This window comes from Terribacillus saccharophilus, from assembly GCF_002272075.1.
Lineage (GTDB): Bacteria > Bacillota > Bacilli > Bacillales > Amphibacillaceae > Terribacillus > Terribacillus saccharophilus_A.
Genome location: NZ_NPBJ01000003.1, coordinates 115344 through 230686 on the forward strand (window position 1 = coordinate 115344; position 115343 = coordinate 230686).

General features: G+C 40.8%; 111 protein-coding genes, 4 pseudogenes and 1 riboswitch (2 of these 116 cut by a window edge). Of the genes and pseudogenes, 97 read left to right on the forward strand and 18 right to left on the reverse strand.

What is annotated here, in order from left to right:
* The 6 genes from carB to CHH48_RS01290 form a co-directional block, all read left to right on the forward strand.
* On the forward strand, positions 1-765 hold the final stretch of the coding sequence (gene carB, locus CHH48_RS01265) for a carbamoyl-phosphate synthase large subunit (protein ID WP_095217546.1). It extends 2433 nt beyond the left edge of the window; the window shows 765 of its 3198 coding nt (coding positions 2434-3198); the start codon falls outside the window, past its left edge; its stop codon occupies positions 763-765.
* Entirely contained in the window at positions 762-1532 is a 771-nt protein-coding gene (locus tag CHH48_RS01270) for a dihydroorotate dehydrogenase electron transfer subunit (protein ID WP_095217547.1), read from the forward strand. The genes carB and CHH48_RS01270 overlap by 4 nt, the downstream gene beginning before the upstream one ends.
* Positions 1529-2464 carry a dihydroorotate dehydrogenase gene (locus CHH48_RS01275; protein ID WP_095217548.1) on the forward strand — a complete coding sequence of 312 codons (936 nt, stop codon included), beginning with the start codon at positions 1529-1531 and terminating at the stop codon, positions 2462-2464. Before CHH48_RS01270 ends, CHH48_RS01275 begins: the two co-directional genes overlap by 4 nt.
* The gene (pyrF, locus tag CHH48_RS01280) at positions 2436-3152 is read left to right on the forward strand and encodes an orotidine-5'-phosphate decarboxylase (protein WP_095217549.1); all 717 of its coding nucleotides are present in this window, start codon (positions 2436-2438) and stop codon (positions 3150-3152) included. Before CHH48_RS01275 ends, pyrF begins: the two co-directional genes overlap by 29 nt.
* Entirely contained in the window at positions 3136-3747 is a 612-nt protein-coding gene (pyrE, locus tag CHH48_RS01285) for an orotate phosphoribosyltransferase (protein WP_095217550.1), read from the forward strand. The genes pyrF and pyrE overlap by 17 nt, the downstream gene beginning before the upstream one ends.
* 347 nt (positions 3748-4094) lie before the next feature.
* Positions 4095-6230: a DUF4832 domain-containing protein gene (locus CHH48_RS01290; RefSeq protein WP_176466343.1), complete on the forward strand. Its 2136-nt coding sequence runs from the start codon at positions 4095-4097 to the stop codon at positions 6228-6230.
* Positions 6231-6368: 138 nt separating this feature from the next.
* Here the strand turns inward: CHH48_RS01290 and CHH48_RS01295 are convergent, their stop codons facing one another.
* Entirely contained in the window at positions 6369-7856 is a 1488-nt protein-coding gene (locus CHH48_RS01295) for a flotillin family protein (protein WP_095217552.1), read from the reverse strand.
* A gap of 1064 nt (positions 7857-8920) precedes the next feature.
* Here CHH48_RS01295 and CHH48_RS01300 point away from each other — a divergent pair.
* The 10 genes and pseudogenes from CHH48_RS01300 (at position 8921) to CHH48_RS01345 (ending at position 20919) form a co-directional block, all read left to right on the forward strand.
* Positions 8921-9796 (forward strand): DMT family transporter, encoded by an 876-nt coding sequence (locus tag CHH48_RS01300; RefSeq protein WP_095217553.1) that lies wholly within the window; start codon positions 8921-8923, stop codon positions 9794-9796.
* Between the two features lie 535 nt (positions 9797-10331).
* A riboswitch (cyclic di-AMP (ydaO/yuaA leader) is annotated at positions 10332-10475 on the forward strand.
* A 230-nt stretch (positions 10476-10705) separates the two neighbouring features.
* Positions 10706-10786, forward strand: coding sequence for a K(+)-transporting ATPase subunit F (kdpF, locus tag CHH48_RS19905; protein WP_369679270.1), 81 nt, complete (start codon positions 10706-10708; stop codon positions 10784-10786).
* 24 nt (positions 10787-10810) lie between these two features.
* A pseudogene (gene kdpA / locus CHH48_RS01310) lies at positions 10811-12387 on the forward strand (potassium-transporting ATPase subunit KdpA).
* A 14-nt stretch (positions 12388-12401) separates the two neighbouring features.
* Positions 12402-14456 (forward strand): potassium-transporting ATPase subunit KdpB, encoded by a 2055-nt coding sequence (gene kdpB, locus CHH48_RS01315; RefSeq protein ID WP_095217555.1) that lies wholly within the window; start codon positions 12402-12404, stop codon positions 14454-14456.
* 13 nt (positions 14457-14469) lie between these two features.
* Positions 14470-15042 (forward strand): potassium-transporting ATPase subunit KdpC, encoded by a 573-nt coding sequence (gene kdpC, locus CHH48_RS01320; protein ID WP_095217556.1) that lies wholly within the window; start codon positions 14470-14472, stop codon positions 15040-15042.
* Complete coding sequence (gene kdpDN, locus CHH48_RS01325) at positions 15042-16163, forward strand: KdpD-like non-kinase potassium sensor (RefSeq protein ID WP_095217557.1); 1122 nt, start codon at positions 15042-15044, stop codon at positions 16161-16163. The genes kdpC and kdpDN overlap by 1 nt, the downstream gene beginning before the upstream one ends.
* Positions 16164-17049: 886 nt before the next feature.
* A complete protein-coding gene (locus CHH48_RS01330) occupies positions 17050-17625 on the forward strand; it encodes a TetR/AcrR family transcriptional regulator (protein ID WP_095217558.1) in 576 nt (191 codons plus the stop codon).
* A gap of 160 nt (positions 17626-17785) precedes the next feature.
* Positions 17786-18535: an SDR family NAD(P)-dependent oxidoreductase gene (locus tag CHH48_RS01335; RefSeq protein WP_095217559.1), complete on the forward strand. Its 750-nt coding sequence runs from the start codon at positions 17786-17788 to the stop codon at positions 18533-18535.
* Between the two features lie 236 nt (positions 18536-18771).
* Positions 18772-19833, forward strand: a complete 1062-nt coding sequence (locus tag CHH48_RS01340) for an alkene reductase (RefSeq protein ID WP_095217560.1) — start codon at positions 18772-18774, stop codon at positions 19831-19833.
* Between the two features lie 84 nt (positions 19834-19917).
* Positions 19918-20919 carry an NADP-dependent oxidoreductase gene (locus CHH48_RS01345; RefSeq protein WP_095217561.1) on the forward strand — a complete coding sequence of 334 codons (1002 nt, stop codon included), beginning with the start codon at positions 19918-19920 and terminating at the stop codon, positions 20917-20919.
* 565 nt (positions 20920-21484) lie between these two features.
* On the opposite strand, the gene CHH48_RS01350 is transcribed toward CHH48_RS01345, so the two are convergent.
* Both CHH48_RS01350 and CHH48_RS01355 read right to left on the reverse strand, forming a co-directional pair.
* Positions 21485-21781, reverse strand: a complete 297-nt coding sequence (locus tag CHH48_RS01350; protein ID WP_095217562.1) for a hypothetical protein — start codon at positions 21779-21781, stop codon at positions 21485-21487.
* Between the two features lie 529 nt (positions 21782-22310).
* On the reverse strand, positions 22311-23174 hold the full coding sequence (locus CHH48_RS01355) for a TetR/AcrR family transcriptional regulator (protein ID WP_095217563.1): 864 nt from the start codon (positions 23172-23174) through the stop codon (positions 22311-22313).
* 200 nt (positions 23175-23374) lie between these two features.
* Here CHH48_RS01355 and CHH48_RS01360 point away from each other — a divergent pair, with 200 nt between their 5' ends.
* Positions 23375-23839 (forward strand): GNAT family N-acetyltransferase, encoded by a 465-nt coding sequence (locus CHH48_RS01360; protein WP_095217564.1) that lies wholly within the window; start codon positions 23375-23377, stop codon positions 23837-23839.
* Positions 23840-23880: 41 nt separating this feature from the next.
* On the opposite strand, the gene CHH48_RS01365 is transcribed toward CHH48_RS01360, so the two are convergent.
* The 8 genes from CHH48_RS01365 to CHH48_RS01400 all read right to left on the reverse strand — a co-directional run bounded on the left by CHH48_RS01365 (position 23881) and on the right by CHH48_RS01400 (position 29847).
* Positions 23881-24762, reverse strand: a complete 882-nt coding sequence (locus CHH48_RS01365) for an alpha/beta fold hydrolase (protein ID WP_095217565.1) — start codon at positions 24760-24762, stop codon at positions 23881-23883.
* A gap of 27 nt (positions 24763-24789) precedes the next feature.
* Positions 24790-25575 (reverse strand): tyrosine-protein phosphatase, encoded by a 786-nt coding sequence (locus tag CHH48_RS01370; protein ID WP_095217566.1) that lies wholly within the window; start codon positions 25573-25575, stop codon positions 24790-24792.
* 69 nt (positions 25576-25644) lie between these two features.
* Positions 25645-27075, reverse strand: coding sequence for an MDR family MFS transporter (locus CHH48_RS01375; protein WP_095217567.1), 1431 nt, complete (start codon positions 27073-27075; stop codon positions 25645-25647).
* A gap of 648 nt (positions 27076-27723) precedes the next feature.
* A complete protein-coding gene (locus CHH48_RS01380) occupies positions 27724-28002 on the reverse strand; it encodes an MmcQ/YjbR family DNA-binding protein (protein ID WP_095217568.1) in 279 nt (92 codons plus the stop codon).
* 327 nt (positions 28003-28329) lie between these two features.
* Positions 28330-28689: a rhodanese-like domain-containing protein gene (locus tag CHH48_RS01385; RefSeq protein ID WP_095217569.1), complete on the reverse strand. Its 360-nt coding sequence runs from the start codon at positions 28687-28689 to the stop codon at positions 28330-28332.
* Positions 28690-28709: 20 nt separating this feature from the next.
* Complete coding sequence (locus tag CHH48_RS01390; RefSeq protein ID WP_095217570.1) at positions 28710-29189, reverse strand: DsrE/DsrF/DrsH-like family protein; 480 nt, start codon at positions 29187-29189, stop codon at positions 28710-28712.
* Between the two features lie 44 nt (positions 29190-29233).
* A complete protein-coding gene (locus CHH48_RS01395; protein ID WP_095217571.1) occupies positions 29234-29461 on the reverse strand; it encodes a sulfurtransferase TusA family protein in 228 nt (75 codons plus the stop codon).
* A 125-nt stretch (positions 29462-29586) separates the two neighbouring features.
* Positions 29587-29847 carry a metal-sensitive transcriptional regulator gene (locus tag CHH48_RS01400; protein WP_077309246.1) on the reverse strand — a complete coding sequence of 87 codons (261 nt, stop codon included), beginning with the start codon at positions 29845-29847 and terminating at the stop codon, positions 29587-29589.
* 697 nt (positions 29848-30544) lie between these two features.
* On the opposite strand from CHH48_RS01400, the gene CHH48_RS01410 reads away from it, so the two are divergent.
* The 7 genes from CHH48_RS01410 to CHH48_RS19910 all read left to right on the forward strand — a co-directional run bounded on the left by CHH48_RS01410 (position 30545) and on the right by CHH48_RS19910 (position 34407).
* The gene (locus CHH48_RS01410) at positions 30545-30859 is read left to right on the forward strand and encodes a rhodanese-like domain-containing protein (RefSeq protein ID WP_095217573.1); all 315 of its coding nucleotides are present in this window, start codon (positions 30545-30547) and stop codon (positions 30857-30859) included.
* A gap of 20 nt (positions 30860-30879) precedes the next feature.
* Positions 30880-31452 carry a sulfurtransferase TusA family protein gene (locus CHH48_RS01415; RefSeq protein ID WP_095217574.1) on the forward strand — a complete coding sequence of 191 codons (573 nt, stop codon included), beginning with the start codon at positions 30880-30882 and terminating at the stop codon, positions 31450-31452.
* Between the two features lie 24 nt (positions 31453-31476).
* Positions 31477-31869, forward strand: a complete 393-nt coding sequence (locus tag CHH48_RS01420) for a DsrE/DsrF/DrsH-like family protein (RefSeq protein ID WP_095218064.1) — start codon at positions 31477-31479, stop codon at positions 31867-31869.
* Positions 31870-31883: 14 nt separating this feature from the next.
* Positions 31884-33008 carry an MBL fold metallo-hydrolase gene (locus CHH48_RS01425; protein WP_095217575.1) on the forward strand — a complete coding sequence of 375 codons (1125 nt, stop codon included), beginning with the start codon at positions 31884-31886 and terminating at the stop codon, positions 33006-33008.
* 26 nt (positions 33009-33034) lie between these two features.
* Positions 33035-33295 carry a sulfurtransferase TusA family protein gene (locus CHH48_RS01430; RefSeq protein WP_095217576.1) on the forward strand — a complete coding sequence of 87 codons (261 nt, stop codon included), beginning with the start codon at positions 33035-33037 and terminating at the stop codon, positions 33293-33295.
* Positions 33296-33313: 18 nt separating this feature from the next.
* Positions 33314-34093, forward strand: a complete 780-nt coding sequence (locus CHH48_RS01435) for a sulfite exporter TauE/SafE family protein (protein ID WP_095217577.1) — start codon at positions 33314-33316, stop codon at positions 34091-34093.
* Between the two features lie 212 nt (positions 34094-34305).
* The gene (locus tag CHH48_RS19910; RefSeq protein WP_342747509.1) at positions 34306-34407 is read left to right on the forward strand and encodes a DUF302 domain-containing protein; all 102 of its coding nucleotides are present in this window, start codon (positions 34306-34308) and stop codon (positions 34405-34407) included.
* Positions 34408-34741: 334 nt separating this feature from the next.
* Here CHH48_RS19910 and CHH48_RS01445 read toward each other — a convergent pair whose 3' ends face one another.
* Positions 34742-35317, reverse strand: a complete 576-nt coding sequence (locus tag CHH48_RS01445) for a YdhK family protein (protein ID WP_095217578.1) — start codon at positions 35315-35317, stop codon at positions 34742-34744.
* 803 nt (positions 35318-36120) lie between these two features.
* Here CHH48_RS01445 and CHH48_RS01460 point away from each other — a divergent pair.
* Positions 36121-36789 carry a DNA alkylation repair protein gene (locus CHH48_RS01460; RefSeq protein WP_095217580.1) on the forward strand — a complete coding sequence of 223 codons (669 nt, stop codon included), beginning with the start codon at positions 36121-36123 and terminating at the stop codon, positions 36787-36789.
* A 206-nt stretch (positions 36790-36995) separates the two neighbouring features.
* Here the strand turns inward: CHH48_RS01460 and CHH48_RS01465 are convergent, their stop codons facing one another.
* Entirely contained in the window at positions 36996-38018 is a 1023-nt protein-coding gene (locus tag CHH48_RS01465) for an alpha/beta fold hydrolase (protein ID WP_095217581.1), read from the reverse strand.
* 142 nt (positions 38019-38160) lie between these two features.
* On the opposite strand from CHH48_RS01465, the gene CHH48_RS01470 reads away from it, so the two are divergent.
* The 27 genes and pseudogenes from CHH48_RS01470 to CHH48_RS01605 all read left to right on the forward strand — a co-directional run bounded on the left by CHH48_RS01470 (position 38161) and on the right by CHH48_RS01605 (position 68000).
* Positions 38161-39063, forward strand: a complete 903-nt coding sequence (locus tag CHH48_RS01470) for a LysR family transcriptional regulator (protein ID WP_095217582.1) — start codon at positions 38161-38163, stop codon at positions 39061-39063.
* A 318-nt stretch (positions 39064-39381) separates the two neighbouring features.
* Positions 39382-39909 (forward strand): annotated as a pseudogene (locus CHH48_RS01475) (recombinase family protein).
* Between the two features lie 677 nt (positions 39910-40586).
* Entirely contained in the window at positions 40587-40856 is a 270-nt protein-coding gene (locus tag CHH48_RS01485) for an HPr family phosphocarrier protein (RefSeq protein ID WP_095217584.1), read from the forward strand.
* A 219-nt stretch (positions 40857-41075) separates the two neighbouring features.
* Positions 41076-41693, forward strand: coding sequence for a histidine phosphatase family protein (locus CHH48_RS01490; RefSeq protein ID WP_095217585.1), 618 nt, complete (start codon positions 41076-41078; stop codon positions 41691-41693).
* Between the two features lie 262 nt (positions 41694-41955).
* On the forward strand, positions 41956-42990 hold the full coding sequence (locus CHH48_RS01495) for an AraC family transcriptional regulator (protein WP_095217586.1): 1035 nt from the start codon (positions 41956-41958) through the stop codon (positions 42988-42990).
* 183 nt (positions 42991-43173) lie between these two features.
* Positions 43174-43533 (forward strand): nuclear transport factor 2 family protein, encoded by a 360-nt coding sequence (locus CHH48_RS01500; protein WP_095217587.1) that lies wholly within the window; start codon positions 43174-43176, stop codon positions 43531-43533.
* 177 nt (positions 43534-43710) lie between these two features.
* A complete protein-coding gene (locus tag CHH48_RS01505; RefSeq protein WP_095217588.1) occupies positions 43711-44559 on the forward strand; it encodes an aldo/keto reductase in 849 nt (282 codons plus the stop codon).
* 184 nt (positions 44560-44743) lie between these two features.
* Positions 44744-45382 carry an NAD(P)H-binding protein gene (locus CHH48_RS01510; protein WP_095217589.1) on the forward strand — a complete coding sequence of 213 codons (639 nt, stop codon included), beginning with the start codon at positions 44744-44746 and terminating at the stop codon, positions 45380-45382.
* Between the two features lie 431 nt (positions 45383-45813).
* Positions 45814-46959, forward strand: a complete 1146-nt coding sequence (locus CHH48_RS01515) for an MFS transporter (protein ID WP_095217590.1) — start codon at positions 45814-45816, stop codon at positions 46957-46959.
* A gap of 65 nt (positions 46960-47024) precedes the next feature.
* Positions 47025-47936 carry an FAD:protein FMN transferase gene (locus tag CHH48_RS01520; RefSeq protein ID WP_095217591.1) on the forward strand — a complete coding sequence of 304 codons (912 nt, stop codon included), beginning with the start codon at positions 47025-47027 and terminating at the stop codon, positions 47934-47936.
* Positions 47937-47956: 20 nt separating this feature from the next.
* Positions 47957-48421, forward strand: coding sequence for an FMN-binding protein (locus CHH48_RS19670; protein ID WP_217903010.1), 465 nt, complete (start codon positions 47957-47959; stop codon positions 48419-48421).
* 528 nt (positions 48422-48949) lie between these two features.
* Positions 48950-50377, forward strand: a complete 1428-nt coding sequence (locus tag CHH48_RS01530) for a HAMP domain-containing sensor histidine kinase (protein WP_095217592.1) — start codon at positions 48950-48952, stop codon at positions 50375-50377.
* On the forward strand, positions 50374-51069 hold the full coding sequence (locus tag CHH48_RS01535; RefSeq protein ID WP_095217593.1) for a response regulator transcription factor: 696 nt from the start codon (positions 50374-50376) through the stop codon (positions 51067-51069). The genes CHH48_RS01530 and CHH48_RS01535 overlap by 4 nt, the downstream gene beginning before the upstream one ends.
* Before the next feature lie 1396 nt (positions 51070-52465).
* Positions 52466-53140, forward strand: a complete 675-nt coding sequence (locus CHH48_RS01540; protein WP_095217594.1) for a cytochrome P460 family protein — start codon at positions 52466-52468, stop codon at positions 53138-53140.
* Positions 53141-53746: 606 nt separating this feature from the next.
* Positions 53747-54862, forward strand: coding sequence for an alpha/beta hydrolase (locus tag CHH48_RS01545; protein WP_095217595.1), 1116 nt, complete (start codon positions 53747-53749; stop codon positions 54860-54862).
* 952 nt (positions 54863-55814) lie between these two features.
* On the forward strand, positions 55815-56288 hold the full coding sequence (locus tag CHH48_RS01550; protein WP_217978587.1) for a hypothetical protein: 474 nt from the start codon (positions 55815-55817) through the stop codon (positions 56286-56288).
* Between the two features lie 76 nt (positions 56289-56364).
* Positions 56365-56832: a flavodoxin family protein gene (locus tag CHH48_RS01555; RefSeq protein ID WP_176466345.1), complete on the forward strand. Its 468-nt coding sequence runs from the start codon at positions 56365-56367 to the stop codon at positions 56830-56832.
* Between the two features lie 489 nt (positions 56833-57321).
* A complete protein-coding gene (locus CHH48_RS01560; protein ID WP_217903012.1) occupies positions 57322-57978 on the forward strand; it encodes an NAD(P)H-binding protein in 657 nt (218 codons plus the stop codon).
* A 278-nt stretch (positions 57979-58256) separates the two neighbouring features.
* Positions 58257-59105, forward strand: coding sequence for an aldo/keto reductase (locus CHH48_RS01565; RefSeq protein WP_095217598.1), 849 nt, complete (start codon positions 58257-58259; stop codon positions 59103-59105).
* Positions 59106-59125: 20 nt separating this feature from the next.
* On the forward strand, positions 59126-60475 hold the full coding sequence (locus tag CHH48_RS01570) for an MFS transporter (protein WP_095217599.1): 1350 nt from the start codon (positions 59126-59128) through the stop codon (positions 60473-60475).
* A 733-nt stretch (positions 60476-61208) separates the two neighbouring features.
* Entirely contained in the window at positions 61209-62834 is a 1626-nt protein-coding gene (locus CHH48_RS01575; protein ID WP_095217600.1) for a cytochrome c biogenesis protein ResB, read from the forward strand.
* Positions 62835-62853: 19 nt separating this feature from the next.
* Positions 62854-64029: a c-type cytochrome biogenesis protein CcsB gene (gene ccsB / locus CHH48_RS01580; protein ID WP_095217601.1), complete on the forward strand. Its 1176-nt coding sequence runs from the start codon at positions 62854-62856 to the stop codon at positions 64027-64029.
* Positions 64030-64090: 61 nt separating this feature from the next.
* Positions 64091-64618 (forward strand): thiol-disulfide oxidoreductase ResA, encoded by a 528-nt coding sequence (gene resA / locus CHH48_RS01585; protein ID WP_095217602.1) that lies wholly within the window; start codon positions 64091-64093, stop codon positions 64616-64618.
* 19 nt (positions 64619-64637) lie between these two features.
* On the forward strand, positions 64638-65327 hold the full coding sequence (locus tag CHH48_RS01590; RefSeq protein WP_095217603.1) for a cytochrome c biogenesis CcdA family protein: 690 nt from the start codon (positions 64638-64640) through the stop codon (positions 65325-65327).
* A gap of 93 nt (positions 65328-65420) precedes the next feature.
* On the forward strand, positions 65421-66152 hold the full coding sequence (locus tag CHH48_RS01595; protein WP_095217604.1) for a cytochrome P460 family protein: 732 nt from the start codon (positions 65421-65423) through the stop codon (positions 66150-66152).
* A 6-nt stretch (positions 66153-66158) separates the two neighbouring features.
* Positions 66159-66872 carry a DUF4405 domain-containing protein gene (locus CHH48_RS01600; RefSeq protein ID WP_245840277.1) on the forward strand — a complete coding sequence of 238 codons (714 nt, stop codon included), beginning with the start codon at positions 66159-66161 and terminating at the stop codon, positions 66870-66872.
* Positions 66873-67034: 162 nt separating this feature from the next.
* Positions 67035-68000 carry an aldo/keto reductase gene (locus CHH48_RS01605; protein WP_095218068.1) on the forward strand — a complete coding sequence of 322 codons (966 nt, stop codon included), beginning with the start codon at positions 67035-67037 and terminating at the stop codon, positions 67998-68000.
* Positions 68001-68073: 73 nt separating this feature from the next.
* Here CHH48_RS01605 and CHH48_RS01610 read toward each other — a convergent pair whose 3' ends face one another.
* Complete coding sequence (locus CHH48_RS01610; protein ID WP_095217605.1) at positions 68074-68979, reverse strand: AraC family transcriptional regulator; 906 nt, start codon at positions 68977-68979, stop codon at positions 68074-68076.
* A 348-nt stretch (positions 68980-69327) separates the two neighbouring features.
* Here CHH48_RS01610 and CHH48_RS01615 point away from each other — a divergent pair.
* Positions 69328-70177, forward strand: a pseudogene (locus CHH48_RS01615) (aldo/keto reductase).
* Between the two features lie 452 nt (positions 70178-70629).
* A complete protein-coding gene (locus CHH48_RS01620; protein WP_095217606.1) occupies positions 70630-70881 on the forward strand; it encodes a hypothetical protein in 252 nt (83 codons plus the stop codon).
* A 472-nt stretch (positions 70882-71353) separates the two neighbouring features.
* On the opposite strand, the pseudogene CHH48_RS01625 reads toward CHH48_RS01620, so the two are convergent.
* A pseudogene (locus CHH48_RS01625) lies at positions 71354-71670 on the reverse strand (DbpA RNA binding domain-containing protein); the annotation flags it as partial.
* A gap of 256 nt (positions 71671-71926) precedes the next feature.
* Between CHH48_RS01625 and CHH48_RS01630 the strand changes: the two are divergent.
* On the forward strand, positions 71927-72424 hold the full coding sequence (locus CHH48_RS01630; RefSeq protein WP_095217608.1) for a GNAT family N-acetyltransferase: 498 nt from the start codon (positions 71927-71929) through the stop codon (positions 72422-72424).
* Positions 72425-72451: 27 nt separating this feature from the next.
* Here CHH48_RS01630 and CHH48_RS01635 read toward each other — a convergent pair whose 3' ends face one another.
* Entirely contained in the window at positions 72452-74158 is a 1707-nt protein-coding gene (locus CHH48_RS01635; RefSeq protein WP_095217609.1) for an Rqc2 family fibronectin-binding protein, read from the reverse strand.
* An 88-nt stretch (positions 74159-74246) separates the two neighbouring features.
* Between CHH48_RS01635 and CHH48_RS01640 the strand changes: the two genes are divergently transcribed.
* The 15 genes from CHH48_RS01640 to spoVM all read left to right on the forward strand — a co-directional run bounded on the left by CHH48_RS01640 (position 74247) and on the right by spoVM (position 90297).
* Positions 74247-76889 carry a cation-translocating P-type ATPase gene (locus CHH48_RS01640; RefSeq protein ID WP_095217610.1) on the forward strand — a complete coding sequence of 881 codons (2643 nt, stop codon included), beginning with the start codon at positions 74247-74249 and terminating at the stop codon, positions 76887-76889.
* A gap of 120 nt (positions 76890-77009) precedes the next feature.
* Positions 77010-77888 carry a YicC/YloC family endoribonuclease gene (locus tag CHH48_RS01645; protein WP_095217611.1) on the forward strand — a complete coding sequence of 293 codons (879 nt, stop codon included), beginning with the start codon at positions 77010-77012 and terminating at the stop codon, positions 77886-77888.
* Between the two features lie 177 nt (positions 77889-78065).
* Positions 78066-78326, forward strand: coding sequence for an extracellular matrix/biofilm regulator RemA (remA, locus tag CHH48_RS01650; protein WP_038560050.1), 261 nt, complete (start codon positions 78066-78068; stop codon positions 78324-78326).
* Positions 78327-78340: 14 nt separating this feature from the next.
* Positions 78341-78955 carry a guanylate kinase gene (gene gmk / locus CHH48_RS01655; RefSeq protein WP_095217612.1) on the forward strand — a complete coding sequence of 205 codons (615 nt, stop codon included), beginning with the start codon at positions 78341-78343 and terminating at the stop codon, positions 78953-78955.
* 1 nt (position 78956) lies between these two features.
* Positions 78957-79154: a DNA-directed RNA polymerase subunit omega gene (gene rpoZ / locus CHH48_RS01660; protein ID WP_095217613.1), complete on the forward strand. Its 198-nt coding sequence runs from the start codon at positions 78957-78959 to the stop codon at positions 79152-79154.
* A 99-nt stretch (positions 79155-79253) separates the two neighbouring features.
* Positions 79254-80462: a bifunctional phosphopantothenoylcysteine decarboxylase/phosphopantothenate--cysteine ligase CoaBC gene (gene coaBC, locus CHH48_RS01665; protein ID WP_095217614.1), complete on the forward strand. Its 1209-nt coding sequence runs from the start codon at positions 79254-79256 to the stop codon at positions 80460-80462.
* Positions 80459-82861 (forward strand): primosomal protein N', encoded by a 2403-nt coding sequence (priA, locus tag CHH48_RS01670; RefSeq protein ID WP_095217615.1) that lies wholly within the window; start codon positions 80459-80461, stop codon positions 82859-82861. Before coaBC ends, priA begins: the two co-directional genes overlap by 4 nt.
* 17 nt (positions 82862-82878) lie before the next feature.
* Entirely contained in the window at positions 82879-83829 is a 951-nt protein-coding gene (gene fmt / locus CHH48_RS01675) for a methionyl-tRNA formyltransferase (RefSeq protein WP_095217616.1), read from the forward strand.
* Positions 83816-85159 carry a 16S rRNA (cytosine(967)-C(5))-methyltransferase RsmB gene (gene rsmB / locus CHH48_RS01680; RefSeq protein WP_095217617.1) on the forward strand — a complete coding sequence of 448 codons (1344 nt, stop codon included), beginning with the start codon at positions 83816-83818 and terminating at the stop codon, positions 85157-85159. Before fmt ends, rsmB begins: the two co-directional genes overlap by 14 nt.
* A gap of 61 nt (positions 85160-85220) precedes the next feature.
* The gene (locus tag CHH48_RS01685) at positions 85221-85976 is read left to right on the forward strand and encodes a Stp1/IreP family PP2C-type Ser/Thr phosphatase (RefSeq protein ID WP_095217618.1); all 756 of its coding nucleotides are present in this window, start codon (positions 85221-85223) and stop codon (positions 85974-85976) included.
* Between the two features lies 1 nt (position 85977).
* Positions 85978-87981: a Stk1 family PASTA domain-containing Ser/Thr kinase gene (pknB, locus tag CHH48_RS01690; protein ID WP_095217619.1), complete on the forward strand. Its 2004-nt coding sequence runs from the start codon at positions 85978-85980 to the stop codon at positions 87979-87981.
* Positions 87982-88866, forward strand: coding sequence for a ribosome small subunit-dependent GTPase A (gene rsgA / locus CHH48_RS01695; RefSeq protein ID WP_095217620.1), 885 nt, complete (start codon positions 87982-87984; stop codon positions 88864-88866).
* A 2-nt stretch (positions 88867-88868) separates the two neighbouring features.
* On the forward strand, positions 88869-89522 hold the full coding sequence (rpe, locus tag CHH48_RS01700; RefSeq protein ID WP_095218069.1) for a ribulose-phosphate 3-epimerase: 654 nt from the start codon (positions 88869-88871) through the stop codon (positions 89520-89522).
* Between the two features lie 3 nt (positions 89523-89525).
* Positions 89526-90170, forward strand: coding sequence for a thiamine diphosphokinase (locus CHH48_RS01705; RefSeq protein ID WP_095217621.1), 645 nt, complete (start codon positions 89526-89528; stop codon positions 90168-90170).
* A 46-nt stretch (positions 90171-90216) separates the two neighbouring features.
* Positions 90217-90297, forward strand: coding sequence for a stage V sporulation protein SpoVM (gene spoVM / locus CHH48_RS01710; RefSeq protein ID WP_077309667.1), 81 nt, complete (start codon positions 90217-90219; stop codon positions 90295-90297).
* 83 nt (positions 90298-90380) lie between these two features.
* On the opposite strand, the gene rpmB is transcribed toward spoVM, so the two are convergent.
* The gene (rpmB, locus tag CHH48_RS01715) at positions 90381-90569 is read right to left on the reverse strand and encodes a 50S ribosomal protein L28 (protein ID WP_038560076.1); all 189 of its coding nucleotides are present in this window, start codon (positions 90567-90569) and stop codon (positions 90381-90383) included.
* 219 nt (positions 90570-90788) lie between these two features.
* Between rpmB and CHH48_RS01720 the strand changes: the two genes are divergently transcribed.
* The 11 genes from CHH48_RS01720 (at position 90789) to rnc (ending at position 100957) form a co-directional block, all read left to right on the forward strand.
* Positions 90789-91151, forward strand: a complete 363-nt coding sequence (locus CHH48_RS01720) for an Asp23/Gls24 family envelope stress response protein (RefSeq protein ID WP_095217622.1) — start codon at positions 90789-90791, stop codon at positions 91149-91151.
* Between the two features lie 30 nt (positions 91152-91181).
* Positions 91182-92828 (forward strand): DAK2 domain-containing protein, encoded by a 1647-nt coding sequence (locus CHH48_RS01725; RefSeq protein ID WP_095217623.1) that lies wholly within the window; start codon positions 91182-91184, stop codon positions 92826-92828.
* Between the two features lie 96 nt (positions 92829-92924).
* Positions 92925-93587 carry an L-serine ammonia-lyase, iron-sulfur-dependent subunit beta gene (gene sdaAB / locus CHH48_RS01730; RefSeq protein WP_095217624.1) on the forward strand — a complete coding sequence of 221 codons (663 nt, stop codon included), beginning with the start codon at positions 92925-92927 and terminating at the stop codon, positions 93585-93587.
* Positions 93588-93602: 15 nt separating this feature from the next.
* Positions 93603-94487, forward strand: a complete 885-nt coding sequence (gene sdaAA, locus CHH48_RS01735; RefSeq protein ID WP_095217625.1) for an L-serine ammonia-lyase, iron-sulfur-dependent, subunit alpha — start codon at positions 93603-93605, stop codon at positions 94485-94487.
* Positions 94488-94492: 5 nt separating this feature from the next.
* Entirely contained in the window at positions 94493-96529 is a 2037-nt protein-coding gene (gene recG / locus CHH48_RS01740; protein ID WP_245840279.1) for an ATP-dependent DNA helicase RecG, read from the forward strand.
* Between the two features lie 75 nt (positions 96530-96604).
* Complete coding sequence (gene fapR, locus CHH48_RS01745) at positions 96605-97174, forward strand: transcription factor FapR (RefSeq protein WP_095217627.1); 570 nt, start codon at positions 96605-96607, stop codon at positions 97172-97174.
* Positions 97175-97177: 3 nt separating this feature from the next.
* Positions 97178-98191 carry a phosphate acyltransferase PlsX gene (gene plsX, locus CHH48_RS01750; protein WP_095217628.1) on the forward strand — a complete coding sequence of 338 codons (1014 nt, stop codon included), beginning with the start codon at positions 97178-97180 and terminating at the stop codon, positions 98189-98191.
* Positions 98188-99138 carry an ACP S-malonyltransferase gene (gene fabD, locus CHH48_RS01755; protein WP_095217629.1) on the forward strand — a complete coding sequence of 317 codons (951 nt, stop codon included), beginning with the start codon at positions 98188-98190 and terminating at the stop codon, positions 99136-99138. Before plsX ends, fabD begins: the two co-directional genes overlap by 4 nt.
* Complete coding sequence (fabG, locus tag CHH48_RS01760; protein ID WP_095217630.1) at positions 99139-99879, forward strand: 3-oxoacyl-[acyl-carrier-protein] reductase; 741 nt, start codon at positions 99139-99141, stop codon at positions 99877-99879.
* A 67-nt stretch (positions 99880-99946) separates the two neighbouring features.
* Positions 99947-100180: an acyl carrier protein gene (acpP, locus tag CHH48_RS01765; RefSeq protein ID WP_038560102.1), complete on the forward strand. Its 234-nt coding sequence runs from the start codon at positions 99947-99949 to the stop codon at positions 100178-100180.
* Positions 100181-100273: 93 nt separating this feature from the next.
* Positions 100274-100957 carry a ribonuclease III gene (rnc, locus tag CHH48_RS01770; RefSeq protein ID WP_095217631.1) on the forward strand — a complete coding sequence of 228 codons (684 nt, stop codon included), beginning with the start codon at positions 100274-100276 and terminating at the stop codon, positions 100955-100957.
* Positions 100958-100994: 37 nt separating this feature from the next.
* Here the strand turns inward: rnc and CHH48_RS01775 are convergent, their stop codons facing one another.
* Positions 100995-101216 carry a DUF1128 domain-containing protein gene (locus CHH48_RS01775; RefSeq protein ID WP_038560108.1) on the reverse strand — a complete coding sequence of 74 codons (222 nt, stop codon included), beginning with the start codon at positions 101214-101216 and terminating at the stop codon, positions 100995-100997.
* Positions 101217-101351: 135 nt separating this feature from the next.
* Here CHH48_RS01775 and smc point away from each other — a divergent pair, with 135 nt between their 5' ends.
* The 16 genes from smc to sucC form a co-directional block, all read left to right on the forward strand.
* Positions 101352-104918 carry a chromosome segregation protein SMC gene (smc, locus tag CHH48_RS01780; protein ID WP_095217632.1) on the forward strand — a complete coding sequence of 1189 codons (3567 nt, stop codon included), beginning with the start codon at positions 101352-101354 and terminating at the stop codon, positions 104916-104918.
* 15 nt (positions 104919-104933) lie between these two features.
* Entirely contained in the window at positions 104934-105944 is a 1011-nt protein-coding gene (gene ftsY, locus CHH48_RS01785; RefSeq protein ID WP_095217633.1) for a signal recognition particle-docking protein FtsY, read from the forward strand.
* 74 nt (positions 105945-106018) lie between these two features.
* Positions 106019-106342 (forward strand): putative DNA-binding protein, encoded by a 324-nt coding sequence (locus CHH48_RS01790; RefSeq protein ID WP_095217634.1) that lies wholly within the window; start codon positions 106019-106021, stop codon positions 106340-106342.
* Between the two features lie 12 nt (positions 106343-106354).
* A complete protein-coding gene (gene ffh, locus CHH48_RS01795; RefSeq protein WP_038560118.1) occupies positions 106355-107698 on the forward strand; it encodes a signal recognition particle protein in 1344 nt (447 codons plus the stop codon).
* A gap of 79 nt (positions 107699-107777) precedes the next feature.
* Positions 107778-108050: a 30S ribosomal protein S16 gene (gene rpsP / locus CHH48_RS01800; RefSeq protein ID WP_095217635.1), complete on the forward strand. Its 273-nt coding sequence runs from the start codon at positions 107778-107780 to the stop codon at positions 108048-108050.
* Between the two features lie 26 nt (positions 108051-108076).
* Positions 108077-108292 (forward strand): KH domain-containing protein, encoded by a 216-nt coding sequence (locus CHH48_RS01805; RefSeq protein ID WP_342747511.1) that lies wholly within the window; start codon positions 108077-108079, stop codon positions 108290-108292.
* Between the two features lie 70 nt (positions 108293-108362).
* Positions 108363-108746 (forward strand): YlqD family protein, encoded by a 384-nt coding sequence (locus CHH48_RS01810; RefSeq protein WP_095217637.1) that lies wholly within the window; start codon positions 108363-108365, stop codon positions 108744-108746.
* Positions 108747-108761: 15 nt separating this feature from the next.
* Positions 108762-109283, forward strand: a complete 522-nt coding sequence (rimM, locus tag CHH48_RS01815; protein WP_095217638.1) for a ribosome maturation factor RimM — start codon at positions 108762-108764, stop codon at positions 109281-109283.
* Complete coding sequence (trmD, locus tag CHH48_RS01820; RefSeq protein ID WP_095217639.1) at positions 109280-110008, forward strand: tRNA (guanosine(37)-N1)-methyltransferase TrmD; 729 nt, start codon at positions 109280-109282, stop codon at positions 110006-110008. Before rimM ends, trmD begins: the two co-directional genes overlap by 4 nt.
* Positions 110009-110138: 130 nt before the next feature.
* Complete coding sequence (gene rplS, locus CHH48_RS01825; RefSeq protein ID WP_038560133.1) at positions 110139-110483, forward strand: 50S ribosomal protein L19; 345 nt, start codon at positions 110139-110141, stop codon at positions 110481-110483.
* A gap of 85 nt (positions 110484-110568) precedes the next feature.
* Positions 110569-111126 carry a signal peptidase I gene (gene lepB, locus CHH48_RS01830; RefSeq protein WP_095217640.1) on the forward strand — a complete coding sequence of 186 codons (558 nt, stop codon included), beginning with the start codon at positions 110569-110571 and terminating at the stop codon, positions 111124-111126.
* 15 nt (positions 111127-111141) lie between these two features.
* Positions 111142-111993: a ribosome biogenesis GTPase YlqF gene (gene ylqF / locus CHH48_RS01835; protein WP_095217641.1), complete on the forward strand. Its 852-nt coding sequence runs from the start codon at positions 111142-111144 to the stop codon at positions 111991-111993.
* A gap of 82 nt (positions 111994-112075) precedes the next feature.
* Positions 112076-112852: a ribonuclease HII gene (locus CHH48_RS01840; RefSeq protein ID WP_245840280.1), complete on the forward strand. Its 777-nt coding sequence runs from the start codon at positions 112076-112078 to the stop codon at positions 112850-112852.
* 15 nt (positions 112853-112867) lie between these two features.
* Positions 112868-114643, forward strand: coding sequence for a hypothetical protein (locus CHH48_RS01845; protein WP_095217643.1), 1776 nt, complete (start codon positions 112868-112870; stop codon positions 114641-114643).
* Positions 114640-114915 (forward strand): EscU/YscU/HrcU family type III secretion system export apparatus switch protein, encoded by a 276-nt coding sequence (locus CHH48_RS01850; RefSeq protein WP_095217644.1) that lies wholly within the window; start codon positions 114640-114642, stop codon positions 114913-114915. Before CHH48_RS01845 ends, CHH48_RS01850 begins: the two co-directional genes overlap by 4 nt.
* A 200-nt stretch (positions 114916-115115) precedes the next feature.
* On the forward strand, positions 115116-115343 hold the beginning of the coding sequence (gene sucC, locus CHH48_RS01855) for an ADP-forming succinate--CoA ligase subunit beta (RefSeq protein WP_095217645.1). Its footprint extends 933 nt past the window's final position; only the first 228 of its 1161 coding nucleotides appear in the window; it begins with the start codon at positions 115116-115118; its stop codon lies off the right edge, out of view.

The window sequence follows — 115343 nt, forward strand, 5'->3', positions numbered from 1 at the left end:
GGAGTTAAAGGCTTGATCAACATCCAATTCGTCATCCACCAAAACAAAGCTTATGTGTTGGAAGTGAACCCGCGTGCCAGCCGTACCATTCCGTTCCTGTCCAAAATCACACATGTAACGATGGCAAATATCGCTACAAAAGCAATATTAGGTGAAAAGCTTGCTGACATGGGGTATGTTTCCGGACTCCTGCCGGAACCAGAAGACGTGTATGTCAAAGTACCGGTATTTAGCTTTGAGAAGCTGCGCAGTGTCGATACGTTGCTCGGACCAGAAATGAAATCGACAGGCGAAGCAATCGGACATGATCGCACACTTGAAAAAGCACTGTACAAAGGACTGATTGCTTCAGGTCTATCTGTACCGCAGGAAGGCGCGATTCTGCTCACAGTAGCTGATAAGGATAAAGAAGAAGCGATGGAGATCGCTAAACTGTTTTATGCGCTTGGCTTCCAGCTATACGCTACCGAAGGAACGAGTGCAGCAGTAGAGGAAGCAGGACTTCCGGTTACAACAGTAGGAAAAGTCGGTGCTTCTGAACAGAATGTGATCAGCATCATTGAAAATGGTGAAGTACAATTCGTTGTGAACACATTAACTTCCGGCAAACAGCCTAGATCAGACGGCTTCCTTATCCGTCGTGAAGCAGTGGAGCATGGTATCGCCTGCCTGACTAGTCTAGATACAGCCAAAGCGATTGCAACCATCATTGAATCTATGACATTCACTGCCAAGCCTGTAGTCGCAGGGGGTATGCCGTCTTGATTCATGAACATCTCGAGATTATCAGCAGGGAAACAATTGCTAAGGATACAGTGGAAATGACCTTCAAGGGAAAGATGGCGCAGGAGAACATCCTGCCCGGTCAATTCCTCCATTTACTTGTAGGAGAAGGCAGCAATCATATGCTGCGCCGTCCTATCAGTATCGCTGGTGTGGATAAACAGAAGTCCACGATCACGATCATCTTCAAGCTGCTTGGAGAAGGAACAAACACACTGGCCAAAGCAGAGCCAGGAGATCAGCTTGATGCACTTGGACCGTGCGGACAAGGTTATCCAGTCGATGAACTCCAAATGAATCATGCACTGCTAGTAGGCGGCGGAATCGGCGTACCTCCACTTTATTATCTGGCACAGCGACTGCATGAAAAAGGCATCCAGGTAACGATGGTAGCAGGATTCCAAAACAAAGAGCAAGTTTTCTATGAAGGAGCATTTCGCAGCCTGGGAGACTATTATCTGGCAACAGATGATGGAAGCGCAGGAGAAAAAGGGTTTGTGACGGATATTATCAAAAAGGAAGGTTTCGATTTTGATCAGTTTTTCACCTGCGGTCCTACTGGCATGCTCAAAGCCGTATCCACCCAGCTTGAAGATGAGGAAGGTTTTATTTCAATAGAACAGCGAATGGGCTGCGGCATTGGTGCCTGCTTCGCATGTGTCGTACCAGCGCCCGACAGTGAAAGCGGCTATAAGAAAATATGCAAAGACGGACCTGTCTTTCGAGCGAAGGAGGTTGTATTGGCATGAACTTAAACATCAAACTTCCAGGCTTGGATATGAAGAATCCTATTTTACCAGCTTCCGGCTGTTTCGGATTCGGCAAGGAATATGCAGAGCTCTATGACTTGAACCTTCTCGGAGCGATTACGATCAAAGCGGCAACTGGTTCCGCACGCTATGGCAATGCTACGCCGCGCGTTGCCGAAACCTCTGCGGGTATGCTCAATGCAATCGGCTTACAAAACCCAGGTGTTGATCAGATAATAGAGAATGAGCTCCCGTTTTTAGCGGGTTATGACACGCCGATTATCGCCAATGTAGCAGGCAGCACTGTCGAAGAGTATGTAGAAGTAGCACGGAAAATAAGCAAGCACCCAGTAATAAAAGCGATAGAGCTGAACATCTCTTGTCCGAATGTGAAAGAAGGCGGTGTCCAATTTGGCACCGATCCGGAACTTGCTAAAATGGTTACAGCTGCCGTGAAAGAAGTAAGCGATGTACCAGTCTATGTAAAACTCTCGCCGAACGTCACCGATATCACAGTCATCGCCCGCGCAGTCGAAGAAGGCGGGGCAGATGGTTTGTCTTTAATCAATACACTAACAGGTATGCAAATTAACTTAGCGGGAAGAAAACCGTTGCTTGCCAACAAAATAGGCGGCTTATCTGGTCCTGCTGTAAAACCGGTAGCGATTCGCATGGTTTACCAAATACGCCAGATGACTAACTTGCCAATCATCGGCATGGGAGGCGTAACAACAGCTGAGGATGTGCTGGAATTCCTTCTGGCCGGTGCATCAGCTGTAGCGGTAGGTACCGCTAATTTCCAGCATCCATTCGTCTGCTCTGAAATCATACAGAATCTACCTGATGTTCTGAGTAAATATGGTTTCTCCAGTGTCGAGGACGCAATCGGAAAGGGGCATGAACATGCAGACACCAATCTATCTCGCGCTTGATTTCCCGACCGGGGAAGAAGCGCTGCATTTCCTCGATCAGCATGAGCTTACCGAGATTCCAGTAAAAGTCGGAATGGAGCTATTTTACCGAGAAGGACCGTCAATCATCCACCAGCTGAAAGAGAATAACCATCCAATATTCCTCGACCTTAAGCTGCATGACATTCCGAATACAGTCAAAAGCGCTATGCGTAATCTAGCTGGGCTTGATGTAGATATATTGAATGTTCACGCACTAGGCGGAGCAAAAATGATCGAAGCTGCAAAAGAAGGTCTGTTGCAGGGAGCTAGTAATGCTGTTCCTAAACTGATAGCTGTTACCATGCTGACATCAATGGATGAAGATACGGTTCAGACCGATCTCAAACAGCCGATGGAGCTTGCTGCATATGCCTTGCATCTGGCAGAATTGTCCAAAACAGCAGGTGCTGATGGGGTAGTTTGTTCTCCTCATGAGGCATCTAGTATCAAAGCAGCTTGCGGATCAGACTTTCTTACTGTCACACCAGGAATACGGCTGGCAGGATCCGACCGAAATGACCAGCACCGTATCGCAACGCCTGCTGGAGCTAGAAGAATGCAGGCGGACTATCTTGTGATTGGCAGAAGCGCTACAGCAGCATCCAATCCAAAACAAGCATACGAACAAGTAATCGAGGAGTGGAAAAACTATGACAACTACAACTAATATAGCCGAAGCATTGCTTTCAATCGATGCGATACAGATTGATCCAGCCAAATCTTTTGTATGGGCTTCTGGCATCCACTCGCCGATTTACTGTGATAATCGCCTGACTCTTGGTCATCCCGAAGTGCGTACAGCTATAGCACGGCAGTTTCAGAAGAAGTTAGCCGAGTTGCCGGAAACGGACATCATCGCAGGCTGTGCTACCGGAGGCATCCCACATGCAGCATGGCTCGCCGATAAAGCAGATCTGCCTATGATCTATGTCAGATCCAGCAAAAAAGGACACGGAAAAGGCAACCAAATCGAAGGAGCCGACGTATCTGGTAAACATGTGGTTGTCATCGAAGATCTCATTTCAACTGGCGGATCGGTTATTAACACAATCCAAGCACTGCAGGAAGCAGGAGCGATTGTGACAAAGGTACTGGCAATCTTCAGCTACAATCTGAAAAAAGCGGATGATAACTTTGCAGCTATTGATGTTCCATTTGAGACGCTGACAAATTTTGATTCTTTAGTTGATATTCTTGTAGAGAAAGAGACGATAACTTCTCAGGAGAAACAAGAACTATTGGACTGGCGTAATACATTGTAAAAGGATGTTGAGATGCGTTTTTTTAGGTGTAGAGGCCGAATCGTATCATAAATTATAATCTTAATCATTTAAGAGCCCATCAGAGTAACCTCTGATGGGCTCTTATTACGCAAAAAGATAGAACAGTCCTTATTATAGTTAAAAAATACCCGATAAAATAAGAAAGGCTAGTTTCTTGTGAAATGTAAGTAGAAGCACAAGGTAACTGTCATAAGCAAGGAGGTTTGCGAAGGGAGGATTATGAAGTTCTAAACAAAAGTCAGCAGTATTCTGGTATTTATATGCCTGATTTCACATGAGATGAGACTTTTAATATGTATGTTGAATAATACTAAATGGAGGTTAATATGAAACAAAAAACTAAATTTGTACAATACTTCTTTGTTTTAGTTTTAATTACAACTTTAGCAGTCACACCTACAAATCTAAAAGCTGATGCAGCGTCCTCAGAAACTATTACTATGATTGATGACTTTGAAAACTATACCTCAGATGATCAAATAAAAAGTGCATATGAGCTTTGGTCATCTGATGGGAATGGTGCCGATTGGTCCTTAAGTCAGGAGCACACTAATGACGGTGATAATTCTATGCAGATCGTTCCGAATGAGCCCCTAGATTCTTGGGTATCCGTATCTCACAATTCTTCTTTTCGTGACTGGACAAATTCTGCTGGCATTTCATTTTGGATACATAACGATGCAGATGAACCGTTTGAATTTAACTTTGATATTAAATCTGAATCAAAAGCGTTTGGCCAAGAAGGAACTTTTACGGCATCATTGAAAGAGGATGGCAGTTCTTTATGGGAAGAGAAATCTTTTGAAAGCATGCTGACTGTTCCAGCGGATTTTACTGGCCATATCCGTATTGCTTGGAACCAATTTACAGAGAAGGCATGGCAATGTCCGCAAGGCTGTGACAATGATCTTGATCTAACCTTAGTAGAAGGGTTCGAATTTGGCTATAATCCCCAAGAAAATTCGACGAATGAAATTTTTATAGATTCTATCAGTCTATGGGGTGTTTCGGAAGACACTGAGTTAGGAACTTTGGCTCCTGAGTGGGCAACTCCTTCTAACACATTTAATCTTAATTATACAGCAGCACCAATCGATAATCCGTTAAAAGGATTTTTACCCTTCAGTGAATCGGCAGAATGGCGTATAGATAATCAGATGCCATATAGTATGGAGTACTTCTATATCCCTCTAAATGAAATTATGACAAATTTTAACGAATTTGACTGGAGCAAGCTGGAATCTAATATAGATGATGTAGCTTCAAGAGGGAATCAGGCCATTTTTAGAGTGTATCTCGATTATCCAAATAGGTCATCCGGAATTCCGCAGTTTCTGCTGGATCTGGGATTGGAAACGAAAGATTACTCCTATAATAGCAACGGGGGACCTGAAGGAACGAGTGTTTCACCCGACTATGATGATGAAAATCTAAATACAGCATTACATCAATTTATTGAAGCTCTTGGAGATAGGTACGACGGCGACCCAAGAATTGGTTTTATTCAAGCTGGATTAGTAGGATTTTGGGGTGAATGGCATACTTATCCGCAGGATGGATCGACTCCAGCTGGAGATTGGGATGGTGAATTGGCGGAACAAGAAGACGGTCGTGCAACAGATTGGATGCCAAACTTGGCCAACCAAGCAGCTATTGTTCAAGAATTCGACGATTCGTTTGATGAAACAAAAATACTTGCACGCTATCCGTCCGAATTTAATCGTGATTTGAATATCGGTTATCACGATGATTCTTTTGCTTTTCAGACTTTGCCTGCTAGTTTGGGCGGAGAGGACTGGCATTTTGTCGGCCGTCTGCAAGACAACCAAGTGATGGATAAATGGAAAGTTGAACCGATTGGAGGAGAAATGCGTCCCGAAATTCAAATAGATATGTGGGATAACGATCCGCCCCAGTATATAGGAGAACCAATAGAAGGAGCGCAAGGCGAAGACTACTACAAGAGCCTGGAATTAACTCACGCATCTTGGCTGAAAATACAAGAAGTCTTCCAAACGTCTCTTGAAGGAGAGGCCTTGGAACGAGCACGTGAAGGTTCACGCAGTTTAGGGTATGAGTATTTTGTACCGACTGGCTATGTGCATGCTGCCAACGGCCGTTTACAAGCGGCGATTGAAATTCAGAATACAAGTGTGGCTCCTTTTTACTATGATTGGAAAGTCGAAATCGCAGCAAGAGATAAGAACGGCAACATAAAAGAATGGGCAACCGATTGGGATGTATCAAACGTCTTACCAGATGACGAAGAAACAGAAGATAATAAAGGGGCTCTTTTGGAATGGTCCACTGACACTTCTGAACTAAGTGAAGGCAGTTATGATATGTTAGTCAGAGTTGTTAATCCTCTATCGGAAATAAACTCTAACGCCAAGAAATTCCATTTCGCTAATGAGGAGCAGGAAGACAACAGATGGCTGAAGATTGGTGAGATAGAGTTATAGTTTCCGGATGAGAATGGCGGGGCTTCATTGTAAGTGAATCAAAAATTCGCCTTGCGTGTTCTTTTTCTTTACTGCTTTAATTAAACGACAATAAAAAACCAAGACACTCGTGCTTTAGCACAGGTGTCTTGGTTTTTCTTATTGATTTGTGTTTTCGTCTTCAAGTTGTTTAATAGAGTCATTCACTCTGATTTGCTGAGGACCTGATTTTTCGGTATCTGCTTCCGCATCATTAGTTGTTTTTGCTATGCTGATATTTTGCAAGAAACCTTCCAAATCGAAACCTGTCATTTGGCCAAGACTTTCTTGCAAGTTTGCCATTGTGTTTGTCACGGTGTTGGGAAGGGAATTGATTCCACCGCCTGAGCCATTATCCAAAATACGGATGGACTCGACATTGCTGAATGACTGACTGATGGCTCTTGCATAATCCGGCATGATGTCGATTAGTTTCTCTCTTAGGATGACATCTTGGTGCTTCGCCATTGCTTGCGCGCGTTTCTCGATCGCTTCGATCTCTGCCATGCTCTTTTGTCTGATAACCGCTGCTTCCGCTTCACCTTCGACTCTTCTTGCTTCGGCACGGGCTTGTGCTTCTTTTGTTTTGGTGAGATATTCCGCTTCGGCTTTTTGTTTTTGTACTTCTACTTGCTGCTGTTCCAGTTTAACGTCGTTTTCGCGTTCTTTCTGGCGCAGTCGTAATTCACTTTCTTGTTCCTGTTCTTTGATTTCAAGACGCTGCTTTTCGATACCTAAGCGTTTTTCTTCTTTTTCCAGTTCGTATGCTGCTTCGGCGATGGCTCTTTCACGCTCTGTTTCCGCTTTGATTTGTGCATCTTTGATGTCTTTTGTTTTACGGACTTCTGCGATGTTCATTTCACGCTGATATTTCTCGCGGGATACTTCTTCGTTTACTTCAGCCTGTTTGAGTTCTGTTTCCCGCTTGTTGTTCGCTTCTGCTATTTCAGCCTGTTTTTCGATTTCGGCGATTTGCGGACGACCTAAGTTTTCCAAGTATCCGTCGTCATCGCTGATGTCTGTGAGTCCAAGTGATGTGATACGGAATCCCATGTCATTTAGTTCTTTTTGTGCGATTTTACGCACGTCTTCATTGAAACGTTCCCGGTCGCCGTTGATTTGCTCAACGGTCATACTCGACAAAATTGCCCGCAAACTGGAATTTAATACCTCACCAATTTCCTGCTCGATCTCATCTTGTGCTTTCCCCAAGAACTGCTCGGCATATCGCACGATACCTTCTAATGTATCTGCTACTTTGACAGTTGCGACAGCTTCACCATATACACCAACGTGTTGTGCTGTATAAACTTTTGGTGTCTTGATTTGTAATTGGAATGATTTCAGGGATACCTTAGTACCGGTTTGGAACATTCTTAGTCTGTGACCGCCGCCGCGGATAACTTTCATATAGCGTCCTTGATCATCTTTATAGATATTTTTTTCTTTTTCTTCATCCCCGAGTTTCGGCCCGGTAACGATGAGTGCTTCATTGGATGGGACGGTGCGGAATCTGATTTTCATGTAAATGAACCATGCAGTTCCTCCGATCGCTGCTAGTACAACAAGCGTAATTATGATAGCGATAATACTTAGTCCTTCTAACATATGTGCATTCTCCTTTGATTGTATTTGCCAATGTATGATGACGCTTCTTTGTAGAAGCGAGAGGCAGATAAAAAAAGTTGTGTTTGGCAAGCGTCAATGTGTGTTCAATGGCTCTGGAAAGAGTCTAAAAACGAAGGCAGCTAAAACTATAAAGAAAAAACAAGCGGTAAGAATTTAGCAGAGCCTTTCTTCTATAGATTTGGGAAATTAATAAATAATGCACAGGTTTGGAAAACAAAAGGGGAGCAGTCTGTTTCAATCATAATCCTATTGAAGAAGCTTGAAATAGTTATCAAAGGGTTTCGGCTTCTGGACTACACATTCCATTAAGTATTCAGGACCTCTAAATAAAACTTTTACTTCGTATGAGATACGCAAACTTCCTTATAATATATTTTCAGTTCATCAGCGCCTTGCCTATATATACGCAGAAGCTTTGCGATGGTTTCAAAATATTACTAATACAAGGAATCTAATCCAATCTGTGCTCTTCTGGCACTAGCATTCACAACTTTCGATGCTGGTGATTTCATCACAGACGCTTCTAGCAACACTGGATAAACACTCAAGTAAGCTAGTATATAGCTGCATTACAATTATCAGGCTTTTTACAGGTATAAGATCAAACCTTAATCGCTGCGCTCAAGCAGTCGGGCAAGGGCTAACGCCTTCGTTCGGCTATTTAGGTTTTATAAATCTACTCCTTTAATTTAAGGAGTGGATTTATTCTGATATGAGAACTTTATATACATAAACTACCGAACCTATATTCTATTAAATGCGGGATTGGCTTGAGCTGCTAAAATGATTTAACTATCTTATTCGTTTTAGAAGAATGATTACCTAACTTACTTTTATATCATTCAGTTATTTGTTATCCTTGCATAAGTATATTTAAACTAAACAATAGTGTGGGGGGGATATGAATGTTCTTTGCACCTTTATTTGAGAATGATGTACCAATGAATTCCTTCCGTCCTTAAGTGAAGAAGGAATCTTGGATAACTTTCCTTCTTATTTAAGGACATATGTAAATTATGACCTTAAATAGCGGAGGGATAAAATTGAATAAAACATTATTAGGTTCTTTGTATTTAGTTTTGGCTTCCAGCATCTGGGGAGGCATGTACGTTGTAGTAAAAGTAGTTGTTGCGGTAGTACCGCCATTGGAGCTTGTATGGATCAGATATCTGATTGCAATTGTTGCATTAGTTTCTATAGGGCTGATAACACGTCAAAAGTGGGGCATTAATAGAAAACATATCTGGATCCTCGTACTGATAGGTGTAATTGGATATGCAATTTCTATCGTTACGCAGGAAACTGGTACATTGCTTTCTACTGCGCAAATGGGTGCTATGATTACTTCTTCAACTCCAGCGTTCATGGTAATCTTCGCTCGTTTGATTCTCAAAGAACAACTGACTAAAAAGCAAGGAATTTCAGTAATATTAGCAACAATAGGTGTTCTCCTGATTATAGGTGTAGGAAACTTGGATTTTAATAGTAAACTAGGCGGCATCTCACTTTTGATTGCAGCTTTAACATGGGCACTTATGTCTGTGCTTATAAAACTATTGCCAGACAGCTATTCTCAAATAGCAGTGACAACGTACGCTAGTGTAATAGCTGTTATTATCTTAACCCCTTTCGTTCTCCCTAGATTGAATGAGTTAAATATTGCGGAACTCTCACATCCTACAATATGGGGAGGATTGTTATATTTAGGGATTATCTCAACTGCAGGGGCTTTCTACCTTTGGAGTAGAGGGCTGCAGCTTCTCAATGCATCTGGGGGAGGGTTATTCTTTTTCTTTCAACCAATGGTAGGTGCTTTTCTGGGATGGCTATTACTTGGTGAACGTATAGGAGTAACATTTTGGATTGGATCAGCACTAATTCTAGCTGGAGTTTTGTTGGTCATTACTGAAAAAAGGTAACTTCGCATTAATTTGACTGATATCGATCATGATATCAGTCTTTTTTAGTTTGACCGTCCTCAATTCTAATTTATATTGTTACTATAATTGGAAAAAGGTGTTGGAAGAATTTCTGACTTCATGAAATAAGCTATATGTTATATACCTTGTTATTACGTTCATTTAAGTACACTTTTGTAGATAGTACTTAGGCACATCAGAACTTCTCAGCAAGAAAGTTAACCGAACACTTCTCTAACGCTGAAGTATCCAAGAATTGAAAGCATAGATGTCATTTGTTATGAAGGAATATAATACTTCCAGAAAAAAAATATACTGAATATTAAAACTTTAATTGCAAAGAGATAAACGATGTAATCATAAGAAAATAAACGGATTTAGAAGATAACATACAATTTAATCATGTTTTTTAGATTGTTTGGCCGATTTTGCTATGAAAATAGTGCATATTCAGTTTTTTAGTTGTTTTACTATCTGTGATAACGAGCGTAGAATAAGGTTCATCTTCCAAGTGTAACCAAACAAAATAGCATATAATTCGTAATCGCTTAATTCCTGATTCAGGAAGCGGGGGAACCAACCGTAACTATTGTTACATGGGGTGAATCTCTGAAAAGAGTAGGGCTACTCTCTGGCCCGAATCCGTCAGCTAACTTCGTAAGCGTTCGAGAGGAAGCCAAAAAATGTGATAGGCGCACGTTTATTTCGTTATGCCCAGAAGCCACAGAAGAGGGCCCTCTTCTGTGGCTTCTTTTTTATGCACTTTTTTAGGGTGTAAATAAAGTTAAGAAGAAGGGGTAAAGACATGGAATTTATTTACATTGGATTGATTCTTATATTGTTTGGCGGTTCTGCAGCCGTACTGTCTGCTGTAACTGGGATGGTTGAGAAGGAGGAAACACGATGATAATGCAGGTTCTTTTACTTTTACTAGGTACGGGCATCATTGGCTATCTTGTCTACGCCTTATTTAATCCGGAAAAATTTTAAGGAAAGAGGGTTCTCAGGATGTTGATTTCACTTATTGCCATGGTTCTGATTCTTGTTTTAATTGGGTTATCTTTAAAGCCGATGGGCTTATACATGGCCGCTGTATTTTCAGAATCACGTTTGGATCGTGCATTCTTTCCAATTGAAAATATAGTATATCGTTTGGCTGGAATTAAGAGACAGCAACAAACTTGGAAGCAATTTTTAATTTCTATGCTGCTTTTCAATATGGTTATCTTGCTCTTTGTGTACTTGATTTTTCGTCTGCAAGGTGTTCTGCCGCTGAATCCTTTACATATAACGGGAATGGATCCAGCTCTGGCTTGACACTGTTCTCGCAGACGGCTGCAATTTTATTCATGATGTTTGTAGCCCCTGGTACTGCACTGGCAGCTGCGATTGGATTCATTCGGTTGCTAGGCAGCAAACCAATAGGTAATTTCTTTGAAACATTTGTTCGTTCCATTGTACGCATCTTACTTCCTGTTTCATTGGTAATGGCAATTGTATTCATTGCCCTTGGTGTACCGCAAACATTTTCAGCTGTAGCACATGTGACAACGTTATCAGGTTTGGAGCAAACTATTCTGCGAGGTCCAGTTGGATCGTTCTTGGCAATAAAGGAGCTAGGTAATAACGGGGGAGGATTCTTTGGGGTCAACTCTGCCCATCCTTTTGAAAATCCGAACGCTTATACGAATGTGTTACAACTATGGCTTATGTTTTTACTTCCAGCATCCTTACCGTTTGCGTACGGAAAAATAATAGGGAAACCAAAACAGGGTCTTATGCTTTTCGGTGCAATGGTTGTTGTATTCCTTGTCATGCTTGTGGCTGGTGTTGCTGCGGAAGTACAAGGTAATCCAGTACTGCAAGGTGCCATGATGGAAGGAAAGGAAACCCGCTTTGGTGTCATCGGTAGTGTTTTCTATGCCATTGTGACAACCGCCACAGAAACTGGAGCGGTCAATACTATGCACGATACACTCAGTCCGCTAACAGGAATGCTAGCACTTGGAAATATGCTGCTGAATACCGTTTTCGGTGGTGTAGGGGCTGGATTCATGAACGTGATGCTTTACGTAATGATTGCTGTCTTTATAGCTGGCTTGATGGTTGGAAGAACACCAGCATTCCTTGGTAAAAAGCTCGAGGGGACAGAAATGAAGCTACTGGCAATCACACTGCTCGTTCAGCCAATTCTCATCCTAGTTGGCACAGCTATTGCCATGTATATTCCTGCAGGCAATGGAGCGATATCAAATCCAGGCTACCATGGTTTGACTCAAGTATTATACGAAATCACTTCATCGGCAGCTAATAATGGATCAGGGTTTGAGGGGCTTGGGGATGCGACAGTCTTTTGGAATATCCTGACTGGTATCATCATGTTTCTAGGACGCTATATTTCTATTATCACATTGATTGCTGTGGCAGCTTCATTGGCAAGGAAAACGGCAGTTCAGGAGAGTAAAGGAAGCCTCCGGATAGATAGTCCGTTATTTGCAAGTTTATTAGTAGGTACATTCTTCCTGGTAGGGGCATTGACCTTCTTGCCTGCCTTAGTATTAGGCCCGATTGCAGAATATGTAACTTTATAGGAGAGTGATTTGTTATGGTGACACATTCCGTAGGGAAAGAAGAAGTTTCATCCACTAGATTATTCACAAAAAAGATCTTAAAAGATGCTTGTGTGAATGCAGTTGTAAAACTACATCCGGTGTATATGGTCCGGAATCCGATTCTATTCATTGTTGAACTCGGATTTTTGGTCACATTTTTGCTCGCGGTTTTTCCTGGCGCCCATTCCCGGACAATGGGGAGCGGATTTTACTGGAGCGTTTCAGTGATACTGCTGCTGACAGTTCTGTGCGCGAATATGGCGGAGGCGGTGGCCGAAGGAAGAGGGAAGGCCCAGGCGAATACGCTGAAACAAACCAAGCAGGATACCGCTGCCAGACGTCTCCTCCGGGGAAAAGAAGAAAAAATATCCTCGGCTGAATTGCGTAAAGGTGACATTATCCTCGTTAAGGAAGGAGAAGTCATCCCTGGTGACGGAACGATCATTTCTGGTATGGCAAGTGTGGATGAATCAGCAATCACTGGGGAATCAGCTCCTGTGTTAAAGGAAGCAGGAGGAGATTTTAGCTCGGTAACGGGCGGTACAACTGTTGTTAGTGATGAGCTTACCATTGAAATTACCAGTCAACCAGGAGAAAGCTTCCTAGATCGAATGATTGCGCTCGTAGAAGGTGCAGACCGCAAGAAAACACCGAATGAAATAGCACTGAACACTATGCTTATTAGTTTAACGATTATTTTTATGCTTGTAGTGATCACATTACCTTTTTTTACAAATTATATCGGCTTCTCGCTCGATACAGGAATGCTTGTTGCACTGCTTGTCTGTCTGATTCCTACTACGATTGGCGGTCTGCTCAGTGCAATCGGTATCGCTGGCATGGACCGGGTTACACGATTCAATGTTTTGGCAATGTCTGGTCGGGCCGTTGAGGCAGCAGGTGACATTGATACAATCATCTTGGATAAAACCGGGACCATTACTTTCGGAAATCGGATGGCCGCCGATTTCATACCAGTTGAAACTGCCTCTAAGACTACTTTGATGCAGGCCGCGCTCATTACATCCTGGAAGGACGAGACGCCAGAAGGACGTTCTGTCCTCAGCTTGGCTAAGGATCAAGGTATTGTAATGGAACAGGACAGATGGGAAGAAGCAACATTTGTACCATTTCAGGCACAGACAAGAATGAGCGGCATGGACTTGGCAGACGGCGGCAGCTATCGGAAAGGTGCAGTGGAAGCAGTTAAAGCCTGGGTGCTGGAACGTGGCGGGAAGGTCCCGGCTGATATCCAGGAAAAAGCTGAGGAAATTGCGAAGATGGGGGGCACACCTCTAGCTGTCTCGGTAGATAAGGAATTACTCGGGTTGATTTATTTAAAAGATACTGTCAAACCAGGTATGCGGGAACGTTTTGACGAGTTGCGGAAGATGGGGATAAAAACGATTATGTGTACTGGTGATAACCCTCTTACAGCCGCGACCATTGCGAAAGAAGCCGGTGTTGATGATTTTATTGCAGAAAGTACACCGGAGGATAAGATTGAAGTTATCAAACGGGAGCAAGCGCAAGGTAAACTCGTGGCGATGACAGGTGATGGGACAAACGACGCCCCTGCACTGGCACAAGCAGACGTCGGGCTTGCGATGAATAGCGGCACAACGGCAGCCAAGGAAGCTGCCAATATGATCGACTTGGATTCTGATCCAACGAAGATCATTGAGGTTGTAGCAATCGGTAAACAACTGCTAATGACAAGAGGCGCACTGACGACTTTCAGCATTGCCAATGATGTAGCCAAATACTTTGCGATTATCCCGGCATTGTTCATGCTTGGTATCCCGGAGATGAATGTCCTGAACATTATGGGACTGGAGTCACCAACAACTGCAATCCTGTCAGCACTTCTATTCAATGGGTTAATCATCCCTGCACTAGTACCACTGGCAGTGAAGGGTGTTACGTATAAGCCTGTTTCAGCTGATAAACTGTTGCGGAAAAATCTATTCGTCTATGGGCTGGGCGGAGTTATCGTCCCGTTTATCGGAATAAAAATCATCGATATGCTGCTAAGTCTGTTTCTATAGGAGGGAAAATAGCATGAATAAGCAAGAATCTAATTTAATTCCGGCGCTTCGACTGGGACTAGTATGCTTGGTTTTATGCAGTGTGATGTATCCATTGGCTGTAACAGGGATTGGTCAATTATTTTTCTCTTATCAGGCTAATGGAAGCCTAACAGAAGATGAGAACGATAATGTGATTGGTTCAGAGCTGATAGGACAGACATTTACTGATCCAGCGCTCTTCCAGGGCAGGGTTTCAAGTATAGAAAACGATGCAGCTGGTTCCGGAACACCAAACTATGCGCCTTCCAATCCTGAATTGATTTCAAGGACAAGAGATGCAATAGAAGCCCAGCAATTGGCTAACCCGGATGGAGGTCGTGTTCCCCAGGATTTAGTGACGAATTCCGGTTCCGGTCTTGATCCACACATTTCGGTCGAAGCAGCAGAATTTCAGGTACCAAGAATAGCTGAAGTCAGAGGCATACCGGAAGAGGAGCTATATAATCTAATTGAAAGACATCGAACTTCTCAGCTTGAAGAAATGCTCGAGGCCCCTGCGGTAAATGTTTTAAAGATGAACGTTGATTTGCAGGCGTTGAGGTAATGGAAACAAACGATAAAGCAGCTGCATTTTTAGCAGCTGCAGCTTCAAACGGAAGAGGGCGTCTGAAGCTATATATTGGCGCTGCTCCTGGTGTCGGTAAAACTTATAAGATGCTGACGGATGCACAACAGATGAAAAAAGAAGATATAGACGTTGTTATCGGTGTGATTGAAACGCATGGGAGGTCGGAAACAGCGGCGCAGATCGGAAACTTGGAACAAGTTCCTCTGCTGAAAATCAACTATAAAGATCGTCCATTTCGCGAGCTCAATGTAGAAGGAATTTTGCAGCGGGCACCGAAAGTGGTTGTAGTGGATGAATTGGCGCATACAAATATACCTGGCTCCAAGCACGTAAAACGGTACCAAGACGTCATGGAACTGCTGGATGCAGGGATTGATGTGCTTGCGGCCGTCAATATTCAACATTTAGAAAGTGTACATGATATCGTCCAGACGATTACGGGAGTTCGAGTAAATGAGCGTGTGCCAGATCTGTTTGTTCAGCAGGCAGATGAAATCCAGCTAATTGATGCAACACCCGAAACATTGCAAAAGCGATTAAGGGAAGGGAGAATCTATCCCTCTCAGAGGATCCAGAAAAGCTTGCAGAACTATTTTCAGCTGACCAACCTTGCAGCCCTTCGAGAATTAGCACTTCGGGAAATTGCGGATGAGGTGGATGAAAAACTTGAACGCCAAAATGGAGCAGATTATCGAGGACCTTTGGGTGTACATGAAAAGATACTCATTTGTGTGCAGCATGTTGATACGGCAGAAAGGCTGATACGCCGAGGTTATCGCATGGCAAATCGCCTGAATGCGGAGCTTTATATTTTGCATGTGAGTCGTGACGAAATTGCTGACAAGGAAAAGGTAGATTACATTCGGCAGCTTTGCACGACATTCGATGCCCATTTCCTGTTGCATAAATCGAAAAAGCGAGTGGCAAATGCCATCGTATTAGAAGCAAAGAAGCACTTTATCACCCAAATCTTACTAGGGCAGTCAGCCAGGACACGTTGGGAAGAGGTTTGGAAAGGATCTATAGTAAATACGATTATGCGGCAGACGTACAATATTGATATTCATATTGTTGCCGATCAGCAGTCCGTTCATTAGTAATTAGTTTGATTTCCTTGATATTGTTATTGATTTGGATACAATTTTATCCTTACTCAATAAAGAAAGTCTTAACCATATCTCATAGATGCTAATAAAGAATATTCAGTAAGGTTCCTAGCCTTTGACACCCCAGCGTGTACAAAAGAAAGGCAGAAATACGGAAAAGACGCAGGGGACTTTGTAGCAGCTGCTCTGAGTGTTAACCAGGTTCTATTAAAGTTAGATCCGGCCATTCTTACGATAAGTATGGCCTATTTTTAGCTCATATATATATACACCCGAACGCTAGAGCGTCCAGGAGGTAGTTCGCTTGAGACAAGAACTTAATCAACTCTTAAATAAATTAGATAACATATATAACCCTTAATATAGATATAAAAGTGTTGTACCAATGGGTGCAACCTTTTCACGTTCATTACTAACTCTAGTAATATTCTAATCAGGAGCTCCAATTTATCTTTTCTAATTACTGTAAAATAAACCTCTTCTAATCGATAATTTATCACTTTTAACCTGTTTGGAGATCTTGTGCTGGCTAATATACAGAATCAAACTACTTCAAGACAATTCCTTCAAGCGCTTAGTGAACTTTCTTGTATCACAAACTGAGCATAAAACTAATTCTTTACCAATCGTTCTCAAAATGATACTATGAATGTGTAAGGCGAATATGTATTACTTTGATTAAATTAGAATGATCATTCTAAAAGTTACTTTGCAATTATAAATGGAGGTGAAGCTAATAACTAAATGATTCATGTTCATCTCTCCAAACCTAACTTTACTGTTCATTCTCAAAATGATATTATTGGCGAGAGGACGAGAAAGTCAAATGTTATTTATTTTCTGGTTACTCTAAGATTAACTCAAAGGAAATGATAGTATGGCTAGAAATAAAGAGTTTGATGAAAATGAAGTATTACGAAAAGCTATGGAACTTTTTTGGATACAGGGCTATGAAAAAACCTCCATGCAAGATTTAGTGAAGAATATGGGTATCCATCGTCGCAGCTTATATGATACGTTTGGGGACAAACATACTTTATTTATAAAAGCGTTAGAGCATTATAATGAAACAATAAGAAGTAGAACAGAGAATAAAGTAAACCAACTGGAATCGGTAAAGGAAGCAATCAGGCAATTATTTGAAATGGTAATTGTCAGAGATAAACAACAAATTATTGGTTGCTTGACGGTAAACACAGCAGTTGAGTTGTCTTTACATGATGATCAAGCAGCAGAAAAGGTACTGGAGAGCTTTTCTGAGACCGAATTACTGCTAAACAAGCTAGTGCTAAGAGGTCAACAATCTGGAGAAATATCTAACCATCTTGATGCAAAAAAAACATCGGAATTTCTTCATAATTCCTTAGTAGGGCTACGCGTTATGACCAAAACTACCGATGACATAGATAAATTAAATAACGTAATTGATATTACGCTCTCGGTATTAGATTAATTTTTTTTTGCTCTTTCGAGAACGTTCATTCCCAAAAGGTTTTGATGATCAATCTAGCTGAACATAACTTGTTCAAGCAAAAGTTTGCCTTGATATCTTTTTAATAAACAAATAATGAATAAATGATGATTTAAATTATTTAAATTTAAGGAGAGTTAATATGAAATACACAGTTATTACAGGAGCAAGCTCAGGTATAGGGTATGAGACAGCGTTAGAATTTGCTGTTCGGGGGAAAAATTTAATTATAGTTGCAAGAAGATTAGATAAATTAGAAGAACTAAAAACCGCAATTCATAATATAAATCCTCAATTAGATGTTATCATTCGCACAGCTGACTTGTCTGTCACAGAACAGGCATATAACCTGTATAACAATTTAAAAGGGTATGAAATTGAGACTTGGATTAATAATGCTGGTCTTGGTGACTCCTCATTTGTAGCGGAACATAACTTAAATAAAGTTGAAACGATGTTACGGCTTAACATAGAATCTTTAACAATCCTTTCGACATTATTTGTTCGAGATTATGCAGAGAAAGAGGGAACGCAGTTAATTAACGTATCATCAGCACTTGGATATGCAATTGCTGTTGGAACTGTCACTTATTCTGCGTCTAAATATTATGTTAGTGCCTTCACTGAGGGTCTTGCAAAAGAACTAGAATTAAAAGGTGCAAAATTAAAAGCCAAAGTGTTAGCACCTGCAATGACGGAAACAGAATTCGCTAAAAATGCAACTGATTTGGATAGTTTCAATTATAAAGAAAATTTACCTATGTACCACACAGCTAAGCAAGTAGCTGGATTTATGATGGAAATATACGATAGTAATGAGGCCGTGGGTATTGTAGATCAAAATTATGAATTCAAGATAAGAAATCAAATTTATCCAATAATAGAAGGTTAATTTATGTAGTTTTTTATTTGAAAGGTGAAAGAATGAATCGACACGGTTGGAATGCAGAGATTGCTTTGGAGAACTTCGTGTTTTTCTTCTACCGTTCAACTGAAACAAATAAATCTGCGGAAATGGCATCTTTACAAAGGAGTATCAATCAATAAAGCAAATTCCTTTTTTCTTAGCCAATTCTTGTGCAATCATTCCACTAATATCAATATACCTATGAACAAGGAGGAAGTTATATGAGCAAGTTATTTGAATCAGTCAAAATTGGAAACATAGAACTAAAAAACCGTTTGGGTATGGCACCAATGACAAGGAGTAGAGCACTTCCAGATGGCACACCAAGTGATTTGGCAGCAGAGTATTACGGCCAACGTGCATCTGTTGGTTTAATAATAAGTGAAGGCACTCAACCCTCAGATGATGGTCAGGGATATTCTAATACACCTGGTATTTATACAGAATCACACATTGAGGGATGGAAAAAGGTAACATCAAAAGTGCACAACGAAGGAGGACGAATCTTTATTCAACTTATGCATGTAGGCCGTGTATCACATCCCGACAATACGCCTCATCACCGTCAAGCTGTGGCGCCTTCTGCTATTGCGCCTAATACAGAAATATTTACAGCACAAGGGATGAAGGAGATTCCTGCACCTAGAGCGTTGAGTGAAGAAGAAATAAAGGATGTTATAAATGAGTTTCGCTTAGCAGCACGAGCAGCGGTAGAAGCTGGTGCAGATGGGGTTGAGATCCACGGAGCAAATGGTTACATTATTCAGCAGTTCTTAAGTGAAAATGCAAATCACCGTCAGGATGCGTATGGTGGAACGATTGAAAATCGCTCGCGATTTGCCATTGAAGTAGCAAAAGCAGTTGTGGATGAGATTGGTCCAGAGCGAACGGGCATACGCTTCTCTCCTCAAGGAACACTAAATGGTATAGAAGAGGGCGAAACAAGTAGTGAGATGTATCGTTATTTAATCAGCGAGTTAGATAAGCTCAACCTTGCATATCTACACATCATGCACTTCGGAAACGAATCATTAATACAAGATATACGTCAACTTTGGTCACAAGCACTTCTTGTTAACCGAGCAGGACGTACTTTAGACCAACTTACAGTAGACTTGGATAATGAACTTGCAGACGTTATAACTGTAGGGACTTGGATGATAGCCAACCCGGACTTTGTCGAGCGATTAAAATTGGATGCCCCCCTAAATACGCCTGATAGAAATACCATTTATGCAGGAGGAGCGGAAGGGTATACAGATTATCCGTTTTTAAAAGAATAAAACAGACATGCTATGAATGATTGATAAACGAAAGAAAAACCATCAATGTAAGAGTTGATGGTTTTTTAAAAGGAGATTAAGAATATGAAAGCTGCTCAAATCACAAAATACTCAAAAAACATTGAAGCACAAATTGTTGATATCCCTATACCAAGTATTAAAGATAACGAAGTACTGATAAAGGTAAAAGTTGCTGCGGTAAATCCACTTGAAATCTTAAATATCACAGGAAGTGTAAAGTTAATACAAGACTATAATATGCCTCTTATATTAGGAAATGAACTTACAGGGATAGTTGAAAAAGTGGGTAAACATGACTATGGGTTTAAGGTTGGAGATCCTATTTATACAAGACTCCCTATTGAAAAAATTGGGGCATTTGCAGAATATGTTGCAGTTGATGCTAAATCCATATGGCATTTGCCGAAAAATTTAGATTTCGCTACTGGAGCTGGTGCACCTTTAACTGGTTTGACGGCATATCAAGGCTTAGTTGAAGAGTTAGGAGCAAAGAAGGGACAAACAGTGTTTATACCAGGGGGATCCGGAAGTTTTGGACAAATGGCTGTTCCTATAGCTAAAGCAATGGGATTAAAGGTTATTGTTTCTGGTAGTCCTTCCGCTAAAGAGAGAACGTTGAATGCTGGTGCAGATCAATATATTGATTATACAAAAGAAAATTACTGGGAAATATTAGACGAAGTTGATTTTGTAATCGATACTCTAGGTGCTGATGAATTCGAACGCGAGTTATCCATTATCAAACCAGGTGGTCGGTTACTAAGTCTTCGTACTGCACCAAATAAACAATTTGCAATAGATAAAGGTCTGCCTAAATGGAAACAACTTATTTTTGGATTAGTAGGCTCGAAATTTGATAAGAAAGCACGGAAAAAAGGTGTTCAATATCGCTTCATTTTCGTAAGAGCTGACGGAACACAATTGGAAAAAATCACAAAAATCATTGAAGAAAACAATATTGTTCCAGCCATTGACCCTGCCAATTTTACAATTGATGACATTAATGATGCATTACATTTAGTAGCAAAAGGAAAGACAAAAGGAAAAGTAGTTATTAAATTTTGAAGGTGAGTAGGAGTAGAAGTAGCAATGTCGATTCATTATTCTTATATTGACGCACCTAACTTATTTATTCAGCACCAGAATGGTAAACGGTATGCTTATAGAGAATTAGGCATTCCATTTGGAAAGGTTAATCGTATACCATCTTATTTTAATTCACTTAGATACTCGATATGAAAACGTTTCATCTGATTAGGTAATAACATCGATGTACATATACAAAACCCAGATTATATTCCGACTCTTATCCGACTACGTATGGAATGGGTATAATCACTGGCTTAACGGAACAAGAGTAGTGTGAAGCACTTTTTAAATAAGGAGCTGTCATTTAGTGAAGCAAGGTTTATTTATTAAGAGCGATTGAGGATAAAACGCGTTGAGATGATTAAACACGGATTAGAACAGGGTTTAACATACGATAATACAATTCGCTTAAGTCAACTTTTGAAAAATTAGATAAACCTGTTCATTCTTAATATAGAAAGGCTGTACACTACATCGGTGTACAGCCTTTTTTCTAGATCCTTTTCTGTCATATCTTAAAGAAAATTCGAGAAATATTCTCTTAATCTTTTTCAACCATTGTTTTGTTAACATATATTAAGATAATTAAATTTAAGATTAGCATAATTTCGAGTGCAGTTGCACTCCATGACCACGAAAGAGTGAAAGGCACAATGATTAAAACAGCACCAGTAATTAAATAAAAAGAACTTACGAGATTAATAAATTTTTGCCTTTTTTTGCGTATACGCTGCTGATTATATCCTCTTAGAAGATGTAATTTTTTTTTGACTGCAACTAGATAAGCTACAACAATAAATGCAATACCGAGTAATCCAGATATTATTTGAATTTGCATATAATCACCTCATGTATTATACGTTTAAGTATATGCAAGGATTCTAAAAAAAATTAGGAGAATACTTGCTTTTCTCTTTAATAAAACGTAACCAATTAACAGTCGCCTAATGGGTTTGCTACGGCTTTAAAATCAAGCTACACGGAAGCTGCTATATGTTAGAAGAGAGATGATGTATATACATCAATTAACTATTCTTGATCTCTATCTTGTAGCGTTCTTAGCCTTTCCTTTGGAATTTCCTAAAAGCTCTCCTGTTCCTTATGTTCAGTGATTATATTGTAACTGAGTAAATCTTCGACCATATCCATTTGGAGTTTTTCAGTGACATCGCTTCAGTGCATGCCTTTTTGTTCAACTTATTTTTTTTCCATTTATTTATCTTTTTATCTAGCAAGTCATACAGCTATTCCACTCGATCAGAAAGCTTATAAAAAAACGATAATGCAACTCACTTTTGTCTTAGGATAATGAGTAATATCTGCTTTTCTTTGAGTGTTATCTAATACATAAAAGATTATCATTAATATTATTGATATTTTGTTTTTTGTGTATTGATAATGTCAAATAATTCTTTCAGTATTTGTTGATAAGCTAACTGTGAGGAGGATAGTATCTGTAATTGACGAATAGCTCCTTCACAGACACCCCATCTTATATATGAACTTTGAGTTTCTTCAAATATAAAACTCATTAATTCTTTTTCCTCTTGTGAAAATTCATCACAATTTATCATGTTGTCGAGTAATCTTCTTATTTCTCTAATAGCTGATTCTTGATCGTCCAGTGAATTAGGCGATTTATACGGAAATAGAATTTGATTAGTTTGCTTTGTAATTTCAATGTTATTTTCTAAACGTAATATATTGTAATCTAAGATATCAGAGCTACTTATATTCAGCTTTATTTGGTCGGAATATCTAAACTGATAACCCAAACCCCCAATAAAATGAGTGGATAAATCCATTGCACTTTTCTCGATTTCTTTTCCATAAACGTCTATTAGGCGTTTTGCAAGCCAATTTAGTTCTTTATAATGGCTTTCTTTCATGTAACTTTGTAATTCCTCATCATTTTCACCTAAAGAGATATTATATAACTCTGAGATTTTCTCAGTCCCATAAACTGAGTGCTTCACGCGAAGCTGAGAATAAAATAGCTGCTTATCATATAGACTTCCGTCGAGTAGCAACATATTTTGTTGTTCATCAACTTTTTCGTCAACTTTTTGAATAATATAAAGAATTAATTGTGATTTCGTAGAGAAGTAATTATAAAATGTTCCTTTGGAAACTTTGGCTTGTTCCAAGATATCCTGGATTGCAGTATCGTGATAGCCTTTTGTTCGAAATAACTGTTTGGCCACTTCAATAATTTTTTCTTTTTTACCCATAAATTCTAACTCCTTAAAATATTATTGACATCATCATAATACCAAATTATCATAAAAATAAACCGAAGTATAGAAAAATACACTTACGTTCAATCGGTGCGAAAGGATCGAACCAACATACCAGAGGTTTAATACCTTTCCCAAGAATTATGAAGAGACCCCAAATAAGAATCCTGTCTATAAAACAAAGAGGTGATAAAATGAGTGTTATAATTGAACAATTTACAATGGCTACCAACTCTCATTATGAATTGCTATTAGATGCTGATCCATCGAGGAAGATCGTCGACTCCTATCTCTCTAAAAGCCATCGTATAGAAGCTAGGTGGGGGCTCCAAATAATCGGAGTTATTATTCTTATGCCAACACGACCTGAGACACTGGAAATAGTTAACATAGCAGTGAACAACGACTTTCAAAATCAAGGAATCGGAAGATTATTAATTGAATACGCTCTTGAATATGCCAGAGAACATAAATTTAAGACAGTGGAAATTGGTACTGGAAGTACAAGTCTTGGATCACTATATTTATATCAAAAATGTGGTTTTAGAATGACTCATATAGATAGAGATTACTTCTCAAGGCATTATGATGAAGAAATAATAGAAAATAAAATTGTATTAAGAGATATGGTGAGAATGTCACAAGATGTATGTTATTGATGCAGAAAGCCCTCATGAATAACGATGAGGGCTTTTATCTTTTAATTATTTGAGAAACTTAGAACTCTTTTATTAACTTGCACAGGCTTTTCCATCGACAACAGATGACCAACTCCTTTTATTATTTCTACTGTAATATGAGGAGATGAGTTCTTAGCACGATTATAAGCTTCCAGAGGATCATACATTACTTCTTTTTCTCCCAATAACAGTAGAAGTTGAGTTTGAATTTCAGCTAATTCGTCATCCATGAATATATAAGGAAATGCTTGTTTTGCTTGAGTTGCTTTTTGTGTAGGGGCCTCAGTCTTCCACTGCATTCCAGCTATTAATTGTTGTTCTATATGAGAATTAACAGTATGACGGTCATTAAAAATCCATTTTAGAAAGTTTTTAACCCCTACTTCGTTACTAACCAGCCCCATGGCGTAAGTATAGAATTCCCGATTGAAAGGAATGTAAGTAGCAGCTGGACTCATAATAACAGCTTTGTTTACCTTATGAGGGAAAAAGGTCAAGAAATTAACCGTATGTAAAGCTCCATAGGATATACCTACAATATTTGTCTTATCGATCTGCAGAGATTCTAGCAATTCGTTTAACCAAGTAGCGTAACTTAATCGATCTAAAAATTGTTTTTCTAAAATGCTTTTATTCTTATCTCCTACGATATCAACACAAATGACTCTATATTGCTTACTCCATTCTGCCACATTTGGATACCACATTGTCGAACTCATTTTAGCTCCATGCAAGAGGATTAGGGGTGGAGACAACAGATCTCCACTCTCAATTATATATGTTTTTCCATAAGTAGTTTCTAAAAAATACGAGGAAAATTTTGTTGGCCATAGCGCGTTTAATACTCTATCGTAAGATTGAAAATACATACTTTTGGGATCGTCTGACTTTAAATGATTCATTAGAATTCCTCCATTTGCATAATACTCTTACTCAATTATTAATTCTTGAAATCTTTTTAGGTTATATTCTGGTATTTTACAAGCCAGTTTTAAAAAACTTTCCAAATCTCCATATTGATTAAAAATATTGTTACATGCTTCTTCTAAATATTCTTCCCTAGCCTCTAAAATAGGTTTTATATGTTCTGGTGGAACACGAAATAAGCTTGCCCACTGAATGAACTTTTCTTTCTTTTTCATAGGAACAGCGATTAACTGGTTAGAAAGAAGATAGTCGTCCATTACTATTTTGTATGGAACTCCCGCAAACAATTGGATAACAGCCGATATAAAGCCAGTACGGTCTTTTCCTCCCGTACAATGGATGAGTGCCGGCAAGTTTCTTTGATCTGAAAGAAAAATAATAATCTGTTTTATTTCTTCGGATATTTCACTAGCCATGTGTTTATACATATCTTTCATAATGTCTTCAAAATTAATAGAATTCGACTTTGTAACTAGAAATTTAAAGAATTCAAGAAGTGTAAATTCTCTACTTTTATCGTGAATAGATATATTTAATACTTGGACCTTCGTATTACTTTGGAGGCGGCTGATTTTAGACTTCTGTTCATTCAGGGTTCTTAAGTCACAGATAGATTTTATATTCAATTGATTGAACTTTTTTAAATCGTTTTTAGATAGTCGCGACAATTCTCCTGATCGGAATAATATACCGGTTTTCATCATACGCCCATCTTTGGTTGGAAGTCCGCCAATATCTCTGAAATTATATAGCTTTTCAAATTTATAGATGTCTTTTCTATCTGGCATAACATTTCTCCCTAAATACTTAAAAGAGAGTTTTAAATAAGGAGGATCACTCTTTTAATAAGATATTGTTTATTTAGCTTCTTTTGATGGAGAAGCTATAAAAAGACACAATGTAAATGCAATGGTTATTAGAATGAAACCGGACATAAAGGCCTTATTAAGTCCATTCAGCAACGGAGTCATTGTAGTGCCACCATAAGAGTTTGAATATTTAGTCACCGCAGCAGACATAATCCCCACCATTACTGCGGATCCTAGAGAAGCAAACACTTGTCGAACAGTATTCGTAATTGCAGAGCCGTGACTTATCAAACTATTAGACAGTGCATTTATTCCCGCTGTGGCCAAAGGCATCATAACAAATCCCATACCTAGCATTCTTAATGAATAAAGACAAACAATCCACCAAGTAGCTGTATCCTCCGTAAGGAAAAAGAATGGAAAAGTTGCTACAGCTAGAATGAACATGCCAATCATTGATATTTTTTTAACACCATACTTATCGAATAGCTTACCTGATATTGGTGAGATAATTCCCAGCACAATCGCGCCAGGAAGTAATATCAGACCTGATTGAAGTGCCGATAAGTTTTTTAAAGTTTGTGTATAAATAGGTAAGAGAATCTCAAATCCAATCATTGTCATAAAAATAATAGCGACGATAATTGTAGACAATGTAAAAGTTTTACTTTTAAATACTCGTAACTCTAAAAAGGGTTGTGTTAGTTTAGATTGTCGATGAGAAAATAAACTTATAAAAATAATGCCCGCTACGCAAGAGAGCCATGTGATTTTATTTTGCCACCCTATATTACCGGCAACACTAATCCCATATAGAAGTAACCCTAAACCTAAGCTACTAAGCATAATAGAAAGTACATCAATCTTCGGTTTATTTAAATTTATGACATTTCTCATATAGAAACATGCAAGCAATATATTAACCATGGTAATTGGAAGAATTATATAAAATAAGTATCGCCAATTAAAATAATCAACAATCCATCCAGATAAAGTGGGCGCAATAGCGGGTGCAAACGCTATAACAACTCCTACTAACCCCATAGCTTCTCCTCGCCGTTCAACAGGATATACCAAAAACATCAGCGTCTGCATTAAAGGAATCATTAATCCTGACCCAATGGCTTGAATGATGCGTCCTATAAGTAGCATGTTATACGTAGTACTGATTGCACAAATTACAGTTCCTATTGCAAAGCTAAACATTGCTACCATAAATAATTTTTTATTATTTATGGTATTTAACAAGAATGCTGAAGTGGGAATCATTATGCCACTGATCAACATAAATGCAGTGATAAGCCATTGTGCATTAACTGCACTAATGTCTAAATCATCCATTATCTTTGGTAGAGCCGTGACTAATAACGTCTGATTTATAATGGTTAGAAAAGTACCAACCATTATAACGAGTACAAATCCTGTTCGATTAAATTGATTTCCGTAAATGTCGATTGGGTGCGTTCTAATTTTTGTCACTTCTTTTGTCTTCCTCTCACACTAAATTAAACTGTAGTATATTTTTATGAACTCTAGTTCAATACCATGATAGAATTGAATAATAAAGATGTCAATACCATTTTTTGGGACAATCAGTTGATGAAACGTCCTTCATTATAATGAATTATCTTCATATTTTAATTAGGCCTGTGTGATTTATATGATGCTTTTTTAATCGACTTTTAAGGAGATCTGATGTCTGAAACAGGGGCGGAAGGAGACCAAATTCTATACATGGGAAGGCGCAGGTGATTTCGGCGTGAATGCCAACATTACCTTCCAAGGAAACCCTGCTGTCGTACAATCAAAGGCAGAGCTAGGATTAGATGATGAAGCATCAGAAGAGGACAAAAAAGAGACTTAAACAGCTGAAGCTGGAAGGAGCTCTAAAATGTCTAAGGATGAGTTTGGTCAAATTAAGAAGGGCATGACAATTAAGAAGTGACAAATATTGTTAGTGGGGAAGGAAAACCTGCTGTCGTACAATCAAAAGCACAGTTGGGATTAGAATAAAAGAGCTGCCTTTAGGCAGCTCTAAAAAGACCCTTTTACACAGAAAAGGGTCTTTTCAAATTACTTATCCTTTGTTAAATCATAGCTTGTACTAATTAATTCATGGATTTCTTTCTAGGGAACAGTTCCGTCTAATATTATGGAGTTCCAATGCTCTTTATTTAAGTGATAAGCAGGTACAATAGAATCGTATTCATTTCTGAGTTGTTCATTCATACCAGGTTCGTTTTTTACATTAATCCAGATTCTGTTCTCTCTCTCGAATATCCATGCAAATGTTTTATCATTATCCTTATGTCTGATAAGTGTCCAATTATCATCTCGAAAGGGTTCATCTTCATAAACATCTTTATACTTTTTGCAATAGTTTATAGCTTCTTGTCTGTTCTTCATAATTAATCAACTCCTCAGTGTGTATATCCAATTCCTTTTATAAAGACCTTCCAAGAAGAAAGAATTCGCTCTGAGAGTCGCTAAGATTTTCCACTGAATAGCATCTCAACAAAAAAACCATCCAAGAAATAGGTCATCACAACGGCCTCATTTTGACCTTTACTACTTATACGTATATACCCAAACTTCCTAACTTCCATACTATTACTCACGGATTATCAGAAAGCAGATATTATCGTACTTGATATGCTCGTATTAGATACTACGCAATACAAGGACAATATGGCAACTCTTTAGATTGGCACTATATGATTTATGTTCTAACTATTAACGCCAAGTATTCATACCGCCTCTGACATTAGTTATACTATTGAACCCCATTTTTTTAAGCACTTTTGCAGCTTGCGAACCTCGCATCCCGCTTTGGCAGATGACAACTACTTCTTTATTTTGATTTAAGCTCGAAGCCTTACTTTTCAATTCGTGAAGTGGAATATTCTTGAATTGCTTAATATGCTTTGCTTTGTATTCACCAGAGGTACGGACATCGATAAACTGTTTATTCTTATCTTTTAAAATACCTTTCAGTACAGCGGCACTGATTTGTTTAGCTGCTTTGTTAGAGAAGCGATTTCTTATAACAAAATAGATTATTAGAGCTACAAGAATGTATAGGATATATTCCAAAGTTCTCTCTCCAATCAATATTAGATAAATAGATTTACATTGCCGTCTTCAGCATCACCAAGATATGCAGCCACACCTGCATACTCAATTTCATCTATCAATTCTTCTTTTTGTAGCCCCAGTAAATCCATTGTCATCGTACAAGCAACGAGTTTGACGTCTTGCTCTTGCGCCATTTCTATGAGCTGCGGAAGGGTCATTGCATTGTGTTTTTTCATTACTTTTTTAATCATTTTAGGACCCATTCCAGCCATGTTCATCTTAGAGAGACCCATTTTATCTGCACCTTTAGGCATCATCTTTGCAAACATCTTCTCCAGAAATCCTTTGTTGACCGTTACATCTTCCGCTTTGCGAAGAGCATTTAATCCCCAAAATGTGTGGAATATTGTAACCTCATGGTCATATGCAGCAGCACCATTGGCTATTATATATGCTGCCATTGCTTTATCATAATCACCGCTAAATAAAACGATAGTCGTACGTTTCGTTTCTGACATTTTCATTTCTCCTATTCTTTGATACCTGTATAGGTATAATTTTGTTATGCTTTTTTAATCCAAAACTTCAATACGCCATCTTCTTCTGTATCTTGTAGTGACGCATGGCCGCCGGATTTCGCCCATGCGCTGACATCAGCTTTTGCCCCTTTGTCAGTCGCATGTACTTCCAACACATCTCCTACATTCAGTTCATTAATTGCTTTCTTCGTTTTAACGATTGGCATTGGACAAGCTAGTCCTTTGGCATCTAACACTTTATTACTTTGCATAGATTAATTCCTCCAACATTTCAATTTACCCATAGGGGTATTATTTTCTGTAAAAAAATATCTAAATTACCCATAGGGGTATATTAAAGGGCGTGAGGATGAAAGTCAACCCCACTACTATTTACTTATCGGCTTTTAACTAACAAATTTACTGCTTCCTTCACCAATTCGTCAGCTTCTGTCCCGTTCTCGTTAGCTTCTCGAACACATTCCACTAGGTTAGAGCTCACAATTACACCAATAGTGCGGTCAATCGCAGTTCTTGTAGCGCTCAGCTGTGTAATAACGTCCTTGCAGTCTTTATCTTCTTCCATCATTTTTAATATACCGCGTAACTGTCCCTCGATACGTTTTATTCTATTTTTACTTTGGTTATCATATTTCATAAGGTTTCCTCCTTAAAGAAGTTTTAGTATATTGCAATTACAATCGCATTCCGTTAATTTAAAGCCGATTACATTGTAGCCTTTATTTTGCAATATTCTTATTCCGATATTTTTTTCTACTTTATTAGAAGCGATGACGAAAACTTGATCACCCTGTATTTCGTGCATATGCCGTTTAAGATACGCAACTGGAATTTGAATTGTATCGTCTACATAACTTCCATAAGATTTATTATAATCGCGTAAGTCTATTTTAACCACTTGATTAATTTGTGAATACAATCTATCGCTACAAGGAACATTTAATACAGGAAAGTATCTTCTGTAAAGGCTGAAAGAGACAAGAAGCGCGAAGATTAGAAGCGTAGAGATCATTATCACCAATCCTCTAATAGTAATTAAAAAACAGAATGTTACTCAACTCAATATATACCCTTAAGGGTATCAAGTCAATGTTTTATAATCTCAGCTTATATTAGGTAAAGATAGAAGATATCATTAATAATTAGGTATGAAAATAATTACAGATTTCCGTTGTTGACATTATTTTTTTTGTTTGCTAATATACCCTCATGGGTATTCGAGATCTTAACGAAGCTCATTCTTAAGTTATTTTTTTTACTTTATAAAATACCCATACTGGTATATAGATGAGGATGATAAGTTCTTACCACACTAACAATAAAGGAGGAGCAAAATGAGTATAAAACCAGAAATCGAAGCAATTTTGCCATCAAAAGTGGTGGAGAGTCTAGCAAAGAAAGAGAAGCTTCACATTATTGATGTAAGAGAACACAACGAAGTGGCTCTGGGTAAAATTCCAGGTGCTAAACACATTTCATTAGGAGAGGTTCTGACACGCTTAGACGAATTGGATAAAGATAAGGAATACATCATGGTATGCAGATCCGGAAAACGTAGTGGACTGGCTTCAGAGTGGTTAACAGATAAAGGGTTCAAAGTGAAGAATATGACCGGTGGCATGAATGACTGGAAAAGTGAAACAGAATAAACCTAAATGGGGGATGAAAAATGAGTATTAAAACAGATCATGTATTGGATGCGAAAGGACTAGCTTGTCCGATGCCAATCGTCAAAACAAAGAAAGCAATGAAAGAGGTCATGCCAGGACAGGTTATCGAGGTTCAGGCCACTGACAAAGGTTCTCTAGCAGATATTCAAGCTTGGGCAAAAAGCAGCGGTCACCAGTATCTCGGTTCAACAGAAGAAGGAGAGGTATTGAAACACTACCTTCGCAAATCAGGTGATGCAGAAGCGAAAGAAGATAAAAACTTCCCGCATACCGTTCAAAACGAAGAAATTATTCAGAAACTGGATTCAGGTGAAGACGTCGTAATTCTGGATGTTCGGGAGCCAGCTGAATATACATTTGGCCATATACCAGGAGCAGTTTCTATTCCATTAGGAGAACTGGAAAATCGTATGGACGAGATCAGCAAAGATAAAGAAATATACGTTGTCTGCCGAACAGGCAGTCGCAGTGATTTGGCTTCTAAGCAAATGGAGGAAAAAGGATTCGAAAATATCAAGAATGCTGTCCAGGGTATGGTGGAATGGTCTGGCCCATTAGAAAAGAATCAATAATAACTCAAATAGGAGGAATTGAAAATAACAACTAAAGTAGCAATCATCGCAAGTAACGGAAGTTTGTTTGATGCATATAAAGTGTTCAACACAGCAACTGCTGCAGCAAGCGACGCAGAAGTAGGGATATTCTTCACTTTTGAGAGACTAAATTTGATTCATAAAGAAGCTCACAAGCAGCTTCCAATTCCAGCAGGAAATGAACATTTTGAAGAAGGTTTTAAGTGGGAAAATGTACCTTCCATTCCTGAACTAGTGGAAATGGCTCAAGAGTTAGGTGTGAAAATCATTGCATGCCAAATGACAATGGATGTAATGAGTTTAGATAAAGATCAGTTTATAGAAGGCATTGAAGTCGGGGGAGCAGCGAGCTTCATCCATTATGCATCCGATGCCAACATCAGTTTGACATTCTAAGGAGGAAAGGGAATATGAAATTAATTACTGCAAAAGAAGCAGCAGAAAAGGTATTAAGTAAAGAACCTTTATTTATTCTGGATGTAAGGAACCAAGATGCATTTGGTGATTGGAAAATTGAAGGCTTTCATATTGAACATTTGAACGTGCCGTACTTCGATTTAATAGAAGGTGTCGAAGAACTCGTTGATAAAATTCCAAAAGATAAAGACTTGCTTGTCGTATGTGCTAAACAAGGATCATCCGAAATGGTAGCAGAAATGTTGGATGAAGCTGGTTTTGAAGATGTGCTCGTCTTGCAGGGTGGAATGAGAGCTTGGAGCGAGTATCTTAAACCCGTTAAGATTGGGGACCTTAGCAATGGTGGATCCATCTATCAGTTTGTCCGCGTTGGTAAAGGCTGTCTCTCGTACTTCATCGAATCTGATGGCGAGGCACTCATCGTTGACAGCAGCCGATCTGTAGATAGTTATATTGATTTCGCCAAAGAGAAAAACATCACAATCAAGCATGTTGTAGATACTCATCTTCATGCTGACCATATTTCCGGAGGACGCCTGTTGCGTGAAAAGACTGAAGCAGTTTATCATTTGCCTCCAAAAGATGCGGAGGAAGTTCAGTTTTCCTATGAGCCGTTAGAAGAAGGGAAAGATTTGCAAGTAGGTGGAGCGACTGTACGAGTTCAGTCTGTCTACTCTCCAGGCCATACAATCGGAAGTACCAGCTTGATTGTGGATGATAAGTACTTGCTGACCGGAGATATCTTGTTTGTGGAATCAATTGGACGTCCGGATCTTGCTGGAAAAGCAGGTGACTGGGCAGATGATTTACGTAATACGCTTTATAACACGTATGAACGACTAAATGATGAGCTTATCGTCCTTCCTGCACACTTCAGCAATACAAGTGAGCTAGGAGATAATGGAGCAGTTCAGGCAAAACTGGGTGATTTATTTGAAAAGAATGATGGTTTAAATATGGACGAAGAAACATTCCGTAAAGCAGTATCAGAAAATCTACCACCTCAGCCGAATGCTTATCAAGAAATTCGTCAAACAAATATGGGTAAGATCAACCCAGAAGCTAACGAACAAAGTGAAATGGAAATTGGACCGAACCGCTGTGCCATTCATGGTTAAATCAAGAAATAAAGGAGCTTATAAAAATGAACAGTGATAAAGTGTTAGACGCGAAAGGACTAGCTTGTCCAATGCCGATCGTCAAAACAAAGAAAGCGATAAATGAGTTAAATGCAGGAGATGTGTTGGAAGTACATGCGACTGACAAAGGGGCAAAAGCCGACCTTAGTGCATGGGCAAAATCTGGCGGTCATGACTTACTGCAAGATACAGAAGAAGATGGCGTATTGAAATTTTGGATAAAAAAGGTTAATCCAGAGGAGGGAGAGTTACTCCCTCTTTTTTAGTAAGAGAGGAGCAGCAGAATGGATATCACTTTCATTTTGATTCTATTCGTCATAGGTCTGATTGGTTCGCTGCTGTCCGGTATGCTCGGAGTCGGCGGGGCAATCATAAACTACCCCTTGTTATTATATGTACCTGTTTTATTGGGTTTCACAGGTTTTAACGCTTACCAAGTATCCGGTATTGTGGCTGTTCAGGTATTCTTTTCGACACTTTCCGGGGTATTTGCTTACCGTAAGGGGAATTACTTGAATAAACATCTCATACTGACCATGGGGATTGCTGTCTTGGTTGGAAGTTTTATTGGGAGCTTTGGTTCACGTCTTTTAGCCGAAGAAGACATCAACCTTGTATATGGAATATTAGCTATCATTGCATCAATAATGATGTTTGTACCTAAGAAGGGGAAGGATGATATAGAGCTGTCCGACGTTACATTTTCTATAGGGTTGGCAGCAGGTTTATCATTCTTAGTGGGGATAGGAGCAGGGATTGTAGGAGCTGGAGGAGCATTTCTTCTCGTGCCAATCATGCTAGTTGTGCTGAAAATACCTACTCGTATGACAATCGCCACATCCTTGGCTGTTACATTCATTTCTTCTATAGGGGCTGTTGCGGGAAAGCTCTCAACAGGTCAGGTTCCGTTGATTCCTTCCATTGTTATTGTTGTCGCAAGTCTCATTGCTTCGCCGATAGGGGCTGCATTAGGAAAGAGGATGAATGTTAAACTGCTTCAGGTAATACTTGCTGTACTGATTATTGCTACAACAATCAAAATATGGATGGATATCCTTAGCTAACTTGCACTAGAACTAATGAGAAGGAGATGGATGAATATATTTCATTATGCTGTGGAGACTTCCCATACTGTAGAAGAAGCTATTGAATCTTTGGAAGAGAATCTGAAAGAAGAACAATTTTGACATCTAGGAAAAGGTTAGACAAAGGCTTGAAGTTCAATTAATCGTTTTGCGTACTTGAAGTATGTAATTTTTTTGATGCCCAACGAGTTATACAGCATAATAAGTTAACGGGTTATATCCTTCCATGTAAGATAGTTGTCTATGAAAGTGATGATGATACCAAAATAGACATGCCAATACCACCGCATTAGTGGGGTTAACTGAAGATGATGGTGTTAAAGGCTATGCAAAGGAAATTGAAGATCGATTAATTGAATGTATAAATCAATCGAAGTAAGAAAGATTTTTAGCATTACAAATACCCCCACCTGGTTAGGTGGGGGTATTTGTAATGCTAAAAGAAGAGTTACATTCTTATAGTTCCCTATAATCCTCTTTTCTATTGTATATAGAGCATTTCCTATCGAGTCACATTCACTCTGCCATCATCTTAAAAGTATTAAAACGTATATTACATGCTTTTATACCTTGCTAAACATTATATAATACACTGTTTGTATATTTCGTTCATCTATAATTCCATATTCATTCAGCTGGTGATAATTCATCATCTATTAACCATTTGTGGTTTTTAACTTCTTCTCCTCCAGTAGTTGGAGTGAAGTCAACCATATAAACAGTTGTTTTTTTTGCTGATTCTATAGTTGCCTTCGCACCATCCATGCCTTCCATGTGATCAGCATTAAGAATAACCTCAGTACCAGACTCTATTGTATCAGTTTCTGCACCTTCTAATTCCTCTTGAATGACCCATTTGTGGTTAGCAACCTTTTCTCCCCCGGTAGTTGGATTGTATGAAATTACATATGCAGTAGTATCATAAGCCCCCGATATTGTGGCTTCTGCACCTTTCATGCCTTCCATGTGATCTGCCTCAATTATTACTTTGTTTCCCACTGGGTATGTAGGATTCTCTTTTTCCTGTAAACCTTCGGGTAAATCACCTGAGCTAGAGTGGTTCATACTGGAGTGATTCATCTCAGAATCACTATCACCCTCATTTGAACTAGACATATCGTTATTCTCTCCGTTGGAACAAGCAGCAAAACCTAATACCAAGATTACCAAGAGTAATGAGAGTATAATCTTTTTGAATTTCATATCTATCTCCTCCTTCAATTAAAAATACCCATATAGGGTATTTTTAAAACACGACTTATTATTCATTTTTTTGCCACTTATTATAAAGATTTTCAGTAGATAGCAGAATCAAGATACTACATTTATGTACAATGTTTGTTTATTTTCAGAAGCGATAATATAAACATGTTGATGGAAGTATAGACATCTGACTTGAATAAGTTGAGTTCAAAAAAGTACACTTTTACGAACGGTCTCATTTCAATTGAATAATAAATAAATTAACGTTCAAAGACATATAAAAATAGTTTTAGAACGTTGTTTGTATTACACATACTTTTACGAACGCTTTTGATAGAATTAAGGTAGAATAAGTCGGTGAGGTGTAATAATATGGAAGTGAGGAGGTTTGGATACATACGTATAAGCAGCAAAGTTCAAAATGAAGGCCGGCAGATGGAGTTTATGAAGAATCTGGGGCTAGATGAACCTCAGAATAACTACCAGACCAAACACTTTTGGGAGAAAGACACAAAATACAATTATTACAGCAGATGATATAATGACCTACTATGAAAAAAGTGTCCCTAGCATAGGGAATTTCAATATTGAATTTAATCCTAGCGATAGACCAGTTTGCAGGGTTTTTAATGATTTCTTCATTAAGAAAAAACCAAGTTTGAAGGAGTTTGTACAACAGCACATTTTTAACATTTCTAGGTTTGTCTTAACAACCATCACTTTTACTTACCCTTGTTGGATGGTTGATATTTCCCGTCAAGGACATATTATGAAACAGTGCTTTAATAAAGGAGTTGTATAAAATGGATGAAAAAAAAGATGCAGAAATAAAACGCTCTTCAAAAGCAGAAAACATTCTACCTCAGATCAATAGTAAAACTAAGCTAGGCGACTTACGAAAAATCGCGAAGGATATTAAAAAAGATCACGAACTAGCTATGGAACTTTGGTCAACCGAAGAGTTTTTGCCCAGACTATTAGCAATCTTAATTATGGACAAAAAACTTCTTTCACAAGATGTGCTAAATAAGCTTGATAGAGATATGCAGACCCATACTTTTGATGAGCGAAATAACTTAATGGATTGGTTAATGGCTAATCAGCTCACCAAAGACAAGCAGAAAATTGCATTGATGGAGTCATGGGGAAATAGTCCTTCTGCTCTTCAAAGGCGAGCTTTCTGGTATTATCAAGCGCGATTGAGATGGACTGGACAAACACCGCCTGATAACACCGCAGACCTGCTATCTGCATTAGAAGCTAATATTACGAAGGAAGAACCGGAAGTTCAATGGGCTATGAATTTCACCGCAGGCTGGATAGGCATTTATGATGAAAAGAATCGTGCGCGTTGTATTAAACTTGGTGAGAAAACGGGTCTTTACAAAGATGAAATAGTATCAAGAGGATGTACTCCCAGCTATTTGCCGGAGTTCATTACGATTGAAGTTAACAAACGACATAATAATTAGTTATCTCTGAAAAATTTATAGAGTTTAAAGAAAGGAATTCAAAGCCTCAAAATAGAAGAAACTCGTCTCAATAATTATTAAAGAGATTCCTTGAGTAAAAGTAAAGACGATTACTTCGGAGCTAATCGTCTTTACGCGATTAAATAGCTAGTATTGAATTAAGAAAGTTATCACTCGACATTCCCTACAACTTATATAATATTTATTTAATTGTTTGTGCGAAGCGTCAACAAACGCTTTAGTTTATTATCAATAAATTTATTATCGGTACTGTTAATTCCTCGACCGGCGAAATGTCCCCATACTGAATTAATAGGATGATATTCAACATTAGATATAAACTTAGCCTCATATTCGTTAGTTTCTGCGGTGCAGAAGAGATCAGTACTACCTGGCATGATGTAGGTAATCGCTTCAATACTTTTAAGTGCCTCCTTAAACTCTCCATTATAATCGGAGTTTGCACTAATATCTGCATGTTGTCCTGTCCATAACATGGCTAGAACATTGTGAGGATCCATACTCATAAAACTGTTTTCCCAAACTCCCACCGTAAAATCTTCTAAAAAGTTAAAGCCCATCTCACGAAAGAGTTCTTCTTTATAGAAAGTCTGTGATAATCCCCATCCTGCATAGACACGGCCAACTGCTCGCATGTCTTGAGAAGTTAATTGATTTAAATTATTAGAATCCGAGCCAACTGAGGCCATGAGCGCAGCCTTAAGTCCATCGAGGACCACGTAAGTTTGCGGCCAAGTCTTTGCATTTCCGCAGAAAGAGGCAATTCGATTCACCATGTTAGGATAACTTGCTGCCCATTGGAATGATTGAAGACCTCCCATTGACCACCCAACAACAAGATCAATCTTCTGAATGCCGAATTTTTCAGTCACCAGTCTATACTGTAATTGAACGTTGTCATAGATGGTTATCTGCGGAAAATTAGCTTTGTCGAATGGTGCAGGCGTATTACTTGGAGATGAAGATAATCCATTCCCTAGCAAATTAGGAACGATAATGAAATATTTCTGTGGATCTAGCGCCATTCCGTTTCCAATTAACCATTCATTATTAACATGTTGGTCGCCAAAAGCCGTTGGATAAACGATAACATTATCTTTCTTTTCATTCAATTTCCCGTAAGTTTTATAAGCAAGAAAAGCGTCTGGTAATGTCACTCCGGATTGGAAGGTTACATCACCTAAATTAAAAATCTCATACTCTTTCATTGTTTTCACTCCTATCTAAATGAAACACAAACGTTTAGAATGTATTTCTTGTTATTGAGTATATAACCGTGTTACTTTCAATAAAAGTGAACAAAATTCAATGTAGTATTCAATAATATTGAAAGTTAAAGGGGGATTTATCATGGAATTGCGCCAATTGAATACGTTTCAAACAGTTGCAACAACTTTAAATTTCAGTAGAGCTGCTGAAGCACTAAATTACGTACCCTCCAACGTCACGATGCAAATAAAAGCATTAGAGGAAGAGCTAGATGTTCGTCTCTTTGATCGCTTAGGAAAGCAGCTGGTTCTTACAACTGCGGGTAAACGTTTTTTAACTCATGTCCAGGACGTTTTAAACAAATTGGACGAAGCTCGCAGTAGCGTTCTTCATGACAATGAAGTTCTAAGCGGTACCCTAACAATTAGTGCCAACGAAGTAGTTTGCGCTTATCGACTTCCAGATGTCTTTAAACTCTTTCGTTCGCGATATCCAAGAGTTCGTCTTATCTTTCGATCTGTTCCAAATCTACAACTCAAACAAACACTTTTTGAGGGAACCTCGGATGTCGTTTTTGTACTTGACGAACACATTCAATCAACGGGACTTGCAGTAGAACCATTGACGAAAGAAACTTTTCGCCTTTTCGCCGCTCCAGATCATCCACTTGTGAGACAAAATGAATTACTGCTTGAAGATTTTCACGAAGAAGTGTTTCTAATTAATGAAAAGGGTTGTCCCTATAGAACCATGTTTGATCGAACATTTAATAAAGGTGACATTGACAGTATGTCATCTTTAGAGTTTCAAAGTGCCGAAGCTATTAAACAATGTGCAATTTCAGGAATCGGTATTGCCTTTCTTCCTGAAATAGTAGCTGAAGTCGAAGTTAACCGTGGCGAACTTATGCCTCTTTTATGGCCAATTCCAGACTTGGATGTATATACACAGATCTCATGGCATAAAGATAAGTGGCTTTCACCGATCATATTAGCTTTTATAGAGACAGCAAGGGAAGTTATGACTCTAGAGGAATTCTGTTGAATTAATTACCAGGACAGAGCAATATACGCTATACATTTCACAATATTGGGATAAGCCCTTAAACTAGCGATTTCATTATCTGGAACGCTAATTTAGGTTTTTTTTGCGGGGAATAATAAATTTGAAGCATACATTACTATTTATATTTGTAATAATTCTATGTGGCTGTACTGAAATCAAAAAGCAACAATCAAATCCGCGGTTATCGAAGAGGATAATCTAAACGGCGTGGATATGTAGTTGCTGATGTAGTAGGTGTCATAGCTGGAGTGTCAATGGCGAGGAATCTTACTGTGTATTCTTTATTGGGCTCTGCAGATGGAATCAATGAAGAGCCAAGGCTTGGATGAACGAGATATCTTCATCGATAAACAAATTGGGAAGGATTTTAACCGAGTTAACTACCAATTGCTAAAACGGATCATCAGAAAAGGCGATATTTTGTATATCCATTCCCGGGACTAGTTTGGAAGAAATGAGGAAAAAATTCTACAAGAGTGGAATGACATCACAAAAAATATTCAAGCAGATATCGTTGTACTTGATATGCCCTTATTAGACACCACACAATACAAAGACAGTATAGGAACCTTCATTGCAGATTTGGTATTAATACTTTCCTGGATGGCCCAAGAGGAACGTGATCGAATAAGAAAAAGGCAGTGTGAAGGAGTAGACGTTGCACTACAAAACTGTGTAAAGTTTGGAAGATCAAGAATAGAAACGACAGAAGAATTTAGGCACGTATATAAACGTTGGAAGTCTGGAGAGATAACTGCCGTTAATGCAATGAGGGAACTAGACTTAAAGAAAACTACCTTCTTACACCCGAATTATTGGGACTAGACGATGCACACTTCAACTTTGCATTAAGTAAGCTTTATGATGCAGAATTAATTTCTAATATTAAAGTTCACCGAACTAAAACTACTACATACCCTCTAGTTGTTTACCATACCGTTAGCCTAACTCCACCAGGAATAAGGTATATAGAGAAGAAGTTAGATATTAATCCGTATTAAGACAGTGAAGAAAAAAGTAAATCAGTTGCAAAGAAAATGAAAGATGCGGGACTGGATCGATTAGAAAATATTGCTGCAAAGGTAGTAGCTGAATTAATAAAAGGTGGAGGCATCCAATAAGATGGGTGCTTTTTATTTTTGGGATTTATTGTTCTTACTGTCTATATTATTTATTTACAATATCTCAAATTCGAATTGCATTACCAGATTAATTAAATTTTCGAGCAACATATCACTCCATATATATGAAAGTAGTCTCAATTTTCTTATTTCCAATTGCTTGTATGATTCTAATAACATGTTCACCTTTGTTCTGCACACACAAATCGATGTCACAAAGTATGAGCTCTCACAGCTAGATAGTGCATGTGAAAAGAGAGGATTAGGCAAGAATGAGCCACGATTAGGTACTCACGGTTGGTGGATATAAGGGATAATATGTAGTATGAAAGAAATATCTGATTGAACAGAACAAAATATTACACAGATGAGGTGGGAAGTATGACTGAAATGAATTTCTTATTCGGGCATAATTTAGGGTTAGCTCGTTTTGCTACAGTTTTAGTAAGTAATGCAGCTCAATTATCCTCGAGTGTAGTTTTGAAATATCACGGGCAAGCAATACATGTAACAAATCATCCTGACTCTATAATGGAAATTGTTAATCTAGATATAAAACCTTACGATCAGTATCAAATTCTTGTAGAAGGATCTGATGAAGCTGATGCACAATTTGTATATAAACTTAGATTACGTGAATTTGAATTATAGTTCCTGTTTGCAAATATTCGGCCGGTTCAGATTATGCGAAACGTGCGGATAATAATGCTATAAGGTAGACCATCTTTTTTACGTGGATAATTAAGCATAAGTTCCTGATATCTCCTGTCTCTATTAATTGCATAAATGTACTTCCTTTAAGATGTGGCATTGAATTCAGGTGAAGAGCTTCAATATTTTCTGTTTTGATATCCGATGAGGGGGATACAAATGAAAAAGACTTTATATCTTATGAGACACGGACAAACGTTATTTAATCATAGAAGGAAGATCCAAGGCTGGTGTGATTCACCACTAACGGAAATAGGAATAAAGCAAGCAGAGATAGCAGCTAGTTATTTTAAAAAGCAAAATATTATCTTTGACCATGCCTACAGTTCTACATCCGAAAGAGCAAGTGATACCTTAGAGATTGTAACTGATATGTCTTATACAAGATTAAAAGGATTAAAAGAATGGAACTTTGGAACTTTTGAAGGGGAAAGTGAAGATTTAAATCCACCACTTCCTTATGGGGATTTCTTTGTAAAATATGGCGGGGAAGATCAAAAGGATGTCCAAAAAAGGGTTGCTACAACATGTCAAGAAATAATGGAAGGAGATAATGAGGTTGTTTTAGCTGTATCTCATGGAGCCACTTGTAGGAACTTTATGAGATATTGGGAACATACAAGTTCGGTTATGCAACACGAAAGAATTGGCAATTGTTGTATTTTAAAGTTCGAGTATGAAAATAAAGAATTTAAATTAGTAGAGATAATAAATCACGATTTTAGTGGCTTATTAGACGAATCGAAATTTCTTCTAGTCCCTAATTTAAAGAAGTAAATCAAAAAAGACACTCTTCATGAGTGTCTTTCGTTTACTATCGTAATTAAGAGAATAATAATTAAAATGGCATTGAATAATGCTTGAAACTTAGACTGATGATTAGGTTAAGGATAAATACCTTGAAAGTATCTATCCATCTTGATTGGTCGATGGCGTTTTTGGCTAGTTTATTGTCATTTTATGATAGTTACTGTAGGACATATTTCAGCTATTCTTATAAAACAATGAAAAAAATACTTCAGATAAAGGAGTTCCTAAAGTGGCAGCCCAATCTAATGATCGTATAAAAATACCAACTTCTTTTTGGAGAGATTTACCTAAGATAGGGATTAAAGAACATGAGCTAATTCATAGAGCAAAACTGCCAGTCAATATTCTATCTGAACCGGTTATAGTAACTACTGACCAGTATTTTGCAATCTGGCAAGCAGTTTTAGATCTGATCGAGGATCCTGCTACTGGTATCCTCTCAATAGCTACAGACGTTAAAACTACTCAATTACCACCTTCTATTTTAGCTGCATACCATGCTCGTAGTTATCGAGAAGCATTAAATAGAATGGCAAGGTACAAACAATTATGCTCACCTGAACGTATAATTATTTCCGAAGAAGGCGAGATATGTACGATTGAGCTTGAATGGTTATATTCGGAGTTTAGTGAACCCCCAATGCTTGCTGGTGTAATAATGGCAACCTTACTTGAAATCGGAAGACTAGGTACAGGTCAGCCTTTGACGGCTCACTATGTAGAGTTTTCAGACTCCATGGGTAAGAAACACATCCTTGAAGATTACTTTGGTTGTGAAGTTAGATATGGATCACAACAAAATAAAATGACATTAAAATTAAGTGACTTAGACCGACTATTTGACTCCTATAATGCTGAGCTGCTAGAAATTCTAACTCCAGCCCTTGATCTATCCTTAGATGAGCAGCAGCGACGAAATTCAATAACTGAGACAGTCAAATCGATATTGAAACATAACCTATCCAGCGGTCGTCCTGACATTAATAAGGTTGCGGGTGAATTATCTATAAGTGAACGTACCTTGCAACGTCGACTTACCGGGGCTGGAACAAATTTTAAAGATTTACTAGCAGAAACTCGGCATGAGATGGCTCGAGATTATTTGGTAGATCCTTCACTGGATATTAAAGAAGTAGCATTTTTACTTGGATATGAAGAATTAAATTCGTTTTATCGTGCTTTTCGCCATTGGGAAGGTGAAACACCCTCTAATTGGAGAACAGAACATTTAAGTTCTAACTCTATGGTACCGCCATTTCACTAAATTAAAAAAAGTGGCGTTTTGAGATAGATTTATGGCGCCTTAAGATGATTACCGCATTAATAATAATAGGTAAGATAATATTAACCATCTGATGTAGCTATAAATGAAATACTTATTCGACCTACCAGTCAAGCGAAGCAGTCAGATATTAATACTATAACTTTTAAAAGGAGATGAGGGAAAATAGAAAAAGTATTAGAAGTATCTAATAGAATTTGGGATGCCTTTCAAAAAGAAAACGTAGATGTATTAGTTGATTTAGTTCATCAACATGCTAGGTTTGTTCATATGGGAGTTACACTATCACGTGATGAGGAAATAAACATTATAAATGAAAGAGGCATTGTTTATAAAGAGATTGATTTTCAGAAAAGTACAATTCATGAGATGGAATCAACGGTGGTTTTGTTAAATAAAATAAAACTGATAGCTATTGTTGACGGTAAAGAAGTAACCAATCCTTTTGTAGTTACCGAGGTATATACTAAAAAAAGAGATATATTTAAATTAGCATCGATGTCTTATACAAAAATAAATTATTAATAACAAATATGCTTTAAACTAGTGAAGAGATTATTATTATTTCCTGCAAAAAGACCTCGTTTAACAGCATATTGGTAGACCATTTAGAGAAAAATGAAAGATAAATAATTATATTCCCACGAAGCTCAAAGTTTATAGTGACTTAATCATATAATTAACCAGTAGGAGGAAGAAAAAATGAAAACAGTACAAGTTAATAATGGTGTTGAAATTCCAATCTTAGGTTTTGGGGTATTCCAAATTCCTCCAGAAAAAACAGAACAAGTTGTGATTGATGCTATTAAAGCTGGATACCGTCATATTGATACTGCACAAGCTTACATGAATGAAACAGAAGTCGGATTAGGTATCAAGAAATCAAGTGTTGCTCGAGAAGAGCTTTTTATTACAACGAAGATATGGATAGAAAATGTATCGTATGATGGCGTAATGAATTCTTTTCAAGGTTCACTTAATCGCCTTGGCTTAGACTATGTTGACTTATTACTTATCCACCAGCCTTATAATGATATTTATGGTGCATGGAGTGCGATGGAAGAACTCCAAAAAGAAGGAAAAATACGAGCCATTGGCATTTCAAATTTTGCAGTTGACCGTGCAGTGGATTTATCCTTATTCAACAAAGTAACTCCAGCTATCAACCAAATTGAGATTAACCCATTCAACCAACAAACAGAAGCTATTGAAGCATTAAAAGCACAAGGAATTCGTCCTGAAGCATGGGCTCCTTTCGCAGAAGGTAAAAATGAGATCTTTCAAAATGAAATTCTTAGTGAAATAGGTAAGAAATATAATAAGTCAGTTGCGCAAGTCATTTTACGTTGGCTCGTTGAACAAGAAGTTGTAGTCCTAGCAAAAACGACAAATCCAGAACGCATGGCAGAAAATATTGATGTGTTTGACTTCAGATTAACGGATGAAGACAAAGCAGCTATTGCGACCTTAAATATTGGAGAAAGCCAGTTCTTCTCACACGCTGACCCAAACATGATTAAAATGCTTGCCGAAACTAAATTAGGTTTATAAGAGAAATTCATATATTTTAGAATATTAATCGCATGAATTTGTTCATTTAGAACATTAATTTCATGCGATTGATTTTTTTCTTCTTAAGAAAATCAATTCTTTAATAAAATCACTTATATACCTGCTCTTTTAGGATTTATAACAAGCCAATTAAATTAAATTCAATTAATAGGAGGAAATGTATATGAAAGTAATGATTTTAGGGGCCGCTGGGCAAATCGGCAGAATGGTAACTGCTGATTTATTAACTCAAACTAATTTTGATTTAGTATTATATGGGCGAAATGTCACTTCGCGTTTGGCAGATACAGTCAGTGATCGTGTATCATTAGTTGATGGTGAATTTGAAGAATTTGACAAGATCACAAATTACCTTGTTGATGTGGATGCAGTATATCTTAGCTTTGTTGCTAAAGACGACCTTATCAGTCCATTAGTTAAGATATTGGAAGAAAGCGGTATTAAACGCTTTATTGCAGCTAGTGTTCCTGACTTGTATCAAGAGATTACTGGTAATTTTCAGGATTGGTATCGAGCCAATACTGGAATTATGTGGACATCTCCATATCGTAAAGCTGCTGACATTATTGAAGCAAGCAATCTTGATTATATAATTCTTCGAATAACTTGGCTTTATAATGAAGAAGGTAACACGCGTGTTCATATCACCCATAAAGGAGAACCTTTTGTCGAGGCTCAAATTACTCGTCAAGCTGTTTCTCAATTCATCACTGATTTATTCAATAATCGTGCAGAATACCATCGAGCCAGTTTAGGGTTGGGTGAACCTGGAACAGAATATACAAAACCAAGCTTTTATTAAACTAGTTTAAGAGATAGCGAAGCTTTATTTTTACTAATTGCTATCTATTAGTTCTCAGTTCCTTTTGAGGAACATGATATTAATATATATTAATGACAGTAATTTTAGCTCATGATAGAAAAATGTGCAAAGACCTTACTTAAGCCGATAGTATTAATTTGAAGTGTCGGATGTAGTTTACTTCATTAATTAATAAAACAAGAATAGCTAATCTTTTGAGTAGCTATTCTTGTTTTAAATAGAAGAGCTTGTACGACGATTAATTAATATCTAGCTGTTCAGTTTAGCAACAAATAATATTGTACTTATACCATAAGAGAATTAGGCAATCATTTGAGATGATTTGGATAACTCACTTTAATAATAACGGGCATAATAAGATTATAACAATATTTTTCAGTTGTTTAGAGAAAAGGAGTAGACAAATCATCATGAATAATACTTGGAAAATATATATGCTGATGATAATCAGTTTTTTCATTGGAACATCACAATTTGGAATAGTTGGTATGCTTGATAAAATTTCTGATTCAGTAGGTGTTTCTGTTGCTACAGCGGGACAGTTAATTACTGTTTTTGCCCTTGGTAACGCAATAGGAACACCTATAGTAATGATAGCTATTTCAAAGCTCAATCAACAGAAACAATTACTGCTTGCCCTTTCTGTAGTAGTTATTGGAATCATTTTTACACTTGTACTTCCCGGATTTGCTCTATTAATGGTAGCACGAGTAATACTGGGAATAGGAACTGGAATGTTTATTGTTACAGCATATGACATTGCCGCAAAGTTAGCATCACCAGGAAAGCAAGGTGCTGCAATGGCGAATATAGCTATGGGGTTTAGCTCCTCTCTTGTTTTCGGTGTACCAATTGGTCGTATTATTTCAGCATCTTACGACTGGAAAGCAATCTTTTGGATAATCGGTGTGTTTAGTGTTATTGCACTTATAGTTGTTGCAAAAACAATTCCGGCATTCGAGGGAGGAAGTTCGATATCTTTAAGTAAACGGTTGTCTCTCTTGAAAAATCCACGAGTAGCACTAACATTATCCATAACTTTCTTTGTCTTCCTTGGCTTTTCGGTTGTTGATACGTATATAACTCCTTATTTGAACGCTATCACATCGACTGGCACAAGTATAAGTGCAATCCTTTTCGCAATGGGGATTGCCAGTGTAATTGGATCGAAATCAGGGGGCTTACTCGCAGACCGTATCGGTGTTAACCGTACACTTATCGGTTCTATGGTTATCCAAGCTGTGGCACTGGCATTACTTTCAGTCGGATCTGAATGGGTAGTTTCTGCAGTAGTACTATTAATGTTGTGGGAAGTAGCTTGTTGGATGTTTGGATCAACTCAAAATTTCAATTTAGTTTCCTTAGTCCCTGAGGCATCTAGTATTGTACTAAGTTTAAATAGCTCATCTGTACAGCTTGGCTTTGCAGCAGGTGCTGCGGTGGGTGGAATCATTGTTGGTGGGACGTCCATTATGTCAATTACTTGGATCAGTGCTACTTCAGCACTTTTGGCTGCTATAATTGCGATCTCTCTTAGTCGTTTGAAGAAAAATTAAAACACAATAATAAAAGAGACAATTTGCCTTTCTTCAATTTCATAAATAGAGGTGGGACATTAGTGATGTATTCAGAGAATAGTTCAATCCAATCTGGAAATAGTAGTCGATTCACATTTAAAGCTATTGGAACTCACTGGGAGATCGAGACTTCTAATCCATTAAAAAATCGACTAAAGAACAAGATTCTTAATAGAATCGAACTATATGACCAAACATATTCCCGATTTCGCCATGATTCACTTGTTTCACAGATCGCTCAATCTCAAGAAGGAGGAAGGTTTGATTTTCCAAATGATTCCGTCAAACTTTTTAAATTCTATGAGGAACTCTGTACACTGACTGATGGGGCAGTTGATCCACTAGTGGGTCGGGATTTAGAATTATTGGGATATGATAAGGAATATACCTTCCTTCCTAAAAAAGCAACTGTTCTTAATCAGGAAAAACCTTCATGGTTGACTGACATTGATCGGGAGGCTACATCAATTGTCACGAAAAAACCGTTAGTTATTGATGTAGGAGCTGCCGGAAAAGGATATCTGGTGGATATAGTATCAGAAATTCTTTTAGAGGAGGGATTTATAGATTTCATTGTTGATGGAAGCGGTGATATTCGTCATGTAGGAAAGGATAATGTAGCAATTGGCCTTGAACATCCCCTTCATCCAAATAAAGTAGTAGGTGTTATACGTTTAAGCAACCAAGCCATTTGTGCGTCTGCTATTAATAGACGTGCCTGGGGAGATGGCTTACATCACATTCTTCATGCAAGGACAGGTACCCCTGTTAAGAATGTGATAGCAACATGGGTTGTAGCTAACAATTGTATGATTGCTGATGGGTTAGCAACAGCATTATTCTTTGAGACAGGTTATAAACTGGCAAAGGATTTCACCTTATCTTATGTTCGTATGTTTGCAGATGGTACGGTGGAGATTTCAGATAACTTTGAAGGTGACATTTTCACTGAATAATAAGTATGGAGGTTCATAGCATGACAAATCTAAGTCCCATTCTAAGAGCAATATCTATCACAGGTCTCTCATTATCTCTTCTTATTACCTCTGCTTGCCGGGCATCTAATTTGGAACCGGATCGTTCTGATTCTTCTTCAGATTCTAATGTTAGAACTTCAGAAAGAACAAGAGAAAACGAGTCTGAACTCGAATATAAAGACGGAAGTTATTCAGCAACAGGTGAATACGGAGGCCTTCCTTCCTCCATCACAGTAGATGTATCTCTTGAAAGAAATATCATTACAGAGGTTGAAGTGACACCGCATGCTACTAATGAGACTTCTCTTGAACTCCAGCAACGCTTTGCAGAAGCAGTACCTGCAGTTGTTATTGGTAAAGATATAGGAGAGGTGGAGGTCGGACGTTTAGCTGGATCCAGTGGAACTCCAGATGGTTTTAATGATGCGATAAGACAAATAAGGGAACAAGCTAAAAATGAATAATTGCTTTTCCAATCATAATTTCTATATGTACTAGCGCTAGTGATTAATTTAGCTTCATTAGCAAATGGACCTTATCTGTAAATCACCTTAGCAGTCTGCCTAAAACAAAACTGGTAGGCTGCTTATTTCATATAAGAGAATATTGCATATAAAAAAACATAGTAATTCTTGATCAGTGTCTACATCTTTATTATTCCCCTCAATCTCAAAGTATTTCTACGGTATTATTGATATATATAAATTAATGTCTATTTTATTTAACACCCAGCTTGGTAAGACACCATTTCTTTTTAGGTTATGTTTGTTAGCTCTACATATTCGGACAGAGTTTATTTAGTTTCTTTTGTTTGTATGTATTTCATTTTAAACGGCTGAGCTTTACAGCCGTAAACCTTCGTGGTATTCGTAGAAAAGGCCTTAATGCAATGGGACTTACTCGACAGACTTTAGCATTTGTTTAGGTTATCCCCTTTAGAAGTTTACAATTTACTGCTAATATTAGCTTTAGATTAATTAGAGGGTGCTGATATGAAACTGGAAAAGCGAATATTTATTTCTAATACATTGATGGTACTGCTGTCATTAGTAGTATTGCTTGCCATTGGGAGTGGCATGATTAATATGTACCATGAAACAGTCAACAAAAATAATCAACTTGACTCTAACATTTTAAAGGTTGAAACTATTTTGAAGAAAAATCAAGGAGACGTTCTGGATTGGTCGGCGCTTAGTCTTTCTCTGGCAGAATATAACTATCGACTGTGTGTCTCAGAAGGCGATTCATTGATTTACTGTAATATACGACACCCTGAAGATGATATAAAATCCTTTCTGAAAACGCTCAAATTGAGTGCTGATCAGCAAAACGTGTTCTTTGGAGATGGCGTGACAACGATTGGACAACTCATCCCAGTCGGAAATGAAACCTATGCTGTAGTTGCAGTTAATTACAGCATTCATAACAAATTATTTGGCGTAGATCGGAGCTATTTTGAAAAATTCCTGATCATCTTCCTGCTTGTGGGACTTGCCTCCATTGCTGTCCTTATTCTCATTAGTCAGCTGCTTACCAAGCGTCTTGTCAAGCACATCATGACACCGATTCATCAATTGACCGAAAGTGCAAAACGCATTGAAGAAGGTGATTTATCAACTCCAATCATCTATACAGGTAACGACGAATTTGAAATTGTATGTGCCTCCTTCAACCAGATGCAGTTCCATCTTAAAGAAGAACAGGATAAAAACGCTACCTATGAAAAGGCACGTACCGACATGATTACCGGAATTTCCCACGATTTGAGAACGCCGCTCACTTCTGTAAAAGGATATATTAAAGGATTGCAGGACGGCATTGCCAACACGGCGGAAAAACAAGCACAATATCTCTCCATTGCCTACAAAAAAGCCTCTGATATGGACGTGCTGCTGCAAAGATTATTCTATTTTTCTAAGCTAGAAACTGGTAATCTGCCGTTCTTTCCAGTAGAAACAGACCTCGGCAAATTCGCGCAGAAATTTGTTCTCGATATTCAGGATGATTTGAAGCATAAGAATGCTTCCATCCGCGTCGAGATATCTGACGGTATTCATCCGGTCAGGATTGACAAGGAGCAAATAAGGCAGGTTCTGGCCAATCTAGTGGAGAATGCACTGAAATATGCAAGAGTAGAGCCGTTAGAGCTCTCCTTGAAGGTTTCGCGGGAAAACGAATATCAAGTGCTTAACTTTGCGGATAACGGAAACGGCGTATCGCCGGAGAAGCTTCCGCACCTTTTCGAACAATTTTACCGCGGTGATGAATCAAGAAACAGCAAAAACAGCGATGGAAACGGTCTCGGATTGTATATCGTGAAATATATTATTGAGGCACAAGGTGGAACTGTTATCGCTGAAAACAATCAGGGGTTGAAATTTACTATGACTTTACCCTCAGCGAAAGGAGGTAGTGTATGACGAAAATATTGATTGCTGAGGACGATGCAGAAATCGCGATGCTGGAAAAGGATTACCTGGAGATCAGTGGATTTGAAACGAAAATTGTGGCAGATGGCAGCAAGGTAGTGAAAAAAGTCTTGGATGGCAGCTATGACCTTTTGATTCTAGATCTTATGCTTCCTGGTTGCAGCGGATATGATATTTGTCGTGAAATTCGCGATCAGACTGAAATTCCAATTCTGATGGTGACCGCCAAAACGGAATCCATTGATAAAATCCGCGGCCTTGGCTTGGGAGCAGATGACTATATTGCAAAGCCTTTCGATCCTGCGGAACTGGTAGCCAGGGTCAAATCTCATTTGAGCCGCTATAATCGTCTTACCAATAAATCCTCTCGAACTGCAGAAGAAAGCGCAATCCAAATTGGCAACTTGAAAATATTGACCCGCAGTTGGAAGGTATACCGTGACGGACAAGAAATAAAATTTCCTAACCGGGAGTTTGAACTGCTAAAATTCCTTGCCATGAATCCGAATATTGTTTTCTCCAAAGAAGAGCTTTTTGTTAAGATATGGGGACATGATTATATCGGTGACAGTGCTACCGTTACAGTTCATATCAATCGTATCCGGGAAAAAATTGAGGAAGATCCCTCCAAATCGAGGATGATTGAAACTGTCTGGGGGGCCGGTTATCGATTAAACCTGTAACCCAGAATGTGTGGAAGACGTTTAGAGAATCAAGAAATCCCATGTTTCGTGGTCATAACCCTGTCAAGTAGACTCGATTTAAACGACATCCCTATACTACGACCGATTCTCGGTATTTTACCGGGGAACGGTCGCTTAGTTTTTTCTGAAAGCGTGAATGGATGTCTGAACGAAATATATTCGTAAGTGGCCCGCTTCAGTTCAGAGACCGTTTACAGATTGGTTAGTAAGATCTTTTCTGTTAAAAAAAATCGATTCGATATAGGTATTTTCAAAGCAGTTTCCGCGTCTGGAATGGATGACAAGAATACCAAGCTTTTTAATGAACCGGTCCACACGTTTATGGTTGATATGCATCCCTTCACATCTCAAGGACTACTGTCATAAATAAGTAGCCGAAGTAGGGGTTATATGGTGTATGGTCCTAAATGGCCCTTCAGTAGCTGTTCTTCTAAGACTCGATGTTGACTTTTGACGCCACTTGAAATAGCCTGCTTGTGATATCTCCGCCAATTTTAGAAGGCATTTAAGTGGATACTTCAATTTTATTCCTCAATGAATTTCACATCAGTTGCTTTACCCACTACCACCTGAGTTTTCTTCCGAACTCCAAGCAACCTGGTCACCTCTTGTTAAGACATATTCCTTATTCACAAGTGTAACAGCGTGCATTTTAAATTCTCGGTATACCTGTTGTATGTATGCCCTGTTTTCCCCATAAAAGTCCCATGCAACAGGGAATGTATAAGTCCACTTTTAAAGCGTCGGTAATCGTAAAGGGGGTAATCACGTTTTATTTGCCAAAAAGTTTTTCTTTATTTAGAAATTGTTTATATTTTGTCATCAGATAGTTTAAATATATTTTTTATCATAGATAACACCTGATGGACAAATAGTTATGAAAATTGGACGGTACGGATGGCATAGGAAACATTATAGGAGACAGTGAGACAATTCGTTTTTATCTCTTTTTTCGCCTTATGTTTTTACATCATCGGATTCCCTCTCCCTATGTTATTCCGAGCTCAGAGCCGGCACAGGATCCGTTACCGTTTCACTCACGACCCGAACGTCTGGGTACAAAGCTTTTTTTATTCGAAAAAGAATGGACATTGTGCAACATGCTTGAGGAACAATATCCGGACTATTACTGCTTTGCGGATGCGTTCAGCTTGATGCAATAATATAAAGTCAGGGCGTAATGCCGAAAAAAAGAGGGGAAGGGCTAATGACTACGGCACTTGATTAAATATGATCTAAACTTTCGGGAATCTGGCCTGTTTTTCGCACTATGGCTTGGAATAGTTGGCACTCTTATCCCTTGAAGCTCACATGAGGACTGTTCTGAAGATGGAGTTAGCAATACAAATACGAAAAATTTTAGGAGGAAAACAATATGAAAAAAATATTATTTCCGTCCCTTGCATTGGCAATGTCCCTCACTCTTACTGCTTGTAACAGCAACAATGACACAAATGAAGTGTCCCAACAGTCGCCATCTGAGTACGATCGTGAACTTGTCAAGTTCCCTGAGAACTACAAAGAAGGTGTGCTCTACACTACTGTGAATCGTGGGAGTATGAGAGGGGAAATCTACACGAGCCGAGAAGTGATTGAAGCGGTCCAAGATGGCCAGCAGGTACCGAGTGGCGCCGTTATCACTTACGAGATTTATAATGATGACGAGCTTTCTGAAATCTTCGTGATGGAAAAGCGCACTGGCTGGGGCGACCAGAACCCTCCTGATACCCCACAAAACGGCGATTGGCTATACCAGGAATTCAATGGCGACAGGTCGTTGGATTACGAGGAAGACATCGGTCGCTGCTTTAGCTGCCACGCTAATCGAGAACGGGATGATTACATGCAAACGTTTGATGAGATGCAGAGTTTTGATCTAGAAGATGTTACAGGATCTAAGGACAGAAACACAGAATCTAGGCTTGCAGGCATCTCTACGGAGGGCTGGGAGATCAATGCAATAGGTGATAATCATGAAATGATTGATGATGAGAAAAAAGGAGAGATGATTCAGAATACCCTTTTAGCATTTTATTTACATCAGGATTAAGTGAGTGCTTTCCTGAATCTCAGCGTACAGCTTAACATGTTTACTGGTAATACAATCCATGAACTAGTTGTAGTTGTCCTGTTGTGTTGTTTATTGTCCACAATATATTAAATCGACGGTGGTATAAGACGATTATTAAGGGAAGTAACATGTACGACGTGTTCTTTAAATTGTGGTCAATCTGCTTTTTCTTGTACTCATAGTTGTAGTGATGATAAGCTCCGTGCCGAACTCTCGAGACATGTTCCCTATTTGCCTATAGGCAATGACGTGATTGTACGGCAGATACATGTACTGACTGCATATTTGATGGTTATTTTCATGGCTGTACATATGGGATTGTGTTTGGGAACGATTATCAATGCAGTAATGCAGTGAGAAAGAGATTGGGGTTACAAGCTAATTATAAATGATCCTCATTATCTCTTAGATAACTCAGCCATAGGATTTTTATTGGATTACCTATCAATTATGGGAACCAATTTCTGTGGGACTCATTATGCGATGAAATTTGTTCAGAAGAAAAAGTGCATTAATTACGGGATAGAATTAATGTACTTTTTTATAATATTTAAAGTGTGGCTACCACTAAAATGGAGGAAAACAATGAAAAAATTTTTTATATTGCTTTTAATGATTGGAGTAGTGACTGCACTTGCAGCTTGCAGCCCAAATACATCTGATACGCAAGGAGATGAAGGTGAAGAGCTTACAATAGAAAAACAAGGTAGTTTTTCGGCGGGAGGAGTTGTGGTCGAAACTCCCGGTACGTATGAAAGCCAAAAATTTGATAATTGGAAGCCATATCCCGAAGGTCAGACATATCATGGAGATCACGCATCCGTTTTTTATCAGATTCCAGAAAAAGCTCGTGATTTTCCGATGGTTTTTTTACATGGTGCTGGTCAGTCGGCACGCACTTGGCAAACCACACCTGATGGAAGAGATGGATTCCAGAACATTTTTCTGAAACGTGGATTTAGCACCTATCTAATCGATCAACCAAGACGAGGACAAGCAGGACGGAGCACTGTCGAATCACAAATTACGCCTGTTGCAGACGAGCAGATGTGGTTTGAAATATGGCGTATGGGACGTTGGCCAGAGTATTCAAAAAATGTGCAATTTCCTCAAGATGAAAAAAGTTTAGAACAGTTTTTTCAATGGATGACACCTGATACGGGAAGCTTTGATGCAAACCTTGTATCGGATGCAACTGCCAAAGTTTTTGATGAATCAGGGAAAGGAATACTGGTAACTCACTCACAAGGTGGTCTACCTGGGTGGATGGCAGCAGCGCAAACAGATAAAGTAGCAGCGGTAGCTTCTTATGAGCCGGGCAATTACCTGTTTCCCGAGAATGAGGTTCCTGAATCATTACCGAGCAGGACAGGCGCTTTACAAGGAATCAGTGTACCTATGGATGAATTCAAAAAATTAACTGAAATTCCGATTGTAATCTATTTTGGCGATTACATTCCGGAAGCAAATGAAATATCAGACGATTTAGGTGCTGAAAACTGGCGTGTCAGGCTGGAACTTGGACGCCAATTCGTTGAAACTGTGAACAAATATGGCGGCGATGCAACTTTAGTGGAACTTCCCAAAATCGGAGTTCATGGCAATACCCATTTTATGTTTGCCGAGCAAAATAATGTTGAATTGGCTGACCTTTTATCCGATTGGATGAAGGAAAAAGGACTTGATAAGCGTGGCCAATAACTAGTAAATAAAAGAAGATGAACTATTTCCCGATTTATGGGAACGTTATACCTATAAACAAAGGCGAATGAGGTGCCGCCTTTAATGTCTAGTTCTTCTGGTGAGCTTAGGGCCGATGCAGTGCCCCTGTCAGATTTTATGAAGCTCACAAAATTCCGATTGTCCTCTATTACGCCGACAACATTCCGGAGAAACCTCCGCAAATCTGGAAATATGATGGATGGCGTGGACGTCTGGCAATGGTAAGGTTTTGCCATCACATTCATCTATTGACCTAGAAAGTAACAGGTGACGGACTTCTTGCAGGCTCAGTTGCTTTTGGAACTGAATGGGCTTATTGCTGTCACCTCCTAAAAGTGCCAATGAAGTGAAGAAACACCCATATTCACTATGTCGTCAAGCTCCTCAATCCGAAAAGGCTGCTCATAGTTATGCATGATATGTTCAATCACGTTACTGATTCGATAGGTATAGCTTCCTTCTATTTCTATTTGTCCTAGCCTACTTACATGTGGTCGTTGCAGAACCCTCTAGAGAATCTCCTTCATGGAGAAGGGGCGCAAGTACGGAAATCGTTCGGGACTATCGGAACTCAATGGGTGATTAAGACCCAAAATCCATTGAGCTATCGGTTGCAACAACGATTTTATAGGGAATTGAACAATTTGATACCATATACTCTCGCTTTCGTCCAGACTCTCTTGTGTCTCGAATTGCGGCAGCCCCCGAGGTGGATAATTCAACTTCCTATATGACTCGATAGCCCTCATTGATCACTATGACCGGTACGTACGGATGTTTGCCGATGGTTGTGCTGTGATCTCTTAGAACTTTGATGGCAAGATTTTCTCGTAAGAGCACCATCCGGAGGCAGAAGTCATGTTTCTAGAACACAATTGATTGAGTCTTGCTTGAATAAACCAAATAACCTATAAGGAAAGGATATATTTGTATGATCACCTTGAGCAAAAGGGTTATAGTCACGATGATGACCGGGATATCTATATCCATTGTCATGACTTCATGTCAGGCGAAGGAAGATACGGCAGTTGAACGTTCAAGGTCGACTTCCAATGCTGGTGTCAGCAATTCGAGATCAACAATAAGTAAAGACTCCGTTTATGCAGACGGCACTTATAAGGCGACTGGTCAATATGGTAGCCTCCCATCGTCTATCACTGTGACAGCCACCCTGGTTGACAATGCCATTAATGAGGTCAAAGTCACGCCTCATGCAACGAACCCAACCTCCCTTGACTTACAGCGACGATTTGCTAATGCAGTCCCGGCAGTTGTAGTCGGGAAGCGAATCGACGAGGTGAAAGTAGGTCGTCTCGCAGGATCCAGTCATACCCCTGACGGATTCAACGATGCAATCCAACAGATTAAGGAGCAGGCCCGGATAGAGGATTCTACCTCGAAATGACCTTTCACAGCCTCGATTCTGGATAGGGGGAATGACTCAAATTCATATCAATGGGTCATACCTTAGGAGGAACAAAGTGCAAAGACGTATATTTCTAAACAGTAGTATGAACATTAACGGTAATACGGCTAAATTAGCAAATGAGGTATTTGGTGAACTTGAATATACCCCCGTAAATTTATCTCAGTTTCATATTCTTCAATTCGGACAGGAGTCTGAACAGCAGAGAGACGATTTTCAAAAAGTCATGAATCAACTAATAATGGCAGATATCATTGTAATCGGTACTCCAGTTTACTGGTCAAGCATGAGTGGTTATTTAAAGACGTTTATCGATCGTTTTGCTGACGCTCTCGATGCTCCATTAGCAGGAAAACGCGTTTATCTGTTGGTTCAAGGTACTGAACCAGAAGATGCCATTCCTTATATTACAAATGTAATATGCCATATCTGTCGTCGTTTCCATATGAAATATATGGGGTTAGCAACTAATTCTAGTGAAGCCTCAATTTTGTATCATCTAATAAAGAGCCTTACTACGTAAAAACGTAGTAAGGCTCTTTAAAATGGTTTAAGTCTCTCAGTTAAAGCTCTGATGAATGCAGGATTCAAGCGTTTATTCTTTGATTATCTTTCTCTCTCAAGCGTAGTAACTGGTAAGTCAACAGACGCAATAAAATAATCGGCAGGACTGTAAGTAAAGCGTTCCTGTGCCAGAAATATTTCATTCCCTGAACGATAATACATAAGGAGGTATTATAACGATCCTACTTTCTCTTTGCTAGTACCATTAAAATTCATATCTCCCCGTTATGTAACATTATGAAAGTATCAGTGAGAGGATTAGGCAATGATTCGAGATGAATGGGATACCGGTTGCTTTCTCATCTATTGCATAATAAGGATACGGTTAAATCATATAATTGTTTAAAGCAAGTTATGATTCGCCTTCAGAGTATGGCAGATGACCGGATGCCTATACTCGGCTTTGGAATTCTTCAAACAAAAAAATATTATATGAGGAGTAGATATTATGAAGATTTTGATTTTAGGTGCAGCCGGTCGAATAGGCCAAATGCTAACCAATGAATTGCTTAATAAAACGGACCATTCTATCGTTCTTTATGCAAGAAACGGACATAAGCGTTTAACGATAACGGATGATAGCCGAGAGGTGATTTTTGAGGGTGATTTTAAAGACAAAAATAGTCTAATTGAAGCGATGAAAAATGTCGATCTAGTTTATGTTAATGATATGGGCAATGAGCATTCTACAAAAACGATTATTGATGCCATGAAGGATGCTGGAGTAAGAAGGGTCATTTCTGCCTCTATTTTGGGAATTTATAATGAAGTACCTGGAGCTTTCGGTGTTTGGAATAATAAAATGATTGGATTAGACAGTAGTGTGGGTAGTAGAATGAAATCCCAGATTGAATCTGCGAGGTTAATTGAAAATTCAAATCTAAATTATACACTGTTACGAATATCATGGCTTTACAACCAAGAGGGCAATACCAGATATATGCTTACTAAGAAAGGAGAACCATTCAAGGGTACCCAAGTTACGCGTCAGGCAGTAGTTCAATTAATCATGGATATCATTGAAGAAAAGAGTGATCAATATCTGAAGGTTAGCATTGGTGTTAGCGAGCCCGATACCGATTGGGAAAAGCCATCATTTTATTAAGATCTAAAAAAGAAGAAGGATATTTTGGAGACGTATATTTCTAAAGGGCAGTATGAACATAGAGGATAATTCAATCATAGATAGGTCATTATAATACAGAATTGTGTATTAAGTGAAGTTGGCAACCAGTTGAGAAGAAATGGATACCGGTTGCTTTCTCATTTGTTGCATAACAAGAATCCAGCCAAAGATAAACCAATCCTTCCTACCTATAATAGTATTAGATTTGGCGTAAGAAAGATCAATTTTTGCATAATAATCAAAATGGAGGAATTAACATGAAAAAAGTAACTCTAAACAACGGAATTGAAATTCCAATTTTAGGCTTCGGAGTTTACCAAATTCCAAAGGAAGAAACAGAACAAGCTGTAATTGACGCTATTAAAGCAGGATATCGTCACATCGATACAGCTCAATCTTATTTGAATGAAGCTGAAGTAGGACAAGGTATAAAAAACTCAAGTGTTGCTCGTGAAGAATTATTCATTACAACGAAAATATGGGTTGAAAATGCTTCTTATGATGGAGTGATGGAATCATTTCAAGGGTCACTTAATCGTCTAGGATTAGAATATGTGGATTTACTCCTAATTCATCAACCTTACAATGATGTTTATGGTGCTTGGCGAGCAATGGAAGAATTACAAAAGGCGGGGAAGATTCGTGCTATCGGCATTTCGAATTTTGCTGTTGATCGTGCAATTGATTTAGCAGAGTTTAATGAAATCACTCCTACGGTGAACCAAATTGAAATAAATCCTTTCCAACAACAAACTGAGGCAATAGAGGCTTTAAAAGCTGAAGGTATCCAACCAGAAGCCTGGGCACCTTTTGCTGAAGGGAAAAATGGTATTTTCACGAATGAAGTGTTAACTTCAATCGGTAAAAAATATAACAAGTCAGTTGCACAAGTGATTGTTCGCTGGTTAGTCGAAAATAATATCGTAGTTCTTGCAAAATCAACCAAACCTGAACGAATGGCTGAAAATATTGATGTATTTGATTTTCAACTCTCTGAAGAAGATAAGAAAGCTATTGCAACACTTAATGTTGGCGAAAGTCAGTTTTTCTCTCATGCTGATCCAGCTATGATTAAATGGATGGCTAGTAGAAGAATTGAACTCTAATCTGAATTAGGAGAGAAATAATGGCTCGAAAGACAAAAGTAAAATTTGGAATGATCCTTCCGATTGTTCTAATAACTTACTTTTTGATATTACTCGATAATTCAATTATTTTTACAGGAACTGTAAAGATTGCACAAGATTTAAGTCTAGATGCGCGGAGTATATCCTGGGTAAGCAATGCCTATGCTTTGACTTTTGGTGGATTATTACTGGCAATGGGACGCGCCGGTGACATATTTGGACGCAAGAAAATTTTCATTATTGGCTTGGTTCTATTTGGGCTTGGGTCATTGGCTGTCGGCCTCTCACAAGACAGTACGAGTATCATTCTTGCTAGAGCCTTTCAAGGGATTGGCTCGTCCATCCTTGCGCCATCGACATTGGCTTTAATTATGGATGCTTATGAAGGGAAAATGCGGACAAGAGCGATTATTTATTACGGAGCAACTGCAGGCATTGGGTCAAGTTTTGGGTTGATTATTGGCGGAGTAATTGCCAGTCAACTTTCATGGCGAGACGGGTTTCTGATTAACGTTCCCCTAGCGCTTATCCTGGCACTTCTAAGTATTCGTTTTGTTCCAAAGTCTGTACAGCAATCAGGGAAAATCGATGTACTCGGCGGGGTACTTTCTATTCTAGCGATGACAAGCTTAGTATATGGTATTGTAGGTGAAAGTTATCATCAACTTTCCTTAATTGCTGCACTCATCCTCTTTGTCTTTTTCATTTCGTATGAAGCAAAGGTTAAGACACCACTTATGTCTTTAAAAATCTTTGCAGATAAAGAACGCTCAGGTGCTTATCTTGCACGCTTCTTGTTCATGGGCGCCATGCTAAGTTATTGGTTTCTCACACCACAGGCCATGCAAAACGGCTTACATTTCACGCCACTCCTTGCTGGTTTTGCCTTTTTACCAATGACCATTCCTCAATTCTTATTCGGGGTCAATGTAGCGAAACTTACTGAAAAATTTGGGAATGCCACCGTACTTATTGTAGGTATCTTTATTACCTTACTTGGAATTTCACTTGGTATCTTCACAAACCTTGAACAGGGCTATATTTTATCAATGGCTCTACCGATGTTACTACTTGGTATCGGTCAGGGGCTAGCGTTAAGCCCCTTAACAGTTGCAGGGGTGGCTCATACAAGTAAAGATATTTCGGGAGCCGCGTCAGGTGTAGTAAATACAGTGCATCAATTGGGTGGAACGGTAGGCTTATCACTGGTTGTGGTAGCCATTAGTTCCTTATCAGAACCTGATGCTATTTACCATTTAGCTAAAATCTTGATTGGCATCTTTGTTTTACTGTCATTAGTTGTGGCCATGAGTTTCATTTTGCCTGGTGAAAAAAGGACAAAAGCCTAAGTATTATAAAAGACTTTTATGAATCTTTAGAAAACGAAACTGAAAACAGGCTATTATCTAAACTGCTTTTGTTAATTATAAAAATGTACGTGAAATAATGTACTTAAACTAATGGGGCGATTTTTCAATTAGAAAAATCGCTTTTCTTCTTCAAGTAACTGGTAGGTTAATGCATTAAGCACTGCTTAACAATTATATACAAATAAAAAAATCTATACAGTTTTCTGTTTATTAATCCTTCGATTATTAATAAATATACTCCCAGAACCTACATCATTTGTTAAAGGACCGGCAAAGGATGCCTGGAGGCATCCTTTCATTTTTAGATGTAAAGAGAGCACCTACAAATTTAAGCATTTTCAGTCATAAAATATTCCTCAGATTTTGCGTTTGCGGGGTTTAAATCAGGTGAATTGACCTCTGGCAGCTTTGATTTCTGGATATTTTGTCATTCCTCCATCAGCAAATAGGGTAATTCCAGTTACATAAGCCAGTATTCTCTAACGGAATGGTTTTTCTTTATTTAGAAATTGTTTAGATTTTGCTATCAGATAGTTTAAGTTTATTTATTATCATAATACTTGTTATTCTCTCTATTATTATAATTAAAAATTTTTCTTTAAATAGATATAAAGCATGAATTAAATTATCTATAAAGTCACAACACTATTTATTCTATTGCTAAATCATAAATATTCATCAAAAGTAATTATTTTCAAAGGAGCATTTAACAGTGGAACCTATAATTTGTGAATGTGGCCATTTTAACCCAAACGGTACTGTTCTTTGCGAATCATGCGGGAAACAGATTGATAAAAGCGATAACCAAAAATCTTTTGATATGCGTTATGAAGGTAGTTCTAGGCGTTCAAAAACTTATAAAAAAACACTGATTGACAAGATTTGGAACTTTTTCTCCTCAGTAAAAGTAGGAATCTGGATTATTGGTTTAATTCTAGTAGCATCGATCATAGGTACAATACTACCTCAGCAAATGTATATTCCTTCAAGTGTTAGTCCTTCAGTCTACTATAGTGAGCAATATGGATTTTTTGGCCAGCTTTACTATCAGTTGGGTTTCCATAATTTATATGGGTCTTGGTGGTATTTTCTGCTGCTAGCAGCGTTGGGAGTATCACTTGTTGTTGCTAGTCTCGACCGCTTTATCCCTCTGTATCGAGCATTGAAGAATCAAGGAGTTACCAAGAACGAAAGGTTTTTACAAAGTCAGCGTCTTTTTAGTAAAACTAACAGACTTGAAAACAATGCTGAGCAGCGAGAAACATTAATTAAAAAAATAAAAGAAAAACATTATAGAATTAGAGAAGAGAATGGAAATCTTCTAGCGGAGAAATACCGATTTTCAAGATGGGGGCCCTATGTTAATCACGTAGGTCTTATTATCGTTCTTATTGGCGGAATGCTGCGGTTTGTGCCAGGGATGTACTTGGACGAAACCCTATGGATCCGGGATGGAGAAACAAGTGTGATTCCCGGAACGAATGGTGAGTATTATTTGAACAGTGAAGGGTTTTTTTTAGAAACCTACGATAATAATCAAGAAGATCAAAAAATATCTGAATCTCTCTCAGGTGCTGGTAATGAAGCGACTATAAGGAATTATCAAACGAATACTACCTTGTATAAGATTGAAGGTCAGGCAATGCCTGGCGTAAACCCCGAACTAAAAAAAGTAAAAGAGAGGCAAATCAGAGTAAACCATCCTTTACGGTTTGATTCCTATTCTATATATCAATCTTCGTATAAATTAAATGAACTTAACAAGATGACGTTTAATTTGGTTGATAAGCAAACAAAAGAACAATTAGGGCAGATAGAAATTGATTTATTGGAACCACAGAAGACATATGATATGGGTAACGGCTACCGAGTAGAAATTTCAGAATATTTTCCAGATTTCTATTTTAACAGCGATGGTCAGCCTGCTACGCAAACGCAATCCCCAGATAATCCGGCTTTCTTATTTAGATTAATTTCACCTGAACATCCAGAAGGTGAAACCAGCTTTACTGCAATTCAGAACACCCTAGAAATGAGTTCAGATAATACATTAAGAATGGATTTTGAGAACGCTGAAACCAAAAATCTATCGGCCCTTAGAGTCCGTAAAGATAACACACTTTGGATTCTCTTGTTTGGCGGAGCTGTTTTTATGATAGGCATTATTCAGGGTATGTACTGGAATCATCGCAGAATATGGATTAGAACAACTAATGATGAAATTATTATCGCAGCTCATACAAACAAAAATTGGTATGGTATCACAAAGGAAATAAACAAAATTCTAAAAGATGCGCATATTGAAGAACTAGCCGATCCTAACACAAAAAGAAAATAAGATAGATGGGGGAACTATAATGGTACTTATTAGCGGTAACTTACTGTACGCGGCATTTCTTCTATATTTAATTGCCACTTTTCTATTTAGTGGGGCTATTCGAGATAAAAGAAAGCTTTATAAGAATCCAAGTAAATGGGCTTCAGCTGGCATAAGTGCAACTTTTATTGGTTTTGCGGCACATCTGGGATATTTTCTCACAAGATGGGTTGCTGCCGGACATGCACCTGTAAGTAATATGTTTGAATTTGTTACAGCTTTCTCAATGATGTTTGTAGTAGGATTCATCATACTCTACTTTATTTATAAAGTAGCAGTATTAGGATTATTCACCTTACCAATCACAATGTTAATTATTGCTTATGGCAGCATGTTCCCTAAAGATATAACTCCGTTAATCCCAGCTTTGCAATCTGATTGGCTAGCAATTCATGTTATAACAACCGCATTGGGTTCAGCTATCTTATCAATCAGTTTTATAGCGGGAGTAATATATTTACTACAATCTGTAAATCAAGAAAAACAGTCAAAAAAAACCTTATGGCTCGAATTTATTATTTTTATGATTGTAACCGCAGCAGCTTTTGTTTTGGTTACAAGTGCTTTTAGAGTATTAGATTACAAAGCAGTCTATAGCTGGGTGGATAGAGAAAATCGAGAAGCAGAAGTAATTTATAATCTTCCTGCGCTTATCGGACCTAATCAAGGTGAACTACTCACAGAAGATGCTATGACGGCTTTTGTTGAAGTACCAGCAGTGATTGACAGCGTTAGACTGAATACAGTTATCTGGTCTCTTGTTGTTGGTTTATTGTTCTATGTGATTATCAGATTGGTTTTAAAAAAACGAATTTCTGCAGCACTTCAACCATTAACCCAAAATTTAAGTCTAAGTTTAGTAGATGAAATAGGATACCGGTCGGTTACGATAGGCTTTCCTATATTCACCTTAGGAGCACTCATTTTCGCGATGATTTGGGCTCAAATTGCCTGGTCACGTTTTTGGGGTTGGGATCCCAAGGAGGTGTGGGCTCTTATTACCTGGTTATTTTATGCTGCGTATTTACATTTGCGGTTTTCCAAGGGCTGGCAAGGAGAAAAATCAGCATGGCTTGGAGTAATTGGTTTTGGGATTATCATTTTTAATCTGATTTTTGTAAATATGATCATTGCCGGTCTTCATTCCTACGCTTAACTTCTTCTCTAGAAATTTAGATCACAATAAACAATTATTTTCTATAAACAAGGAGGGTAAGATGAGAAACAAAAAAATAAGATTGGTGATTCGTTTTATTATATTACTACTAATGATTTCAGCTATTACCTACACAGTTTACCAAAATTTTTTTACTGAAAAAGTTCGTGTCCAGGTTGGTGATCAAGCAGTTGATTTTGCTCTTGAAGATATGGAGGGAAATATAGTTCAGCTGTCTGATTATGAAGGAAGAGGAGTTTTTTTGAACTTCTGGGGAACATGGTGTGAACCATGTAAGACAGAGATGCCATTAATGGAGAATCAGTATCTGAATTATAAAGATCAGGGAGTTGAACTATTAGCTGTGAATATTACAGAAAGTGATGTTGCAATACAATCATTTATTGAAAAACATGAACTGACTTTTCCAGTATTAAAAGATAAAGACCGATCAGTTACAGAGACCTATGATATTACTCCAATCCCAACAACCTTTTTAATTGATAAAAATGGACAGGTTCAAAGAGTCATAACAGGTTCAATGACAGAAAGAGACATTAGAAATTATATGGAAATAATAAAACCTTAAACGAACGAAAGGGGGAAATATGGAAAATATAGGAATTTTCCTTGCCTTTATGGCTGGCATTTTGTCTTTTTTGTCTCCTTGTTCACTTCCTCTATACCCGGCTTTTATATCTTACATAGCGGGCGTATCAATCAATGATTTGAAAACAAATGATGTGGTGTTAAGAAGAAACGTTTTTACCCATAGCCTTCTTTTTTTAATAGGTTTTTCTATAATTTTTTTAGCATTAGGATTATCGACATCACTTATTGGAAGGTTTTTTACAGATTACAAGGACCTTTTAAGAGAATTAGGCGCTATCTTAATGGTCTTCTTTGGTTTAGTCCTAACAGGAATCCTGCAATTTGATGCCCTACTTACAGAAAAGAGAGTCAATTTTAAAAAGAAAACAACAGGCTATCTAGGATCAGTTTTATTAGGAATTGGCACCGCTGCGGGATGGACTCCTTGCACAGGACCAATTCTTGCGGGTGTTTTTGCTTTAGGTCTGTCAGACCCTGGTAAGGGACTTGTTTATATGTTGATCTACTGTTTAGGGTTTTCTATTCCTTTTATAATCTTGAGTTTTTTCATTGAAAGAATGGGTTTTTTAAAAAGAAACAGTAGGATTTTTATGATAACTGGCGGACTAATTATGATTGGAGTTGGTGTTCTATTATACTTTGATGCATTGGTAAATATTGTATCATGGCTCACATTCCTTACTTAAGAAGGATACTAGAAAGAGAAATTCATAGTTTCTTAACAATAACCAATAAGGGCCTGAACGGGCTTTCATATAAGAAATTAGACGGAGGTAAATATGAAGAAAATATTTCTAATGTTTGTTGTAATGTCAGTTGTAATTATAATTACCGCTTGTAATACCAGTAATGACAGTAATGACACAATAAATCGTTCACAAAGTAGTTTTCAGCAGGGAGAGTCTTCTGAAAACAATAGTGATCTTGTTCAATTTCCTGAAATCTATAAGGAGGAAGAGCTTTATACAACAGTGGATCGAGGAAGTACCCATGAAGAGATATATACAAGCAGAGAAGTAATTGAATCTGTGCAGAATGGAGATCCAATTCCGAGCGGTGCTGTAATAACTCTTGAAATTTACAGAGAAGGAGATCTTGCGCAAATTTTCGTGATGGAAAAGCGTGAAGGTTGGGCTGAGCAGAATACTTCTGAAATGCGAAACGGAGATTGGCAATATCAAGAATTCAGACCCGACGGGTCAGTTAATGAGGAATCGGATATCGGCCGCTGTTTTTCCTGTCATGCAAATGTAGAAAGGGAAGACTTTGTGAACACTCTTCAAGAAATGGAAAGTTACGAACTTTCTGCAGATGAATCAAGTACAACTTCACGCCTTGCAGGTGCTCATACGGAGGGTTGGAAGGTAAAAAAATTGTCTAATCAATCATCCATTCATGGTCAAGAAAGTAGTGTATCTGATTATGAATCAACAGAGCGAATTAACAATGAAGAGAAACAGAAAGCAATAGAGAAAGCTCTTACGATGGTTTATTTCCAAGAGAAGGAATAATTAAATGTGAAAGAGGAGAAATCTTTGAATGTCAAAATGTTACTCAAGCTAACGAATGACCTTGCTATGACGATACTTCTGTTATTAGCAATGGCTTATCAGATTACAGGCAATACCATGCATGAGCTGGTTGGAGCTTCACTGTTTGTGTTGTTCGTCTTGCATAATATCTTAAATCGGCGATGGTACAAGACAATTATTAAGGGAAGATATAATCTGTTACGTTTTCTTAAAGTTTCTATTAATTTGCTTTTTTTATTCACAATGACAGCCGTATTATTTAGTGCTTTGCCTATTTCACAGGATGTCTTCCCATTTATTACTGTAAATAACGATATGCTTTTCCGCCAGATTCATGTAATAACGGCATATTGGGGATTAATCTTAATGAGCATACACATTGGGTTGTCATGGGGAATGATTGTTAATGCAGTGCGTAAGATGACAGGAATAACAGGTACAAATCGTATCAGAACATTATGCCTACGATTATTGGCTGTATTAATTGTTGTATACGGTATTAGAAATTCCTTTGAAAGAAATCTTGGCTCAAAGCTTACTGTTTATGACCCATTCGGATTTTGGGTCTCAAATGATTCATCATTGAGATTCTTAATTGAATATCTATCAGTTGTAGGTATATATATCTTCGGAACACACTATACCTTGAAGTTTATTCAGAAACATAGCAAGTATAAAAGAAGTATGCGTGGACAATAGTTTTCAGAAAACTAATTGGTACTCAGAAAGAATGAGAATATATAGTATGACATGATAAGGCAATTATAAGCAACAATATGGCAAAGATTCTTTTAAAAACAAGGGTATTAGTGTAAATGAATAAGGTAATGTTTAATCTAAAGTAGGAGGGAACCAGTGAAAATGGAGACGCGTGAATTAGGACGTAGTGGTATAGAGGTTTCTGCAATTGGTCTGGGTTGTATGGGAATGGATCATGCATACGGAAAACAAGCGGATCGCGATGAAATGGTAATATTAATTCGAAAAGCTGTTGAATTAGGGTGCAATTTCTTTGATACTGCTGTTATTTATGGAGAATCCAACGAAGAGTTGTTAGGAAGAGCACTCGAACCATTTAGAGATGAGGTAGTTATTGCTACTAAATTCGGTATCGTTGGACAAAAGATTGTAGATGGAAGCCCGCAAAATATCTTGGATAGCACACCAAAATCTATAAGGGAACAGTTAGAAGGATCCTTAAAAAGGTTAAAGGTAAATTACATTGATTTGTATTACCAACATCGTATCGATCCTAATATAGAACCAGAAGTAGTAGCGGAAACTATGAAGGAATTAATTGATGAAGGAAAAATTAGAGAATGGGGATTATCAAATGCTCCAATAGATTATATTAAACGAGCGCACACTGTATGCCCAATTTCTGCGATTCAAAATCAATACTCTATGATGTGGCGTGAACCTGAAAAAGAATTATTCAGCATTTGTGAAGAGCTAGGCATTTCTTTTGTAGCATATAGCCCTTTAGGCAATGGTTTTTTGAGTGGAAAGTACACTAAGGATACACAATACGAAGAAGGTGACTTCAGAAGTTTTATGGGTAGATTTAAATCCGAGGTTGTAGATCATAATAAAGCATTATTAGATCTTATTGCTGATGTAGCTGAAAAGAAGAAAGCAACTTCAGCTCAAATTGTACTAGCATGGGAGTTGGCGCAAAAACCCTTTATTATTCCAATTCCCGGTACCACTAAGTTACACCGCTTAGAAGAAAATTTAGGTGGTTCTAAGATAGTATTAACCCATAAAGAATTGGATGAGTTAAATGATGCTTTGGCCAAAGTTGATATTGACGAAACTCATTTTTAATCCACTTTATGTACATTAAATACCCTTTAGAAAGAGAAAGTACGAAAAATGCATGATCCCTTCATATTTGGGTTCATGCATTTTTTGTATCATCATAATTTTCTTTTAACTGCTTAATATCCTGGATTGGAGGTAACCCGAATATACGAGAATACTCTCTACTGAATTGAGATGGACTTTCGTAACCAACCTGGAAAGCGACATCCGTTGCGTCAGTTGTTTCTGTTAACAACAAACGACGTGCTTCTTGCAGCCTTAGTTGTTTTTGGAACTGTATGGGACTCATCGCGGTCACTTCTTTAAAGTTCCGATGTAAAGATGAAACACTCATATTAGCTAATTTGGCGAGTTCCTCCATAAGAAGCCGGCGATCGAAATTGTTCATTATATATTCTATAGCATCATTAATACGAGAAGTATTACTTCCTCTAATAGCGATTTGTTTCAGCACTTCTCCATGCGGCTCTAAAAGAACTCTATAGAGAATTTCTTTTGTCATTAAAGGAGCAAGTACAGGGATATCATTAGGACTTTCAACTAAACGGACTAGTCGCGTTACAGAGTCTAATAATGGTAAGCTCAAACTGCTGACAAACATTCCTCTATTAAGATTCTTTTTTGCTTTGAAGTCTAAATCTGATTCTTGTAAGATTTCTAAAATTTGACTAGGTGTGAATTCGAGCTTTAGAGAAAGATACGGATTCTGAGAAGTTGCAGTTGTAACCTGACCAGTGATAGGTAAATCAACGGATGCAACGAAGTAATTTGCCGGACCATAAAAGAATCTTTCTTGGGCAAGAAGTACCTGCTTATCTCCTTGAACCACGATACAAAGGGAGGGATTTTGTATACCATATCTTGGCTCGGTTACACCGGAGTACCGTGAAAAATATAAAGACGGAATTAGAGTAGGGATAGTCCCATTCTTACTTGTGTGCCGGCCAATCAATTGAATAAGCTCATTCTGCTGTTTTAACATAAAAACCTCCTGCTTCAGCGCTACTTTAAGATTAATTATATTACAAACTACATTGTTACGTAAGTGCAGTAAGAGGATTAGGCAAACATTAGCTATTATTAGGTAAACACAGTCCATATATATAGGGGATAAAATGAATGAATTATGAAATAGAAAAACCTTATAAGGGTATATTATCTTGAACTAGGAGGGAATTTCAGAATGTAGGAGAATTAGGCAAACGTATGCAAGAATGTGATACCAGCTTATTAGTCTGCCGAGTTATAATAGAGAGGTTGGAGCACTAAGTATGTATTAATTAGAATTTGAAATAACTACAAATACAAATACATTGGAGGATGATTTTATATGCAAAACGTAACTTTGAATAATGGATTAGAAATGCCAATCCTAGGATTTGGTGTCTACCAAATTCCAAAGGAGGAAACAGAACAAGCTGTAATTAATGCAATTAAAGCAGGATATCGTCACATCGATACTGCTCAATCCTATTTGAATGAAGCAGAAGTAGGCAAAGGTATAAAAAATTCAGATTTTCCTCGTGAAGAATTATTCATTACAACGAAAATTTGGGTTGAAAATGCATCCTATGACGGGGTGATGAATTCTTTTAAAGGGTCACTTGATCGATTAGGATTAGAATATGTGGATTTACTCCTAATTCATCAACCTTACAATGATGTTTATGGTGCTTGGCGCGCTATGGAAGAATTGCAAAACGCTGGGAAGATCCGCGCTATTGGGATATCGAACTTTGCTGTTGATCGAGCAGTTGATCTAGCAGAATTCAACAAAGTCACTCCAGCTGTAAATCAGATTGAAATCAATCCTTTCCAGCAACAAGTTGAAGTAATAGAGGCTCTAAAAGCTGAAGGCATTCAACCAGAAGCCTGGGCACCTTTTGCAGAAGGGAAAAATGGTATCTTCACGAATGAAGTGTTAACTAAAATCGGTAAAAAATATAACAAGTCAGTTGCACAAGTGATTGTTCGTTGGTTAGTCGAAAATGATATCGTAGTTCTGGCTAAATCAACTAAACCTGAAAGAATGGCTGAAAATATTGATGTCTTTGATTTCCAACTTACTGAAGATGATAAAAAAAGCTATCGCAACTCTCAATGTAGGCGAAAGTCAATTTTTCTCTCATGCTGATCCAGCTATGATTAAATGGATGGCTAGTAGAAGAATTGAACTCTAATCTGAATTAGGGGATAAGATAATTCATGAGAACAAGCAGTGAAGGGCAATACAAAGAGAGAAATAAAGTTATTGAGCCTATAGATTTATGGTAGATAATTTAGTTAATTTAATAATTCTCTAAAATAGTGTTCATTTAAGAACAGCCAGTTTAATAATTGGCTGTTCTTTTTAATCTTCCATTGAATAGCTCAGGCTATTTTTTTTGCAATCGAACAACCCTCTATGTAGCTATTAATGAAATGGTTATTCGACCAACAAGTTAAAAGCATTGATACCTTGGAAAGCAAAGTAAAAGATACTATTAAACAATTTATGGAAAAAACGATATAATAGACAGTGTAGAAGCACTTTTTAAATAAGAAGCTGTCATTATTGAAGCACTGCTTATTAAGAGCTATTGAAGATAAGCGACATGAAATGATGGAGCACGGATAAAGTACGGTTTAAACGATGACAGAAGCTGCTGGTAAAGAAATTAAGTGTAACTATATAGATAAACAACAACAAGTGGCTATGTTCGACCAAATTACTTCAGCCCCAATACGTTCCTATATGGAAAGTGCTACCATCACTATGGAACTTACAAGGACAGAAAAATTTGCAGCTCAAAATGTGCTGCGTGACGATGTTATGACAGTTGTGGGACGTCCAGGTACTACAATGAAAGAATGGGCAGAAAATTATTTCAATTCTATTAAATAATATATAAAGAATTTAGCGAGAATCACAAATTTTAGTTTTGGTAGAATATTGTAATTTTTTTCATCTTCAGATTTTAACGCATTGAACAAGTCCAATCCCTAATATGATTGGACTTGTTCAATGCGTTTTCGGAAAAATTAGAATTTTTTCACAATCAATACAACAACCAGCTTGTGCGAAGTACTAGCTTGTGCCAAGAAGGTGCCAAAAGCAGAGTTATAGTGAAGGCTTACCCTGGCAAAGTGAAAGTTGATATAGTTATAGAGGCCGAAGGTGACGTACCTAGCTTTGTTCTGAAATTGGAAAGTATAGACACAATTGAAGTTGATGCTTCAGTTGATTTAATACCTTTAGAGATAACTGAATAGGTGATAGTACTCGTTATTTGAAAAGTTTTATGTGTATAGATACAAAGAAAGAAAAGATAAAATCCCCTCCTTCATCTTGTAGGAGGGGATTTTCTATAAAAATATTACTTAATCGCCTTGCTAACTTTCAGCTTCTTACTCTTAACAATTGTCTTCTCCATAGCCTGCAATTCAATGGAGATATTTCCATTCAAAATATTAACATATGACATGTTATCCTGAATAGTTATAATACCGATATCTTCTGCAGTAACTCTAGGTATAAGGTTCCTAAAAAGTTAACAGCACGAATTTTCTTCTTTTTACCACCTTTGAAATGAAGCCTCATAATATCTTGATTGATCCGGGCTTTTTTATAATTTCTTACAACGTGTTTGCGGTTCAGTTTTTCTTTAAAAGCATCTTTTCCAGCTGCTACTTCTTGTTAAGAAATGTTCGATAGTATCGACAGTTACTCCAGTTCACGCAATCTCTATTTGAGTAGGATTCTTCAAAATCTATAACATAGATTTTCTTTCAGCGTCTTTAGGCAGAGTAGCGGAGAAATATAGTGTGTTAGTATATATAACATTTCATTCGTTTTCATAAGGCGTATACGTTATCTTTAAAAGGATAGAAGCTCAAATATAGTAACGCTCATAAAATCTAAACAACTTGTATGGTATGGGGGAGTAACTATGGAAATTAAGGAAGTTACAGTTATTGAAGCGTATAAAGAAGAACTAGCAAGTTTATTTCAAACGGTAGTCGCTGATGGCGCATCGATGAACTATTTGCATCCGATGAGCGATGAGACTGCAATAAGCTACTGGAATTCTGTACTCTCTGAACATGTTCGGCTTTTCATTGGGCTGATTGATGGTCAAATTGCTGGGACTGTTCAGCTGCACTACAGCGACAAGGAAAACGGGCAGCATCGTGCAGAAATCGCTAAATTGATGACCTGTACGAAAGCCAGAAGGCAGGGCGTCGCTAGAAAGCTGCTGCAGCATGCAGAGCAAGCAGCGAAGCAAGACGGCAAAACATTACTTTTGCTTGATACCGAAAAAGAAGGACCTGCCAATCGGCTTTATCAGTCCGAAGGTTATCTGCTATTCGGAGAAGTGCCGGATTTCGCCCAGGATGCATTTGGTACATATCTTGCAGGTAACTTTTATTATAAGACAATAAAATAAGGAAGTGCGCTGCTACAGCGCACTTCCTTATTTATTTTTCAAACGTTTTGCAAAGGACTCATCTGGCGTAACATACAGCGTCTTTTGCTGATCGTATGTTACAAAACCAGGTTTTGCACCGTTTGGCTTTTTCACGTGACGAATCTTTGTATAATCGACGGGTACCGAAGAAGAAAGTTTGGATTTACTGAACCAAGCAGCCAGTTTTGCTGCTTCTTCCAATGTTTCCTCGGAAGGTTCAGTCGCGCGAATAACGACGTGGGATCCCGGGATATCTTTCGTATGAAGCCAAGTATCCTGCTTGTGGGCAAGCTTCATCGTCAAATATTCGTTCTGCTTGTTATTATGTCCAACGAGGATCGTTGTGCCATCTGTCGCGGTATAAGTTTCCGGCTGTGGCAGGTTCGGTTTTTTGTTCTTTTTCTGCTGTGCTTTTGCCTTTAGATAACCTTGCTCGCGCAATTCCTCACGGATCTCTTCGACATCCTGCTCCCGAGCACCTTCTACTTGCTGGATGAGCTGATCAAGATAATCAATTTCTGCATTCGTTTTCTCAAGCTCCAATTCCACCATCGTGCGCGATTTCTTTAACTTGTTGTATTGCTTGAAATAGCTTTGCGCATTTTCACTTGGTGTTTTATGCGGGTTGAGTGTAATGGTGAGTTGCTGCTGATCTGGATCATAGTAATCTGTGACGACAGCTTCTGTATCACCTTGTTTGATTTGATGCATATGAGCAGTTAGCAGCTCTCCGCGACGCTGATAACTGTCGGCTTTTTCTGCTTTTTTTAAAGTATTTTCATGGATAGAAAGCTTTCGGATATTCTTATCTCGTTCATTTTTCAGGAAACGAATCAAGTCGCCAGCCTGCTGTTTAACACGATCGCGTTCTGCTTTTCCAGAGTAAAAAGCATCAATCAATTCACTCATCGAATTGTACTGTTCTCGCACACCCTCGATGCCTGCAAGATCCATAACGTAGAAGTCTTCTTTCTTTCCTTTAAAGTAAGTAGGCTCATAGTCGTCTTGCTTCAGCTTATCAATGAAATGTGTGTAAACCTGAGCGTATTTCTCTTTATCACCCATATAGGCCTGCTCAGCCATTTCATTGGCCAAAACAGGAGATACACCTTGCAGCATAGTCAAAATCTGTTTGTTCATCTGGCCGGTATTGAAGTCAAGCTTCCGGGCAAACTCGGCTGGTTCCAAGGTGAACGGGTTCAGCTTCTCCTGACTAGGAGGAAGCTTGTACGTCTGACCGGGAAGAATGGTCCGGTGCCGGTTCACACTAGATGAAATATGTTTGATGCTGTCGATGATCATATCCGTTTCATTATCGACCAGCATGATATTGCTGTGTTTTCCCATCACTTCCATGATGATTCGTTTTGATGTCTGGTCACCAAGCTCATCTTTGCTTACGAAACTAAGCTGGATGATTCGTTCATTTTCGAATTGCTCTACTTTTTCCAGGAACCCGCCTGCAAGATGCTTACGAAGAAGCATACAAAACATAGGAGGATTCTGGGGATTCTGATAGCTATCGTTTGTAATATGCACTCGTGCATAGCTTGGATGCGCCGACAAAACAAGCGCGTGATTCTTCCCTTTGCTGCGGAAGGTAAGCACGATCTCCGTATCAGTCGGCTGGTATATTTTTGACAGACGGCCAGTTGCCAATGTGTCATCGAGCTCTTTGGCCATCGCTCTAGTTACTATTCCGTCAAATGCCATATGTTTCACCTCATTCTCTGCTAGTATAGCATTTTATCGGACAAGCACGCATACATTTACTTTAGAAATAAGGGTGGAGGTATGCAATGTGCGATGGTATCAGATTTCAGCAGAGGAAACAGCTAAACAGACAAATTCCGACACACATAAAGGACTTAGCACAAAGGAAGTACAGCAGAGGCTGAAGCGGGATGGAAGAAATGAATGGAAAGAAGAAAAAGGAGTTTCCCAGCTTGCACTATTTTTCGGACAATTTAAAGACTTTATGGTTCTGGTGCTTCTCGCAGCGACGGTCGTCTCTGGACTATTAGGCGAGTATATCGATAGCATTGCCATCCTGCTGATCGTTCTGTTAAATGCGCTAATCGGTTTCTTTCAGGAAAGGAATGCCGAAAAATCTCTCAGCAAACTGAAGGAATTAAATGCTCCGATGGCGCGTGTGCTGCGGGATGGGCAATGGTCGAGGATATCATCGGCAGAACTGGTCGTTGGCGATGTCGTATCGTTGACCGCAGGTGATCGGGTGCCTGCTGATCTGCGCTTAGTTAGTGTGACAAGTCTGGAAACGGAGGAATCTGCACTTACCGGAGAATCGTTGCCAGTTGCCAAGGTGACGGAGAAATTGCAAGCAGATCAGCTAGGGCCTCAGGATCAGCTTAATATCGCATTTATGAGCTCACTTGTGACACGGGGCGGTGGAACCGGAATTGTCATTGGAACCGGTTCAAATACGGCAGTTGGGCAAATTGCTGAGCTGCTTGTTGATACAAAACGAAAGCAGACTCCGCTTGAACGAAGGCTGGAGAAGCTCGGAAAGGTACTTATTGTCATTGCCTTGCTTCTCACTGCATTAACAGTTCTTGCGGGAGTTTATCGGGGTAATCCGTTATACGAGATGCTTATTGCAGGTGTCTCACTTGCAGTAGCTGTAATCCCAGAAGGTCTTCCGGCAATTGTGACGGTTGCTCTTTCACTTGGTGTGCAGCGTATGATCAAACAAAAAGCTATCGTCAGACGGCTGTCTGCTGTGGAGACGCTTGGTTCAGCTACAGTCATCTGCTCAGATAAAACGGGAACACTTACAGAAAATCAAATGACAGTCAAAGAGATTTTCCTTGATGGAAACACCTATACGGTAACAGGGGATGGCTACGATCCATCCGGTGGATTTTACCGGGGCGGAAAAGAGACGAAGGAAGAAGCACTTTATCAGCTTCTTCGCTATGGCGTCCTGTCGAGTCATGCAAAGGCATTCCGAAAAAAGAAGCGCTGGATGATTGATGGTGATCCGACTGAGGGAGCACTTGTAGTCGCAGGGAAGAAAGCGGGAATTGAAGCGGATGACTTGTCCAGTTATAGCATTGTGCATGAAATACCCTTTGACAGCAAACGGAAACGGATGACTGTTTTGGTCAAAACACCAGAAGGAAAACTGATTGCGATTACGAAGGGAGCACCAGATGTTTTAATAGAAAAAGCTGCGTATCATGGAGCAGAGAAAAAACTGCTTGCTGGCAAGGATAAGAAAGCATTGTATGAAGCGGTTGATCATATGGCAGCTAAAGCGCTGCGGACGATTGCTATTTGTGTCCGGCACTTCCCGGCTGGATATCAGCCGAAAGAAGAAGAACTGGAAAAAGAAATGGTATTTGTCGGTCTGAACGGATTGATCGACCCGCCTCGCAAAGAAGCAAAAGATGCAATCATCGATTGCCGTAAAGCTGGCATCAAGACAATCATGATAACAGGTGATCATGTGAAGACAGCAGCCGCGATTGCCAATATGCTGCATATATTGCCTCCAGCCGGCAGAGTCGTAGAAGGCAAGGATCTGGATCACATGTCAGATGAAGAACTACAGGCAGAAGTGGATAGTATGTACGTGTTTGCACGTGTGACTCCAGAACATAAGCTCAGAATTGTCCAAGCTCTGCAGAATGTCGGTCATATTGTTGCCATGACTGGTGATGGCGTCAATGATGCACCTGCGATTAAAGCAAGTGATATAGGCATCAGTATGGGAGTTACAGGAACCGATGTTGCCAAAGAAGCAAGTGCGCTTGTTTTAATGGACGATAACTTCGCCACAATCAAAGCAGCTATCAAGGAAGGGCGGACGATTTACTCCAACATAAGAAAGTTCGTGCGCTACTTGCTCGCATCCAATGTTGGTGAAATCCTGGTGATGTTATTTGCCATGATTCTGGCATTGCCAATGCCGCTCGTACCTATCCAAATATTATGGGTGAACTTAGTGACGGACGGTTTGCCAGCCATTGCCCTCGGGATGGACAAGGCAGAGGATGAAGTGATGAAGCAGAAACCGCGTCATCCGAATGAAGGAATCTTTGCTAGAGGACTTGGTACGAAAATCGTAACACGCGGTATTCTGATTGGATCCGTAACAATTATTGCTTTCATGCTGATGTACCAAGGAGATCCGGAAAGACTCGTTTATGCGCAGACAACAGCGTTTGCTACATTAGTTATGGCACAGCTGATTCACGTATTTGACTGCCGCAGTGAAAAATCGGTATTTGCTCGCAATCCTTTTGGAAATGGCTGGCTTATCGGGGCTGTCGTCTCATCTATCGTTTTATTGCTTGCTGTTATCTATGTCGGTCCGCTGCAGCCGATCTTCCACACGACGGATTTGATTATGCGAGACTGGTTATTGATTTTGGCACTTAGTGCTGCTCCTACTGTGCTCTTCGGTTTTATAAAGAAATAAATAAAAGCATGCTGACTAGCAACACAGGCAGCATGCTTTTATTTTTCCAGCGTTCTTGATACAGGACAAACAGCCTTGATTCTGATACACTGTGACTACTAAAAAGCCGGAGGGATTAGCTTGACGAAAAGCATGACAGGGTATGGCAGGAGTGTGGCATCCGGAAACAGCCTCACGGTCACAGCGGAATTGAAGGGTGTCAACTCCAGGTACTTGGATATCAAATGCAAGCTGTCGAAAGCGGCTGCTTTTCTTGAAACGTCTGTAAAGGACCAGCTGCAGCAGTCCGTCAGCAGGGGCAAGCTGGAACTGACAGTTGATATTGATGGCGGGGCTTTGCGAAAACGCGAATTATCCATTGATTGGGAATTAGCTGAGGAATATATGGTTAAGCTGAGAGCTATAAGATCCGCTTTTGATCTTCGTGGAGACATTACGATTGATACACTGCTGTCTCAATCTGCTGACATTCTTTTGGAAGAAGCACAGCCTGAGCTGACAGAATTACCGGACCTGGTGGAAAAAGCGTTGCAAGGCGCTTTAGAAGCCTTCATTCAAATGCGTACAGCAGAAGGCAGTGCTTTAGCAAAGGATATCCAAAACAGGATGACTGACATTCAGACGATGCTGAAGCAGCTGGCAGAGCTGCGGCCGCAGGTGATGGAAGCATACAAGCGGCGCATCGAAGATAGGATAACTAGCTACGTTGATGGAGGATTGCCGGAAAACAGCCGTCTGTATCAGGAAATAGCTCTGCTGGCCGAAAAGGGTGATATAACGGAAGAGCTTATCCGTTTGGAAAGTCATTTAGATCAGCTTGCTTTAAATTTGGAGAAGACAGGGCCTGTCGGCCGGACATGTGATTTTATCCTGCAGGAGATGCAGCGTGAAGTGAATACAATCGGCTCCAAATCGACAGCTTCTTCTATCAGTATAATCGTAGTAAGCATGAAAACGGAGCTGGAGAAAATAAAAGAGCAAGTGCAAAATATAGAATAGTGTTGAGTTTGGTTTAAGATATAATTATAATGAATAAGATATGGTTTAATTGATGATAAAGGTATAATGATAAGAAGATGCTTCTATTAATTAAAGCTGTAGAGCGGATTCTCATGACATTATAAGACGTTTGAAACGCCAGTCAAAAGAGCAGTACAGCAAGAAGGGAGAAGCAAGATGAGTTTAAGATTGATTAATATCGGGTTCGGAAATGTTGTTTCCGCAACCAGAATAATCTCGATAGTTTCTCCTGAATCGGCTCCCATCAAGCGAATTATCACGGTTGCCCGTGATGCGAATAAGCTGGTGGATGCTACATATGGTCGGCGAACAAGAGCTGTCATCATCACAGATAGTGATCACGTCATCCTTTCGGCTGTACAGCCCGAAACGGTGGGGCAGCGTGTCCTGCGTGACGATGAACTATCTGAGGAATAGCTAGGAGGAAGCACATGATTGAACAGAAAGGGATCCTTTTCATCCTGTCCGGACCATCCGGTGTTGGAAAAGGAACGGTAAGGAAGGCATTATTCGAACAGGACACACATTTGCGTTACTCAATCAGCATGACAACTAGAAACATGCGGCCTGGAGAACAAGATGGTGTGGACTATTTCTATAAATCGAAGGAAGAATTCGAGCGTTTGATTGGTCAGAATAAGCTCTTGGAATATGCGAGCTATGTGGACAATTATTATGGTACTCCCCGGGATTACGTAGAAGAGACTTTGGAAGCAGGTCATGATGTCTTTCTGGAAATCGAGGTACAAGGTGCTCTTCAAGTGAAGGAGAACTTCCCGCAAGGTGTCTTCATCTTCCTGATTCCGCCTAGCCTGGAGGAATTGAAGAATCGCATCGTCGGACGCGGTACAGAGACGCCGGAACTTGTGAAGAACCGTCTGAATGCTGCCCGGGACGAAATCGAAATGATGGATGCTTATGACTATGTGGTCGTCAATGATCAGCTGAATCATGCCGTCTCGAAGATTCAGTCTATTGTACAAAGTGAGCATTGCAAACGCGAACGCGTCGCAAAAGAATACAAGAAAGCATTGGAGGTTAATTGATATGATGTTAGAACCGTCTATTGATAAACTACAGGAAAAAATTTATTCGAAATACACACTGGTTACTTTGTCATCGCAACGTGCGCGTCAGCTGCAGGAAACGAAGACGTCTAAAATTGCTAACCCGAAATCGTATAAATACGTTGGTATCGCGCTGGAAGAAATTCAAGCAGACAAATTGGAATATACAGAAGAATAAACGGTGAGGATGCCAGGTGCATCCGATGGAGATGCCCTCGCGATGGTGAACACCAAGCGGGGGTTTCTTTCTTATTGTGCATGAGGAGGGGGAAGTGAAATGAATGTAGCTGGAAAGACAATTTGTCTGGGAGTTTCCGGGGGCATCGCTGCATATAAGGCATGCGCATTGACGAGCAAACTGACACAGAAGGGTGCAGATGTTCATGTCATCATGACAAAACATGCAGCAGAATTCGTGACACCGCTCACGTTCCAGGCGTTATCCCGCAACCCAGTATATACCGATACCTTTGATGAAAAACACCCGGAGAAAATTGCTCATATAGATTTAGCAGATAAAGCAGACTTATTCCTGCTTGCACCAGCAACAGCTAACGTGATAGGAAAGCTTGCTGCTGGTATAGCAGACGATATGCTGACGACTACATTGCTTGCAACAGAGGCACCTGTCTACATCGCGCCTGCTATGAACGTTCATATGTACGCACATCCTGCTGTAATCCGTAATATGCAGCAGCTGGATGACTGGGGCTACCACTTTATCGAACCAGAAGCTGGTTATCTTGCTTGTGGATATGTTGGTAAAGGCAGGCTGGAGGAGCCGGAATCCATTATCCGAATCCTGGAAGAAAGAACAGAGCCTAAGCGCGATTTAGAAGGTAAAAAAGTGTTAGTAACGGCTGGACCGACTCAGGAAACAATTGATCCCGTCCGTTTCTTCACGAACCATTCCTCGGGCAAAATGGGCTATGCTGTGGCAGAAGCCGCCGCTAAACGCGGAGCAGATGTAACACTTGTGAGCGGACCATCCCAGTTAACTACACCTTTTGGGGTAAAACGGATAGATGTTACAAGTGCCCAGGATATGCTGGATCAGGTACTAATAGTTTACGGTGAGCAGGATATCGTCATCAAAGCTGCAGCTGTTGCTGATTATCGGCCAGTTCAAACATTTGATTCTAAGGTAAAAAAACAGGATGGAAACTTGTCCATTGAAATGGAACGGACTACCGATATACTTCTGACACTCGGACAGCGGAAGCAGCATCAGTTCCTTGTCGGTTTTGCTGCGGAAACAAATGATGCCGTAGCTTATGGCAAAGGAAAGCTCGAGCGGAAGCATTTAGATGCCATTTGTGTGAATACAGTCGGGAAGACAGGTGCAGGCTTTCAATCTGACACCAATGAAGTGATTTACTTGAATAGAGAAGGTAAGGAACAGCACCTGCCGTCTGATACGAAGAAACAGATTGCCCACCGGATTCTTGATGAGATTGTGGAAGATATGGAGGCTGACAGAAAATGAACATCGCGAAGGTTGTTGTTGACGTCCCGGCCAGTCAGACCGACCGCGTGTATGATTATTTGATTCCTGAAGAACTGATCAACGTACTCCAGCCGGGGATGCGTGTCATCGTACCATTCGGTAATCGCCGCATCATGGGTTTCGTCCTGGAGATCAGCAGTTCTGCTGAAGTGGACAAGCTAAAGGAAATTCAGGAAACAATGGATTTGCTTCCGGCACTAACACCTGAATTGCTTGATCTAGGAGTATGGATGGGGGAGCGGACATTAAGCTTTCATATCACCGCCCTCCAGGCGATGCTGCCGCAAGCGATGAAGGCCACATATCAGAAAGTACTTGTTCGGACTGGGAATATACCTGATGCATTGCTGCCGTTATTTCAGGAAGAAGATACGAGCATGTACGAGCAATTCGAGCATAGTGGTGTTCCTTTAGCGGTTTTGCAGCAGGCAATCAAAGCAGGTCAAATAGAACTGCGCTACCAAGTCAACTCAAAGGAAACGAAGAAAACAATCCGTATGATTGATGCAGACAAGTCTGTTGAAGAACTGCAAGAGGCTTTAAGCAATGTGAACGCCCGCGCTATGAAACAAAGAGCGCTCCTTGAGCATTTCATTGAAGAGCCAGGGCAGATTGCGCAAAAGCATCTGCTTGAAATGTACGAGACGACAGGCTCTACACTTAAACCCTTGCTGGATGCTGGATTACTTCGGTCATATGATAAAGAAGTACTCCGGGATCCATACAAGGATAAGCAAATTGAACGTACGAGACCCTTGCAGCTTTCGGATTCACAGGCGAAGGCTCTTGAACCGATACTTGAAAGCATCCAGTCAGAAGCGCATGAAGTCTTTCTTTTGCATGGCGTTACCGGAAGTGGGAAGACGGAAGTTTATTTGCAGGCAATCCAGCAGGTGCTGGAAAAAGGGCAGGAAGCGATTGTCCTAGTCCCTGAAATCGCACTTACTCCCCAGACAGTAAACCGATTCAAAGGAAGATTCGGCTCTGAAGTTGCCGTGCTGCACAGTGCTTTATCAGCCGGTGAGAAGTACGATGAATGGCGAAAGATCCAGCGCAAGCAAGTTAAGGTAGCCGTCGGCGCCAGATCCGCCATTTTTGCTCCCTTTGAAAATTTGGGAATCATCATTATAGATGAAGAACATGAAACGAGTTACAAGCAGGAAGATCACCCGAAATATCATGCCCGGGATATTGCTGTTTTCCGAGGGGAATATCATCATGCCCCGGTTGTTCTTGGCAGTGCGACACCTTCGCTCGAATCATATGCTAGAGCTGAAAAAGGCGTCTACCATATGCTGGAGCTTCCAGAGCGAGTGAATCATGCGTCGATGCCTGATTATCAGATTATCGATATGCGGGATGAACTGCATGCAGGCAACCGATCGATCTTCGCCCGAGAATTGCTGGAACAGATGAAAGAACGTATCCGTAGAAAGGAACAGATAGTTCTCTTCCTAAACCGTCGTGGCTACAGCACATTTGTCATGTGCCGCGACTGCGGTCATACAGTCGAATGCCCACATTGCGATATAACACTCACCTACCATAGAAGCAGTGAGCAGCTCAAATGCCATTATTGCGGTTACGAAGAGCAGATGCCTTCTATCTGCCCAGCTTGTGAAAGTGATACGATACGTTATTTTGGTACAGGTACACAAAAAGTAGAAGAATCACTAACACAGCTGCTGCCGGAAGCCCGTGTCATTCGAATGGATGTTGACACGACAAGGCGGAAGGGTGCGCATGAAAAGCTGCTTGGAGCATTTGGCAGAGGCGAAGCGGATATACTGCTTGGTACCCAGATGATTGCAAAAGGGTTGGATTTCGAAAGAGTGACGCTTGTAGGTGTCCTGGCAGCAGACTCTATGCTGCATTTGCCTGATTTCCGTGCCGCAGAAAAGACGTTCCAGTTGCTGACACAGGTGAGCGGACGAGCTGGTCGACACAGTCTGCCTGGGGAAGTCATCATCCAGACATATTCTCCGGAACATTACAGTGTTGAACTTGCTGCAGCAGGGGATTATCGTCCATTTTTCCAGACGGAAATGCAAACACGCAGAGCCTTTCAATATCCGCCTTATTATTATCTAGCTCTATTGACGGTCAGTCACCAGAACCAGGTAAAAGCAATGCAGACGACACAGACGATTGTTCAGCTGCTCCAGAAGCACCTGTCCGATCAGGTCCGAATACTTGGACCTACGCCATCGCCACTGGCGCGGATCAAAGATAGATATCGCTTCCAGTGCATGGTAAAATACAAAAACGAACCGAACCTTCGGGATGTGATCAGGAGAATCCTTCATCACTACGAAGATGCGCGGAAAAAAGAAGATTTGCAAATACACGTTGATTTACAGCCGTATTCGCTCATGTAGGAAAGGAGCTTTTTTGAATGAAACGAATTGTATTCATGGGTACACCAGATTTTGCAGTACCCGTACTTAAACAGCTGACAGAGGAAGATTGCGAGGTGGTGCTCGTTGTCACCCAGCCTGATCGCCCGAAAGGCCGCAAGCGAATCCTCACCAGCTCACCTGTGAAGGAGGAAGCTCTCAAGCATGGAATACCGGTTTATCAGCCGGAAAAAATCAAGCAGAGTTATGAAGAAATCTTTTCCTATGAGCCGGATTTGATCGTAACGGCTGCTTTTGGGCAAATATTGCCGAAGGAGCTGCTTGATTATCCGCAATTCGGATCTATCAATGTTCATGCTAGTTTGCTGCCAGAACTTCGCGGCGGTGCTCCGATCCATTATGCTATTCAGCAAGGGAAAGCTGAGACTGGCGTTACTATCATGTATATGGTAGAGAAACTGGATGCCGGTGATATGCTGCTGCAGCGTTCGGTACCTATTACAATGCAGGATCATGTAGGAACGATGCATGATAAATTAGCAACGCTTGGAGCGGAAATGGTTCATGATATTCTTCCAGATATCTTTTCTCGCAGCGTGAATCCAATCAAACAGGACGAAGAGAAGGTTACATTTGCTCCAACAATCAAACGCGAGCAAGAGGTAATTGATTGGAACCGTTCAAACTGGGAAGTTTTCAATCATATCAGAGGTATGCATCCATGGCCGGTGGCTTTTACAACGTACATGGACAAGCCTTTTAAGATATGGTGGAGTGAACTTCTGGATCGTGAATATGATGGAGTACCAGGTGAGATTGCTAGCATTGAAGCCGATGGCATTATCGTAGTTTGCGGAAACAATACAGCAGTCAAATTAACACAGGTACAGCCAGCAGGTAAAAAGCAAATGACTGCAGCAGATTATCTGCGCGGTGTCGGTAAAGAAATGCAAGCTGGAGAAAGGTTGGGCGAGCATGAAGAAGTATGAACTCCGTGATACAGCTGTCACATTGCTATCTCGTATTGGAGATCAGGGCGGCTACAGTCATTTGCTGTTGGATCAGACGATCCGGAATAAGGGTTTTGACAGCAGAGATACAGGCTTGCTAACCGAAATCGTCTATGGAACATTATCTTATAAACTGACATTAGAGTATTTTCTTCGTAACTTTGTATCAAAAAAATTGGAATCATGGGCGAAATGGCTTTTATTATCCGCTTTCTATCAAATGTACGCATTGGACAGAGTGCCTGATCATGCTGTCATCCACGAATCCGTTGAAATTGCGAAGCAGCGGGGCCATAAAGGTATCGCGTCGCTTGTGAATGCTGTACTGCGTAATGCACAACGAAAAGGTTTCCCTAAATTGGATGACATCCAAGACCCAGCCGAGCGTATCTCGCTGGAAACGAGTCACCCGAAATGGCTTGTCGAGCGCTGGATTTCGCAATATGGAGAGAAGACAGCCCGCGAAATGTGTGCCGTAAACCAAGTGGAGAAACCAATAAGTGTGCGCGTACAGCCAATGCTGATTACACGAGATGAAGCGATGGAAGAACTGGAGTCCCAAGGGTTTACTGTCCGTCCTTCCAGCATCAATCCGCAAGGAATCATCGTAGAAGATGGGAACATCCTGAAAAGTGATTTGTTCCTTTCCAATCAAGTGACTGTCCAAGATCAGACGAGTATGTTAGCAGGTCAGATGGTTGATGCAACAGCCGGTATGACTGTGCTGGATGCATGCAGTGCACCGGGAGGAAAGACGACACATATTGCAGAAACGATGGAGAATGAGGGCAAGCTTTATGCGTATGATCTGCATGCCAAGAAAGCGAAACAGGTACAGCAGAATGCTGAGAAGCTGAAGCTGACAATCATTGAAGCCGATCAGGCAGATGCACGAAACTTGCATGAGCGGCATAAACCAGAGAGTTTCGATCGTATTTTACTTGATGCACCTTGCTCTGGATTGGGCGTACTCAGAGGAAAACCAGATATCAAGTACCATAAATCGGAACAAGACGTTTTATCACTTGCTTCCATTCAGGCTGATCTGCTTGAACAGGTAGCGCCGCTTTTGAAAAAAGACGGAAAGCTAGTCTACAGTACTTGTACAGTGGATCAAGCAGAAAATGAACAAGTTGTCCGTGCTTTTCTTGAGCAGCATTCGGATTTTGAAGTAGATCCAGCATTCCAGGCTGATTTGCCGCAAGCAGTTAAGAAAGCCCCAGGTCTTACCGATGCTGGTTTGCAAGTATTCCCGCAGGATTTTGATACCGATGGCTTTTTCCTTGTCCGACTTGTTAGAAAAGGGTAAGAAATGTGGTAGGATAAATTTGGAGCAGCAAAACAGACTGCATATAGATGAGGTGAGAAGCGTGAGAGGTTTTTTCATTACCGATCGTGGTCAGATCAGAAGTCATAACGAAGATGCAGGCGGGGTATTTTCCAATTCTAATGAACAATATCTTGCTGTCATTGCCGATGGTATGGGTGGACATAAAGCAGGTGATGTCGCCAGTCAGCTAGCTATTTCCCATCTACGCAATTGGTGGGAAACTGCTGATTCCTTCGATTCTCCGCAAAGGACAGAAGAAGCTATCAAGCAAGCAATCAAAGATGTTAATTTGCGAGTATATGAAGAATCACGACAAAGTGAAGAATTGGCAGGTATGGGGACGACGATTGTCGCCGCAGTATGTACAAATGATTTTGTAACAATTGCCCATATTGGGGATAGCCGCTGCTACTTGCTTAATGAAGAAGGATTCAAGCAAGTGACAGAGGATCATTCTCTTGTAAATGAACTGGTCCGATCTGGTGAAATCACAGAACAAGATGCCGAGCACCATCCCCGGAAAAATGTCCTGCTGCGCGCACTCGGAACGGATCAAGATGTGGAAATGGATCTTGTGTCAATCACTTGGGAAGCTGGAGATCGTCTGCTATTGTGTTCAGATGGGCTATCAAATAAATTCGATAAACAGGAGCTTTTGCAGTACCTCACATCTGGAGAAGAGATTGAACATATCGCTTCGCAGCTCGTGACGGTTGCCAATGAGCGAGGCGGGGAAGATAATATCTCCTTAATCATTGCCGATTTGGCTGATACACCTGTCCGGGAGGGTGCATAGCATGCTCGAAGGACGTACGCTGAATGAACGGTACGAAATTCACCGTCTGATCGGCGGAGGCGGTATGGCAAATGTCTATCTTGGCCAGGATATCATCCTCGATCGCGAAGTCGCCATTAAAGTCCTGAAGCTGGAATATGCAAACGATGATGAATTCATTGCAAGGTTCCATCGGGAAGCCCATGCGGCAACCAGTCTTTCACATCCGAATATCGTCACGATCTATGATGTGGGAGATGAGGATGGCATCTACTATATGATCATGGAATATGTCAGCGGAATGACATTGAAGCAATACATACAGACTCATGGTTCCATCGTGGTGCCTGATACAGTCGATATTATGAAACAAGTCACTTCCGCGATCTCACACGCACACGCAAACGGAATCGTTCATCGTGACATCAAACCGCAGAATATCCTGATTGATGATTACGGAAAAGTGAAAGTGACTGACTTCGGTATAGCTACTGCGTTGAGTGCAACGTCATTGACCCAGACGAATGCTATGCTAGGCTCTGTGCACTATCTGTCACCAGAACAGGCAAGGGGAGGTATAGCTACCAAGAAGTCCGATGTCTATTCCCTCGGTATTGTCATGTTCGAATTGCTTACCGGTCGTCTTCCATTCTCAGGTGAGTCTGCAGTCAGTATTGCTTTAAAGCATTTACAAACTGACACGCCATCTGTCAGACGCTGGGCTGGCGATATTCCGCAAAGTGTCGAGAATATCGTTTTGAAATCCACGACGAAGGACCCTTTTTACCGTTACATGAGCACATATGATATGGAGACAGATTTGGAAACATGTCTGGATCCCTCCAGGGCAAACGAAGAGCGTTATGCTCCGCCTAAGGAAGATGGCGATACTACAAAAGCGATCCCGATTATTTCAGAGAAGGATCTGAACAAAGCATCGTTAGCTGATACGATCGTACATAACGGTCATACGAATCCACCGAACCAAGAAGAGCAGAAAAAGCCGAAAAAGAAGAAGAAACGGTGGAAAGTGCTTATATGGATAACGGTCATTCTCGTATTGCTTGCAGGTGCAGGAATAGGAATTGTACTTGCAACCACGCCGAAAGAAGTGACAATGGTCGACGTTAGAGGTGACTCCTATGCAGATGCTGTCGATAAGCTGTCCGACCTTGATTTGCACGTAAAACGGGAAGCAACCGCCTCTGATACGGTAGAAGAGGGGAGCGTCGTCAAGACAGATCCTTCAGCAGGCAGTAAGATTAAGGAAGGCTCCAGTGTGACGGTTTATACAAGTATCGGCAAAGAAAAAGAAGAATTTGATGATTACGAGGGCAAGACATTCTCCCAAGTGGAAAAACTATTGGATGATAAGGGATATAAGAATGTACGATCTTACGAGGAATTCTCTGATGAACCTGTTGGTACAATCATCTCCCAAATCCAGCCTCAAGCAGGAACAAAAGTGGTTCCGGAGGATACAACGGTCATATTTGAAGTGAGCAAAGGGCCAGAAGCGGTGACATTGACAGATTTGACAGGTATGACGGAAGAGGAAGCACAATCTTATTTAGATAAAAATGATTTGGATGGCAATTTCATTGAACAGCCGTCAGATGAAGTCGAAGAGGGTGTTGTAATTCGGCATGATCCGGGTTCAGGACAATCGATTGAAGAAAATGGCAGTGTCGATCTGTACGTATCAACTGGCCCGGAGAATTTGCCTCCTGCGACGCACACGGTTACATTTACTGTTCCTTACGAGCCTGCTGATGCACAGACAGGCGAAGACGAACAGACCGAAGAAACACAGGAAGATCCTATCCCTCAGATAGTTCAGATTTATGTGGGTGACGCAGACCATGATGTGACAGAGCTCTATGATGAACGTGCTATCACAGAAGATGAGGAAATTACGCTTACACTCAGTATACCTGCTGGCGGAGAAGCTGAATATCGTGTATTGCGTGATGATGAAATTGTTTTAGAAAAAACGGTTCCGTATGAAGACAGGGAAGGTGAATAAATGCCATCAGGTAAGATTATGAAAGCACTGAGTGGATTCTATTATGTGCTTACAGAAGACGGAGAAACCTATCAATGCCGTGGCAGAGGTGTATTCCGCAAACAGAAAATAACACCGCTGGTTGGTGATCAAGTGGAATTCGAAGCGGAGACAAAGCAAGAAGGTTATGTGCTGGATGTTCGTCCACGGAAGAATGAGCTAGTCAGGCCCCCGATTGCCAATATAGATCAGGCGATCATCGTAACATCAGCAGCTCAGCCAGATTTCAGTACAGCATTGCTTGACCGCTTTCTTGTATTAGTAGAGTCAAAAGCTATCGAGCCAGTTATTTTCATTACGAAAATGGACATGCTGTCAGCGGATCAAATGTCCAGAATCGAAGCTTTCAAAAAGGATTATCAACAGATCGGCTATTCCGTTGAGATGTTATCCTCTAAAGAAGAAACGAATTTAGAACAAGTGCAGCTGCACATGAAAGATAAGATCTCAGTTATCGCAGGTCAGTCAGGTGTGGGTAAGTCTTCGATGCTGAATGCTATTGATCCGCGCCTGGACCTGGAAACAAATGAGATATCCGAAAGTCTAGGACGCGGACGCCATACAACAAGACATGTAGAGCTTATACCAATCGGTGGGGGTCTTGTTGCGGATACGCCTGGATTCAGCTCATTGGAGTTTACCGAATTGGAAGCTGAAGAGCTGCCATCTTGTTTCCCTGAATTCAGGGAACGTCAAGACGACTGTAAATTCAGAGGCTGTATGCATCACAAGGAACCTAAATGTGCGGTTAAACTAGCGGTCGAAGCAGGAGATATTCCTGAATATCGTTATACACATTATCTGCAGTTCCTAGATGAAATTAAATCGAGAAAGCCGAGGTATTAATGATGACGAAAATCGCACCATCTATTCTTTCAGCTGACTTCGCCAATTTGGCAAATGAAATTCGAGATGTAGAAAAAGGCGGAGCTGACTACATTCATGTCGATGTCATGGACGGTCATTTTGTCCCAAATATCACAATCGGTCCTCTTATCGTGGAGGCGATTCGTCCTGTGACAAAGCTGCCCCTCGATGTACATTTGATGATCGAAAACCCGGATCAGTACATTGAAGCATTCATCAAGGCTGGAGCGGATATTATTACAGTTCACCAAGAGGCTTGCGTTCATTTGCACCGTACAATCATGATGATTAAGGAGCAAGGAGTAAAAGCTGGTGTTGTATTGAATCCTGCCACTCCAGTAAGCTTGATTGAAGAGATTTTGCCAGAGGTGGATATGGTGTTATTGATGACGGTGAACCCAGGCTTTGGCGGCCAGCGATTTATTCCTTCCGTGTTGAAAAAAGTAGAAGAGCTATCCAGGCTTCGAGAAGCACTCGAACTCGACTTTGAAATTGAGATTGATGGCGGTGTGAATATCGAAACAGCAGGACTATGTACAGATGCCGGTGCGGATGTGCTAGTTGCCGGAAGTGCTGTCTATAATCAGGAAGATCGGGCTGCTGCAATCGCGGCAATCCGGGAAGCAGCTGAATGACGCATGAATACCAAGCTTAGTATCGGGCTTGTCGGCGGTGCGGGAAGACTGCCGGATTTACATTCTGAACATCATCATATATGGATTGGAGCAGATGCGGGAGCACTAGCGCTGGCATCTGCTGGTATCCGAATGAAAGTAGCAGTTGGTGATTTTGATTCTGTGTCGGAAGAAGAATTGATTACGATTCGTCGATACGCAGATCAGGTACTGGTATATCCGCCTGAAAAAGATGAAACGGATTTCGAACTTGCCATCCGGCAAGCAGAAGAAATGGGCGCCGCTGATGTGGCGGTGTATGGGGTAACTGGCGGAAGACTTGATCATGAACTAATCAACATTCAGATGCTTTATCGGCTGCTTGACAGTTTCGAGCAGGCCGTCATCATCGACTGGCAGAATAATATCCGTTTGCATCGACCTGGTACATACCGGATAGAACAAGATGATACATACCGTTATATATCATTTCTTTCCTTCTCTGAGCAAGTTACTGGTCTAACCTTGACTGGCTTTAAATATCCTTTAACAGATGCTTCAATCCATTGGGGAGAAACATTGTCCATCTCTAATGAGCTTGTTGCACAATATGGTACTTATTCATTTGCTTCAGGCATAGTAATAATGATAAAGAGCAAGGATGTTTAAAAGCTACAGCGTTAGGCTGCTTAGGAAAAAGGAGGAAGGGGATCTTATGAAATTTTATACCTTTAAACTCCCGAGGTTCATCGGTGGCTTCGTCCGCGTCATTATCGGAACGTTTAAAAAAGATTAGCACAAAAAAAGCACTCCTTTCGAGAAAGGGTGCTTTTTTTGTCGCATGCGAATGCTACCATAAAAGTATTTTAGAAATGCTATTTATACGCGTTCGATGTTACCTTTTTTAAGTGCACGAGCTGAAACGTAAACTTTTTTCGGTTTACCGTCAACAAGAATGCGAACTTTTTGAACGTTTGCTTTCCAAGTACGTTTATTAGCGTTCATGGCATGAGAACGAGCATTACCAGAACGAGTAGTACGTCCTGTGATTACACATTTGCGTCCCATGTTATCCCTCCTAATATTACGAGTTAGTTTGTAACACTAAACAAATTTATCACAACTCGGCACGTAATGCAATAATCTAACAAAAATATATCAAGAAAAATTACTTGACAGTAAACTGTTTAGCTGGCATTGTAAAAAGGGCTATTTTTAATCCGCTTTCAAATAGCGCTACCATATAGTATAGTAGGAATATATTTGATAAGCGTTAGGAGGAGCCGTATGAGCCTTCATCTGACTTCAGAAGATGGAAACATCACGATCTCAACGGATGTGATCGCAACATTGGCTGGAAGTGCCGCGGAAAAATGCTATGGCATCGTTGGTATGGCTTCCAGACATCAATTACGTGACGGCATAGCAGAAATTCTTCGCAGGGAGAACTACTCGAAAGGGATAGTTGTAACCCAGGCGGACAACAAAGTCCAGATCGACTTACATATTATTGTAAGTTATGGAACGAAGATATCCGAGGTTGCACATAATGTGCAGTCCCAAGTGAAATATACATTGGATCGGGCATTGGGCGTACTGACGAGCTCTGTGAACATTTATATACAAGGCGTCAGTGTTTCTGCAGACTAAGATAGCCGGCAGATTTAAGGAGGAAACAGTTTGAGTGTTGGAAATGTGGATGGAAAGACATTTGCGGGGATGCTTCTGACAGGTGCACATCATCTAGCGAATAACGCTAAGACGATTGATGCGCTGAATGTATTTCCCGTGCCGGATGGCGATACAGGTACAAACATGAATTTGACAATAACGTCTGGGGCAAAAGCTGTACAAGATACCGACAGCGAAGAAGTCGGTGTGCTTGCTGCGGCCTTTGCCAAAGGTCTGCTGATGGGAGCTAGGGGAAACTCTGGTGTCATTCTCTCTCAGCTTTTCCGTGGCTTTGCCAAAGCATTGGAAGGGCAAAAGGATCTGACAGCGGGCAAGCTTGCTAATGCGTTGGATGCTGGTGTCAAATCGGCTTATAAAGCCGTCATGAAGCCAGTGGAAGGGACGATTCTTACTGTAGCGAAGGATGCTGCAGCCGCTGCGGTAGAAAAATCAAAAACTGAAGCTGATCCAATAGAGTTATTCAGATATGTAGTGAAAGCTGCCAAGGAAAGCCTCAGTCGCACGCCTGACCTCCTTCCTGTTTTGAAGGAAGTCGGTGTTGTAGATAGCGGTGGTCAAGGCTTAGTTACTGTTTATGAAGGTTTTCTTGCAGCATTGACAGGAGAAGAGCTGCCTGTAGAGGTGCAGCATGGCAAGATGGAGAATCTCGTGAGTGCAGAGCATCACAAGCAAGCGCAGGATTTCTTGGATACAGCTGATATCACATATGGCTATTGCACGGAATTTATGGTTAAATTAGAAGCAGACAAGCTTCAGGAGAACCCTTTTGATGAGCAGGCTTATCGAGAGGAATTGGACGGACGCGGGGATTCCTTGCTTGTAGTAGCTGATGAAGATGTCGTAAAGGTGCATATTCATACCGAGTATCCTGGTGAAGTGATGACATACAGTCAAGCATTCGGCAGTCTGATCAATATGAAAATAGAAAACATGCGTGAACAGCATGCAGCTATTGTTGGTAATAAAGAAAAGAAGGAACGCAATCAGCACGCCATTGTGACAGTTGCAATGGGTGAAGGTGTGAAAGCATTGTTTGAGAACCTTGGAGCAAATGTCGTCATCTCAGGCGGACAGACTATGAATCCAAGCACCCAGGACATTGCTGACGCCATTAAAACAGCTAACGCAGATTCCGTCTATATCTTGCCTAATAATAAGAATATCATCATGGCTGCTGAGCAGGCAGCTAAAATGGCAGAGGTGCAGTCGTTTGTAGTTCCAACAAAGACGATACCGCAGGGTATGCGATCATTGCTTGCTTTTGATGCTACCCAGTCACCAGATAGCAACGCTGAAGCTATGAAAGATGCAATCTCGCAAGTGAAATCCGGACAAGTGACACATGCTGTTCGTGATACGACAATCGAAGGCGTATCAATAAAAGAAGGTCAATTCATTGCTATTCATGAAAGCAAAATCATAGCAGCTGCTTCTGACGCAGAAGAAGCGTTGGAGCTGCTGCTTGAGCAAATGGTCAGTGAAGAAGATGAATTGATAACAGTTATTCGCGGTGAAGACGCGGAAGAAACTGATGATCGCTTGGAGGATTTTGTTGAAGGAACATTCCCTGAAGCAGAATTGGAGATTCATGAAGGAAATCAGCCTGTCTACACGTACTTGGTAGCAGTTGAATAATGATGGAGAAAGCTCCTTGACGGGAGCTTTTTTCATTGGTTGCAGTAGGAACATATGTGTGATACATGCTAAAATAGAAGAAGAAGGAGTGAGCCTATGAAATATCAATCCGTATTCGATATTATCGGACCGGTCATGGTCGGTCCATCCAGTTCACATACTGCCGGGGCCGCCCGTATTGGCCGCGCCGCAAGACTCATTTTTGGAATAGAGCCGACTTGGGCTACGGTCCATCTGTATGGATCATTCGCGAAAACGTATCGCGGTCATGGTACGGACCTAGCTATTGCTGGTGGTCTGCTTGGCTATGATACAGATGATGATCGAATCAGGTTCGCATTGGAAACAGCCGAAAAACATAATATGAAAATCGAATTCATTGAAGATACAGCTGCTACGGAACATCCAAATACAGCAAGAATTAAGCTGGGAACAAAAGACAGCAGCATGGAGCTGGTCGGTATTTCTATCGGCGGCGGAAAAGTAGAGATCACAGAGCTAAACGGCTTTGAACTGCGTATGTCAGGTAATAAGCCCGCTATTTTGATCATGCATAATGATCGTTTTGGCGCGATAGCTTCCGTGACTCAAATTTTAGCGCAGCACGAGATAAATATAGCGCATATGGAAGTTTCCCGGAAGGATGTCGGGAAGGATGCGCTTATGGTAATCGAGACGGATCAAAACGTGGATGATGATGTGATGCAGGTTTTAGAAAAAGCTTCGCACATCAACCGTGTATCCCGCTTGATGAATTAAACAGGAGGAATGAATATGTTTCGCAATGTAGCGGAATTGCTTGAACAAGCGAATGCAGACAGTATATCTATTTCAGAAGTGATGATCCGCCAGGAAATGGATATACATCAGCGTTCCCGTGAGGAAGTCATGGGCCAGATGGAACGGAACCTGCAAATCATGGAAGAAGCAGTAGAACGCGGATTAAAGGGGGTTACATCCCATTCTGGTTTGACAGGAAATGATGCTGTATTACTTCAGCAATATATGGCGAAGGGCAACACGCTTTCTGGTCATCTGCTTTTAGATGCTGTCAGTAAAGCGGTGGCGACGAACGAAGTCAATGCTGCAATGGGGATGATTTGTGCTACTCCGACTGCAGGCAGTGCCGGATGTGTACCAGGAGCTCTCTTCGCGGTTAAAGAAAGATTGAATCCTACCCGGGAACAAATGGTGCATTTCTTATTTACAGCTGGAGCTTTCGGATTCGTTGTGGCTAACAATGCATCTATCAGCGGTGCTGAAGGTGGTTGTCAGGCGGAAGTAGGTTCTGCAGCGGCGATGGCTAGTGCAGCTGTCGTGGAAATGGCTGGCGGTACACCAGAACAAAGTGCCGAAGCATTTGCAATTACGTTAAAAAACATGCTCGGACTTGTATGTGATCCAGTTGCTGGACTGGTAGAAGTGCCGTGTATCAAACGAAACGCTGCTGGAGCATCTAATGCAATCGTATCAGCTGATATGGCACTTGCTGGAATTACAAGCAGAATACCTTGCGATGAGGTAATTGGGGCTATGTACCGGATCGGTAAGAGTATGCCATCAGCCCTTCGAGAAACTGCAGAGGGTGGTCTGGCTGCCACGCCGACAGGGCGCAGATTGGCCGATATGATTTATGGGATAACGAAAGGGAAAGAGTGAGGAATGTGTTAAAGCAACCGGTTGATCAAGTCAAGGGAATCGGTGCAAAGCTTGCGGAAGGATTGGCGAATATGGGGATCTTCACAGTCGAAGATCTCCTTTTTCATCTGCCGTATCGGTATGATGTCTTCGATGTCCAGCCGTTAGCTGAACTGATTCATGATGATAAAGTGACGATTGAAGGTGAAATAGCCTCACCGGCTCAAGTGCAATATTACGGACGGAAAAAGAACAAACTAACTGTAACGCTCTTGGTTGAGAACGTTGCAGTGAAGGCGATCATGTTCAATCGTGCATTTGCCCAGAAACAGCTTATGCCGGGCAAAAAGGTAACGATGACAGGTAAATGGGATCAGCATCGTCTGCAGCTTACTGTCAGTAACTTCAAGGTTGGCGGAGCAGATGAGCTGACTCCTGTGCAGCCAGTCTATGGTGTGAAAGGTACAGTAACGGTTCGACAACTGCAAAAAAGCGTGAAGCAGGCGCTGGAACAGTATGATGAAGACATCGAGGAAATTCTGCCAGCGTCATTTTTAACATCATATAAAATGCCAGATCGAAAAACAGCATTGCATTATATGCACTTTCCGCCTGACAGACAGGCGCTGGCTCATGGTCGTAGACGATTCACATATGAAGAATTTTTATTGTTCCAGCTGAAAATGCAATTTATCCGAAAACAAAAACGAGAAGCATCTGCTGGAGGAAGCTTAGCTTATGATCACGAGCAGGTACAAGCTTTTGTAGCCACTCTTCCTTTTACGTTGACGAACGCCCAGCAGCGTGTGCTGAAGGATATTATGCGGGACTTACATTCTTCCTACCGAATGAACCGTCTCTTACAAGGAGATGTTGGATCTGGTAAAACAGCTGTCGCAGCTGTTGCCCTTTATGCGGCAGTTACAGCAGGTAAACAGGGTGCGATTATGGTTCCGACAGAGATTTTAGCAGAACAGCACGCCCAGTCATTAACTAGTATGCTGGATGGTTTTGCCACAGTAGCACTGCTCACTGGTAGTGTCAAAGGCAAGCGCCGGAAAGCAGTCCTCGAACAGATTGTAAATGGAGAAGTAGACATTGTTGTCGGGACACACGCACTGATTCAGGATGAAGTACATTTTAAAGATCTTGCTCTAGCTATTGTTGACGAACAGCATCGATTCGGTGTTGCACAGCGCCGGACACTTCGAGATAAAGGCCTTCATCCGGATGTTCTGTTCATGACTGCTACGCCGATTCCGCGGACCCTGGCCATCACTGCATTCGGAGATATGGATGTATCAGCTATAGATGAGATGCCAGCAGGGCGTAAAGAAATAGAAACGTATTGGGTTAAGGAAAATACGATAGATCGGGTGCTGGATTTCATCCGGAAAGAAGTCGCGGCCGGTCATCAGGCGTATGTCATAAGCCCACTGATTGAGGAATCGGACAAGCTGGACATCCAGAATGCCGTCGATCTTCATCAGATGCTTGCTGCTGTTTTTGAGCCGGATATTCGAGTCGGGCTCATGCATGGACGCTTGCCATCTGATGAAAAAGACGCGGTTATGAAGGAATTCGCCGACAATGAAACCCAAGTTCTTGTGTCTACCACAGTAGTAGAAGTTGGCGTGAACGTTCCGAATGCCACGCTGATGATCATCTATGATGCAGAACGATTCGGGCTATCTCAGCTGCATCAGCTACGGGGGCGTGTAGGTCGCGGAGATGCACAAAGTTACTGTATATTAATTGCCGAACCAAAAGGGGAAATTGGGAAAGAACGCATGCGCATCATGACAGAAACAACGAATGGATTTGAGCTGTCTGAGCAAGATTTACAGCTACGAGGTCCTGGTGATTTCTTCGGGAAAAAGCAGAGCGGGATACCGGAATTCAAGGTTGGTGATATGGTGCACGATTATCGAGCGCTGGAAACAGCGCGTAAAGATGCAGAGCAAATCATTGCAGAAGAAAGAATGGAAAATGACCCCGCATATCGCAATTTATTGCAAGCGTTGGATACAGAGTTTGCACTGAACGGGAACGTGCTCGACTGAAAACGGCTGTTGCAAATTCTGGTCTGCTATTATATATTACTTTTAGTACCTAGTCTTAATTTTGGCGGTGGAGAAATGAGAAGAAGCAAAAAAGACAGACAGGACTTACTGCGGGAAACGATTGAAAAAACACCGTTCATTACAGACGAGGAATTGGCGAAGAAATTTGCTGTCAGTATTCAGACAATCCGATTGGACCGAATGGAACTGACAATTCCGGAGCTGCGGGAACGGATTAAGCACGTCGCTCATTCCCAATGGGATGAAACCGTGAAATCCATTAACATTGATGAAGTGATCGGAGAAATCATTGACTTAGAACTGGATGAACGGGCGATCAGTATATTGGATATTAAACCAGAGCATGTTTTCACACGGAACCAGATTGCCAGAGGGCATCATCTGTTTGCGCAGGCCAATTCCTTAGCGGTCGCGCTGATCGATGATCCGTTCGCACTCACCTTCCACTCGGAAATCACCTTTACCAGACAGGTGAAACTCCATGAGCGGGTAGTAGCCAAAGCGAAAGTCATTCGTCAGGACAGGAAGCGGACGGTCATCCAAGTGGATAGTGCTGTTGATCAAGAAGAAGTATTTAAAGGTACGTTCGAGATGTTCCGCTCGAGCGTTAAGGAAGGGAAATAAGATATGCGAATTGCAATCGACGCAATGGGTGGCGACAACGCACCAGAAGAGATAGTAAAAGGTGCCGTGCTAGCAGCTACAGAGGATGCATCCCTGGAGCTGACACTGGTTGGAGATCAAAGTATGATCGAACCGCATCTTGGCGAGGTCCGTCCAGCTAACATCCGGATCATACATACAGAGGAGTACATTACAGCAGATGATGAACCTGTCCGGGCAATCCGGCGAAAGAAGCAGTCGTCTCTTGTATTGACTGCGCAGGAAGTAAAAGAAGGTCGAGCTGATGCTTGTATTTCAGCGGGAAATACAGGTGCCATTATGACAGCAGGGCTGATGATTGTTGGCCGTATTAAAGGCATCGAACGGCCGGCATTGTCGCCAACTCTTCCGACGGTGGATGGAAAAGGATTTGTCCTGCTTGATGTCGGCGCCAATATTGACGCCAAAGCAAACCATCTATTACAATACGGCGTAATGGGCTCCATCTATGCGGAGAAAGTTCGCGGAATAAAAAATCCTCGTGTAGGATTGCTCAATGTAGGCACGGAAGACGGTAAGGGCAATGATCTTACGAAGAAAGCTTTCGAGCTTCTCAGTGATGCACCAATAAACTTTATTGGTAATGTAGAAGGCCGTGATTTCCTTTCCGGAGATTTTGATGTTGTTGTGACAGACGGCTTTAGCGGTAATATAGCCCTGAAAACAATAGAAGGAGCAGCGTCGATGTTCTTCTCGACAATCAAGAAGGCCTTCTTGAAAAACACGAAGACAAAGCTTGCAGCAGCTATGATGAAACCACAGCTGAAGGAAATTAAAGCAAGCACAGAATATGCAGAATATGGCGGTGCTGCTTTGTTTGGCCTTGCTGCACCTTTTGTAAAGGCGCACGGTTCCTCCAATGCGCGCGCTATCCAAGTTGCTATTTTGCAAACAAAACAAATGGCAGAAAATAATGTAACAGGAATTATCAAAGATACAATCCAGAGCATAAAGAAAGACGAGGAGGACGTTAAGTGAAACGAGTAGCTTTTGTGTTTCCTGGACAAGGCTCACAAGCAGTGGGCATGGGACAGGAAATGTACAACGAATATGATGAAGTGAAAAGTCTTTTCCAAGCGGCAGACGAATTATTGCCGCAGCCAATTACACCCTTAATGTTTGAGGGACCGGCAGAAGAACTGACGAAGACAGAAAATGCACAGCCGGCATTGCTTCTGACAAGTGCTGCTATCTACCAGGTATTGCAGAATGAAGGTGTTAGACCAGTCGTTACAGCCGGACACAGTTTAGGAGAATACAGTGCACTTGTTGCGGCTGGTGTTTTCCGTGCAGAAGAAGCTGCTGTACTCGTTAACAAGCGTGGTCAGCTGATGGAAAAGGCTTATCCATCAGGACAAGGTTCTATGGCTGCAGTGCTAGGCCTGAGTTTGGAAGATATCAAGACTGCTCTTCAAACAGTTGATACAGAGCATGGTGAAATTGTCGATGCTGCGAATATCAACTGCCCTGGTCAGATTGTCATTTCCGGTACGAAAAAAGGAATCGAACTTGCAGAGCCGCTTTTGAAAGAAGCTGGAGCTAAACGTGTGCTTCCGCTGAATGTCAGCGGTCCATTCCACTCTCGTTTAATGAAACAAGCTGCGGAAGAGTTCGCATCTGTACTTGCAGACGTCGAGAAAGCTGATGCATCGATTCCAGTTTATGCAAACGTAACAGCAGAAAAAGTGCTAGATCAGAAAGAGATCGAGCAGTTACTCGTGCAGCAGTTGTACTCACCGGTCCGTTTCGAAGAGACTGTTGTCAATATGCTTAAAAATGACGAACTTGATGCTATTGTCGAAGTGGGACCTGGTAAAGTGCTAAGCGGATTAGTGAAGAAAATCAACCGCCGTACGACAACGTTCAATGTACAAGATCCCGAATCACTGCAAGCGTTCTTGACGTGGTACAAGGAGGAAGAATAAATGCTATCAGGTAAAGCTGCACTAGTTACAGGTGCATCACGAGGAATTGGCAGAGAAATCGCGCTAGAACTTGCGCGTAATGGAGTGAACGTAGCGGTAAACTACTCTGGAAGCAAAGAAAAGGCAGAGGCAGTTGCAGAGGAAATCCGTGCCCTTGGGCAGGAATCGGTTGTAATCCAGGCGAATGTAGCAGAAGAAGAAAGCGTAAAAGATATGGTCAAGCAGACTATAGAAGCATTCGGAAGTTTGGACATACTAGTGAATAATGCTGGTATTACGCGAGATAACTTGCTTATGCGTATGAAGGAAGAGGATTTCGATGCAGTCATCCAGACGAATTTGAAAGGTGTATTCCTTTGCACGAAAGCAGTAACGCGTCAAATGATGAAACAAAAAGCTGGCCGTATTATCAATGTAGCGAGCATTGTTGGTGTCAGCGGTAATCCTGGCCAAGCTAACTATGTTGCTGCAAAAGCAGGAGTCATTGGGTTAACGAAAACTGCAGCCAAAGAGTTGGCTGCGCGAAACGTTCTTGTGAATGCTGTTGCTCCAGGATTCATCACAACTGATATGACGGATGAAATGACAGATGAGCAGAAACAAGCGATGCAAAGCATGATTCCGCTAGGTAAACCTGGAAAGCCGGAAGACGTTGCACGTGTCGTTCGTTTTCTTGCGTCAGAAGATAGCAATTACATTACTGGTCAAACGATTCATATCGATGGCGGCATGGTAATGTAATACAATGAAAAAACTGTAGTTTTCCGGGACGAAATGTCCTATAATAACGAAGGGAGGTGAATTTCCTATGGCAGATGTATTCGAGCAAGTAAAGCAAATCGTTATTGATCGTCTTGATGTAGACGAATCCAAAGTAACACTAGAGGCTTCTTTCAAAGAAGATCTAGATGCAGATTCCCTTGATGTTGTGGAATTGGTTATGGAATTGGAAGATCAATTCGACATGGAAATTTCTGATGAAGATGCTGAAAAAATCGCTACTGTTGGCGACGCTGTAAACTACATAAACAGCAAACAGTAAGATTTAAATATGATGCATAGGAGAAAGTCCCGTCACTTTGTAGGCGGGACTTTCTCCGCATCATCACAACAATTGGAAAGTGGGGACAGCAGAATGAGCCTATTTAAACTGCAGGAGAAGCTTGGAATCCATTTCCACGATGAAGCTTTGTTGCAGAATGCCTTGACCCATTCATCTTATGTGAATGAACATCGTCACCTGAAGAAGACGGATAACGAACGATTGGAATTCCTCGGCGATGCTGTATTGGAGCTTGGTGTATCACAATTTCTGTACAAGCATTATCCTGATATGCCGGAAGGGAATATGACGAAGCTTCGTGCTGCTATAGTTAGAGAGGAATCCCTCGTACTCTTTGCTAAAGAAATGGATCTTGGTACATATGTGCTGCTCGGAAAAGGAGAAGAGCGCACGGGGGGCAGAACACGTCCTGCATTGTTAGCTGATGTGTTCGAGGCATTTGTCGGTGCATTGTATCTCGACCAGGATTTCGATGTGGTACTCGGATTTTTCGAAAAAATCGTCTTTCCAAAAATCAGCCAAGGTGCTTTTTCACATGCGATGGATTACAAGAGCAGACTGCAGGAGGTTATTCAGCAGGATAAAGATAAAGTGATTACGTATACAATTGTTGATGAAAGAGGTCCTGCTCATAGCCGTGAATTCGTTGCAGAGCTGAAGGTTCAGGGAGAACTTGTCGGTACAGGAGTAGGCCGGACCAAAAAGGAAGCAGAACAGCAGGCTGCCCGTATTGCTTTGGAAGCTTTAACTGAATAGAAAAAACGGCGGAGAGCAAGTTAGCCTCCGCCGTTTTTTATTTTCGGTAGTTCGCCAGCTCCTGGATAAATGCTTCTGTCTCAGATACACTGAGCTGTCCTTTTGATTCAATATGATCATATAAAAACTTAATATCATCATACTTCTCAATCTGGTAGTCTTCTGGCTGCATGATAGAACGGTTGACGACGACAAGCCGGTCGGCGATGCCATTAATGAGGATGGACAAATTCTCCTCAGATGCCTGTTCGAGCTTCATGGGCGAGCCTCCTTTGACGTAATTGATACCTATTATGTACCTTTAGTTTATGATAAAATAAATAAGTTAAAAACAAAAGAGAAACCATTAATAATGCAGAAATAAGCGATAAGCTTTCAATATAGGAGAATGAGTATGTTCCTGAAACGATTAGAAACCGTCGGATTCAAATCATTTGCCGAAAAAGTGACACTTGATTTTGTACCAGGTGTAACGGCAGTGGTAGGTCCGAATGGAAGCGGGAAAAGTAATATAACCGATGCCATCCGTTGGGTATTAGGCGAGCAGTCGGCAAAAAGTCTGCGAGGATCCAAAATGGAAGATATTATCTTCCAGGGCAGTGATACGAGAAAAGCGCTTAATGTAGCGGAAGTGACACTTGTATTGGACAATGCCGATCAGACGTTACCGCTGGAGTATCAGGAAGTGAGTGTGACCAGACGGGTATTCCGTTCTGGAGAAAGCCAGTTTTTGATCAATAACCAAAGCTGCCGTCTGAAAGATATCATTGACTTGTTCATGGATTCTGGATTAGGAAGAGAAGCCTTCTCCATTATTAGTCAAGGGAAGGTAGAGGAAATCCTAAGCTCCAAACCAGAAGAAAGGCGGTCTATCTTCGAAGAAGCTGCAGGCGTTTTAAAATACAAGCAGCGAAAGAAGAAGGCAGAATATAAGTTAGCAGAAACGCAGGAGAATTTAAACCGAGTAGAAGATATTACGTATGAAATTGAAGGACAGCTTGAACCATTGCGTGAACAAGCTGCTATCGCAAAAGATTTTCTGGAGAAAAAAGCCCAGTTGAAAGATGTCGAAATCGGATTGCTAGTTGCGGAGATTGAGCAATTACATAAGGAGTGGCAAGCGGTTCTCCAAGAGCTTGAAGTAAATAAACGTGAGCTTGAAGTACAGAAGCAGTCAATTGGAGAAAAAGAACAGCTGCTTGAGTCGGAGAAGACAGAATTACATGCGCTGGATGCCTCTATTGACGAACTGCAAGCCTCCTTGTTAATCGTGACACAAGAGCTTGAGAATTTGGAAGGCAAGAAACAGCTTTTGAATGAGCGTTCCAAGCATCTTGCAGAAAACAAAGAAAAGCTGGAAAAAGATACTGAACAGCTTGGAATCACATTAGAGCAGCAGTTGAAACAACTGGACCAGGAGCAAGCAGCTCTGGTTACGTTGGATACAGAGAACAAAGCAATTAAATCAGACTTGCGATCTTTGGACAAACAGCTATCCCGTACGCAGGAAGATTTGAGTGAACAAATCGAAGAAAAGAAAAGCGATTATATCGATTTACTGAATGAACAAGCTGCTAAGCGGAATGAGACTAACTCACTCAAACAGCAGCTCACTGGTATTGATGCGAAAAAAGAACGTCAGCGTACAAAATACAAAGACGTCGTTTTGAATCGTGATGAAATTAGTGAAAAAAGAGAGCAATTGTCTGAGAGTCTCAAAGATGCTACCGAAAGCCGCGAGCGTGCTGAGGAGAAAGCAGATTCACTTCGGATGGAAGCAGCTCAAAAACGGGAGCAGTATCAAGAAGCACAGAACAAGCTGTACACCGGGTACCAGCATATTGAGAAGCTTCGTTCCAAGCAGGAAATGCTGCAAGAGATGAAAGAGGAGTTCCAAGGATTTTTCCAAGGGGTAAAAGCAGTCCTCAAAGCGCGCCAAGATCAAAAGCTCGAGGGAATTGAGGGTGCTGTCATCGAATTAATTGATGTACCATCTGCGTATGTCACTGCGATGGAGACAGCTCTTGGAGGTCAAGCCCAGCATATCGTGGTCGATACGGAAGCAAGTGCCCGTCAGGCAATCAATTGGCTGAAACAGACACATAACGGCCGTGCGACATTCTTGCCGCTTTCATCGATTCAGCCAAAACAGATCCCTGTGAATGTACTGGGCAATGCTTCCACTCGGGAAGGATTCATCGGTATTGCAGCAGATCTCATTCAGGTTGATCCCCAGTACAAGCGGGCAGTTGATTTCCTGTTAGGTAATGTGGTCATCGCAGAAGACCTTCAGCATGCCAATGACATTGCTGCTGCTCTTGGCAGACGTTACCGCGTTGTTACGCTGACAGGTGATGTTGTAAACCCTGGAGGATCTATGACTGGCGGAGCGCAAAAGCGCAACAGTCAATCTTTGTTTACAAGAGAAAAGGAAATGCAGGAAGTCACGGAGAAACTGTCTGATTTCCAGGCACGTACGGAGGTATTCGAACGTAAAGTCGCGCAGCTGAAAGAAGAACTTCAGCAATTGGAAACTTCAGCAGAGGAAACCCGACATAGCTTGAAGCAGCTGCAGGAAGCGGAACAGGAGCTCCAGGCAGCATTCACCGAAACGAGCATCCGCTTTATGCATGCCAATGATAATCTCACTATGTATGACCAGGATAATGCGCAGTATGACACAGAACGAGAAGAAGTGGAAAAACGCATCGAGCAGCTCCAGGCAGAACTTGCCGGTTTGGACCAGCAGCTCCAGGATATTCAACGGGAGATTAGTGAACTGACAGAAGCTCACCAGGCATGGCAGCAGACTAAGGAAATTAAACGGGAAGAACATCAGGCACTCCAGATACGGTCTGCAGAAAGCCTTGCTAAGCTTGAAAACCAGCAGCAGCGGCTCAGTGAGTTTACAGAACAGCTAGAGCTGACGAAGCAGAAGTATGAAGAACAGCAGCGGGTGCTGCAGCAAATGGCTGAAGTTGGTGAGAAAGGACAGACAGAGGAAGAGATTGCAGAGCTGATCACAGTGAAGCAACAGCACAAGCAGCAGACAACAACACTGATCGAGGAACGTAAAGCAGAACGGCAGGAGCGCTATGACTGGGTGCAGCAAGAAGAGCTGTCTGTTAAAGAAGCAAATCGTCTTCATCAGAATCTGGTGCAGCAAGTACAAGATCAGGAAGTCCGCTCGAACCGTTTGGATGTAGAGCTGGAAAACCGTCTGATGAATTTGCAGCAAAGCTATTCCCTGACCTTTGAAAAAGCATTGGCGACGTTTGGTAGAGCAGAAGATATCGAAACTGCCCAAACTGAAGTTAAGCTGATTAAGCGTGCTATTTCGGAACTCGGCAGCGTCAATGTAGGTGCAATAGAGGAATTTGACCGGATTAATGAAAGATACAGCTTCCTTACTGAACAAAAGGACGACCTTTATCAGGCGAAATCAACTTTGCTTGCCGTTATTGACGAAATGGATGAAGAAATGAAACGTCTGTTCGAAGATGTGTTCAATAAAATAAAAACAGAATTCACGGAAGTGTTCCGTTCGCTCTTTGGCGGAGGACACGCGGAGCTGAAGCTGACCGATTCTGATAATCTGCTTGATACTGGAGTTGATATTATCGCGCAGCCGCCAGGTAAGAAACTGCAGAATCTAGGTTTGCTTTCGGGCGGAGAGCGTGCTTTGACAGCAATTGCCTTGCTGTTTGCCATTTTGCGTGTAAGGCCTGTACCATTCTGTATCCTGGACGAAGTGGAAGCAGCTCTGGATGACGCAAACGTCAGCCGCTTTGCTCAATACATGAAGCAATTCAGCGAAAAGACCCAGTTCATTGCCATAACACACAGAAAAGGTACAATGGAGGAAGCAGACGTTCTCTATGGTGTGACGATGCAGGAATCCGGCGTTTCTAGATTGGTTTCTGTCCGTCTGGAAGACGCGCCTGCACTAGTGAAGGTATAAGAAAGGAAGAACAAAATGAGCTTTTTTCAGAAACTGAAAAACAAATTCTCTAATACAAGCAACGAAACAGATCAGCAAACACCTGAAAAGTACAAAGAAGGTCTGAAAAAGACCCGTACTTCCTTCTCTGATCGGATGAATAATTTGATGGCACGTTATCGAAAAGTGGATGAGGACTTCTTTGAGGAATTGGAAGAAGTACTTATCGCTTCCGATGTAGGTGTGAACACAGTGATGGATCTCGTGGATGAGCTCCGTATGGAAGCAAAACGCCAGAACATCAAGGATAGTATTCAGCTGAAGGATGTCATCTCTGAGAAACTGGTTGAAATATACCAAGGTGATGAAGATGAACAGCCGCAGAAGCTAAAAATGAATGATGATGGACTTACGATTTATTTGTTTGTCGGCGTCAACGGTGTCGGCAAGACAACTAGTATCGGTAAGCTGGCGTATAAGCTGAAGCAGGAAGGCAAGAAAGTCGTCATGGCCGCAGGAGATACTTTCCGGGCAGGAGCGATCGAACAACTGCAAGTATGGGGAGAGCGGACTGGTGTAGAAGTGATTCGCCACAATGCTGGCAGTGATCCTGCAGCTGTTATCTATGATGGTATTAAAGCGGCACAGGCTCGTGGTGCAGATGTACTTCTTTGTGATACAGCCGGCCGTTTGCAAAATAAAGTGAATCTGATGAATGAACTGAACAAAGTACATCGTGTTATCGAACGTGAAGTACCAGGAGCACCGCATGAAGTGCTACTCGTACTGGATGCAACAACAGGGCAGAATGCTCTTGCACAGGCGAAGACATTCCAAGAAACAGCCAATGTCTCTGGTATCGTTTTATCCAAGCTGGATGGAACAGCTAAAGGTGGTATTGTCTTGGCGATCCGGAACGAGATGAAAATCCCGGTCAAGTTTGTCGGTCTAGGCGAACAAATGGAGGATTTGCAGGAATTTGATCCAAATGCCTTTGTATATGGTCTATTCGCTGATTTAATGCAGGATGAGGAACAGGCGGAATAGCAGTTTCTTGACAGCTGCGCACTAGGTTGGCTACAATTTTGTAAAGGCATTTCACTTAACAAGGGGTGCGGCTCATGTTAGAGAAAACAACTCGGATGAACTATTTGTTCGATTTTTATCAGGCACTGCTTACACCAAAGCAGCGCAGTTATATGGAAATGTATTATCTGGAAGATTTGTCACTTGGAGAAATTGCGGAAACATTTGAAGTTTCCCGTCAGGCAGTCTATGATAATATCCGGCGTACAGAAGCGATGATAGAAAGCTATGAGAAAAAGCTGCATCTTTATGATCGCTTCAAGGAGAGGAGCACGCTGCTGGATGAGCTGGAAGAAATAATGGACTCCAGCCAGTCCGGAGCAAAAGACTTGATCCAAAAGATAAAAGAATTAGATTAGGAGGTCGATTCCATGGCATTTGAAGGATTAGCCGACCGACTGCAGAGTACGATACAGAAAATTCGCGGGCGCGGTAAAGTTACAGAACAAGACGTAAAAGAAATGACACGTGAAGTACGACTGGCGCTTTTGGAAGCAGACGTTAACTTCAAAGTTGTGAAGCAGCTGATCAACAAGATCAAAGAGCGAGCTATCGGTCAGGAAGTAATGGAGAGCCTTACACCTGGTCAGCAGGTTATCAAGGTTGTTCAGGAAGAACTGACACAGCTTATGGGCGGCGAGCAGAGCAAGATTGCTGTCGCAGACAGACCGCCGACTGTCATCATGATGGTTGGTTTGCAAGGTGCGGGTAAGACGACAACAACAGGCAAGCTAGCAAACCTTTTGCGCAAGAAACATAACCGTAATCCGTTGCTCGTAGCAGCTGACGTATATCGACCGGCTGCTATCGATCAGCTAGAGACACTTGGCAAGCAGCTTAGCCTGCCGGTATTTTCGATGGGGACAGAAGCAAACCCAGTCGATATTGCTAATGAGGCGATCAAGAAAGCGAAAGAAGAGCATCATGATTATGTCATCATTGATACGGCTGGCCGTTTGCATGTAGATGAGAAGCTGATGGATGAGCTGACACAAATCAAAACGAACGTCAAACCTGCAGAAATCTTCCTTGTGGTAGATGCAATGACAGGTCAAGACGCTGTAAATGTAGCGGAGAGCTTTGATAGCCAGCTTGATATTTCTGGTGTTGTATTAACGAAGCTTGATGGTGATACACGAGGCGGGGCTGCACTATCCATTCGTGCTGTAACCGGGAAACCTATTAAATTCGTCGGTATGGGAGAGCGCACAGACCAGCTGGAAGCCTTCCATCCGGAACGAATGGCTTCTCGTATCCTTGGCATGGGAGATGTGCTTTCACTAATCGAGAAAGCACAAGAAAACGTCGATGAGAAGCAAGCGCGCGACTTGGAAGAGAAAATGCGCAGTATGAGCTTCACTTTCGACGATTTCCTCGAGCAGATGAGTCAGGTGAAGAAAATGGGGCCGCTTGGTGACCTTCTGGATATGCTTCCTGGCGCAGGCAAGATGAAGAACATGAAGAACGTCCAGCTGGATGAGAAGCAGCTTGTGTACGTCGAAGCGATTATCCAATCGATGACACGCAAGGAACGGCAGGAGCCGTCTTTAATCAATGCCAGCCGCAAGAAACGGATCGCAAAAGGCTCTGGCCGCAGTGTATCCGAAGTCAATCGTTTGCTGAAACAATTCGAAGATATGAAGAAGATGATGAAGCAAATGACGAACATGCAAAAGGGTAAAAAAGGGCGCGGAATGAAATTTCCTTTTATGTAATGTAAAAACCCTTTACAGTGGTTATTTAATCTGATACAATCATATCTTGTGAGAAACATTATTTTGGAGGTGCAACAACATGGCAGTTAAAATTCGTCTAAAACGTATGGGTTCTAAAAGAAACCCTTTCTATCGTGTCGTAGTTGCTGATTCTCGTTCTCCTCGTGACGGACGTATTATCGAGCAAATCGGAACATATAACCCAACAGTTAACCCAGCTGAGGTTAAATTGGATGAAGTAAAAGCGATGGACTGGATGGCTAAAGGCGCTAAGCCAAGCGACACAGTTCGTAACCTTTTCTCTAACGAAGGAATCTTGAAAAAGTTCCACGACTCAAAAAACCAGAAGTAAAGGGCTGATCGATTCTGAAAGCACTCATTGAAGCGATGGTTGCTCCGCTTGTTGATTTTCCTGAGCAGATCGTCGTGCATCAAAGGGAAGAACAGCATAAGGTCATCTATCAGCTTCAGGTGCATGAATCTGATATTGGCAAAGTGATCGGCAAGGACGGCCGTAATGCTCGTGCCTTTCGCGCAGTGCTGCGTGCTGCATCCGCTGATCACAAAAAACGCATTTATCTGGACATAGTGTAAAAGGGAGAGGGAAACCTTTCCCTTTTTTACAATGTAAAAAAAGTTTTTCCAGCAGAAAGCCAGGTGTCCGATGAAGATAATCCGAAGCTTGCGCGTCGATGAAGTGATCACTGAATCCAGCAAAACAGCACTCAGAGAACGTCTTCAAAAGACAGCGCGTCAACTTGACCAAGAGTGTCAACAGCTGTTGTTCGAGAAACGAAAACTCGAAAAGAAACAAGGTGTATCCAAACAGGATGTGCACAAACGTTTCCAGGCAGAAATCCGGAAACGAGAGGAAAAAGCGGCTACGATCGCATTCCAGCTTTCGCAGCTGGACGTGCTGCCGATTGGCAGTGAGATCATGATTCAAGAGGTTGAAGCTCTTGTTGAAGTTGAAGTAGGCATGAAATGGGACGAGCTTGCATCGAAAAAAATCGTCATCCAAGATGGCATTGTCATCCGGATAGAATAATGAAGGTGATAAACTATGGATATAAAAATGTATAATGTAGGAAAAGTCGTCAATACACATGGAATAGCTGGAGAAGTCCGGGTCGTACGAATCACGGATTTCGATGAACGCTTTGAGCCGGGAGAAGAATTGTATTGGTACCAGGACGAAAACAGTAAGCCCCAAAAGCTGATTGTAAACACACATCGCAAGCATAAGACTTTCGATTTGCTTACTTTCCAAGGGTATACAACGATTAATCAAGTGGAAGAATTGAAGGGTGGTATCCTGAAAGTTCGCGAGGATCAGCTCAGCGATTTGGAAGAGGATGAGTTCTATTACCACGAGATTATCGGCTGTACAGTTGAGACAGTTGAAGGAGAGGCGCTCGGCAAGGTGAAAGAGATCCTGTCCCCTGGCGCAAACGATGTTTGGGTTGTACAACGTACGAAGCAGAAGGATCTGCTAGTGCCTTATATAGAACAAGTCGTTAAACAGATTGATATTGAAAGCAAACGCATCGTTATTGAACCGATGGAAGGATTGCTGGATCTATGAGAATTGACATTCTGACGCTATTTCCGGAAATGTTTGAAGGCGTGCTGCAGCATTCCATTCTAAAAAGAGCCCAAGAGCTTGGAGCCTTTCAGCCGAATCTGGTGAACTTTCGGGAATTCACGACAAACAAGCATAAAAAAGTAGATGACTATCCGTATGGCGGCGGAGCAGGTATGGTATTGGCGCCGCAGCCAATCTTTGATGCGATTGAACATGTGACAGAGGGCTCTGCCAAGCCTCGTGTCATTCTCATGTGTCCGCAGGGTGAGCCGTATAACCAGAAGAAAGCGGAAGAATTGGCGAAAGAGGAGCATCTGATTTTCATTTGCGGTCATTATGAAGGATACGATGAACGTATCCGTGAAAACATTGTGACAGATGAGATCTCTATCGGTGACTATGTACTGACCGGAGGAGAAATCGGTGCGATGGCGGTTATGGACAGTGTTGTCCGTCTTCTGCCTGATGTTTTGGGCAATGCTTCTTCTGCACCTGAGGATTCGTTCTCGACAGGACTGCTGGAACACCCCCATTATACGCGCCCTGCCGACTTCCGAGGCATGCAGGTGCCGGAAGTTCTTACCTCTGGTGATCATGGTAAAATAGAAGCTTGGCGCCGGGAGCAATCGCTTTACCGAACAGCTACAAGAAGGCCTGATCTTCTATCGGATGCAGAGCTTTCTGACAAAGAACGTGATCAAGTGAAAAAGTGGCAAAAAGATTGAATAATACTTTGAATTCATAAGCCAAGTATGGTATATTAAATGCTGTGCTTACAACGGTAAGCGCCATATTACAATGTTCCGCTGTCGTATTTTTACGAGAATGAGCATTGGTGAGAAGGAGTTGAACAGAATGCAGGAATTAATTCATGACATTACAAAAGAACAGCTTCGCGCTGATCATCCTGAATTCCGTCCCGGAGATACGGTTAAAGTTCACGTTAAAGTAGTAGAGGGAACACGTGAGCGTATCCAGTTATTCGAAGGTGTCGTTATCAAACGTCAAAACGGCGGAATTTCAGAAACTTTCACAGTACGTAAGATTTCTTCAGGCGTTGGTGTAGAACGTACTTTCCCAGTACACAGCCCACGTTTGGAAAAAATCGAAGTTAGCCGTCGTGGTAAAGTACGTCGTGCGAAACTTTATTACCTACGTAAACTTCGCGGAAAAGCTGCTCGTATCAAAGAAATCCGCTAAGTACCAGAAAAGAGAGCTTGCTTCGTCAAGCTCTTTTTTTGCTATATAGACCAAATAGATCTAGTAGACAATTGGAGGCTTATAGATGGCCAAACAGAAAAATGAATGGCTAGATTGGCTGAAGGCTTTAATCATCGCTGTCATTATTGCGGTGGTAGTTCGGATGTTCCTGTTTGCTCCGATTGTAGTTGACGGACCTTCCATGCAGCCAACCTTGCATGATAATGATTTTATGATAGTGAATAAGATAAGCTACCGTTTCGGTGAGCCTGAACAGAAAGATATTATAGTCTTTCACGCTACTGAATCGAAGGATTACATCAAACGGGTGATTGGTGTGCCGGGAGATCATGTCGAAATGATCGATGATACATTGTATATAAATGGTGAAATCGTGGATGAGCCTTATCTGGACAGTGAGAAAGAGGCGCTTGCAGATGGCGGTAACCTGACGAATGATTTCACTCTTGAAGATCTGCCGGGCAATTACGAGGAGATTCCAGAGGGCTATGTGCTCGTACTCGGGGATAATCGCAGAAATTCAACCGATAGCAGATACATCGGCTTAATACCGGAAGATCAGATCGTCGGTAAAGTACAGCTAACGTTCTGGCCGCTTGATCGCATCGGTCTGACAAAATAGGAGGAACATATTCTCGTGACGATTCAATGGTTTCCCGGCCATATGGCCAAAGCTAGAAGAGAAGTAGAAGAAAAACTAAAGCTCGTAGACTTTGTCATCGAGTTGGTGGATGCAAGGGCACCAGAAGCATCACAGAATCCGATGCTTCGCAAAGTGCTGGGCGACAAACCGAAAATGGTCGTACTTATGAAGAAAGACTTGGCTGATAAATCGGTTACTGATGCATGGATCCGGTATTATGAGGAAAAAGGTACACCAGCTCTTTCTGTCAATGCTGATGAGAAAAACGACATACAGCGTGTTGTCCAGCGCGCACATGATATGCATGCTGCGAAACGGGAAAAATGGAAGCGCAGAGGCGTGCAGAATCCACCGCCTGGTCGTGCGATGATTATCGGCATACCTAACGTTGGAAAATCAACACTCATCAATCGGCTAGCAAGTAAAAAAATTGCAAAGACAGGCGATCGTCCAGGTGTTACCACGCAGCAGCAGTGGATCAAAGTGAAGAAGGATTTCGAGTTGCTGGATACACCAGGGATTCTTTGGCCGAAATTCGAAGACCCGCAGGTTGGTTTAGTGCTTGCTGCCATTGGTACGATCAAAGATCAGATTTTGCCAATGGAGGAAGTAGCAACGTTTATTCTTAACTATCTGAAAGAGCACTATCCGAAGCAGGTTGCACAAAGATATGCGATAGAGGATATTTCCATGGACACAGTCGAAATGTTCACCCATATCGGACGATTCCGAGGTGCGCTTGAAGCTGGCGGTGAAATTAATTATGAAAAAACGTACGAGATCATTATTCGGGATCTCCGCAGTAAGCGGATTACGAATGTGACATTCGAAAAACCAACAGTGTAAGAAACGGACATACATATTTCTTTTATGTATGTCTTTATTTTTTGTCTACATAACCGATAAACAGAGAAAAGGGAGATTGTTTATGAAAGATGTATTGACGATCCAGCAGATACGAGCTCACTTACAGGAAGGAACATATTCGGAGGAGATGCTTTCATCCTGGCAAGAGGATCATCGTACAGGTGTTCAGAAGCTTATGGACGCCCATAAAAGGAAACAAGTGAAAGAACAGGAGCTTCGCGAGCAATACGATCATATGTGCAGCTTTGAAAACGCCTATTACGAGAAAGGGAAGCAGTATATCGCGGGTATAGATGAAGCGGGCAGAGGTCCGCTCGCGGGTCCGGTTGTTGCAGCAGCAGTAATCTTGCCAAGAGATGCCTACATAGCAGGCTTGAATGATTCGAAACAGTTGAGCGAGGCGAAAAGGGAAGCTTTATATGAGCAAATTATCGACACTTGTATTGCCTATGGAGTAGGTATCGTAACCAGCCAAAGAATTGATGAAATCAATATCTATCAAGCTGCCAAACAAGCAATGCTGGAGGCTGTCGATGAGTTGGAATGTCAGCCGGACCATGTGCTGGTAGATGCTATGCCTCTCTCAGAATTGTCTTGTACATATGAATCCTTGATCAAGGGAGATCAGCGCAGTGTTTCGATTGCAGCAGCAAGTATCATTGCGAAAGTGACAAGAGATCGGATGATGCAAGAGGCGGATACAGCCTATCCAGGTTATGGCTTCAAAGATCATATGGGCTATGGAACCAAGCAGCATCTGGAAGCATTGCGTAAGCAAGGGATTACCCCATTACATCGACTGAGCTTTGCTCCTGTCAAAGATCTTTCCCGCGTTTAAGAAGGAAGTGACATCATGCATCACCTTAGTATCCAAAGCTCTCAAGGTATTAAGCAAGCTCAGCAGCCGCAAGAGGAAAGAAACTTTAGGCCAGGGGAGGTCGTAACCGGAAAGATTACGAAGTTTTTTCCTGATAACAAAGCATTGCTGCAAATCGGTGCCAAGCAAGTTATTGCAGAATTGCAGGCATCACTGACTGCAGGAGGTACTTATTGGTTTGAAGTAAAAGAAGGAGGAGAGCGTCCTTTATTGCAGGTTTTGCCCCAAACCGCTGGGAACCAAGCTGATGTTTCTCAGTTAATTGAGCTTGCTGGTATGAAACCGAATAAAATGAATACAAGCTTAGTGGAAGGCTTGATGAAACAGCAGACTGCATTTACGATGCCTCAGCTGAAACAAGCACTAAATCTTTTGCAGCAGAAAGAATTGCAGCCTGTGGAAGTAAGGAAACAAGCGCTGCAGCTTATGCTTCAGCGGCAGCTGCCCTTAACAGAAAGTGTCCTCCAAGCTATCACGGCGCGACAGACACAAGATATGACAGCTTCCCTTCGTGAACTCACCAATACTGTACCAGTCGGTAGTGATAAAGCAACGCCACTTCAACAGATGCTCGGGAAACTGGCGCCTGCTGGTCCAGCAGTGCATGAACAGCAGCTTGTAAAGCAGATTATCCAAGAGGCACAAGCAGGAAAACAGGATATGTATCAAGCTATCCGCCCGTCTTTACCTGCTGCTGTGCCATCCTTTACTGTCTGGCAAAGAGAATGGCTGGCATATGATAAGCAAATGGATGTAGGCAGAAGTGTTCCGCAGCAGTTAATTCAGGAATCTGGGAGTTCATCTAACAGAACAACAGGTATACTGCCGTTTTCTCAAGCACTTGATAGTTTCATATCCGAGATGCAACTTGTCGGTAAGCAATCTCCGGCTGCCCAAGAGAGCCTCCAGACTACGCTGTCGACGGTCCGGCAGCTCCTTAGTATGTTTCCGGATCGGTCGCTGCCTCATGAAATAATCACCGGTCTGCGTACAGCTTTGGAACCCTTTCAGTCAGCACCAATGGCTCAAGACATATACAGCCAGCTGGCAAAAGGGAATGTAGATAACCAGCAGCTGCAAGCGAAGAGTACAGAATTACTCCAGCTTCTCCAGGTGACACAAACGAATGAGCAAAGCAAAGATGGAGATTTTTTCAAAAATCTGCTCCAAGATATTGTAAGGCAGACTGGATTTTCATATGAACACGATTTAAACGATGCCGATGCTACGGATCTGCCTTTAAAAGGTTTGCTCCTGCAGCACGCAGCACAAGGTAGTGAAAGAGCAGAGCTCTCCTCTCAGCTTCTTCAGCAAATTACCGGAAGCCAGCTGCTTCAGGTTCAGGATGATAAACAAATGGCTTACATCCAGCTTCAGCTTTCAGGCGCTCCGTTTGGATTCGATAAAGATATTTTGATGGAGCTGGAGGGCAGAAAAGAAGCTGACGGACAGTTATCTTCTGATCACTGCCGTATTTTGTTTTATTTGTATTTACCTTTTCTCGATGACATGGTAGTAGATATGTACGTACAGAAAAAGGCTGTCAGTCTGCATATTTATACAGAAGAAGGGAAAGCAGAACAAGTCATGCGTCCGCTTCAGCAAAAGCTAAAATCAGCACTCAATACATTCGGCTATCATCTTTCTTCTGTAAAATATACGATCAGCAACAATGCAAAAGAAGCAAGCTATGTTGATACAAGCTTGCATGCTGTACATACCGAACAGAAAGGTGTCGACTATCGCATATGACAGAGAAAAGGTACGTTCGGCAAGCAGCGGCCCTGAAATATGACGCTGCCAAAAAGCAGGCGCCGGTCCTTGCGGCAAGCGGGAAGGGCCTGACTGCCGAGGCAATCATAAAACGTGCTCAGGATAATGGTGTGCCGATCCAGCAAGATCCGGCTTTAGTAGGTCTATTGGCGGAGTTGGAAGTAAACGAGATGATTCCAGCGGATCTCTATGAGGCAGTGGCAGAGGTCTTTGCATTCATTTACCAGGCAGACAAGCAGGCAGGGAAATAAGCGTCTCTTTGATGGGATGCTTTTTCCATAAATTCTCTTATGAAAGCATTTTCATAAATTTTCAGCAAAAAGGCATCCTCTTCTTTATTCGTCCTTATAAGTTTTATGTAGATTCTGTCTTTTCCATAGTTTTTGGTAGACTTTTGCAGAAGAAATCGTTTACAATAGTCTTGCACGGAATCTGACGGGGAGGGTACAGAATGAATATTCATGAGTATCAAGGCAAAGAGGTTTTGCGTGAATTTGGTGTGTCTGTTCCTGCTGGTAGAGTGGCATTCAGTGTCGAGGAAGCTGTGGAAGCGGCGCAAGGCCTGGGCACAAATGTATGCGTTGTCAAAGCGCAGATCCACGCTGGCGGACGCGGGAAAGCAGGCGGTGTGAAAGTAGCGAAAAGCTTGGATGAAGTTCGTACATACGCCGAGGAAATC

What these genes read in the sequence shown, in the direction of transcription:
- CHH48_RS01355 (WP_095217563.1), bottom strand. Translation starts at nt 23,174, where the DNA reads ATGGGTAAAAAAGAAAAAATTATTGAAGTGGCCAAACAGTTATTTCGA.
- rpoZ (WP_095217613.1), top strand. Translation starts at nt 78,957, where the DNA reads ATGATGTTAGAACCGTCTATTGATAAACTACAGGAAAAAATTTATTCG.
- pyrE (WP_095217550.1), top strand. Translation starts at nt 3,136, where the DNA reads ATGACAACTACAACTAATATAGCCGAAGCATTGCTTTCAATCGATGCG.
- CHH48_RS01400 (WP_077309246.1), bottom strand. Translation starts at nt 29,847, where the DNA reads ATGAAATATGATAACCAAAGTAAAAATAGAATAAAACGTATCGAGGGA.
- CHH48_RS01505 (WP_095217588.1), top strand. Translation starts at nt 43,711, where the DNA reads ATGAAAACAGTACAAGTTAATAATGGTGTTGAAATTCCAATCTTAGGT.
- CHH48_RS01840 (WP_245840280.1), top strand. Translation starts at nt 112,076, where the DNA reads ATGAAAGATGTATTGACGATCCAGCAGATACGAGCTCACTTACAGGAA.
- trmD (WP_095217639.1), top strand. Translation starts at nt 109,280, where the DNA reads ATGAGAATTGACATTCTGACGCTATTTCCGGAAATGTTTGAAGGCGTG.
- CHH48_RS01370 (WP_095217566.1), bottom strand. Translation starts at nt 25,575, where the DNA reads ATGCCAGATAGAAAAGACATCTATAAATTTGAAAAGCTATATAATTTC.
- kdpB (WP_095217555.1), top strand. Translation starts at nt 12,402, where the DNA reads ATGGTGACACATTCCGTAGGGAAAGAAGAAGTTTCATCCACTAGATTA.
- sdaAB (WP_095217624.1), top strand. Translation starts at nt 92,925, where the DNA reads ATGAAATATCAATCCGTATTCGATATTATCGGACCGGTCATGGTCGGT.
- CHH48_RS01380 (WP_095217568.1), bottom strand. Translation starts at nt 28,002, where the DNA reads ATGAAGAACAGACAAGAAGCTATAAACTATTGCAAAAAGTATAAAGAT.
- CHH48_RS01630 (WP_095217608.1), top strand. Translation starts at nt 71,927, where the DNA reads ATGGAAATTAAGGAAGTTACAGTTATTGAAGCGTATAAAGAAGAACTA.
- CHH48_RS01410 (WP_095217573.1), top strand. Translation starts at nt 30,545, where the DNA reads ATGAGTATAAAACCAGAAATCGAAGCAATTTTGCCATCAAAAGTGGTG.
- CHH48_RS01620 (WP_095217606.1), top strand. Translation starts at nt 70,630, where the DNA reads ATGACAGAAGCTGCTGGTAAAGAAATTAAGTGTAACTATATAGATAAA.
- kdpF (WP_369679270.1), top strand. Translation starts at nt 10,706, where the DNA reads ATGCAGGTTCTTTTACTTTTACTAGGTACGGGCATCATTGGCTATCTT.
- CHH48_RS01560 (WP_217903012.1), top strand. Translation starts at nt 57,322, where the DNA reads ATGAAGATTTTGATTTTAGGTGCAGCCGGTCGAATAGGCCAAATGCTA.
- CHH48_RS01365 (WP_095217565.1), bottom strand. Translation starts at nt 24,762, where the DNA reads ATGAATCATTTAAAGTCAGACGATCCCAAAAGTATGTATTTTCAATCT.
- CHH48_RS01590 (WP_095217603.1), top strand. Translation starts at nt 64,638, where the DNA reads ATGGAAAATATAGGAATTTTCCTTGCCTTTATGGCTGGCATTTTGTCT.
- CHH48_RS01330 (WP_095217558.1), top strand. Translation starts at nt 17,050, where the DNA reads ATGGCTAGAAATAAAGAGTTTGATGAAAATGAAGTATTACGAAAAGCT.
- rpe (WP_095218069.1), top strand. Translation starts at nt 88,869, where the DNA reads ATGACGAAAATCGCACCATCTATTCTTTCAGCTGACTTCGCCAATTTG.
- rsgA (WP_095217620.1), top strand. Translation starts at nt 87,982, where the DNA reads ATGCCATCAGGTAAGATTATGAAAGCACTGAGTGGATTCTATTATGTG.
- rpsP (WP_095217635.1), top strand. Translation starts at nt 107,778, where the DNA reads ATGGCAGTTAAAATTCGTCTAAAACGTATGGGTTCTAAAAGAAACCCT.
- CHH48_RS01545 (WP_095217595.1), top strand. Translation starts at nt 53,747, where the DNA reads ATGAAAAAATTTTTTATATTGCTTTTAATGATTGGAGTAGTGACTGCA.
- CHH48_RS01540 (WP_095217594.1), top strand. Translation starts at nt 52,466, where the DNA reads ATGAAAAAAATATTATTTCCGTCCCTTGCATTGGCAATGTCCCTCACT.
- CHH48_RS01790 (WP_095217634.1), top strand. Translation starts at nt 106,019, where the DNA reads ATGTTAGAGAAAACAACTCGGATGAACTATTTGTTCGATTTTTATCAG.
- CHH48_RS01530 (WP_095217592.1), top strand. Translation starts at nt 48,950, where the DNA reads ATGAAACTGGAAAAGCGAATATTTATTTCTAATACATTGATGGTACTG.
- CHH48_RS01705 (WP_095217621.1), top strand. Translation starts at nt 89,526, where the DNA reads ATGAATACCAAGCTTAGTATCGGGCTTGTCGGCGGTGCGGGAAGACTG.
- CHH48_RS01485 (WP_095217584.1), top strand. Translation starts at nt 40,587, where the DNA reads ATGACTGAAATGAATTTCTTATTCGGGCATAATTTAGGGTTAGCTCGT.
- lepB (WP_095217640.1), top strand. Translation starts at nt 110,569, where the DNA reads ATGGCCAAACAGAAAAATGAATGGCTAGATTGGCTGAAGGCTTTAATC.
- pyrF (WP_095217549.1), top strand. Translation starts at nt 2,436, where the DNA reads ATGCAGACACCAATCTATCTCGCGCTTGATTTCCCGACCGGGGAAGAA.
- CHH48_RS01720 (WP_095217622.1), top strand. Translation starts at nt 90,789, where the DNA reads ATGAGCCTTCATCTGACTTCAGAAGATGGAAACATCACGATCTCAACG.
- CHH48_RS19670 (WP_217903010.1), top strand. Translation starts at nt 47,957, where the DNA reads ATGACAAATCTAAGTCCCATTCTAAGAGCAATATCTATCACAGGTCTC.
- remA (WP_038560050.1), top strand. Translation starts at nt 78,066, where the DNA reads ATGAGTTTAAGATTGATTAATATCGGGTTCGGAAATGTTGTTTCCGCA.
- CHH48_RS01435 (WP_095217577.1), top strand. Translation starts at nt 33,314, where the DNA reads ATGGATATCACTTTCATTTTGATTCTATTCGTCATAGGTCTGATTGGT.
- CHH48_RS01515 (WP_095217590.1), top strand. Translation starts at nt 45,814, where the DNA reads ATGAATAATACTTGGAAAATATATATGCTGATGATAATCAGTTTTTTC.
- acpP (WP_038560102.1), top strand. Translation starts at nt 99,947, where the DNA reads ATGGCAGATGTATTCGAGCAAGTAAAGCAAATCGTTATTGATCGTCTT.
- rsmB (WP_095217617.1), top strand. Translation starts at nt 83,816, where the DNA reads ATGAAGAAGTATGAACTCCGTGATACAGCTGTCACATTGCTATCTCGT.
- pknB (WP_095217619.1), top strand. Translation starts at nt 85,978, where the DNA reads ATGCTCGAAGGACGTACGCTGAATGAACGGTACGAAATTCACCGTCTG.
- plsX (WP_095217628.1), top strand. Translation starts at nt 97,178, where the DNA reads ATGCGAATTGCAATCGACGCAATGGGTGGCGACAACGCACCAGAAGAG.
- CHH48_RS01390 (WP_095217570.1), bottom strand. Translation starts at nt 29,189, where the DNA reads ATGTCAGAAACGAAACGTACGACTATCGTTTTATTTAGCGGTGATTAT.
- rimM (WP_095217638.1), top strand. Translation starts at nt 108,762, where the DNA reads ATGGATATAAAAATGTATAATGTAGGAAAAGTCGTCAATACACATGGA.
- CHH48_RS01550 (WP_217978587.1), top strand. Translation starts at nt 55,815, where the DNA reads ATGATCACCTTGAGCAAAAGGGTTATAGTCACGATGATGACCGGGATA.
- CHH48_RS01845 (WP_095217643.1), top strand. Translation starts at nt 112,868, where the DNA reads ATGCATCACCTTAGTATCCAAAGCTCTCAAGGTATTAAGCAAGCTCAG.
- CHH48_RS01635 (WP_095217609.1), bottom strand. Translation starts at nt 74,158, where the DNA reads ATGGCATTTGACGGAATAGTAACTAGAGCGATGGCCAAAGAGCTCGAT.
- rpmB (WP_038560076.1), bottom strand. Translation starts at nt 90,569, where the DNA reads ATGGGACGCAAATGTGTAATCACAGGACGTACTACTCGTTCTGGTAAT.
- resA (WP_095217602.1), top strand. Translation starts at nt 64,091, where the DNA reads ATGAGAAACAAAAAAATAAGATTGGTGATTCGTTTTATTATATTACTA.
- rnc (WP_095217631.1), top strand. Translation starts at nt 100,274, where the DNA reads ATGAGCCTATTTAAACTGCAGGAGAAGCTTGGAATCCATTTCCACGAT.
- ffh (WP_038560118.1), top strand. Translation starts at nt 106,355, where the DNA reads ATGGCATTTGAAGGATTAGCCGACCGACTGCAGAGTACGATACAGAAA.
- CHH48_RS01340 (WP_095217560.1), top strand. Translation starts at nt 18,772, where the DNA reads ATGAGCAAGTTATTTGAATCAGTCAAAATTGGAAACATAGAACTAAAA.
- coaBC (WP_095217614.1), top strand. Translation starts at nt 79,254, where the DNA reads ATGAATGTAGCTGGAAAGACAATTTGTCTGGGAGTTTCCGGGGGCATC.
- CHH48_RS01595 (WP_095217604.1), top strand. Translation starts at nt 65,421, where the DNA reads ATGAAGAAAATATTTCTAATGTTTGTTGTAATGTCAGTTGTAATTATA.
- ccsB (WP_095217601.1), top strand. Translation starts at nt 62,854, where the DNA reads ATGGTACTTATTAGCGGTAACTTACTGTACGCGGCATTTCTTCTATAT.
- CHH48_RS01350 (WP_095217562.1), bottom strand. Translation starts at nt 21,781, where the DNA reads ATGCAAATTCAAATAATATCTGGATTACTCGGTATTGCATTTATTGTT.
- CHH48_RS01610 (WP_095217605.1), bottom strand. Translation starts at nt 68,979, where the DNA reads ATGTTAAAACAGCAGAATGAGCTTATTCAATTGATTGGCCGGCACACA.
- spoVM (WP_077309667.1), top strand. Translation starts at nt 90,217, where the DNA reads ATGAAATTTTATACCTTTAAACTCCCGAGGTTCATCGGTGGCTTCGTC.
- fapR (WP_095217627.1), top strand. Translation starts at nt 96,605, where the DNA reads ATGAGAAGAAGCAAAAAAGACAGACAGGACTTACTGCGGGAAACGATT.
- CHH48_RS01335 (WP_095217559.1), top strand. Translation starts at nt 17,786, where the DNA reads ATGAAATACACAGTTATTACAGGAGCAAGCTCAGGTATAGGGTATGAG.
- CHH48_RS01275 (WP_095217548.1), top strand. Translation starts at nt 1,529, where the DNA reads ATGAACTTAAACATCAAACTTCCAGGCTTGGATATGAAGAATCCTATT.
- CHH48_RS01445 (WP_095217578.1), bottom strand. Translation starts at nt 35,317, where the DNA reads ATGAAATTCAAAAAGATTATACTCTCATTACTCTTGGTAATCTTGGTA.
- rplS (WP_038560133.1), top strand. Translation starts at nt 110,139, where the DNA reads ATGCAGGAATTAATTCATGACATTACAAAAGAACAGCTTCGCGCTGAT.
- CHH48_RS01850 (WP_095217644.1), top strand. Translation starts at nt 114,640, where the DNA reads ATGACAGAGAAAAGGTACGTTCGGCAAGCAGCGGCCCTGAAATATGAC.
- CHH48_RS01345 (WP_095217561.1), top strand. Translation starts at nt 19,918, where the DNA reads ATGAAAGCTGCTCAAATCACAAAATACTCAAAAAACATTGAAGCACAA.
- CHH48_RS01605 (WP_095218068.1), top strand. Translation starts at nt 67,035, where the DNA reads ATGGAGACGCGTGAATTAGGACGTAGTGGTATAGAGGTTTCTGCAATT.
- CHH48_RS01395 (WP_095217571.1), bottom strand. Translation starts at nt 29,461, where the DNA reads ATGCAAAGTAATAAAGTGTTAGATGCCAAAGGACTAGCTTGTCCAATG.
- CHH48_RS01430 (WP_095217576.1), top strand. Translation starts at nt 33,035, where the DNA reads ATGAACAGTGATAAAGTGTTAGACGCGAAAGGACTAGCTTGTCCAATG.
- CHH48_RS01290 (WP_176466343.1), top strand. Translation starts at nt 4,095, where the DNA reads ATGAAACAAAAAACTAAATTTGTACAATACTTCTTTGTTTTAGTTTTA.
- CHH48_RS01775 (WP_038560108.1), bottom strand. Translation starts at nt 101,216, where the DNA reads ATGAAGCTCGAACAGGCATCTGAGGAGAATTTGTCCATCCTCATTAAT.
- CHH48_RS01465 (WP_095217581.1), bottom strand. Translation starts at nt 38,018, where the DNA reads ATGAAAGAGTATGAGATTTTTAATTTAGGTGATGTAACCTTCCAATCC.
- CHH48_RS01295 (WP_095217552.1), bottom strand. Translation starts at nt 7,856, where the DNA reads ATGTTAGAAGGACTAAGTATTATCGCTATCATAATTACGCTTGTTGTA.
- CHH48_RS01520 (WP_095217591.1), top strand. Translation starts at nt 47,025, where the DNA reads ATGTATTCAGAGAATAGTTCAATCCAATCTGGAAATAGTAGTCGATTC.
- fabG (WP_095217630.1), top strand. Translation starts at nt 99,139, where the DNA reads ATGCTATCAGGTAAAGCTGCACTAGTTACAGGTGCATCACGAGGAATT.
- CHH48_RS01470 (WP_095217582.1), top strand. Translation starts at nt 38,161, where the DNA reads ATGGAATTGCGCCAATTGAATACGTTTCAAACAGTTGCAACAACTTTA.
- smc (WP_095217632.1), top strand. Translation starts at nt 101,352, where the DNA reads ATGTTCCTGAAACGATTAGAAACCGTCGGATTCAAATCATTTGCCGAA.
- CHH48_RS01490 (WP_095217585.1), top strand. Translation starts at nt 41,076, where the DNA reads ATGAAAAAGACTTTATATCTTATGAGACACGGACAAACGTTATTTAAT.
- fmt (WP_095217616.1), top strand. Translation starts at nt 82,879, where the DNA reads ATGAAACGAATTGTATTCATGGGTACACCAGATTTTGCAGTACCCGTA.
- CHH48_RS01460 (WP_095217580.1), top strand. Translation starts at nt 36,121, where the DNA reads ATGGATGAAAAAAAAGATGCAGAAATAAAACGCTCTTCAAAAGCAGAA.
- CHH48_RS01415 (WP_095217574.1), top strand. Translation starts at nt 30,880, where the DNA reads ATGAGTATTAAAACAGATCATGTATTGGATGCGAAAGGACTAGCTTGT.
- CHH48_RS01535 (WP_095217593.1), top strand. Translation starts at nt 50,374, where the DNA reads ATGACGAAAATATTGATTGCTGAGGACGATGCAGAAATCGCGATGCTG.
- CHH48_RS01360 (WP_095217564.1), top strand. Translation starts at nt 23,375, where the DNA reads ATGAGTGTTATAATTGAACAATTTACAATGGCTACCAACTCTCATTAT.
- CHH48_RS01565 (WP_095217598.1), top strand. Translation starts at nt 58,257, where the DNA reads ATGAAAAAAGTAACTCTAAACAACGGAATTGAAATTCCAATTTTAGGC.
- CHH48_RS01570 (WP_095217599.1), top strand. Translation starts at nt 59,126, where the DNA reads ATGGCTCGAAAGACAAAAGTAAAATTTGGAATGATCCTTCCGATTGTT.
- CHH48_RS01510 (WP_095217589.1), top strand. Translation starts at nt 44,744, where the DNA reads ATGAAAGTAATGATTTTAGGGGCCGCTGGGCAAATCGGCAGAATGGTA.
- sdaAA (WP_095217625.1), top strand. Translation starts at nt 93,603, where the DNA reads ATGTTTCGCAATGTAGCGGAATTGCTTGAACAAGCGAATGCAGACAGT.
- CHH48_RS01810 (WP_095217637.1), top strand. Translation starts at nt 108,363, where the DNA reads ATGAAGATAATCCGAAGCTTGCGCGTCGATGAAGTGATCACTGAATCC.
- CHH48_RS01425 (WP_095217575.1), top strand. Translation starts at nt 31,884, where the DNA reads ATGAAATTAATTACTGCAAAAGAAGCAGCAGAAAAGGTATTAAGTAAA.
- kdpC (WP_095217556.1), top strand. Translation starts at nt 14,470, where the DNA reads ATGAATAAGCAAGAATCTAATTTAATTCCGGCGCTTCGACTGGGACTA.
- priA (WP_095217615.1), top strand. Translation starts at nt 80,459, where the DNA reads ATGAACATCGCGAAGGTTGTTGTTGACGTCCCGGCCAGTCAGACCGAC.
- gmk (WP_095217612.1), top strand. Translation starts at nt 78,341, where the DNA reads ATGATTGAACAGAAAGGGATCCTTTTCATCCTGTCCGGACCATCCGGT.
- ftsY (WP_095217633.1), top strand. Translation starts at nt 104,934, where the DNA reads ATGAGCTTTTTTCAGAAACTGAAAAACAAATTCTCTAATACAAGCAAC.
- kdpDN (WP_095217557.1), top strand. Translation starts at nt 15,042, where the DNA reads ATGGAAACAAACGATAAAGCAGCTGCATTTTTAGCAGCTGCAGCTTCA.